The 115,343-nt window shown below is 31.0% G+C and carries 112 protein-coding genes, 5 tRNA genes and 1 other annotated feature (2 of these 118 cut by a window edge); of the genes, 98 read left to right on the plus strand and 19 right to left on the minus strand.

Translation table 11 applies throughout. From position 1 onward, the window contains the following. Together hemB and hemL are read left to right on the plus strand one after the other, a co-directional pair. Positions 1 to 44 carry the 3' end of a porphobilinogen synthase gene (gene hemB, locus EDC18_RS09350; protein ID WP_132252498.1) on the plus strand. Its footprint begins 925 nt before the window's first position, so the window shows 44 of its 969 coding nt (coding positions 926-969); its start codon lies off the left edge, out of view; it ends in the stop codon at positions 42 to 44. A gap of 264 nt (positions 45 to 308) precedes the next feature. Then, a complete protein-coding gene (gene hemL, locus EDC18_RS09355; RefSeq protein WP_371829317.1) occupies positions 309 to 1,595 on the plus strand; it encodes a glutamate-1-semialdehyde 2,1-aminomutase in 1,287 nt (428 codons plus the stop codon). Between the two features lie 119 nt (positions 1,596 to 1,714). Here hemL and EDC18_RS09360 read toward each other — a convergent pair whose 3' ends face one another. Both EDC18_RS09360 and EDC18_RS09365 read right to left on the minus strand, forming a co-directional pair. After that, on the minus strand, positions 1,715 to 2,785 hold the full coding sequence (locus tag EDC18_RS09360; RefSeq protein ID WP_132252501.1) for a linear amide C-N hydrolase: 1,071 nt from the start codon (positions 2,783 to 2,785) through the stop codon (positions 1,715 to 1,717). A gap of 178 nt (positions 2,786 to 2,963) precedes the next feature. After that, positions 2,964 to 3,368 carry a transporter gene (locus EDC18_RS09365; RefSeq protein ID WP_132252503.1) on the minus strand — a complete coding sequence of 135 codons (405 nt, stop codon included), beginning with the start codon at positions 3,366 to 3,368 and terminating at the stop codon, positions 2,964 to 2,966. Positions 3,369 to 3,549: 181 nt separating this feature from the next. Between EDC18_RS09365 and EDC18_RS09370 the strand changes: the two genes are divergently transcribed. The 11 genes from EDC18_RS09370 (at position 3,550) to EDC18_RS09420 (ending at position 12,461) form a co-directional block, all read left to right on the plus strand. Further along, on the plus strand, positions 3,550 to 4,014 hold the full coding sequence (locus EDC18_RS09370; RefSeq protein ID WP_132252504.1) for a hypothetical protein: 465 nt from the start codon (positions 3,550 to 3,552) through the stop codon (positions 4,012 to 4,014). A 305-nt stretch (positions 4,015 to 4,319) separates the two neighbouring features. Further along, the gene (locus tag EDC18_RS09375) at positions 4,320 to 4,523 is read left to right on the plus strand and encodes a cold-shock protein (RefSeq protein ID WP_132252506.1); all 204 of its coding nucleotides are present in this window, start codon (positions 4,320 to 4,322) and stop codon (positions 4,521 to 4,523) included. 131 nt (positions 4,524 to 4,654) lie between these two features. Further along, a complete protein-coding gene (locus EDC18_RS09380; RefSeq protein WP_132252508.1) occupies positions 4,655 to 5,335 on the plus strand; it encodes a manganese catalase family protein in 681 nt (226 codons plus the stop codon). Between the two features lie 167 nt (positions 5,336 to 5,502). Then, on the plus strand, positions 5,503 to 5,790 hold the full coding sequence (locus EDC18_RS09385) for a hypothetical protein (RefSeq protein ID WP_132252510.1): 288 nt from the start codon (positions 5,503 to 5,505) through the stop codon (positions 5,788 to 5,790). A 159-nt stretch (positions 5,791 to 5,949) separates the two neighbouring features. Next, positions 5,950 to 6,660 carry a cytochrome c biogenesis CcdA family protein gene (locus tag EDC18_RS09390; protein WP_132252511.1) on the plus strand — a complete coding sequence of 237 codons (711 nt, stop codon included), beginning with the start codon at positions 5,950 to 5,952 and terminating at the stop codon, positions 6,658 to 6,660. A gap of 25 nt (positions 6,661 to 6,685) precedes the next feature. After that, positions 6,686 to 7,267 (plus strand): TlpA disulfide reductase family protein, encoded by a 582-nt coding sequence (locus tag EDC18_RS09395; RefSeq protein WP_132252513.1) that lies wholly within the window; start codon positions 6,686 to 6,688, stop codon positions 7,265 to 7,267. A gap of 81 nt (positions 7,268 to 7,348) precedes the next feature. Further along, complete coding sequence (locus tag EDC18_RS09400; protein WP_132252515.1) at positions 7,349 to 7,861, plus strand: UvrB/UvrC motif-containing protein; 513 nt, start codon at positions 7,349 to 7,351, stop codon at positions 7,859 to 7,861. After that, a complete protein-coding gene (locus EDC18_RS09405; protein WP_132252517.1) occupies positions 7,855 to 8,895 on the plus strand; it encodes a protein arginine kinase in 1,041 nt (346 codons plus the stop codon). Before EDC18_RS09400 ends, EDC18_RS09405 begins: the two co-directional genes overlap by 7 nt. 34 nt (positions 8,896 to 8,929) lie before the next feature. Continuing rightward, positions 8,930 to 11,377: an ATP-dependent Clp protease ATP-binding subunit gene (locus EDC18_RS09410; protein WP_132252518.1), complete on the plus strand. Its 2,448-nt coding sequence runs from the start codon at positions 8,930 to 8,932 to the stop codon at positions 11,375 to 11,377. Between the two features lie 86 nt (positions 11,378 to 11,463). Then, entirely contained in the window at positions 11,464 to 11,874 is a 411-nt protein-coding gene (locus EDC18_RS09415) for an endosialidase (protein ID WP_132252520.1), read from the plus strand. A gap of 101 nt (positions 11,875 to 11,975) precedes the next feature. Beyond that, a complete protein-coding gene (locus tag EDC18_RS09420) occupies positions 11,976 to 12,461 on the plus strand; it encodes an acyl-CoA thioesterase (protein ID WP_132252522.1) in 486 nt (161 codons plus the stop codon). Positions 12,462 to 12,492: 31 nt separating this feature from the next. Here the strand turns inward: EDC18_RS09420 and EDC18_RS09425 are convergent, their stop codons facing one another. Both EDC18_RS09425 and EDC18_RS09430 read right to left on the minus strand, forming a co-directional pair. Next, positions 12,493 to 13,107 carry a DUF4397 domain-containing protein gene (locus tag EDC18_RS09425; protein WP_165878536.1) on the minus strand — a complete coding sequence of 205 codons (615 nt, stop codon included), beginning with the start codon at positions 13,105 to 13,107 and terminating at the stop codon, positions 12,493 to 12,495. Between the two features lie 97 nt (positions 13,108 to 13,204). Beyond that, positions 13,205 to 13,591 (minus strand): peptidoglycan-binding domain-containing protein, encoded by a 387-nt coding sequence (locus EDC18_RS09430; RefSeq protein ID WP_132252526.1) that lies wholly within the window; start codon positions 13,589 to 13,591, stop codon positions 13,205 to 13,207. A 111-nt stretch (positions 13,592 to 13,702) separates the two neighbouring features. Here EDC18_RS09430 and EDC18_RS14575 point away from each other — a divergent pair, with 111 nt between their 5' ends. From EDC18_RS14575 to EDC18_RS09455, 6 genes are all read left to right on the plus strand, one after another. Then, positions 13,703 to 13,852, plus strand: coding sequence for a hypothetical protein (locus EDC18_RS14575; protein WP_165878537.1), 150 nt, complete (start codon positions 13,703 to 13,705; stop codon positions 13,850 to 13,852). Beyond that, the gene (locus EDC18_RS09435) at positions 13,853 to 15,289 is read left to right on the plus strand and encodes a recombinase family protein (protein WP_132252527.1); all 1,437 of its coding nucleotides are present in this window, start codon (positions 13,853 to 13,855) and stop codon (positions 15,287 to 15,289) included. Positions 15,290 to 15,581: 292 nt separating this feature from the next. Beyond that, a complete protein-coding gene (locus tag EDC18_RS09440; RefSeq protein ID WP_132252529.1) occupies positions 15,582 to 16,124 on the plus strand; it encodes an RNA polymerase sigma factor in 543 nt (180 codons plus the stop codon). Then, entirely contained in the window at positions 16,121 to 16,849 is a 729-nt protein-coding gene (locus EDC18_RS09445) for a DUF4367 domain-containing protein (RefSeq protein ID WP_132252531.1), read from the plus strand. Before EDC18_RS09440 ends, EDC18_RS09445 begins: the two co-directional genes overlap by 4 nt. Positions 16,850 to 17,006: 157 nt before the next feature. Then, positions 17,007 to 17,441, plus strand: coding sequence for a hypothetical protein (locus tag EDC18_RS09450; protein ID WP_132252533.1), 435 nt, complete (start codon positions 17,007 to 17,009; stop codon positions 17,439 to 17,441). Positions 17,442 to 17,598: 157 nt separating this feature from the next. Then, a complete protein-coding gene (locus EDC18_RS09455; RefSeq protein WP_132252535.1) occupies positions 17,599 to 18,168 on the plus strand; it encodes a hypothetical protein in 570 nt (189 codons plus the stop codon). A 69-nt stretch (positions 18,169 to 18,237) separates the two neighbouring features. On the opposite strand, the gene EDC18_RS09460 is transcribed toward EDC18_RS09455, so the two are convergent. Then, positions 18,238 to 19,149: a carboxypeptidase regulatory-like domain-containing protein gene (locus EDC18_RS09460; RefSeq protein ID WP_243115110.1), complete on the minus strand. Its 912-nt coding sequence runs from the start codon at positions 19,147 to 19,149 to the stop codon at positions 18,238 to 18,240. A gap of 505 nt (positions 19,150 to 19,654) precedes the next feature. On the opposite strand from EDC18_RS09460, the gene deoC reads away from it, so the two are divergent. After that, positions 19,655 to 20,323 (plus strand): deoxyribose-phosphate aldolase, encoded by a 669-nt coding sequence (gene deoC, locus EDC18_RS09465; protein WP_132252536.1) that lies wholly within the window; start codon positions 19,655 to 19,657, stop codon positions 20,321 to 20,323. 79 nt (positions 20,324 to 20,402) lie between these two features. On the opposite strand, the gene EDC18_RS09470 is transcribed toward deoC, so the two are convergent. Further along, positions 20,403 to 21,509, minus strand: a complete 1,107-nt coding sequence (locus EDC18_RS09470; RefSeq protein ID WP_132252538.1) for a pyridoxal phosphate-dependent aminotransferase — start codon at positions 21,507 to 21,509, stop codon at positions 20,403 to 20,405. A 137-nt stretch (positions 21,510 to 21,646) separates the two neighbouring features. Here EDC18_RS09470 and EDC18_RS09475 point away from each other — a divergent pair, with 137 nt between their 5' ends. The 3 genes from EDC18_RS09475 (at position 21,647) to EDC18_RS09485 (ending at position 26,393) form a co-directional block, all read left to right on the plus strand. After that, positions 21,647 to 22,804, plus strand: a complete 1,158-nt coding sequence (locus tag EDC18_RS09475) for an AAA family ATPase (RefSeq protein WP_132252540.1) — start codon at positions 21,647 to 21,649, stop codon at positions 22,802 to 22,804. Between the two features lie 141 nt (positions 22,805 to 22,945). Then, positions 22,946 to 23,156: a binding site (T-box leader), on the plus strand. 111 nt (positions 23,157 to 23,267) lie between these two features. After that, positions 23,268 to 23,459, plus strand: coding sequence for a hypothetical protein (locus EDC18_RS09480; protein WP_132252542.1), 192 nt, complete (start codon positions 23,268 to 23,270; stop codon positions 23,457 to 23,459). A gap of 291 nt (positions 23,460 to 23,750) precedes the next feature. Next, a complete protein-coding gene (locus EDC18_RS09485; RefSeq protein WP_132252544.1) occupies positions 23,751 to 26,393 on the plus strand; it encodes a valine--tRNA ligase in 2,643 nt (880 codons plus the stop codon). Positions 26,394 to 26,440: 47 nt separating this feature from the next. On the opposite strand, the gene EDC18_RS09490 is transcribed toward EDC18_RS09485, so the two are convergent. Next, positions 26,441 to 27,934 carry a methyl-accepting chemotaxis protein gene (locus EDC18_RS09490; protein ID WP_132252545.1) on the minus strand — a complete coding sequence of 498 codons (1,494 nt, stop codon included), beginning with the start codon at positions 27,932 to 27,934 and terminating at the stop codon, positions 26,441 to 26,443. Positions 27,935 to 28,381: 447 nt separating this feature from the next. Between EDC18_RS09490 and EDC18_RS14580 the strand changes: the two genes are divergently transcribed. The 14 genes from EDC18_RS14580 to ligD (EDC18_RS09550) all read left to right on the plus strand — a co-directional run bounded on the left by EDC18_RS14580 (position 28,382) and on the right by ligD (EDC18_RS09550) (position 37,462). Next, entirely contained in the window at positions 28,382 to 28,525 is a 144-nt protein-coding gene (locus tag EDC18_RS14580) for a hypothetical protein (protein ID WP_165878538.1), read from the plus strand. A 25-nt stretch (positions 28,526 to 28,550) separates the two neighbouring features. Then, positions 28,551 to 29,936, plus strand: coding sequence for a tetratricopeptide repeat protein (locus tag EDC18_RS09495; RefSeq protein WP_132252547.1), 1,386 nt, complete (start codon positions 28,551 to 28,553; stop codon positions 29,934 to 29,936). 89 nt (positions 29,937 to 30,025) lie between these two features. Continuing rightward, positions 30,026 to 30,361, plus strand: a complete 336-nt coding sequence (gene spoIIAA / locus EDC18_RS09500; RefSeq protein WP_132252549.1) for an anti-sigma F factor antagonist — start codon at positions 30,026 to 30,028, stop codon at positions 30,359 to 30,361. 17 nt (positions 30,362 to 30,378) lie between these two features. After that, a complete protein-coding gene (spoIIAB, locus tag EDC18_RS09505) occupies positions 30,379 to 30,816 on the plus strand; it encodes an anti-sigma F factor (RefSeq protein WP_132252550.1) in 438 nt (145 codons plus the stop codon). A 16-nt stretch (positions 30,817 to 30,832) separates the two neighbouring features. Further along, the gene (sigF, locus tag EDC18_RS09510; protein ID WP_132252552.1) at positions 30,833 to 31,549 is read left to right on the plus strand and encodes an RNA polymerase sporulation sigma factor SigF; all 717 of its coding nucleotides are present in this window, start codon (positions 30,833 to 30,835) and stop codon (positions 31,547 to 31,549) included. Positions 31,550 to 31,696: 147 nt separating this feature from the next. Then, on the plus strand, positions 31,697 to 31,843 hold the full coding sequence (locus tag EDC18_RS14585) for a hypothetical protein (protein ID WP_165878539.1): 147 nt from the start codon (positions 31,697 to 31,699) through the stop codon (positions 31,841 to 31,843). A gap of 4 nt (positions 31,844 to 31,847) precedes the next feature. Then, positions 31,848 to 32,480: a stage V sporulation protein AA gene (locus EDC18_RS09515; RefSeq protein WP_132252553.1), complete on the plus strand. Its 633-nt coding sequence runs from the start codon at positions 31,848 to 31,850 to the stop codon at positions 32,478 to 32,480. Next, positions 32,470 to 32,901 (plus strand): stage V sporulation protein AB, encoded by a 432-nt coding sequence (locus EDC18_RS09520; RefSeq protein WP_132252555.1) that lies wholly within the window; start codon positions 32,470 to 32,472, stop codon positions 32,899 to 32,901. Before EDC18_RS09515 ends, EDC18_RS09520 begins: the two co-directional genes overlap by 11 nt. 11 nt (positions 32,902 to 32,912) lie before the next feature. Then, positions 32,913 to 33,377: a stage V sporulation protein AC gene (gene spoVAC, locus EDC18_RS09525; protein WP_132252557.1), complete on the plus strand. Its 465-nt coding sequence runs from the start codon at positions 32,913 to 32,915 to the stop codon at positions 33,375 to 33,377. A gap of 10 nt (positions 33,378 to 33,387) precedes the next feature. Continuing rightward, positions 33,388 to 34,395 (plus strand): stage V sporulation protein AD, encoded by a 1,008-nt coding sequence (gene spoVAD / locus EDC18_RS09530; RefSeq protein ID WP_132252559.1) that lies wholly within the window; start codon positions 33,388 to 33,390, stop codon positions 34,393 to 34,395. Positions 34,396 to 34,423: 28 nt separating this feature from the next. Continuing rightward, positions 34,424 to 34,780, plus strand: a complete 357-nt coding sequence (spoVAE, locus tag EDC18_RS09535) for a stage V sporulation protein AE (protein ID WP_132252731.1) — start codon at positions 34,424 to 34,426, stop codon at positions 34,778 to 34,780. 43 nt (positions 34,781 to 34,823) lie between these two features. Continuing rightward, entirely contained in the window at positions 34,824 to 35,645 is an 822-nt protein-coding gene (gene ku, locus EDC18_RS09540; protein ID WP_132252561.1) for a non-homologous end joining protein Ku, read from the plus strand. Positions 35,646 to 35,660: 15 nt separating this feature from the next. Further along, positions 35,661 to 36,569, plus strand: coding sequence for a non-homologous end-joining DNA ligase (ligD, locus tag EDC18_RS09545; RefSeq protein ID WP_165878540.1), 909 nt, complete (start codon positions 35,661 to 35,663; stop codon positions 36,567 to 36,569). Next, a complete protein-coding gene (gene ligD / locus EDC18_RS09550) occupies positions 36,569 to 37,462 on the plus strand; it encodes a non-homologous end-joining DNA ligase (RefSeq protein ID WP_132252565.1) in 894 nt (297 codons plus the stop codon). The genes ligD (EDC18_RS09545) and ligD (EDC18_RS09550) overlap by 1 nt, the downstream gene beginning before the upstream one ends. Before the next feature lie 38 nt (positions 37,463 to 37,500). On the opposite strand, the gene EDC18_RS09555 is transcribed toward ligD (EDC18_RS09550), so the two are convergent. Both EDC18_RS09555 and EDC18_RS09560 read right to left on the minus strand, forming a co-directional pair. Further along, on the minus strand, positions 37,501 to 38,532 hold the full coding sequence (locus EDC18_RS09555) for an NADH:flavin oxidoreductase/NADH oxidase (protein ID WP_132252567.1): 1,032 nt from the start codon (positions 38,530 to 38,532) through the stop codon (positions 37,501 to 37,503). 185 nt (positions 38,533 to 38,717) lie between these two features. Then, positions 38,718 to 39,476, minus strand: a complete 759-nt coding sequence (locus EDC18_RS09560; protein WP_132252569.1) for an ECF transporter S component — start codon at positions 39,474 to 39,476, stop codon at positions 38,718 to 38,720. Positions 39,477 to 39,579: 103 nt separating this feature from the next. Between EDC18_RS09560 and pdxR the strand changes: the two genes are divergently transcribed. Next, positions 39,580 to 40,989 (plus strand): MocR-like pyridoxine biosynthesis transcription factor PdxR, encoded by a 1,410-nt coding sequence (pdxR, locus tag EDC18_RS09565; RefSeq protein WP_132252571.1) that lies wholly within the window; start codon positions 39,580 to 39,582, stop codon positions 40,987 to 40,989. On the opposite strand, the gene EDC18_RS09570 is transcribed toward pdxR, so the two are convergent. From EDC18_RS09570 to EDC18_RS09575, 3 genes are all read right to left on the minus strand, one after another. Next, positions 40,990 to 41,346, minus strand: coding sequence for an ion channel (locus EDC18_RS09570; protein WP_132252573.1), 357 nt, complete (start codon positions 41,344 to 41,346; stop codon positions 40,990 to 40,992). A gap of 152 nt (positions 41,347 to 41,498) precedes the next feature. After that, a complete protein-coding gene (locus tag EDC18_RS14590) occupies positions 41,499 to 41,657 on the minus strand; it encodes a hypothetical protein (protein ID WP_165878541.1) in 159 nt (52 codons plus the stop codon). A 6-nt stretch (positions 41,658 to 41,663) separates the two neighbouring features. After that, positions 41,664 to 41,849 (minus strand): hypothetical protein, encoded by a 186-nt coding sequence (locus tag EDC18_RS09575; protein ID WP_132252574.1) that lies wholly within the window; start codon positions 41,847 to 41,849, stop codon positions 41,664 to 41,666. A gap of 437 nt (positions 41,850 to 42,286) precedes the next feature. On the opposite strand from EDC18_RS09575, the gene trpB reads away from it, so the two are divergent. The 16 genes from trpB to EDC18_RS09650 all read left to right on the plus strand — a co-directional run bounded on the left by trpB (position 42,287) and on the right by EDC18_RS09650 (position 61,705). Further along, positions 42,287 to 43,480, plus strand: coding sequence for a tryptophan synthase subunit beta (gene trpB, locus EDC18_RS09580; protein WP_132252576.1), 1,194 nt, complete (start codon positions 42,287 to 42,289; stop codon positions 43,478 to 43,480). 125 nt (positions 43,481 to 43,605) lie between these two features. Then, positions 43,606 to 44,076, plus strand: coding sequence for a methylated-DNA--[protein]-cysteine S-methyltransferase (locus EDC18_RS09585; RefSeq protein WP_132252578.1), 471 nt, complete (start codon positions 43,606 to 43,608; stop codon positions 44,074 to 44,076). Positions 44,077 to 44,195: 119 nt separating this feature from the next. Beyond that, positions 44,196 to 44,792, plus strand: a complete 597-nt coding sequence (locus tag EDC18_RS09590; protein WP_132252733.1) for an HD domain-containing protein — start codon at positions 44,196 to 44,198, stop codon at positions 44,790 to 44,792. Between the two features lie 16 nt (positions 44,793 to 44,808). Further along, the gene (locus EDC18_RS09595) at positions 44,809 to 46,866 is read left to right on the plus strand and encodes an aminopeptidase (RefSeq protein WP_132252580.1); all 2,058 of its coding nucleotides are present in this window, start codon (positions 44,809 to 44,811) and stop codon (positions 46,864 to 46,866) included. A gap of 84 nt (positions 46,867 to 46,950) precedes the next feature. Beyond that, on the plus strand, positions 46,951 to 47,913 hold the full coding sequence (locus EDC18_RS09600; RefSeq protein WP_132252582.1) for a PfkB family carbohydrate kinase: 963 nt from the start codon (positions 46,951 to 46,953) through the stop codon (positions 47,911 to 47,913). A gap of 228 nt (positions 47,914 to 48,141) precedes the next feature. Then, on the plus strand, positions 48,142 to 48,456 hold the full coding sequence (locus EDC18_RS09605; RefSeq protein ID WP_132252584.1) for a DUF6514 family protein: 315 nt from the start codon (positions 48,142 to 48,144) through the stop codon (positions 48,454 to 48,456). A 136-nt stretch (positions 48,457 to 48,592) separates the two neighbouring features. Then, positions 48,593 to 49,249 (plus strand): YigZ family protein, encoded by a 657-nt coding sequence (locus EDC18_RS09610; RefSeq protein ID WP_132252586.1) that lies wholly within the window; start codon positions 48,593 to 48,595, stop codon positions 49,247 to 49,249. Positions 49,250 to 49,355: 106 nt separating this feature from the next. Continuing rightward, positions 49,356 to 51,083: a methyl-accepting chemotaxis protein gene (locus tag EDC18_RS09615; protein WP_132252588.1), complete on the plus strand. Its 1,728-nt coding sequence runs from the start codon at positions 49,356 to 49,358 to the stop codon at positions 51,081 to 51,083. A 115-nt stretch (positions 51,084 to 51,198) separates the two neighbouring features. Further along, positions 51,199 to 51,960, plus strand: a complete 762-nt coding sequence (locus EDC18_RS09620) for a polysaccharide deacetylase family protein (RefSeq protein ID WP_132252589.1) — start codon at positions 51,199 to 51,201, stop codon at positions 51,958 to 51,960. A gap of 404 nt (positions 51,961 to 52,364) precedes the next feature. Continuing rightward, positions 52,365 to 52,523: a hypothetical protein gene (locus EDC18_RS14595; protein ID WP_165878542.1), complete on the plus strand. Its 159-nt coding sequence runs from the start codon at positions 52,365 to 52,367 to the stop codon at positions 52,521 to 52,523. Between the two features lie 38 nt (positions 52,524 to 52,561). Continuing rightward, a complete protein-coding gene (locus EDC18_RS09625) occupies positions 52,562 to 55,018 on the plus strand; it encodes a heavy metal translocating P-type ATPase (protein WP_132252591.1) in 2,457 nt (818 codons plus the stop codon). Between the two features lie 79 nt (positions 55,019 to 55,097). Next, positions 55,098 to 55,355, plus strand: coding sequence for a metal-sensing transcriptional repressor (locus tag EDC18_RS09630; RefSeq protein WP_132252593.1), 258 nt, complete (start codon positions 55,098 to 55,100; stop codon positions 55,353 to 55,355). Between the two features lie 115 nt (positions 55,356 to 55,470). After that, entirely contained in the window at positions 55,471 to 56,109 is a 639-nt protein-coding gene (locus tag EDC18_RS09635) for a flavodoxin family protein (protein ID WP_132252595.1), read from the plus strand. A 437-nt stretch (positions 56,110 to 56,546) separates the two neighbouring features. Next, the gene (locus tag EDC18_RS09640; protein ID WP_132252597.1) at positions 56,547 to 57,221 is read left to right on the plus strand and encodes a response regulator transcription factor; all 675 of its coding nucleotides are present in this window, start codon (positions 56,547 to 56,549) and stop codon (positions 57,219 to 57,221) included. Further along, complete coding sequence (locus EDC18_RS09645) at positions 57,218 to 58,282, plus strand: sensor histidine kinase (RefSeq protein WP_132252598.1); 1,065 nt, start codon at positions 57,218 to 57,220, stop codon at positions 58,280 to 58,282. Before EDC18_RS09640 ends, EDC18_RS09645 begins: the two co-directional genes overlap by 4 nt. A gap of 213 nt (positions 58,283 to 58,495) precedes the next feature. Next, the gene (locus tag EDC18_RS09650; RefSeq protein WP_132252600.1) at positions 58,496 to 61,705 is read left to right on the plus strand and encodes an efflux RND transporter permease subunit; all 3,210 of its coding nucleotides are present in this window, start codon (positions 58,496 to 58,498) and stop codon (positions 61,703 to 61,705) included. A gap of 63 nt (positions 61,706 to 61,768) precedes the next feature. Here EDC18_RS09650 and EDC18_RS09655 read toward each other — a convergent pair whose 3' ends face one another. Beyond that, on the minus strand, positions 61,769 to 62,686 hold the full coding sequence (locus tag EDC18_RS09655; RefSeq protein ID WP_132252602.1) for an alpha/beta hydrolase: 918 nt from the start codon (positions 62,684 to 62,686) through the stop codon (positions 61,769 to 61,771). Between the two features lie 354 nt (positions 62,687 to 63,040). Between EDC18_RS09655 and EDC18_RS09660 the strand changes: the two genes are divergently transcribed. The 10 genes from EDC18_RS09660 to EDC18_RS09705 all read left to right on the plus strand — a co-directional run bounded on the left by EDC18_RS09660 (position 63,041) and on the right by EDC18_RS09705 (position 73,513). Next, on the plus strand, positions 63,041 to 63,892 hold the full coding sequence (locus EDC18_RS09660) for a class II fructose-1,6-bisphosphate aldolase (protein ID WP_132252603.1): 852 nt from the start codon (positions 63,041 to 63,043) through the stop codon (positions 63,890 to 63,892). Between the two features lie 135 nt (positions 63,893 to 64,027). Further along, a complete protein-coding gene (gene rho / locus EDC18_RS09665) occupies positions 64,028 to 65,449 on the plus strand; it encodes a transcription termination factor Rho (RefSeq protein ID WP_132252605.1) in 1,422 nt (473 codons plus the stop codon). Between the two features lie 210 nt (positions 65,450 to 65,659). Continuing rightward, a complete protein-coding gene (rpmE, locus tag EDC18_RS09670) occupies positions 65,660 to 65,869 on the plus strand; it encodes a 50S ribosomal protein L31 (RefSeq protein WP_132252607.1) in 210 nt (69 codons plus the stop codon). Positions 65,870 to 65,976: 107 nt separating this feature from the next. Further along, positions 65,977 to 66,918 (plus strand): DUF1385 domain-containing protein, encoded by a 942-nt coding sequence (locus tag EDC18_RS09675; protein WP_132252609.1) that lies wholly within the window; start codon positions 65,977 to 65,979, stop codon positions 66,916 to 66,918. Continuing rightward, positions 66,887 to 67,738: a peptide chain release factor N(5)-glutamine methyltransferase gene (prmC, locus tag EDC18_RS09680; RefSeq protein WP_132252610.1), complete on the plus strand. Its 852-nt coding sequence runs from the start codon at positions 66,887 to 66,889 to the stop codon at positions 67,736 to 67,738. Before EDC18_RS09675 ends, prmC begins: the two co-directional genes overlap by 32 nt. Positions 67,739 to 67,753: 15 nt before the next feature. Then, positions 67,754 to 68,827, plus strand: coding sequence for a peptide chain release factor 1 (prfA, locus tag EDC18_RS09685; protein ID WP_132252612.1), 1,074 nt, complete (start codon positions 67,754 to 67,756; stop codon positions 68,825 to 68,827). Positions 68,828 to 69,094: 267 nt separating this feature from the next. Further along, positions 69,095 to 69,502, plus strand: a complete 408-nt coding sequence (locus EDC18_RS09690) for a hypothetical protein (RefSeq protein WP_132252614.1) — start codon at positions 69,095 to 69,097, stop codon at positions 69,500 to 69,502. Positions 69,503 to 69,541: 39 nt separating this feature from the next. Next, positions 69,542 to 69,901, plus strand: coding sequence for a hypothetical protein (locus EDC18_RS09695; protein WP_132252615.1), 360 nt, complete (start codon positions 69,542 to 69,544; stop codon positions 69,899 to 69,901). 87 nt (positions 69,902 to 69,988) lie between these two features. Further along, a complete protein-coding gene (locus EDC18_RS09700; RefSeq protein ID WP_132252617.1) occupies positions 69,989 to 70,720 on the plus strand; it encodes a ZIP family metal transporter in 732 nt (243 codons plus the stop codon). 261 nt (positions 70,721 to 70,981) lie between these two features. Next, positions 70,982 to 73,513, plus strand: a complete 2,532-nt coding sequence (locus EDC18_RS09705; RefSeq protein WP_165878543.1) for a methyl-accepting chemotaxis protein — start codon at positions 70,982 to 70,984, stop codon at positions 73,511 to 73,513. 131 nt (positions 73,514 to 73,644) lie between these two features. Here the strand turns inward: EDC18_RS09705 and EDC18_RS09710 are convergent, their stop codons facing one another. Together EDC18_RS09710 and EDC18_RS09715 are read right to left on the minus strand one after the other, a co-directional pair. After that, the gene (locus tag EDC18_RS09710) at positions 73,645 to 73,809 is read right to left on the minus strand and encodes a DUF1328 domain-containing protein (RefSeq protein WP_132252621.1); all 165 of its coding nucleotides are present in this window, start codon (positions 73,807 to 73,809) and stop codon (positions 73,645 to 73,647) included. A 98-nt stretch (positions 73,810 to 73,907) separates the two neighbouring features. Further along, entirely contained in the window at positions 73,908 to 74,678 is a 771-nt protein-coding gene (locus EDC18_RS09715; protein WP_165878544.1) for a YhfC family glutamic-type intramembrane protease, read from the minus strand. 167 nt (positions 74,679 to 74,845) lie between these two features. On the opposite strand from EDC18_RS09715, the gene EDC18_RS09720 reads away from it, so the two are divergent. Then, on the plus strand, positions 74,846 to 75,232 hold the full coding sequence (locus tag EDC18_RS09720) for a hypothetical protein (RefSeq protein ID WP_132252625.1): 387 nt from the start codon (positions 74,846 to 74,848) through the stop codon (positions 75,230 to 75,232). Positions 75,233 to 75,278: 46 nt separating this feature from the next. Here the strand turns inward: EDC18_RS09720 and EDC18_RS09725 are convergent, their stop codons facing one another. Beyond that, complete coding sequence (locus tag EDC18_RS09725; protein ID WP_132252627.1) at positions 75,279 to 76,469, minus strand: MFS transporter; 1,191 nt, start codon at positions 76,467 to 76,469, stop codon at positions 75,279 to 75,281. 186 nt (positions 76,470 to 76,655) lie between these two features. Between EDC18_RS09725 and EDC18_RS09730 the strand changes: the two genes are divergently transcribed. Both EDC18_RS09730 and EDC18_RS09735 read left to right on the plus strand, forming a co-directional pair. Beyond that, entirely contained in the window at positions 76,656 to 77,339 is a 684-nt protein-coding gene (locus EDC18_RS09730) for an HDIG domain-containing metalloprotein (protein WP_132252628.1), read from the plus strand. A 96-nt stretch (positions 77,340 to 77,435) separates the two neighbouring features. Beyond that, complete coding sequence (locus EDC18_RS09735) at positions 77,436 to 77,708, plus strand: hypothetical protein (RefSeq protein ID WP_132252630.1); 273 nt, start codon at positions 77,436 to 77,438, stop codon at positions 77,706 to 77,708. A gap of 120 nt (positions 77,709 to 77,828) precedes the next feature. Here the strand turns inward: EDC18_RS09735 and EDC18_RS09740 are convergent, their stop codons facing one another. Next, complete coding sequence (locus EDC18_RS09740) at positions 77,829 to 78,266, minus strand: hypothetical protein (RefSeq protein WP_132252632.1); 438 nt, start codon at positions 78,264 to 78,266, stop codon at positions 77,829 to 77,831. A 116-nt stretch (positions 78,267 to 78,382) separates the two neighbouring features. Here EDC18_RS09740 and EDC18_RS09745 point away from each other — a divergent pair, with 116 nt between their 5' ends. Beyond that, positions 78,383 to 79,528 (plus strand): polysaccharide deacetylase family protein, encoded by a 1,146-nt coding sequence (locus EDC18_RS09745; RefSeq protein WP_132252634.1) that lies wholly within the window; start codon positions 78,383 to 78,385, stop codon positions 79,526 to 79,528. A 62-nt stretch (positions 79,529 to 79,590) separates the two neighbouring features. Then, the gene (addB, locus tag EDC18_RS09750; protein WP_132252635.1) at positions 79,591 to 83,028 is read left to right on the plus strand and encodes a helicase-exonuclease AddAB subunit AddB; all 3,438 of its coding nucleotides are present in this window, start codon (positions 79,591 to 79,593) and stop codon (positions 83,026 to 83,028) included. 520 nt (positions 83,029 to 83,548) lie between these two features. Here addB and EDC18_RS09755 read toward each other — a convergent pair. Continuing rightward, positions 83,549 to 83,956 carry a hypothetical protein gene (locus EDC18_RS09755; protein ID WP_132252637.1) on the minus strand — a complete coding sequence of 136 codons (408 nt, stop codon included), beginning with the start codon at positions 83,954 to 83,956 and terminating at the stop codon, positions 83,549 to 83,551. Between the two features lie 185 nt (positions 83,957 to 84,141). On the opposite strand from EDC18_RS09755, the gene addA reads away from it, so the two are divergent. From addA to EDC18_RS09825, 15 genes are all read left to right on the plus strand, one after another. Continuing rightward, positions 84,142 to 87,822, plus strand: a complete 3,681-nt coding sequence (gene addA / locus EDC18_RS09760; protein ID WP_165878545.1) for a helicase-exonuclease AddAB subunit AddA — start codon at positions 84,142 to 84,144, stop codon at positions 87,820 to 87,822. Between the two features lie 92 nt (positions 87,823 to 87,914). Further along, on the plus strand, positions 87,915 to 88,112 hold the full coding sequence (locus EDC18_RS09765) for an alpha/beta-type small acid-soluble spore protein (protein WP_132252641.1): 198 nt from the start codon (positions 87,915 to 87,917) through the stop codon (positions 88,110 to 88,112). 326 nt (positions 88,113 to 88,438) lie between these two features. Beyond that, on the plus strand, positions 88,439 to 89,080 hold the full coding sequence (locus EDC18_RS09770; protein ID WP_132252643.1) for a hypothetical protein: 642 nt from the start codon (positions 88,439 to 88,441) through the stop codon (positions 89,078 to 89,080). Between the two features lie 715 nt (positions 89,081 to 89,795). Beyond that, positions 89,796 to 90,548, plus strand: a complete 753-nt coding sequence (locus tag EDC18_RS09775) for a class I SAM-dependent DNA methyltransferase (protein WP_132252644.1) — start codon at positions 89,796 to 89,798, stop codon at positions 90,546 to 90,548. Between the two features lie 14 nt (positions 90,549 to 90,562). Continuing rightward, the gene (hslO, locus tag EDC18_RS09780) at positions 90,563 to 91,435 is read left to right on the plus strand and encodes an Hsp33 family molecular chaperone HslO (RefSeq protein WP_132252646.1); all 873 of its coding nucleotides are present in this window, start codon (positions 90,563 to 90,565) and stop codon (positions 91,433 to 91,435) included. A 185-nt stretch (positions 91,436 to 91,620) separates the two neighbouring features. Next, positions 91,621 to 91,770, plus strand: a complete 150-nt coding sequence (locus EDC18_RS14600; protein ID WP_165878546.1) for a hypothetical protein — start codon at positions 91,621 to 91,623, stop codon at positions 91,768 to 91,770. 73 nt (positions 91,771 to 91,843) lie between these two features. Continuing rightward, positions 91,844 to 92,794 (plus strand): aspartate carbamoyltransferase catalytic subunit, encoded by a 951-nt coding sequence (locus EDC18_RS09785; RefSeq protein WP_132252648.1) that lies wholly within the window; start codon positions 91,844 to 91,846, stop codon positions 92,792 to 92,794. Between the two features lie 54 nt (positions 92,795 to 92,848). Further along, a complete protein-coding gene (locus EDC18_RS09790) occupies positions 92,849 to 94,135 on the plus strand; it encodes a dihydroorotase (RefSeq protein WP_132252649.1) in 1,287 nt (428 codons plus the stop codon). Between the two features lie 348 nt (positions 94,136 to 94,483). Next, positions 94,484 to 95,404 (plus strand): orotidine-5'-phosphate decarboxylase, encoded by a 921-nt coding sequence (gene pyrF / locus EDC18_RS09795; RefSeq protein ID WP_132252651.1) that lies wholly within the window; start codon positions 94,484 to 94,486, stop codon positions 95,402 to 95,404. A 16-nt stretch (positions 95,405 to 95,420) separates the two neighbouring features. After that, positions 95,421 to 96,479 carry a glutamine-hydrolyzing carbamoyl-phosphate synthase small subunit gene (gene carA, locus EDC18_RS09800; RefSeq protein ID WP_132252653.1) on the plus strand — a complete coding sequence of 353 codons (1,059 nt, stop codon included), beginning with the start codon at positions 95,421 to 95,423 and terminating at the stop codon, positions 96,477 to 96,479. Between the two features lie 27 nt (positions 96,480 to 96,506). Next, a complete protein-coding gene (gene carB / locus EDC18_RS09805) occupies positions 96,507 to 99,719 on the plus strand; it encodes a carbamoyl-phosphate synthase large subunit (RefSeq protein ID WP_132252654.1) in 3,213 nt (1,070 codons plus the stop codon). 13 nt (positions 99,720 to 99,732) lie between these two features. After that, positions 99,733 to 100,494: a dihydroorotate dehydrogenase electron transfer subunit gene (locus EDC18_RS09810; RefSeq protein ID WP_132252655.1), complete on the plus strand. Its 762-nt coding sequence runs from the start codon at positions 99,733 to 99,735 to the stop codon at positions 100,492 to 100,494. Then, entirely contained in the window at positions 100,494 to 101,420 is a 927-nt protein-coding gene (locus EDC18_RS09815) for a dihydroorotate dehydrogenase (RefSeq protein ID WP_132252657.1), read from the plus strand. Before EDC18_RS09810 ends, EDC18_RS09815 begins: the two co-directional genes overlap by 1 nt. Before the next feature lie 314 nt (positions 101,421 to 101,734). Then, the gene (gene pyrE, locus EDC18_RS09820; protein ID WP_132252658.1) at positions 101,735 to 102,409 is read left to right on the plus strand and encodes an orotate phosphoribosyltransferase; all 675 of its coding nucleotides are present in this window, start codon (positions 101,735 to 101,737) and stop codon (positions 102,407 to 102,409) included. 375 nt (positions 102,410 to 102,784) lie between these two features. Further along, on the plus strand, positions 102,785 to 105,730 hold the full coding sequence (locus tag EDC18_RS09825) for an ABC transporter substrate binding protein (protein WP_132252660.1): 2,946 nt from the start codon (positions 102,785 to 102,787) through the stop codon (positions 105,728 to 105,730). Positions 105,731 to 105,800: 70 nt separating this feature from the next. On the opposite strand, the gene EDC18_RS09830 is transcribed toward EDC18_RS09825, so the two are convergent. Beyond that, entirely contained in the window at positions 105,801 to 106,976 is a 1,176-nt protein-coding gene (locus tag EDC18_RS09830) for a DUF116 domain-containing protein (RefSeq protein ID WP_132252662.1), read from the minus strand. 437 nt (positions 106,977 to 107,413) lie between these two features. On the opposite strand from EDC18_RS09830, the gene EDC18_RS09835 reads away from it, so the two are divergent. The 14 genes from EDC18_RS09835 to EDC18_RS09900 form a co-directional block, all read left to right on the plus strand. Next, positions 107,414 to 107,830: a bacteriohemerythrin gene (locus EDC18_RS09835; RefSeq protein ID WP_132252664.1), complete on the plus strand. Its 417-nt coding sequence runs from the start codon at positions 107,414 to 107,416 to the stop codon at positions 107,828 to 107,830. 21 nt (positions 107,831 to 107,851) lie between these two features. Then, positions 107,852 to 109,819, plus strand: coding sequence for a threonine--tRNA ligase (gene thrS, locus EDC18_RS09840; protein ID WP_132252665.1), 1,968 nt, complete (start codon positions 107,852 to 107,854; stop codon positions 109,817 to 109,819). 183 nt (positions 109,820 to 110,002) lie between these two features. Continuing rightward, positions 110,003 to 110,497 (plus strand): translation initiation factor IF-3, encoded by a 495-nt coding sequence (infC, locus tag EDC18_RS09845; RefSeq protein ID WP_132252667.1) that lies wholly within the window; start codon positions 110,003 to 110,005, stop codon positions 110,495 to 110,497. Positions 110,498 to 110,589: 92 nt separating this feature from the next. Next, positions 110,590 to 110,787 carry a 50S ribosomal protein L35 gene (rpmI, locus tag EDC18_RS09850; RefSeq protein WP_132252669.1) on the plus strand — a complete coding sequence of 66 codons (198 nt, stop codon included), beginning with the start codon at positions 110,590 to 110,592 and terminating at the stop codon, positions 110,785 to 110,787. 25 nt (positions 110,788 to 110,812) lie between these two features. Continuing rightward, on the plus strand, positions 110,813 to 111,169 hold the full coding sequence (rplT, locus tag EDC18_RS09855; protein WP_132252670.1) for a 50S ribosomal protein L20: 357 nt from the start codon (positions 110,813 to 110,815) through the stop codon (positions 111,167 to 111,169). Positions 111,170 to 111,333: 164 nt separating this feature from the next. Then, positions 111,334 to 111,405: transfer RNA gene (locus EDC18_RS09860), tRNA-Asn, on the plus strand. A 62-nt stretch (positions 111,406 to 111,467) separates the two neighbouring features. Beyond that, positions 111,468 to 111,542, plus strand: a tRNA-Pro gene (locus tag EDC18_RS09865). A gap of 5 nt (positions 111,543 to 111,547) precedes the next feature. After that, positions 111,548 to 111,621 (plus strand) — tRNA-Arg (locus EDC18_RS09870). Positions 111,622 to 111,640: 19 nt separating this feature from the next. Continuing rightward, positions 111,641 to 111,726, plus strand: a tRNA-Leu gene (locus EDC18_RS09875). A 3-nt stretch (positions 111,727 to 111,729) separates the two neighbouring features. Then, a tRNA-Gly gene (locus tag EDC18_RS09880) sits at positions 111,730 to 111,801 on the plus strand. Positions 111,802 to 112,091: 290 nt separating this feature from the next. Beyond that, positions 112,092 to 112,808 (plus strand): LytR/AlgR family response regulator transcription factor, encoded by a 717-nt coding sequence (locus EDC18_RS09885; protein WP_165878547.1) that lies wholly within the window; start codon positions 112,092 to 112,094, stop codon positions 112,806 to 112,808. Positions 112,809 to 112,829: 21 nt separating this feature from the next. Continuing rightward, on the plus strand, positions 112,830 to 114,158 hold the full coding sequence (locus tag EDC18_RS09890) for a sensor histidine kinase (protein ID WP_132252674.1): 1,329 nt from the start codon (positions 112,830 to 112,832) through the stop codon (positions 114,156 to 114,158). 270 nt (positions 114,159 to 114,428) lie between these two features. Then, positions 114,429 to 115,016 carry a hypothetical protein gene (locus tag EDC18_RS09895; RefSeq protein WP_132252676.1) on the plus strand — a complete coding sequence of 196 codons (588 nt, stop codon included), beginning with the start codon at positions 114,429 to 114,431 and terminating at the stop codon, positions 115,014 to 115,016. Between the two features lie 171 nt (positions 115,017 to 115,187). Continuing rightward, positions 115,188 to 115,343, plus strand: partial view of a hypothetical protein gene (locus EDC18_RS09900; protein ID WP_132252678.1) — the 5' portion only. It continues 624 nt past the right edge of the window; 156 of the gene's 780 nt are visible here — the first part of the coding sequence; it begins with the start codon at positions 115,188 to 115,190; its stop codon lies beyond the right edge, outside the window.

The following is a 115,343-nucleotide window of genomic DNA, read 5'->3' on the forward strand; positions in this document are numbered from 1 at the left end:
ATTTTGCTAAGGAATTGAAAGCGTTGATTGAATTGTATGGATAAATATTTTGTAAATTGCCTTAGGGACGACTCGAGAGTATGATATATAAGATTTATCGACCCATACCCATCCTTGGGTATGAGGGTCGAGCTACGCCATCCGTGGCTCAGCGGTATAATCTTATATATAATACTCACGAGTCTGTGGTTGGTAATTTGTAGCGGCTAAAAAGCAAAATATAAAAAAGAAAAATAAATAGATGCAAAATTATAGTTATAGTTAAGATAAGATGAAAGTTATTTATATAGCTGGAAGGAGGAATTTTTTTGAATAGATCTATTGAAATTTTTGAGGAAGCTCAGAAGGTTATACCTGGTGGGGTGAATAGTCCTGTTAGGGCTTTTAAGTCTGTGGGGATGAGTCCTATTTTTGTTCAGAGGGCTAAGGGTTCTAAGGTTTTTGATGTGGATGGTAATGTGTATGTGGATTATATTGGGTCGTGGGGACCTTTGATTTTAGGCCATGCCAGTGATATTGTTAGTGAGGGGATAATGGCATTTATAAATAATGGGACAAGTTATGGGTTGCCTACGGAGATAGAGGTGGATATTGCAAAGCTCATTAGTGAAGCTTATCCTTCTATGGAGATGGTTCGAATGGTTAATTCAGGGACTGAGGCAACTATGAGTGCTTTACGTGTTGCAAGAGGGTATACCAATAGGAATAAGATCTTAAAGTTTGAAGGGTGTTATCATGGCCATTCAGATAGCTTGTTAGTGAAGTCAGGTTCTGGGACTTTAACTTACGGCATTCCTACTAGTGCCGGTGTGCCTCAAAAAGTAGTAGAGGATACTTTGGTTTCTGAGTTTAATAATATAGAAAAGCTAGAAGAAGTTTTTAATAATAATAAAGGTGAGATCGCAGCAGTAATCGTTGAACCTGTTCCTGGCAATATGGGCGTTATAGCACCAAAAGTTGAGTTTTTAGAAGCCCTTAGAAGAATTACTAAAGAAGAAGGGACTCTTCTTATTTTTGATGAGGTGATAACAGGTTTTAGAATGGCATATGGTGGTGCTCAGGAAGTTTATAATATAGAGCCTGATATGACTTGTTTGGGTAAAATCATTGGTGGTGGTTTACCTGTTGGTGCCTATGGTGGTAAAAAAGAAATTATGGAAATGATTGCACCACTTGGAAATGTGTATCAAGCAGGTACTTTATCAGGCAATCCTATAGCTGTGAAAATGGGCTATAATACATTAACATACTTAAAAGAGAACAAAGAGATATATCAACAATTAGAGGATAAAGCAATTGTCTTAGAAAAAGCATTTCAAGAGAATATAAAGGCTGTTGGCATAAATGCAACGGTCAATAGAGTAAAAAGTATGTTAACAGTATTTTTTAGTGATGGAATAGTAGATTCATATGAAAAAGCTTCTCAATCAGATACAACTTTATATGGCAAATACTTTAAAGGGATGTTAGAAGAAGGTATTTTGTTACCACCTGCTCAATTTGAAGGAATGTTTTTATCAACAGCACACTCAGATGATGACTTGGAAAAAACCATATTAGCCAATAAAAAAGTATTAGAGAATATTATAAGGTAGAGTAATTACTCTACCTTATAATATTATAATTGATAAATGGAATTTCTATGAATTTGTCTAGAGTCTGTAAGAAAGAGGAAGGAACTTTATAATGTATGGTTTGGTTTAATTATGGGCAACTAATCTAGTTCATAATAATATACTGTATCATAGTCTTCATAAACTGTAAGTGACATAGTTTTTTGTGTCAAGTTATAAACAACAGACCACTCCTCAAGCCCTGGGACTGCTTGTTCTTGTAGCAAATTTAAAGCCTCATCTACAGTAATAATACCTTTTGATTCCAATAAAAAATCATCAATACCTCTATAACGACTACAAGCATTTCTTGGATTTGGATGACTATCAATTCTAAAGTTCGTAACAATTTGATAATCACCTTGTTTATAGGTAACCTTCATCTCACCATATAAGAATTCAACTACCGCCGAGTGTCCTGTTGCATCAGCAAAAAAATAGTGAGAGGGTGATCTATTATAAAGGGATACATTATATTGTTGTATTAGGTCAATGGCCTCATCCACAGTACCAACTTTATCAAGCATTAATCTAAGTATGGTTGAATCAAATAAAGAAACTTTATCTTCATCAACGGGTGCCCGAGAAGAAGCCAATGTTAGACAAGCTACGGCTAATCCTTTTTCATTTATGCCATCCACAATTACATATGGCGCTGCAAGTGTCATTAATTTAGATTTAAGTTTTGAGTCGTCGGTTTTATTATCCCATCCAAAAAAAGCATAACTTAAAATTGAAAGAGATTTATGACCAGTTTTAGAGTTTGTTCGAAGGACTGCTGGCATGGTAGGATAATAATCAAAGTTTCTACCCATTATTACATCACCATCTGGTGTTTGTGCAATAAAAGCAGCACAACCTCTAGTATCAAAACCATTAGTCCAAACATCAAACAACCCATAAGCTAGATTTTTTCTACCAAAGTCCAGTAATTCTTCTGGCGTTTTAGCACCAGTCTCTAAGTATTTATCAAAAGCATAATCTCCATAGTATGTCATCTCGTAGATTGGTCGATCACTAATTTTTCTTATGGATGCGATGGTTCTAAGTTCGTTACGGAACAAAGTTAACACGACTATGGCTGAAACAATAATAAAGGCCATTAATCCAATTATAAATTTTGTAATCTTACTTTTAGGAATACCCTGCTTCACACTGATTTTTTCTCCCATAATACCCACTCCTATCAATAAAATAAATTACAAGTGTAATACGCATATATTACACTTGTAATTTAATTTTGTCAATAGGTAAAAACTATTGATATAACTTAGATTGGGTACTTAAGTATCAAAAGAGTACCGACTTTGTCGATACTCTTGAGTAGTGCGTAATTGCTACTTTTTATAATTAATAGCAACTAAAAGAAATAATCTCATATAAATCTATGCCAGTAAATCTCCAGTTGTAGCCAACCAGTTCCCATCCAGCAACTGAAACAGAACCAACATAAATTGGGAAAAATACAATTCTTCTACCATCCAAAAGAGTAACGTCTGTTAATTGGTACAAGCAAAATCTCATTGCACCTGGATCAACTGCAGTTGGTGTAAATGGTGGTCTAACTCCCACGGGTGGTCTAACATCAACAGGTGGTCTAACATCAATAGGCGGTCTTATACCAACTGGCGGTCTTGGTCCAATTGGTGGTCTTCCTGGAGGTGGACCATAAATTGGTCTGTCAGGTCTTGGTCTTCGAGGTCTTGGTGGTCGATATAATTGCAATTGTTGCGATTGCTGTGATTTATCACTCAAAAAAATATCCTCCTTATATGAAAAAGCTTTTTATATATCTACTTTATTTTATTAAAAAGAAAAGATTTTGTTACTAAAAATTTATAGATAAATACTTACAACTAAGGTTTTGTATGGTATAATGCTAATGTTTTTTTCTTTAAATATTAAGTGTAAAATTAAAAGAATTGAGTTGAGTAGAGTGAACGTATCAGTAGTATTATTGTTTGAACAACTTAGAACATTAGAGGAATGCTTTGCATTATTATATAAAAGCTTATCAGAGCTAGAGGAAAATAGTAAGGCGTTACAAAATATATCAAAAGTATTAATGAGAGAAGAAGAAAGGCATATTACATTGTATGAGAATCTAATGGCTGAATATAAAAATAAAAATACAATTATGATAAATAAAGATATACTTGTAAGAGTAGAATACAATATTATAATGTTAAAACAAGGTATGAACTTAAATACGCTTAACAGTCCTAAGGAATTAATTTCACTAGCTATAAATTATGAAAACAAAAGTGCTTTTTTACTACAAGAAATAATGACATTCTTAAAAGAAAACACAAATGAAGCAAAGGACCTATTTGCTGTTTTTGAAATATTACTTGCAGAAGAAAAAAAACATGCTGATAATCTTAGTATTTTTTTGAATTAAAGAGTATTATATAGTAATATAGTATAGTAAAGGACCTTATTGTTAATACTTTTGTAGACGGAATTAGTACTTATTAACAAATCCTTATAAAAAATTAAAAAATCTTGTTTATGGGTTGATTTTTTACAGAAAAAAGGTTATACTAATAACAGGTCATTAAGAGTGACTAATTGCTACTTTGAAATCAACAAATTTTGGAAGATAGAAATATATGTTTTATATGTTTAATTAAACTCCAAATTATATTGTATTAGATTTTCAAAGGCATTAAAAATTTAAATTTTATTTTATGGAGGTATTTAAACATGGTAAACGGTACAGTTAAATGGTTTAATTCAGAAAAAGGTTTTGGTTTTATAACTGCAGAGGACGGAAATGACGTATTTGTTCATTTTTCTCAAATCAACAAAGATGGTTTTAAAACTTTAGAAGAAGGCGAAGCGGTAACTTTTGAAATCGTAAACGGAGCAAAAGGACCACAAGCTGAAAACGTAACTTCAGGAAGATAATTAAACGAATATTTCAACCTCAATGCTTAGGCATTGGGGTTTTTATATTTTCTTCTTTTTTATGGATATTTTTACTTTAAATTGAAAAAAGTATATATGACCATATAAATAAAGAAGGAGATGTTAAATAAATGTTTAAACATGAAAAAAGACTTCTAAGAGATGTAAGAGTCGATGCGCCTAACCCTGCGTATGCTGCATTGTTACAAGAGCAGCTTGGTGGCCCTCAAGGGGAACTAAATGCTGCTTTACAATATTTTGCACAAAGTTTTAGAATTAAAGACAAAGAAATAAAAGATCTATTTTTAGACATTGCAGCTGAAGAACTTGGACATATGGAAATGATCGCAACGACGATAAATATGTTAAATGGACATGATCCAAATGCTATGAATGCCACTGTTGGCGGTGTAGAAGCTCATGTATTAACAGGATTAGGGCCTATACTTGGAAATGCATCAGGTAATTTATACACAACAGCATATGTAGATCAAACAGGTGACCTTGCAGCAGATTTATTAACCAATATTGCTGCTGAACAAAGAGCAAAGGTTGTATATGAATACCTCTACAGACAAATACATGATAAAGGTGTAAGAGAAACCATTGATTTTCTTTTAAATAGAGAAGAAGCTCATAATACAATGTTTAGAGAAGCATTTAATAGAATAAAAGATACTGGGTCTAATAAAGATTGGGGAATAACAGAGGATTCTAAACTATACTTTGATTTATCATCCCCAGGTGGACAATACTTTCATGCTAACAACCCACAGCCACCAAGTTTTAACCCACCAAATCAAGGACACTAAAAAACTAGGAAACCTTAATGTTTATACATTGAGGTTTTTTGTTGAATTGATTTAATAAGTAGCTTTTTAATTGCAAGAGAGAAAAAACTTCATCTTAAAAAACAAATTGACTTTATTTTGTTTACATATATACTTAAAGTTAAGAATGTTAATTAAGGAGGGGTTTTGTGATAGATGAGGATAAAAGGGTGATGCTTCTTGAATTTTCAAGAATTGAAAAAGAACAAAAAGGTTTTAGAAGAAGAGTAGCTATTATTGTGAATTTATTAATGCCTGGATCAGGATTTTATATCTATTCAGGCAAATTAAAGGTATCATTAATAGTTTTTGCCATATACACCATTATGCTAATTGGAGCAGCTAAAAACATTACTAGATATGAATTTATGATATACCTTGTAACAGCTGTTGTTGTAAAAATAGGTTCAACAATAGCAATAATAGGCAATAATTAATTAATAGATTGGGTTAGATTATAATATACATAGTATAAGATATTAGGTTAGTGTCCTAATATTTTTATTAAACCATATATCACAATATATAAATATAACGTATTGATAATGATTTTTAACTATGATAAAATTAAAGAGATAGGAGGCAGGAGATAGGATATGAATAGTTTAATTCAATTAGATGTAAATGGCTTTATGGTTTTTTGGGGAGGAATAGTATCCTTTTTATCGCCTTGTATTTTCCCGTTATTACCAGTGTATTTTAGTATGTTAGCAGGTAGTCAAATTGGGTCAGAAGATTTTGATCAAAAGGCAAAAAGAGATCTGATTTTTAATTCAATTGCTTTTTTACTAGGAATTTCCCTAGTATTTATAATCATTGGTATTACGGCTAATGCAATAGGAAGAGGCCTACTCCAATATATGGACATTATAAGAAAGGCAGGAGGCATCTTTGTAATTTTCCTTGGTTTCAATTATATAGGATTAATTAATATTAAATTCATTAATAAAGAAAAAAAGTATAGGCTAAACAAATATAATGCTAATTTTTCAAAGTCTTTTTTACTAGGATTGGTTTTTAGTTTTGGCTGGACGCCTTGTATTAGTAGTTTTTTAACCCCTGTTCTTATAATGGCAACTGTTCAAAGCCAGTTAATTAACGCCGTTGGATTGCTGATGATTTATGCTGTAGGGTTTAGCATTCCATTTTTATTATTAGCTATTTTAACAAGTATTGGAATAAATAAGATGCAAGGTATTTATAAATATATGAATACAATAAGAATTATATCAGGTCTATTGTTAATTATTATGGGCGTTTTACTATATACGAATTACTTAAATATTTTATCCTTTGGTTTGAACTAAATAAATTGAAAGTGGAGATGGTTTTATGAAAAAATTTTTTGTGGTATTGACTATAATAGGATTGATTGTAATACTTAATGGATGCAATGGGGAAAATGATATTGATAATAAGGCTATTGATATAGAAGAAACAAATGAAAACAATGAAGATCAAAAAGTAAATGAAGAAAAAACAGAAGATGAACGAATACCATCTATTAATTTTTCTTTGCCTGATGGAAAAGGTAATGAAGTAAGTTTAAGTGATTATTTAGGTAAAGTTGTTCTATTAAACTTTTGGGGAACTTGGTGCCCCTCTTGTGTAGATAAAATACCTCTTATTGAAAAGATGAGCAAAGAATACGAAGAAGATATTGAGATATTATCGATAAACATTCAAAATTTACCTCAAGAAAGGTCTGTTGAAGGGGTATTAGAGTGGTTAGATAGCAGAGGTTTTGATATCAATGTTGTCTTTGATATGGATGGTAGCATTTCCAATAGCTATTATGTACAGTATTTGCCAACAATGTATGTCATTGATCGAGAAGGATATGTATTAGGGTATATACCAGGTGGTGTTGATGAAGGCACATTTAGGCAACTAATGGAAAATATAATACAGTAAAAAAATATCTTGAAAAAATTGTAGTATCTAATAAAATATAAGTATAGATACTAAATTAATCACCTAAAGGGGGTAAGTCCTATGTTCTGTGATCGTTGTGAAAAAAAGCAAGCAACTGTGTATTTAACTAAGATAATAAATGGTAAAAAGACTGAGATTCACTTGTGTGAAAGTTGTGCAGCGGAATCAGAAAAATTTTACTTAGATTCGGAAATTTCCTTTCAAAATTTATTTTCAGGTTTACTTGACTTAGTACAAAACCCTCAACAAGTAGCTAAAAATACCACAGATATCAAATGTCCTAACTGTCAATTGACCTATCAAACCTTTAAAAAAACAGGGAAATTTGGTTGTTCCATTTGCTTTAAAACCTTTGAAAGCTATTTGAATCCTATTTTTAAAAGAATACATGGTAGTCATATTCATACCGGTAAGATACCAAAAAACACAAAAAAAGAACTTATTATTAAAAGACAAATAGATGATTTAAGAAGAAAATTAAATGAAGCAATAAGTAAAGAAGAATATGAAGAAGCTGCAACCTTAAGGGATAAGATAAGAAAATTAGAAAAGGGGGATGGTGCATCATGTTAAAATGGTATGAACAAAATACAAACAATCATGATGTGGTAATCTCTACAAGAATTAGATTAGCAAGAAATCTAAAAAATTATCCTTTTGGTAATATGTTGCTTCAAGATAAAGCAGTAGAATTGACCCAAGAAGTTAAAAAAGGGTTCTTAAATCAATCAGAAAGTGTCAATCACTTTTTTGAATTTTATAATATAAATGATCTTCAAAACGTAGATAAAATTGCATTAGTAGAAAGACATGTTATTAGTCCATTAATTGTAAAAAAAGAAGCAGCAACAGGATTAATTTTATCCAAAGATGAAAGCTTGAGTATAATGGTAAATGAGGAAGATCATTTAAGAATACAAAGTATTGTTCAGGGAATGAATATTAAGAAAGCCTTAGAAGAAGCTAATAGATTAGATGATTTATTAGAAAGTTATTTACAATACGCCTTTGATGAAAAGTATGGGTATTTAACCGCTTGTCCAACAAATGTAGGAACAGGTTTAAGATCATCTTATATGATACATGTTCCTGCATTAGAAACAACTGGAAAACTACAAATTATTTTAGATGCAATAGGAAAATTTGGCATTACAGTTAGAGGCATTTATGGAGAAGGCACTCAAGGTGAAGGTAGTGTTTTTCAAATTTCTAACCAAATTACATTAGGTCAATCAGAAGAGGAAATTATAGATAATTTGAATAGCATTACCAATCAAATTGTTGAGCAAGAAAGAAAAGTTAGAGAGAATTTGTTTAAAGAGAAAAAGCATCAATTAGAAGATAAAATATATAGGTCTTATGGTATATTAAAAAATGCAAGAATACTTACGTCAAAAGAAGCCATGTCATTTCTATCAGACTTAAAAATAGGTGTTGAAATGGGAATTATTAAATTTAAAAGTGAAGAATATTTTAATATATATGAACTTATGATGTCCATACAACCTGCTAATTTACAGAAAAATAGTAGCAAAGAAATGGTAGTTGAAGATAGAGATGTGGAAAGAGCAACATTTATTAGAAATAATTTGCCAAAAATAAAGTAATATAAAATGAGTTTATGAATGGAGGTTGAAACAAATGATGGGAAGATTTACAGAAAGAGCTCAAGTTGCTATAAATTTATCACAAGAAAGTGCTAAGGAATTAGGACATGGATATGTAGGTACAGAACATATACTATTAGGTTTAATCAAAGAAGGTGAAGGTGTTGCAGCACGAGTGTTAAAAAGCAATGGTGTAACAGAAGAGACTATTATGGAAAAAATTAAAGAAATAATAGTTAATAGTAATGTTCAAACTAAGGAACCAGAGGATTTTACTCCAAGGTCAAAACGTGTTATTGAAATGAGTTTAAGAGAAGCAGTTAAAATGAATACATCACTTATAGGTACAGAGCATATTTTAATTGCTATGTTAAGAGAAAGTGATTCTATAGCTGTTCGTTTATTAAGCGCAATAAATGTAACACCACAAAAATTATACCAAGATATCTTAGCTGCATTAGGAGAAGATGCAAGTGCTGCTAAAAATGAATTTAATAAAAAGGGAAAAGAAAAAAATAGCCTTAATAACAATACACCTACATTAGACCAATTTAGTAGAGATTTAACAGATATGGCCAAAGAAGGTAAATTTGATCCAATTATTGGAAGAGATAAAGAAATTGAAAGGGTAATACAAATTCTAAGTCGTAGAACTAAAAATAATCCATGTTTGATTGGTGAACCTGGTGTTGGTAAGACAGCCATTGCTGAAGGATTAGCACAAAAAATTATTTCAGGAAATATCCCTGAGGTGTTGAAAGATAAAAGAGTGGTTGCCCTTGATTTATCAAGTATGGTAGCAGGATCAAAATACCGTGGCGAATTTGAAGATAGAATTAAAAAGGCATTAGAAGAAATTAAAACAGCAGGAAATGTTCTTTTATTTATTGATGAAATTCACACAATTGTAGGTGCAGGTGCAGCTGAAGGAGCAATTGATGCTTCTAATATTCTCAAACCATCCTTAGCAAGAGGAGAAATTCAATTAATTGGTGCTACAACCCTTGATGAGTATAGAAAATATATAGAAAAGGATGCGGCATTAGAAAGACGTTTTCAACCAGTAAAAGTTGAAGAACCTCTTGAGGACGAAGCAATAGAAATCCTTAGAGGATTAAAAGATATGTACGAAGCCCATCATAAAGTACAAATAACGGATGATGCGGTAATAGCAGCAGTAAAATTATCTAGTAGATATATAACAGATAGACATTTACCTGACAAAGCAATTGATTTAATAGATGAAGCAGCTTCGAAAGTTAGACTTAGTACCTTTACTGCACCACCTAATATAAAGGAATTAGAAAGAAAGATTGAAGAATTGGAAAATGAAAAAGAGTTGGCTATTAAGACTGAGGAGTATGAAAAAGCTGGAGAAGTAAAAAGGAAGCAAAATAAGTTTAAAGAAGAATTAGAAACTTCAAAATTAGAATGGGAAAAGAAAAATGCAAGATCTAATATGATTGTTGGAGAAGAAGAAATAGCAGATATTGTAGCTAATTGGACAGGAATACCAGTTAAGAAATTAGCAGAAGAAGAAACAGAGAGATTAAAACGATTAGAAGAGACACTTCACAAGAGAATCATTGGTCAAGAAGAAGCTGTAACAGCTATTTCAAAGGCAATAAGAAGAGGTAGAGTTGGTCTTAAAGATCCAAAAAGACCAACAGGTTCATTCTTATTCTTAGGACCAACAGGTGTTGGTAAAACAGAGCTTACTAAAGCTTTAACAGAAGCTATGTTTGGAGATGAAAATGCATTAATTAGAGTAGATATGTCAGAGTATATGGAAAAGCATAGTGTTTCAAAGCTAATAGGGTCACCACCAGGATATGTTGGACATGAAGAAGGTGGTCAATTAAGTGAAAAAGTAAGAAGAAAACCTTATTCAGTTATATTATTTGATGAAATAGAAAAAGCTCATCCAGATGTTTTTAATGTTTTATTGCAAGTTTTAGATGATGGTCATATAACAGATTCCCAAGGAAGAAAGATAAATTTTAAAAATACAATCGTTATTATGACATCTAACGTAGGTGCTAGAAATATTGTTGCTCCTAAAAGATTAGGATTTGCTTCTGAAGTTAATGAAGCGTCAAATTACCAACAAATGAAATCAAACGTAATGGATGAAGTAAAAAAACTATTCAGACCAGAACTTCTTAATAGAATAGATGAAATAATTGTATTCCACTCACTATTAAAAGAGCATATTAAGCAAATAGTAGATATTATGATTGATAGATTAAGAAAAAGAATGGAACAAAATATGGATCTTAGCATAGAAATAGATGAGGCTGCTAAGGAGCATTTAGCAGAGTCAGGATTTGATCAAACTTTTGGCGCAAGACCATTAAGAAGGGCTATTCAATCTAAAATAGAAGATAAAATTGCAGAAGAAATTCTAGAAGGCAAGATAAAAGAAGGGGATCAAGTTTTAGTTACCTTCGAAGACAATGTTTTAAAGTTTAATACTAAATAACTAGAATTATTCTTGAAAGTAAGATATAATAGAAGAGAAATACAATTAATTATGGATGATTTTGTCTAATTTAGGAGGGTTTTAGGATGTCAGTTATTCAAGAACTAATCAGAGTTGAAACTGATGGTACGCTAAGCTTTGGGAATTATTTATTAGAAGAGAAGAAGAAGGTTCTTGATTTCGAAGTTAGTGGGGATATTTATAAAGTAAAAACATTTGATGAAATAACAAAGCTAGAAAAAAATGGAATATTATTGTATGAATCTGTTCCTGGTACGGCTGTTCACAATATGAAAGTTGAAGAAAAAGAAGTATCTTTTAATGTGGAAGGTACAAAAGATTCTCAAATTACAATTGAACTTGAACCAGGTAAAGAATATAAATTATTACTTGATGAAGTGAATGTTGGAAAAATCAAATCAAATTTAAGTGGAAAAATTAATTTTAGTATCGATTTTGAAGATAAAAGAAGAAAAGTTCAAATTAAAAAAATATAGTAAATAGCGTGCTTATATGCACGCTATTTTACTTTCTTGACATTTACTTTAAAATTAATTATAGTTTATTAAATGATTCTATTAAGTGAGGTTATTTAGTTATGAAAGAGAAAAGAGTGAAAGATTCAAAAACTATAATGAGTATTATGGTAACGCCAGATAAATCCAACAACCATGGAACAATGCATGGTGGAGAAATTATGAGATTAATGGATGAAACAGCATATGTAGTGGCAAAAAAACATTGTAGGTGTGATGTAAGCATAGTAACTGCAAGAGTCGATGAACTTGAATTCTATAGGCCCATACATATTGAAGACGTTGTTACAGTTACTGGGGAACTTGTTTTTGTAGGTAAATCATCTATGGAAGTTTATGTACTAGTAGAAGTGGATCACTTAAGCTGTGGAGATAAGGGAGATAAAGTAGCATTATCAGCTTACTTTACAATGGTTGCCAAGGACAAAGAAGGCAATAGATATGAAGTGCCAAGGTTGGTGTTAATGAATAAAGAAGAGGAAGAAAAATATCAGTTGGGGAACCAGAGATATTTAAAATACAAAGAAAAGAAAAAAACTAATGTATAAAAATAAGGCGGTTTACATAACCGCCTTATTTTTATACATTAATATAAGAATTGCCATCTAATGGAACTAATATTTGCAATGGTGGCGTATCACCAACGAGACCCACCGCGTAAACAGTATAGAACCTATCTTTTTTAAGTCTTATGTTAGGTGCTCTTAAAACAGGTTCATTTGTATCCGTTGGAAACACTTGGAGATAATATGAATTTGGGTCAACAAATAAATAGTCTGATATCTCCCCATAAGCAACATCTGAAAACAGTTGTTCTCCTGTATCAAGTCTTATATCTACAGAAGGAGCATTAGGGGCTAAGTGTGCGAACCTAACACCTAACTGATTAGTTGGTATTCTAATAGTTGGGTCCTCTATAACAAAAACTTGAGGGTCTTCAGCAGATCCTGATACAGCTACAGTAAATATCCCTCTTTCGGGAACGGAAAGCATTGTACTTAACACACCTTGTTGAGTGCCAGAAACTAAAATATCTACTTCATAATCACCAGGTCTTACAGGGATATATGGTGTAAAATCTCCAAATTCTAAATCTTCTGCAAGGAGTACTTCTTCATTGGCATAAATGTCAACGCCAGGAGCATCTGGAACTGCATGTAGTAAACGAATATATGATGTCGTTTTTTGATTCAACCTCTTCACCACCTTTTACCACTTTAAAGAAATATTTAAAAATTCTTTAATACAGTATATGGCTATTAAAAGACAAATGTGAGAGGTTCAAAAATATTTACATTAACTCAGCGATTCGTGTAACGGCTACATATATATCTGATATTCTATACCATGTAGGATAGTCTACAATGCCATTAGGTGGCAAGTTAAACACTTCTTGGAAAGTAGCTACAGCATCTCTAGTCTGTTCTCCAAAAACACCATCAACCCGTACACGAGGAATGGCTGGGAAGTTTTGTGAAACAGCATTTAATTGTTGTTGAATAATTCTTACGTCCTCACCTGTTGAACCAACTTGTAAATTCACACCACCCCAAGAAGTAGGGACCCCTGATACTCTAGGAGCAGTTTCTAAATACATATCTTGACCATAAAAATGTCTAATAATTTCAATAGCATTACGACCTTGATCTCCTAAGGATTTACTGCCCCATTGGGTCATCCCAATTGAAATAGACAGTAAAATTCTTTTTCAAACGATTACTTTTATGAAAGTGGACAAACCTATTCTTCATAGAATGTAATAGGAATAAATTACTGGAGGGGTGAAGCTATGTTAAAGGCAATATCCTATATTAATAAAAATAATAGACAAATAAAAATGGAAGATCTAACACCAATAGATAAAAAGACAGTTATATACAAGTTAAATAAAAAAGGAATAGAAGCTTATGGCTACAAGGTAAAGGAAGAAGAGATATAGATGAAAAGGGGAGCTATGTATATTCGAGTTAGTACAAATGATCAAATCGAATATAGCCCTGAAGCACAGAAGAATGCTATATTAAACTATGCGGAAAAAAACAATATAACCATCCAACCCGACAATATATTCCTTGATGAAGGAATTAGTGGAAAAAAAGCAGAAAAAAGACCAGCTTTTATGGAAATGATAAAATTAGCAAAGAAAAAGCCAAAACCTTTTGATGTGATACTTGTTCACAAATTCGATAGATTTGCAAGAAATAGAGAAGATAGTGTTGTTTATAAATCTTTATTACGAAAAGAATGTGGTATTAAAGTTATCAGTATAACAGAACAAATGGAAGATGATAAATTCTCAATTATACTTGAATCCATGTTAGAAGCAATGGCAGAATATTATAGTTTGAACTTAGCAGATGAAGTAAAAAAAGGAATGACAGAAAAAGCAAAAAGAGGTGGTTTTCAATCAAGGACACCATTAGGTTATTATATTGATGAAAGAGGGAAACCGCCCAAAATAGTTCCGGAAGAAGCCCAAATTATAAGATTTATTTATAATAAGTTTGTCTATGATCAATGGACATTTTATGAAATAGCAAAAAATTTAAATGATGCAGGATTTAGGACAAAAGAAGGCAATCTCTTTGAAAAAAGAAGTATCAAATACATATTAGAAAACCCACTTTATTCAGGCATTACAAGATGGAATTATAGAAAAAATCAGAAGATTAATGATGAAAATCAGTGGGTACTGTCAGAGGGAAGTCATGAACCTATTGTATCAAAAGAATTATATAATCAGGCCATTGAAAAAATAGAGTGCATAAATCAACGCTATGGTAAAAAAGACAGACCAACTTTGGAGTATGGTCATTGGTTGTCAGGTATTCTTAAATGTGCCTATTGCGGGGGGGCGGTAACTTTAGGAGGAAGTAAGAAATATAGATATTATCGTTGCAATAAGCATCTAAAAGGATCATGCCAATACAATAATCAAATACGTTTAGAACAATTAGAGGAAATAATCTTAAATAAAATCAGAGTAGATATAGGCAGTATAGAGTTGAAAATTATAAACTCAACTCATTCGAATGTTAAAATTGAAATTGACATATTAAAGAAACAGCTAAAAAAAGTATTAAAAAAATATGAATTATCAAAAGAAGCATTCTTATCAGAAGTTGATTCCTTAGAAGAGTATATTAAGAACAAAAAAATAATCTGTGAGGAAGAAATTATAATTAATAATAAATTAAAAACACTTACAGATAAAAATATTGGGTTATCTAATATGGTTGATGAAAAGATTAATGGGTATAAATTATTAGTGGACCATAGGAATTCAGTAAGTATAAAGAACAAAGTAATACGATCTTTCATTGAAAAAATATTAATAGATAAACCTAATGAAATTATACATATATACTATCATTAGAGTAAAATGTATAAAATAAATAAAAAATAAAGCTTAATAAAAAACTTTATAAAAAATTTTATATAAAGTGTAAGAAAACCACCTCTTCAATTGTTATATATTAAGAGGAGGTTTTTTTATGGCGTAAACAATAAGAAAATTCAAAGGAAAGAAGAGCTGTTAGATAGTCTTCCCAGTTGATAAAAATGGATGAATCAGTTAATATTAGATTTAACAAATGTTAAGTCATTTGTTAGAACTAAAAACTGAGGTTGAAAGGAGCGTATTAAGAATACTGTAGTATTCTCTAATAATGACTATGATATTTTTATTAACGATAGAAGATGAAATTGTAAGAAGTAAGCTTGAAGAAATATACTATATGTATTCTAAGGATATATATAGATGCGCTTTTAAAATATTAAAAACACATCACAGTGCCGAAGATATTGTACAAAATACTATAATGAAGTTAATTGATAATCTTGAAAATATTGAAGATGTTAACAGTAAAAAAACAAAATCATATATATTAACAATTGCCACAAATATGGCAATAAATATGATAAAAAAGAATAAGAAAATTGTTAACTTGGAAAAAAACCATGAAGAAAGATTAGTTGACGATACAGATTTAGAAAAGTATATGTTAAATTTAGAAACTTGTAGTGAAATAGCAGCAACACTTAGTAAAATTAATCCAAATTATGCAGATATATTAATGTTAAAATACTTTCACGAATACTCAAATGCTGAAATCGCTGAAATTCTTCAAATTAATGAAAACAATGTACATATCAGATTGCATAGATCTAAAAGGGAGTTATTAAAGCAATTTGAGGAGGGGTTTAAATGAGCAATGTAAATAAAGAGAAAACTCAACGTATTGTTGAGAATTATCTATATTTGTTAGGACATGAAAGAGCTAAAATTATATGTGATGAATTTGAAATGGATGAAGAAATTCAAAATATTGAAGTGCCAGAAAGTATTGATAAGTGGTTTGAAGATTTTAATCGAAAATATAAAAAGAAACAGCGTAATATTGCAAGAAGAAAAATGGGTTTGATCTATGGGAAAAGAATTGCATCTATTATGTTAGTTCTTCTATTATCGTTTACTGTTTTAACGGTGAGTGTAGAAGCTTTTAGACATAGAGTTATTTCATTTATTATGGAAGTTTATGATGAATATACAGCCATTCAATTTATAGGCAGTGATAATGACATGAAGAAAGTATCAACTGGTTCCTCTCTTTATGCATACCCTACTCATATTCCAGTAGGTTTCGAAGTAGATGATATAAATGATAGTGGAAATCTAAAAAGTATTCTTTTTATAAATGAATCAGAACAGTATATTAGATTAATGCAAGCACCTTTAGAGGTAAGGATATCTATAGATACTGAAGATGCTATAACTAAAAGCTTTGAAATTAATGGTTTTGAGGCCCTTTTAGTTAATAAATTAGATCTATATCAAATTATATGGCATGATGAACAGTATGTTTATCATATAATATCTAATTATGAAGTAAATGCTATATTAAAACTTGCTAGAAGTGTAAGTTTATTAAAATAAATTTTAAAATAGTGTAAGAAAACATCCTTCTCAATTGTTATATATGAGAGGGAGTTTTTTTCTTGTCAAAAACCAAGGTGCAAAATCAAACACCTAATTATTTTTTTGATGCTTTTTTCCAACAAAAAAAATACAAAAAGAAGAAAGAGGTTTTAATATGAAAAAAATTAAAAAGATAATATGTTTAACATTAATGATTATGGCATTTTCAATAACAGTTAGTGGATCAACCACAGAAATTGCTGGAGTAGAAGAGAATGGTCTTATTTTTCAGCCTATGTATTCCTATATTAACAGTGTATCTACCTATCTAGATATATCTTCAGGAGGTACTGCTGCTGGAACTGCTAGTGTTAGCACTAGAAATGCAGATAGCATACGTCTTACTATGCAATTTCAAAGGTATACAAATGGATCTTGGCAAACAATAGTAAACTATGGGCAAACAACACAAGGAAATTCAGCATATATGTATAGAACTGAACCAGTATCTAAAGGGTTTGAATATAGAGTTAGGTTAATAGTAGAAGTTTTCTCAGGCGGAAGGCTTGTTGAAACAACAACTGAAATAAGTAATTATGTATTATATTAATCAACTTATGGCGCTTGCTTCCTAAGAGGCACAAGCTTAGTTGAAAATGTAATTGTCAAATCCCTGCGAGCAAGTTGCAGATTAGACTTTCAGACAATATAAAAGGATACAGCGTATAAAATGTTTTAATGTATCAGAAAAATAAAAGGTGATTTAAATGAAATTTGTTTTAATTGGAATAGTAATGATAACAATTATACTCCTTATTTATTATAAAAAAAATAAAGAGGATTCTCTTGAAATTGATGTAGAAGAAACTTTGCCATCGAATATTCTTTTCTATCGTAAGAAGGATAGAACGAGTTTATTATCAGATATAGAATATTTTGTGTCCTATTTTAGAACAGTTTTTTATATTATTATTGAAAAAGATAATGAATATGAAGTGCGTGAATATGATGTTCCTAGATATGAAGAAAAAATAAAAATAAGCATACCTAAGGATAGTAATATTATACTTTCTATGCATCAGAATAGAATGATTCACGCCAATCTGTATCTAGAATTACACCAAGAAGATATTAAATTAGAGGATATAGAGATTTTTGCCATTGACTCTCCAATGAAAAGCAATGAGTTTGTATTCGGAGTAAGTGACTTTAGAAAAAACTTTCTCTTTAAAAGCAAAGACAATCAGTTATATAATTTTTCTATTGCTTATGAAAGTTTAGGGGCTGACGGGGAAGTGTATTATAAACACAATTTTTATTTAGTAAAACAATCTTAATCGTTATTAATGTTACATACAAAAGAGTTTGAGAAGAGAGGCGGTATATACTGTCTCTTTTTTTACTGCCTATTGCAATAAGGTCATCCAACCAGGACACTGAACCATTCTCCCATCACAATATTGGGTTAATATAGGCTGTATAATATTAGGTCGGGCCAAATAATTTACAAATATAGCATCAACAACTTGAGAGATATTTTCATAAATATTTCTGCCATATATCCATTTTTGATCAAATGCAGTTGAAGAAGTTATTGTAAAGTTTTGTCCTTTGCCTCTATACCATTCAGTAAAAACCCGGTTTAGTGTAAAGGATAAAATTGATAATGTATTTGCTTGTATTGTCGCTTCAGGCCAAGTGGCATAAATTTCGCTAGATGCTACGTTTTTAATATAGTCTTTAAAGCGCACCCAATAATTTCGTGCTGATGCATCTGCAGGAGGTCCATCATGTACAATGATAAACTCAGGAATTACTGGCTCTCTTAAAACGATTTCACCAGTTTCTGCAATATCTTTAACTTCATCTTCTGGAATTTTTGGTGGGTACTCGAAAAAAAGAGTGTGGGGGCCGATAACAATAGACTCACCATTTAATTGTTGAGCATTCACACCATTCCCTACTGGAATAACTTCTATATCTTGAAGAGCTTTTCTTTCTGGAAGTAATTGAATGCCATTGACAACAACTGGTTCATAGCCAGGAGTAGTGACAGTGCAAGTGTATTCAGCATAAGGTTGTTCAGGAGAAGGCTCAAGGCTGTATTCTATTGGTGGAGCTGGCAGTTCAATAGTAGGGGTTTTCCCAGAAACATTAGTATTGATTACTTCAATTTGGGAGTTAGGAACACCAGTATAACCAATTGATATTTCAGCGCCTTCAATAGGTACAAAGCCAACATCAGTTCTAACATTTACTTCTAAGGACCCAAAGGATTGGGTTTCCATTTGAGCAGGGTATACAAATTTTCTACGCATAAATATCCTCTTTCTAAAAACTCTTACTACAAATATATGAACAATGAAAGAGAAAATGAACCTATCACCAAATAAAATCTTAAATTGACAGGAATACATAACTATTTTAGAATTGAATATGAAAGTCTAATGTGCAAACTTGCTGGAAAGAGCTTGGAGATTAGACTTTCAGGGAAACTTGTGGTTCTTACAAAGGGAGACATAAGTGGAGTTGATATGTAATAAAAAGAATACTATCAGTTATATTAACAGATAGCATTCTACGAGGGGAGAACAATATATTGAACAGAGATACAAATAAAATCTATATTAATAAAACCTATAAAACATCTTCTCGTGTGTATGAAAAATTCTTTGTTAGCTAACATAATATAAGTGAAACATCTATATTAAAAAAGAATTATTAATTTGTATCTCTGTATCCATTATTATATCCACAATAGTTAAAGATATTCATAAACTAGGATTTTAAAAAGACAAAACAAAAGAAAGTAGTGAAGAAATTATGAATTTAGCAAATTATATCGATCATACTATATTGAAAGCAGATACAACAAAAGAAGAAGTTATTCAAATATGTAAAGAAGCCATAGAGTATGAATTTGCTTCTGTATGTGTAAATTTATATTATACAAAACTAGTAAATGAATTATTAAAAAATACAGAGGTTAAGACAACAACAGTTATAGGATTTCCACTTGGAGCTGTAACGACTGAAGTAAAAGTATTTGAAACAGAAAAGGCAGTAGAATATGGAGCAGATGAAATTGATATGGTAATGAATATTGGTGCTCTAAAAAATAAAAATTATGAAGAGGTATTAAATGATATAAAAGAAGTGAAAAAAGCGTGTAACAATAAAGCCATATTAAAAGTTATTATAGAAACAGCATTATTGACGGGAGAAGAAAAAGAAATGGCTTGTAAACTCTCACTAGAAGCAGGAGCTGATTTTGTAAAGACATCCACAGGTTTTAGCACAGGTGGCGCCACAGTAGAAGATATTCAATTAATGAAAAATATTGTTAAAGATCAAGCTAAAGTTAAAGCTTCTGGAGGCATAAGAGATAAAGAAACAACTATTGCGATGATTAACGCAGGTGCAGATAGAATTGGTGCAAGTGCATCTGTACATATTGTAACAGGGGAGCATTCCATTGGGAGTGGGTATTAGTCTTTTAGTGGCTTATATCAGAATCATTTCTGATATAAGCCACTTTTAAATTAAAGGACCACTAAACTTATTAAATGGGTTAAGATGTTGTATTTAAAAATTCATTCAATGCTTCTAATAGCAAATCATTTTCTCTTGGTTTTAGAAAACAAAAACGAATAAAACGATCATTTAAAAATGGAAAGGAAGAACAGTCTCTAACCATTATATTTTTACGAACCAAATATTCAAATACCATAGTTGAAGTAACACTAGGGTCTAATAGCTTTACAAGTAAAAAATTGGCACTAGGGTTATATACTTTTACCGAATCCCAATGACTCATGGTTTCAAAAATCCTTTTTCTTTCAGAAGCAATAAGGTTCTTAGTTTCAGTGATATATGCTTGATCTGAAAACATGATTTCACCAGCAAAACTGGCCAATGTATTAATGGCCCAAGGATTTTGTTTGGCATTCATTTCTTTTATTAAGTCTTCATTACTACATATACCATAACCTAAACGTAACCCAGGAGCAGCAAAGAATTTTGAGATGCCTCTAAGTATAATGAGGTTGTTATAAAACTCTGTTAAAGGAACTGCCGATATAACATTGATGTCTTCTGAAAATTCAACATACGTTTCATCAATCATAACAAAGACATTGTTCTTTTTACAATGATCTAGTATGGATCGTATAGAGCTTTGGGTAATGGCTGTAGAAGTAGGATTATTTGGATTACAGATAACCAATAAATCAATTTCTTTAGTTAATTGTTTATTGAGATTTTCAATGTTTATTTCAAAATGATTCTCTTCTTCTAAAGGAAAATAATAAGATGCCCCACCTGTTAAAGCAATCTCCCGTTCATATTCAGAGTAGGTTGGACCAATAATAATGGCATTTTTAGGTTTTTTTAAATGCATCACAAGAGATATAAGTTCAGTTGAACCATTGCCAACAATAATGTTCTCATAATTTGTCTCACAATAGTCTCCAATACTTTTTCTCAAATTAGTATAATCTCTATCTGGATAAGTTGTTATAATATCAATATTAGAAGCCAATTCATTTTTTAGTAAAGGTGAAATCCCAAGGGGATTAACATTTGAACTATAATTAATAACTGCTTCTTTTGAAATCTGGTATATTTGTTCTATTTTTTCTAGGTCACTGCCGTGAAAGTGGTTGTTATTCGTATTCATAGAATCCCTCTTCGTATTATTATTGTTGAATGTTTATTATATAAAGTGTTATAATTATTATAACTGTTTATTTAAAAAAAGCAAATAAACTAATATGAGTATGTTTATCAACATTAGTTCATAAAAGGATGACAATAATGACAAAATTACTTGATGCTATAAAAAAATTTTTTCAAAAACTCTTTAATAAATCTCAAATAGAGGAAGTCACATTTGATATTGATGATGAAAATGACCGAAAAAGGTATATCGAAGCCATTTGTGATGATATTAGTCTAGCACACAAACAAATTCGAATCATTAAACCAGAACTAGATGAAGTTCAATCCATACTATCAGACTATCAAAAACTTGAAAAACTTCCAGATAATATTAAAGAAACTTTAATTGGGGATGTTGTAGAATTAATTAAATTCAGAGAAGCAAGAGAAACCTATAAGATATCTTTAAATATTGATCCAAGATTAGCCCATTTAGAAATTTATGAAGATCATATGGAAGAAGTTTTATTGAAGATGAATGAATTAGAGGCACGTCAAAGTCTTATTAAAAGAGACTTAGAACACCTTGAAGGTGAAAAATCTGAATTAAATTATCAAAGAAATAAAATAAATAAATCAAGACAAATGGTCAAAATAACTTCTATTTCATTTTTTTGCCTATTTTCTTTATTCCTTGTTATTTTTACCATGCTAAGCAGTGTGTATAATAAAGACGTTACAATAGGAAGTATAGGATTACTAATTATTTCCTTAATATATGTATTATTTATTTATCACTTTAAAAGAAAATCTGTTCTTAGGTTATCTAAGAATGATAAATTACTAAAAAAAGCTTTAGAGTATATAAAAAGAGTTCAAATTAAATATGTTAATAATACAAATCTTTTAGAATATGAATATAAAAAATATAAAGTGAATACGTGTAATGAACTAAGGTACCTATGGGACCAATATAAAAAACAAAAAGAGGAACAAGAAGTTTATAGACAAGCAACGAATAATCTAGATATATTAGAAGATGAAATATTAGGAAAGCTTAAAGGTATTTATATAGAAAATCATATTAAGATATTAACAGAAATTGATTTGTTAGTAGATGAATCAAAGAAAGAAGAATATATGAGTAATATGACCAGTCTTCATACAAAGTTAAAAGAGCAAATGAATTTCAACAAAGGTATTTTAGAAACATCAGGTAATAAATTGAAAATATTAACAAAACACAATGGTGTTGTTCAGTCTGAAGTTGAAGCAATTTTAGAACGTAAAAAAGAAGAGCATAATATTTTATAAGACAATACTAAAAATCCTTGACAAATTATTAAACTTTCTATACCATAATATAAAAGTATGATTTTCAACTTGCTTTCAATGAAACTTATGACACTTGGGAACTAAGAGGCATAAGGTGAGTAAGTGAATATTAAATTTAAGGTAAATGTAATGATGGAGAAGAGTACATAGGAATCCTGAAAGAGAGGAAAACCCATTGGCTGAAAAGTTTTCTCAGTTTAATTCTTATGGAAGGTAGCTCTTGAACAGTTAATCTGAACTAATAGTAGGATTAAACGGGTAACTCCGTTAAAAGTTTTGAGTGCTTTGTGTATTTGAATTAAGGTGGTACCGCGGTCTTTTCGTCCTTAGGAATGAAAGGGCCTTTTTTGTTTTAAATTAATGTTTTCAACGAAACTTGTGTCTCCTACACAGAAAGAGGCATAAGTTGAGTTAATAAATTAGATAGAGAATGAGGTGACTTATGGTAGTTTTTGGAAGTATATTAGTTGTAATAGGTGCAATTCTTTTTGTTATGAGTTGGGTTATAGGGAGACGAAAAGGTGTTAATGTTGATAAAGAATTCATGGAACTTTTGTTTCAGATGAAATTTGTGATTAAGGTTATTGGGGCCGTTTTTATTGCTGTAGGTGGAATGATTGTTATGTTTTATTAAAATTCATGGCTGCTTTCGTATGGGAGTATCTATACAAAACAGTTCCAATAAATATTTTATGAAAAACTAAGTGCGTTTCGATTAATATTTCTAAGCCTTAAAACTCCCTTCGGTCAAACAGTTAAGGCTTTTAACGAAATATGAATCTACACTTACTAAGGTTTTCTATAAAATATTTAAAAGTCACTTGTTTTGCATAGATATTCCCATACTAATGTCTTGATTTTTACAATGAGAAAATGAAAAAGTATTTACTTAAAACTTATAAAAAGAAATATGGAGGATTTATAAATGGAGCGAAATCTTGAAAAAACTTATGATCCATCAATTGTTGAAGATCGTCTTTACAAGAAATGGATTGATAAAAATTATTTTCATGCTGAGGTAGATGAGAGTAAAAAGCCTTTTACAATTGTTATTCCACCGCCAAATATTACAGGGCAACTCCATATGGGACATGCCTTAGATAATACGTTGCAGGATATTTTAATTAGATATAAGCGTATGCAAGGGTTTAATGCCCTTTGGCAACCAGGTACAGACCATGCTAGTATTGCCACAGAAGTTAAGATTGTGAATCAAATGGCTAGTGAAGGGTTAACAAAAGAAGACCTTGGAAGAGAAGGTTTTATGGAAAGAGCTTGGAAGTGGAAAGAAGAATATGGTGGTATTATCATCGATCAGTTAAAGAAGCTTGGCGCTTCTTGTGATTGGGAAAGAGAAAGATTTACATTAGATGAAGGTTGTTCAGATGCGGTTTTAGAAGTTTTTGTAAGGTTATATGAAAAAGGATACATATACCGTGGTGCAAAAATTATCAATTGGTGCCCTGTATGTCAAACAACCATTTCTGATGCTGAAGTTGAACATGAAGAAAAGCAAGGGAATTTTTGGCATATTAAATATCCTATTAAAGATTCAGATGAATTCATCCAAGTGGCAACAACTAGACCTGAAACAATGCTTGGAGATACTGCAGTAGCAGTACACCCTGAAGATGAAAGATATGCCCATTTAATTGGTAAAAAAGTTGTATTGCCATTAGTAAATAGAGAGATACCAGTTATAGCAGATGAGTATGTTGATAAAGAATTTGGAACAGGAGTTGTAAAAATAACACCTGCCCATGACCCAAATGACTTTGAAGTAGGCTTAAGACATGAATTGCCACAAATCAATGTAATGAACGACGATGGAAGCATTAATGAAGAAGGTGGCAAGTATAAAGGGTTATCTAGATATGATGCAAGAAAAGCAGTTGTAAAAGATCTTGAAGAATTAGGATTCTTAGTAAAAATAGAAGATCATAAACATAATGTGGGTATGCATGACCGTTGTAATACAGTAGTTGAGCCATTAATTAAGATGCAGTGGTTTTTAGCAATGGAGGAGCTGGCTAAGCCTGCTATAGAAGCATATAAAAAAGGTGATTTAAAATTTGTTCCTGACAGATTTGGAAAAGTCTATCTTCATTGGTTAGAGAATATAAGAGATTGGTGTATATCAAGACAATTATGGTGGGGGCACCGTGTTCCAGCCTACTATTGTAGTGATTGTAAAGAAATTATTGTATCCAAAGAAGTGCCATCTCAATGTAAATGTGGCAGTGAAAAAATCCATCAAGATGAAGATTCTTTAGACACTTGGTTTAGTTCAGCATTATGGCCTTTTTCAACATTAGGTTGGCCTAATAATACAAAAGACTTAGAGTATTTCTATCCAACAGATGTATTGGTTACTGGATATGACATTATATTTTTCTGGGTTGTTAGAATGGTATTCTCTGCAATAGAGCATACAGATAAATTACCATTCCATACTGTTTTAATTCATGGACTGGTTAGAGATGCTCAAGGAAGAAAAATGAGTAAAAGTCTTGGAAATGGTATTGATCCATTAGAAATTATTGAAAAATACGGTTCAGATGCTTTAAGATTAACCCTTGTTACAGGAAATGCTCCAGGAAATGATATGCGTTTCCATTGGGAAAGAGTAGAATCTAGTAGAAACTTTGGTAATAAAATATGGAATGCTTCAAGGTTTATTCTTATGAATCTTGAAAATACATCTATTGAAGAAATAAACTTAAGTGAGTTAACTCAAGCAGACAAATGGATTTTATCAAAGGTAAATAAGTTAGCTCAAGATGTAACAGATAATATGGATAACTATGATTTAGGAATCGCTGTTGGAAAATTATACGATTTCATATGGGAAGAGTTTTGTGATTGGTATATAGAAATGGTTAAGCCAAGATTATACAACGAAGAAGATACAACAAAAAATGCTGCTTTATGGACACTTAAAACAGTATTAATTCAATCCTTAAAATTATTACATCCATATATGCCATTTATAACAGAAGAAATATTCACTTTTATAGAGGAAAAGGAAGAATCTATTATGATTTCAGAGTGGCCTAAGTACAAAGAAGAGTGGAACTTTGAAAAAGATGAACAAGAAATTGAAATCATCAAAGAAGCTGTTAGAGGCATTAGAAATGTTAGAGCAGAAATGAATGTCCCACCAAGTAAGAAAGCAAAAGTATTTGTTGTTTCTGAAAAAGAAAGTATTAAAGAAATCTTTACAAAAGCAAAAGTGTTCTTTTCAACATTAGGCTATGCAAGTGAAGTTGTCGTTCAAGAGGACAAAGGTGGCATAGATACAGATGCGGTATCGACAGTTATACCTGACGCTACAATTTTTATGCCTTTTGCAGAACTAATTGATATTGAAAAAGAAATCGAAAGATTAGAAAAAGAAAAAGGCAAACTAGAAAAAGAATTAGAAAGATCTACTAAAATGTTAGCTAATGAAAGTTTTGTTAGTAAAGCACCAGCTAATAAACTAGAAGAAGAAAAAGCTAAACTAGAGAAGTATAGAACGATGATGAATCAAGTAAAAGAAAGAATCGACCAATTAACATCTAGATAATACAAAAAGGAAGACCAAATGAAAAAAGGGTCTTCCTTTTTGTTCTTTTATTCCTCAGAAGAGATGATTTTAATATTAATATCAGCTCCTACTACAGCAATGATTTTATTATGGCTATAAACTGGAAAAGAAACTGTTACACATGGGTTTTTTGATATAGCAGAAATATAAGTAGAAGATATAAATTCTTTTCCTTTAATGCTTTCTTGAAACCATTCTCTAACATTGGCATTGGCGATTCCAGCTGGAGGGTTAGAATATACAAAGCTACCACTTATATCATTCACCCAAATGGCTTCTAATTTATCATTAGCATTCAATATATCATCTGTTTGTTCTTTAATCAATGAAGGGTTTTTTATATCGAAAGTATTGTTATGACATATGTTCATAATCATTTCATTTAACCAACTTAATAGTGAGTTTGCCAATTCATTGATTTGTGTCATGTTATTTTCTAGTATATTTAAGTTGGATTTTTGGGTTAATGTTATTAATGAACCAGCAGAATCATTTAAGGCTTTTTCAAGTTGCTTCATATGTATCACCTGCTCATTTTGCTCTCTTATAGATCTAAAAATTTGATTAAAACTTTCTGTAGTGGCATCAGAAGTATCTTTCATTTTTAGGATGGCTTCTCTAATCTTATTTAATAAATCTTTCTCAGACTTACTCATTTCAACTATATCCTTAACACCACCTTGAACCATTTCAAAAGAATCTTCGATCTTATTTAAATGGTATTGGATATTATTTGTGTGAGCCACAGCATCTTCAACTTTGTTTGAATTGAGAGCATTTTGTTCCGTAACTTGATTCACATCATAATAAATGGTTTCGATTAAATTAGATATATTGGTAACAGCTGAGTTACTTTCTTCAGCAAGATTTCTTATTTCACTTGCTACTACGCCAAACCCTTTTCCATATTCACCAGCACGAGCAGATTCAATTGAAGCATTTAATGAAAGTAAGTGTGTTTGTTTAGCAAAACCTTCTACTGTTTTTAAGATGTTTTGGATTTCATTAAAAGAGTTTTTTAGCTGATCTATATTATCAGAGGTTTGCATATTAGATTGAGCAATAGAATCAATAATGTTTATTATACCATATATTTCATCTAACCCTAGCTTAATAGTTGCTTGAGAGTTCATACTGTTTTCAAGTAAAGTATTTGTAATAGTAGATGATTTTTTTAGGATTTCTTGAATATGCTCTGAAGAATCTACTGTTTGTTCAACAGCATCTTGATTTAAAGTATTTAAATGATTTAATTGAATGGATTGATTGTTAAGGATATTAAAGTGCTGTTCATTATTTTGTAAACTTACTTCCATCCGATTGGTTACTGCGGTTATTTGGTCCGAGACGACTTGAGTTTCAAAAGTATATTCTAATAACTGATGCTTCAAATTGTTAATACACTGGGCTATTATTTTATTTTTTCCAGTGAATTCATCAATGATTATTGTAGAAGAGTAATCACCTTGTAAGATGCTGTTAGCAAATATAGACAGCTTGTTTATTTGAGCATTAAACATAAGACCACCACCTGGAGTTTAATTATAATAAGACATAAAAAGCCAATGGATTATTAAAATCCACTGGCCCCATTGCCTAAAAATATACTAAGGATATTATATAATATAAAAATATTATTGTCAAATTTTAGAAAATTAATAGGTAAGATGATAAAGGAACACATTGTCGAAAAAAAGAAATTAATACTGCAATTAACAGAACTAAAGAAGAATAAACTCTTATAATGTAAAATGGTTATATTATAAAATATAAAAATTCTAATATAACACATAAAACCATTGATTTTTATTGAAATACGAGATATTATAGTTATAAAAGCATTTCAGGTCTGGAATTAAAACAAATTATAATAAAAATAAAAACAAATAAATATAACTGTATAATTTTAATTTTGAAAAAAATGATTTTGAAGTTTACATAAATATACAATTAGAAGGAGAGAGGAAATGATTAACTTTGATGAAGAGATTAAAAAATTCAAACCATGTTTAGAAATTGAAGATACGGAGGATTCTGTTTACAATTACGATTCAAAAGATATATCTGATATATTGCAAGAGATATTAAAAGAAATGAAAAACACAAATTGATATAAAAACATAGGGTGGGAAAGATATGATATGTCCTAAATGTACAAAAGATATTAATAAAAATAATTTTTGTGAGCATTGCAATATGGAAGTAAAACTTTATAAAAAAATAATGAACACATCAAAATATCTGTATAATAAAGGATTACAACAGACGAAGATACGTGATTTAAGTGGCGCGATAGATTATCTAAAAAGATGTTTAAAATATGATAAAACAAATATTGATGCAAGAAATTTACTTGGATTAATTTATTTTGAAATTGGTGAAGTTGTTTTAGCCCTTGAACAATGGATTATAAGTAAAAATTATGATAGCAAGGATAATATAGCAGATTTTTATATTGATGAAGTACAAAACAATCAACACAAATTAGATCGATTGAATACTGCAATAAAAAAATACAATCAAGCTTTAAATTATATTAATCAAAACAGCGCTGACTTGGCTATTATTCAATTAAAAAAGGTAGTAAGTTTAAATCCTAATTTCATAAAAGCACATTGTGTATTGGCATTATTGTATATGAGAGCAGAAGACTTAGATAAGGCAAAAAAATCATTATTAAAAGTATTAGCAATAGATAAAAATAATTATACGGCGCTAAGGTATTTTGAAAGCTTAAGTGAGCATAATGACTCAAACACATTTGAATCTGAAGATGTTTTATTACCACAAATAGATAACAAGAAACCTAATAAGGCAAATAAAAAATCCTTTTCATCAGATAAATTCGATTATATTTATCAAGGGGGATATATATTCCTTGGTTTAGCCATTGGGGTATTAATTATGAGTTTCTTGGTGTTACCAACTAGAATAAATTCTAAGAATAATGTGATTAATGAATTAACAGAAGAGAAAAGAGCTATTACCAATGAGACAAGTAGTACAATCAAACATTTAGAAACTCAAATAAATAGTTTAGAAGGAGATCTAACAGTTACTTTAGAGGAATTAGAGGAATATCAACAAAGAAGTGAATATGTTAAAGCACTAGAACAATTACAAAGAGCCATTGAGATTCATCTAACTGGAGATAGAGTGGCAACAGCTGACGCAATGTATGATGTAGACTCTAATGCATTAGACACTACAGTGGCAAGTAGGATTTATAATAGTATAAGAGAGATTGCTTATCCTGAAGCAGCAAGACAATATTATAATAGAGGGTATAATGATTATCAAAGAGGTAACCTTACGTCAGCAGTTGAAAATTTGACAAAAGTTCTTAGATATGATATTCAAGACCGATTTTCAGGTGATGCGTTATACTTTGCAGGTAGAAGTTATCAAAGGCTAGATCAAAATCAAAAAGCCATTGAAATTTTTAATCAGGTAATAGAAAATTACCCAGGAACAACAAGAGCAACTAATGCTCAGTATTATAGAAGCTTAATACCGGATTAATAGTGAAAGCTATTAATCCACCTTTTTAGTCACTGAATGGGAAAAATTGTAAAATACTCAAAATACTGTAAATTTATAGGAGGATACCAATGAATGTAGAATGTAAAATAGTAGATAGAAATTTAATTGTTATTATGTTGGGAGAATTAGATCATCATAATGCTAAAGTAGTAAGGGAAAAAATTGATAAATTAATAGAGAGAAATAATATACAAAATATTATTTTTGATTTTGGTCATATGGATTTTATGGATAGTTCTGGAATAGGCGTTATAATGGGAAGATATAAAAATTTAAATAGTATCGGTGGAAGCGTAGGTGTAACAAATGTAAAACCTAGCGTGGACCGCATTTTCAATTTATCAGGATTGTATAAGATTATTAGCAAGTACGAAAGTATTAATGATGCACTAAAGGTAATATAGAAATGGGGGAAAAACAAATGATGCACAATAATGAAATGAAAATTGATTTTGATAGCCGTTCGGAAAATGAAGCATTTGCAAGGGTTGTTGTTGCTGCATTTGCAGCACAATTAGATCCTACATTAGAAGAAATTTCTGATATTAAAACAGCTGTATCAGAAGCTGTAACCAATGCAATTATCCATGGTTATGAAAACAAAGAAGGAAAAGTACATATTACCTGCAGACTATATGATACTGAGGTATATATTGAAGTTATTGATAGTGGAACAGGAATAGAAGATATTGAGCAAGCTAGGGAGCCATTATATACATCTAAGCCAGAGCTTGAAAGATCAGGGATGGGATTTACAGTGATGGAAAGTTTTATGGATGAGGTATTTGTTGAGTCAACTCCGAACAACGGCACAAAAATAATTATGAAAAAGAAAATACAAAGCCGAATAGAAGAGTAATAAAGGAAGTGTTTAAATGGATAGAACATTGGGGTTGATTAAACAAGCACGTGAGGGAGACCAATTTGCTCGGGAAACATTAGTTGAAGAAAATATTGGTCTTATTTGGAGCATAGTAAAAAGATTCACAAATAGAGGGTATGAATTAGACGATTTATTTCAAATAGGAAGCATAGGTCTTATCAAAGCTATTGATAAATTTGATTTGTCTTATGATGTAAAATTTTCAACATATGCCGTACCTATGATATTAGGAGAAATAAAAAGATTTCTTAGAGATGATGGGATTATAAAAGTGAGTAGATCATTAAAAGAAATTGCTAATAAAGTTAGAATAACGAAGGATACATTAAGTAAAAAACTAGGTAGAGAGCCGACTATTGATGAGATTTCAGTAGCAATAGAAGTTAGTACAGAAGATATCGTAATGGCATTAGAATCTAATGCTGAAGTAGAATCCCTTTATAAAACAATACATCAAGGTGATGGAAATCCTATTTATTTGATAGATAAATTAGACCAATCTGTAGATGACAGTGATTTGATGCTAGATAAAATAGCACTTAGAGAAGTTATAAAAGATTTGAAGCCAAAGGAAAAAGAAATTATTATACTTCGGTATTTTAAAGATAAAACTCAAACGGAGATAGCAAATGAAATAGGTATATCACAAGTTCAAGTTTCTAGATTAGAGAAAAAGATTTTAACACAAATAAGAGCAAAGCTATCATAAAAACCCTTTTAGGGTTTTTTTTATGCCCTTTTTAAAAACATCATAAAATAAATTTAGTTTAAAAATTTCCAGAATATATTATGAAATATTCCTAAAAATATAATAAGACCATAAGCCAAAATAAAACAAATATGGGGTGATTTATATATGAAAAAAAATTATGGATTAATAATATCTCTGAGTGTTGTGGTTGTTTTATCATTGCTTTTAATTTGGTACGTGTATACGATTCCAGAAGACAATGTGGTATATAAAGGTACATTTGTTGAAGATAACAGAATTCTAAAGGGTTGAGTTTATGCAAACGACTAGCATATACATTAAAGCATCAAAAAAAACAATACTTGATAAAAAGAATGTAAAAATAGAAGATATTGCAAAAGTAGAAGGTGATAACCCTGCAGTTGTTAATGAAATTAAAAAATTAACTATTTTAACAATTAAAAAAGACATAAAAAAAAATTATGTAGTTTCTATCTTAGAAATTATACGTATTATTCAAAGTAATGTTAAAAATATTGATATCCAAAATGTTGGGGAAACTGATTTTATAATATGCTATTGGCCTAATATGACCAAAGAAAATAAAGCAGTAACATTATTAAAAGTTATATCCGTTTGTCTCATTTTATTTACAGGTGGGGCTATTGCAATAATGACATTCCATACAGATGCAGCTGTTCCAGATGTGTTTAAAGAAATATATAGAATTTTTACAGGAGTTACTACTGAAAATCCAACGATACTAGAGATTTCATACTCTATAGGGTTAGCGGTAGGAATCATTGTGTTCTTTAATCATTTTACAAAAGTTAAAATTATGGAGGATCCAACACCTATAGAAGTTGAAATGAGGTTATATGAAAAAAATGTAGAGGATAGTATTATAGAATCTCTAGTTGATGAAGGGAATGAAGTAGATGTGGATTAACTATATACTATTAGTTATTATTGGTTTTGGGGCAGGAATAGTAATTTCTGGCGGTGTTTTTGCTTTTATTGCAGTTATCGGTGTGGTTCCTAGATTAATACAAAAAACCAATACCAATGATTATGTAAGAGTATATGAAGACAGTATTACGCTTGGAGGTATTTTTGGAGCCATCTCTTTGGTTACAGACATAAGGGTACCAATCGGTCTTCTAGGGTCATCTATATTTGGTATGTTCTCCGGAATATTTATTGGGGCATTAGCTGTATCTCTTGCTGAAGTATTAAATGTTATTCCCATTCTAACAAGAAGAATCAATCTACATGTAGGGATATCGTATTTTATTATTTCTCTTGCATTAGGTAAAATGATGGGTTCTTTAATTTATTATATACTGCCTGGATTTGCACGTTATAAATAGGAGGAATATTAATGGAAAAAAAGCAAAATCAACAAAAAATAAATAAAGAATATAATGAGTTGGTTAAAAAAATATCTCCAAAACCAAATATAGTTAGAAACTGTTTTAGGGCATTTTGGGTTGGAGGTTTAATATGTGTTATTGGACAAGGCATTTTTAGACTCTATGAGAGTTGGGGTCATAATATAGAAAATGCTACAAACTTTACTGCAATCACTTTAATTTTTTTCGGTGCCCTTTTAACGGGTCTAGATATTTATAGTAAAATTGGTAAATATGCAGGTGCAGGATCTGTTATACCTATTACAGGATTTGCTAATGCCGTTGTATCACCAGCCATAGAATTCAAAAGAGAAGGGTATGTATTTGGTGTTGGGGCAAAGATATTTAGTTTAGCAGGACCAGTAATATTATATGGTGTTTTAACTTCATATGTCGTTGGATTTATTTATTTTATTTTAAATAAACTTGGATAGGGTGATATAGATGACAAAAATAATAGGAAAACAAAGTGTTCAATTTGAAAATCCACCTATTATATTAGGGTTTTCTTCAGTAGTCGGTCCAAAAGAAGGACAAGGACCAATTGGAGAGTACTTTGATAAAATAGTAGAAGATCCAGCTTGGGGTGAGCCAAATTGGGAGTTAGCAGAAAGTAAATTTCAAAAAGAAGCAGCCAAATTAGCTGTACAAAATGCAAGCTTAGCTATGACGGATATACGGTATATATTCGGTGGAGATTTACTAAATCAATTAATAGCATCTTCGTTTGGTCTTAAGGATTATCAAGTACCATTTTTTGGATTATATGGGGCTTGTTCTACTATGGCTGAATCATTACAATTGGCATCAATGAGTATAGATGGTGGATTTGCAGAGTATTCTTTAGCCATAACATCAAGCCATTATTGCAGTGCAGAAAAACAATTTAGATTCCCATTAGAATTAGGTACGCAAAGACCACCAACGGCAAGTTGGACAGTTACTGGAAGTGGTGCCATTGTATTAGGGAAGCAAGGCAAGGGGCCTAAAATTACCCATATTACAACAGGAAAAATAATGGATTATGGTGTAACAGATGCCATGAATATGGGGGCTTCTATGGCGCCAGCAGCAGTAGATACCTTATATAATCACTTTAAAGATTTAGGAAGAACCCCGGCAGATTATGATCTAATAGCCACTGGAGATTTAGGAATTGTTGGAAAGGCTCTTGTTAAGACAATGTTATATGAAAAAGGGTATAAATTAGAAGACAATTATACAGATTGTGGACTAGAAATATTTGCAGCTGTTACTCAAGACACCCATGCGGGTGGAAGTGGATGTGCTTGTTCAGCTGTCACATTAACAGGATATTTTTTAAAGAAGATGCAATCAGGAGAATTAAATAGAATTTTAATCGTTCCAACTGGAGCATTATTAAGCCCAGTCAGCTCCAATGAAGGAGAAAGTGTACCAGGAATAGCCCATGCTGTTGTTATAGAGAATTAGATGAAAGAGGTGTTATTAAATGGATATAATGGAATATGTTTGGGCTTTTGTTATAGGTGGATTATTATGTGTAATTGCTCAAATATTAATGGATACAACAAAACTAATGCCTGCAAGGATTTTAGTTATTTATGTTAGTTTAGGAGTCATCCTAGAAGGGTTGAATATATATCAGCCCTTGGTAGATTTTGCTGGAGCAGGAGCGAAAGTACCCATTATAGGTTTTGGATATGCATTAGGAAAAGGTGTTATAAAAGCTGTTGATGAGCAAGATATTTTAGGCATATTCACAGGAGGCTTATCTGCAACTGCTGGAGGTGTAGGAGCAGCTATTGTGTTTGGATATTTGGCAGCTGTGATATTTAATCCTAAAGCCAACACGTAAACTTAAATAAATTAGAGAAATCTCATGAAAGAGGTTGATGAATATGAGAACTATGTGGAAAGGATCAATAAATTTTGGTTTGGTTAATATACCAATCAACATGTATACGGCAACAGAAAATAAAGATATTTCTTTTAGACAACTTCATAAAAAATGTAATACACCTATTAAATACAAAAAAACTTGTCCTAACTGCAATGAAGAAGTAAAAGAAGAGGATATTGTAAAAGGATACGAATACGAACCAGGTCATTTTGTTATATTAAAAGAGGAAGATTTTGCTGCAATTCAATCTGATGCCCAATTTAAAGGGATAGAGATTGTAGATTTTGTAAATTTATCAGAAATAGATCCTATTTATTTCGATAAAAGTTACTACTTAGCACCACAAGAAAATGGTGGGAAAGCCTATCATTTGCTTAGAGAAGTAATGAATACTTCAGGGAGAATAGCCATTGCTAAAATTACCATTAGAAGCAAACAATCCTTAGCAGCATTAAGAGTTTATAAAAATGCATTGGTGTTAGAAACGATTTTTTATCCAGATGAAGTTAGGAGTATTGACCATGTACCAGGAATACCACAAGACGTTAATTTAGATAAAAAAGAAGTGGACATTGCAACCCAATTGGTGGACACATTAACTGCTGAATTTAACCCAGAAAAGTACACAGATGAGTACAGAAGCGCACTAAGGAATTTAATAGAACAGAAAGTTCAAGGTAAAGAAGTTCATGTTGCCCCAGAAGCAGAACATAAAAATGTTATCGACCTTATGGAAGCCCTACAACAAAGTCTTAAAGAAACTACAAAAGAGAAGAAGAAGGCTGCAACACCTAGAAAAAGAAAAACAACAGCTAGTTAGGTGATTAATTTGAATATGATAAAACCTATGGAGCCCGTCGTTTCTAAAAAGATTCCTAAAGGAGAAGACTGGATTCATCAAATAAAGTGGGATGGCATTAGAGGATTAACGTATATACAGAATAACACTTATGATATTTATACTAAAAAAGGCAATAATAGAACAAGTAGTTATCCAGAGCTGGCTAATATTCTTAAAGTTTTCAAAGAAAACAATGCTATACTAGATGGTGAAATTGTTTTTATGGATGAAGGGAAGCCTAGTTTTCAAAAACTTTTACAAAGAGATCGAACAAAATACAAAAGTAAAAATGCACCTCTATTTTATATTGTTTTTGATATTTTAAAATTAAATGATAAAGATTTAAGAGGGTACCCATTAGAGGAACGACAAGACATTTTACGAACTATAATCGAAAAAAGTGATAATATCACTGTAACAGATAGCTTTCAAGATGGTGAAAAGCTCTATGAACTTATGAAAACAAAAAATTATGAAGGCATTGTTTCTAAACAAAAAACAAGTACTTATACAGAAGGAAAAAAACATGAAGACTGGTACAAGATTAAATTGAATAGAAAAGTACTTGTTGTAATAGGTGGTATAAAATATAAGAATGGTTTTCCATACTCTTTAGTGGTTGGCATAAAGAAGGAAGAAGGGTTTTATCATATTGGAAGTGTGGCAATTGGATTAAAAGAAAGTGATAAAACCTTATTACACAACTATAAAGATCAATTAGAAATAGTTGAATCCCCCTTTAGGAATTACAATGAAAAAGATATTGTTTGGATAAAACCTATATTAACTTGTTGGATTCAGTTTATGGAATGGACCAATGATGGTGGATTAAGACATCCTAAAATGATAGGTTTTAGCAATGAAAATCCAGAAGAAGCGGATGGAAGGGACTTTGTGTTATAATGGCAAAAATAAATATTGGCGGATACGATATTAATATAACAAATCATAATAAAATACTGTGGCCTAAGTATGGGATAACAAAGTTAAATTACTTAGAAAAATTAATAAGCCTCTCAGAATACCTTTTGCCATTTACCAATAATAGATATTTAACGACCATTAGATACCCTAATGGTGTGAATAAAGACTTCTTCTTTCAAAAAAACAAACCTAAATCTGCACCAGAGTGGGTTGATACAAACAGGTACCATGACAAAGAATACATTCACCTTAATCACATTGCAACTTTGCTATGGTTAGGTAATCAAGGTGCTATAGAATATCATTTAAGTTTTAACCCAATAAATAAAGATAATTATCCAAGCAGTCTTGTTTTTGATTTAGACCCTTCAGAAGGACAAGACTTTAATGAAGTCATTGAGGTCGCTTTAATAGTAAAAGAAACCCTTGAAGGAATGAATATATTAAGTTATATCAAAACATCAGGAGCAACAGGGTTGCAGATATTTATACCTATAGGCAGTAAGTATGATTATGATACAGCACGAAATATTAACGCCTTTTTTGGTCAGTATTTTGCTGAAAAATATCCTAATAAAATTACCATAGAAAGAATGGTGGATAAAAGAAATAAAAAGCTTTATTTTGATTACCTTCAAATGTGGGAAGGGAAAACCATTATAGCTCCTTACTCACCAAGAGCAACAGAGTTTGCCACAGTATCTACGCCCTTATTATGGGAAGAAGTTGAAAATGGATGTCATCCAAGAGATTATAATTTGTTAAATATTGAAGATAGATTAAAGAAAAAAGGGAATGTACTTGAAGATTTATTAGATGAATCAAAGGCTCAAGACTTAGATTTTATAATAAAATATATCAATAAAAAATAAAACAAAGGGACTTTTTAAAAATCCCTTTGTTTTTAAGATTAAAGGTTTGGAAAGCCTCTTACATATTGTTTTGGAAATGCAATTGCTTTATTAAGCTTCACAGCTGCTTCTAGTGCCCAGTGTGGATTGCGTAACATACCCCTTCCAATGGCTACTAAATCGGCATCCTCATTCCCTATAATAGAATTGGCAAGGGCAGGTTCGTCTAATAGACCTACGGCAATGACTGGAACATTAAGGGCATTTTTGATTTCTCTCGCCAATGAAACTTGATAAGCAGAATGTGTTCCAGGTTTTCCGCCACCGCCAATTGGCCCTTCACCACCAGAACTTACATGAAACATATCCACGCCTGCCCTGTGATATGTCTCAGCTAAAATCTTACCATAGTCAGTGGTATAGCCATTTTCTACATATTCCATAGCGGACATACGCATAAGTAAAGGCATAGAGGATGGCAATTCACTTTTTGCAGCTTCTACCACTTCAATGCCGAATCTTGTTTTTTCTTCTCCATAAATATCTGTTCGTAAATTGGTTAAAGGAGAGTGAAATTGGTGCATTAAGTAGCCGTGAGCCCCATGAAGTTCTACGGTATCAACACCAGCTTTAACAGCCCGTCGTACTGCCCTATGGAATTTTTCAACCATGTCTTTAACTTCATCTGTTGTTAGTTCCCTTGGTGTTTTAAAGTCACTATTAAAAGGGATTGGGGATGAAGAAACAGGGACAGGTGCATCTTCAGCTTTACGGCCTGCGTGAGCAATTTGGATACCGACTTTTGCGCCGTATTCATGGCAAGCTTCAACAATTCTTGCTAATGGAGCAATATGATCATCAGACCATAACCCTAAATCATAATCTGTAATACGGCCATCAGGCTCTACATCAGTCATTTCTATTATAATTAACCCAGTTCCTCCAATGGCCCTACTTACATAATGGACAAAATGCCAATCTGTAGCAATCCCATCTTTCTTAGGAACTGAGTATTGACACATAGGAGGCATAACAATTCGATTTCTTAATTCTAGCCCTTTTATTGAAAAAGGGGTAAATAAATTTTTCATGGTAATCTCCTTTCTTACAAAAAAATTATTATACTTAAAATTATATCATTATAGATTAAAAGATATTATTAATTTTGTATATTTTGTTATTTGTGGATTAAGTTTTTCCTGCGTGTTAGGTCTATGCACCCTTTCTTAGGCACATAAAAAAGGTAGAGAAAAATTTCTTTTCTCTACCTTAAACATTAGGCTAATTCCTTTGGTAATTTTCCTTCTAAAGCTTTATAGATAGCTTGAGCAAGTATAATACCTATAACAAATTGTAAAACATTAAAAGGCACACTAAATATTGGTGTAACATAATTTCCATAAAGAATGATTTCAGTTATAAAATAGCCAATAACCATCCACATACCTGCAAATGAGAAGGCTGCAAACTGTCTAAGTAAGACTAATTTTTTATCACTTTTATTCGTTTTTAATACAATCAATAATACAGCAACTAAAAATACAAGACCTATACCAATAAGAATATTTTGTATTGCATTCGTGTAAGGGATTACATCAGCTAATCTTTCTACCCCCCTATACTCTAAAGCTTCTAAATATGCAGCAGGATCTTCGGATACATATTTACCTAAGAAATATCTGAATCCAACATTTAAAGCTAACCATATAGAACCTATAGCAACCCCTACAAAAGCAAAGGATTTTTTATCAGCTCTTAAGATAAAGTGAGCAATAATACACATAATGCTTTTAACGATTAAAGTTGGTAAAGCCCATATTGTGTAACCAAGATATATATCGGCTAACGCAGAACCTACTCCTGCAGCAAAGGCACCATATTTCCATTTTAATAAAATAGCACATAGGAAGATCATAGCATCCCCTAAATGAATATACCCTCTTGGAATTGTAAAACTAATGAACGCCGTTGAGATCATAACCAAGGCGGTCATTAAACCTGTGTATGCTAATTGACTACTTTTTGATTGATTCATCTAATTCACCTCTTGTTATATTTTCTTACGTTAGTTATACTATACATAAATAGTGTGCATTAATATAGTGACAGATTTGAATGAATTCGGGGGGACAGATGATATGAATATCGTAATAAATATAAATGAAAACAACTCAGTACCATTGTATGTTCAATTGTATGAGGGCATAAGAAAAGAAATTTCAGAGGGAAGAATAGAAGCCAATACAAAAATGCCATCAATAAGACAAATGGCAAAGAATCTTAATATGAGCAAAACAACAATAGAAAATACTTATCATCAATTAATTGTGGAAGGGTATATCTATAGTAAGGAAAAAAAGGGGTATTATGTGAGTGAAATCAATCATACTTGGTTACATCCAAGTACGGATAAAATAGTAAGCGCTAATACAAATACAACAGAAAAAAAGATAAAATACAATTTAACAAATACATATATTGAGGATAGTATTTTTAATGAAACTTTATGGAAGAAAACAATCGATAAAGTCATAAGCGAAAAGAGCAAAGAACTTTTAACTCAAAATAACCCACAAGGAGAAATGGCTATTAGAGAAGAAATTGTAAAATACATTTACCAAGCCAGGGGTGTTTTTGCAAATACAGACCAAGTTATCATTGGGGCAGGTGTTCAGCCATTATTATTCTTGTTATCTAATATATTAAGTAAATTTAGCAATACTAAAATAGGCTTTGAGGATCCAGGATTTAATAGAGCTAAAGATGTTTTTATCAATAGTCCCCTTGAGTTAATTCCAATTGACATCAAAAAAGATGGTATCGATATGGATTGTTTAAGTCTAGCCAAAGTCCATGCCTGCTATATTAGTCCATCTCACCAATTCCCAACAGGAACCGTTATGCCAATTAATAAAAGGTCCGAACTCATACATTGGGCAGAATCTGAAAATGCCTATATCATTGAAGATGATTATAACTCAGAAATCAGATACCAAGGCAGACCGATACCCTCATTACAAGGGTTAAACAGAGGAGAGAGAGTTGTTTACTTAGGATCATTCTCAACAGTATTTTTACCTTCTATAAGAATAAGTTATATGATATTACCCTATTCATTACTAAAGGAATACAATAATATAAAAGGTACATATGCACAAACGGCATCAAAGTTAGAACAATTGGCAATAGCCAATTATATGAAGGAAGGGCATTTTGAAAAACATATTAGAAGATTAAAAGTCCATTACTCAAAAAAGAATGAACAGGTAAAAAAACTGATACAAGAGATATTTAAGGATCAAGCTATAATAAAAGGCGGGGATTCAGGTTTTAATCTATATATAGAAATAAAAACGCAAAAATTAGAAAAACAAATCAAAGAAGAATGTATAGACAAAGGCATCATACTTAATGTATTATCAGATTATACTTTAAAGAAGAATATAAGTAAGCACCCAGTTATCATCTTATCATATAAAGGGATTATACTAAGTGATTTAAAGAAGGCATTAGAAGAAATTGATTTTATTTGTTTTGAAAAAAATTAATCATTTTTTCTTAAAGCCTCTAAGGGTATTAGGATGAATGATAATATAATTTAAGACCATAGCATAAGGAAGAACATAGCCAATTAAGGCTTGGAAGATGGCAACCCCTTTGGCAAGTCCTAATGGAATCATATCCCCATAACCTACAGCAAACTGAGTAATAAAACTAAAGTACAATGTGCGGGTAAAAAGATCAATATTTTGTTGTTGATGTAGGGGAGATGCATAAGTGTCCATTATTGAACCTAGTCCTAAATAATGTAAAAGAATATAAATAAAACAAAAGATAAAACCTATTAATAAATAAAGTAAGCACAGAATAACCACATTATATATGATGATGGATTTTCGATTCATTATATTTATCCTTTTTTCTCTATTGCTAAATCATATGCAAAAGAAAAGAAAATTATATTAGAGAATCAAGGGAAAGTGATAAGACTAAAAAGAAGAGAAAGAATAAATCTTTCTCTTCTTATAATTTCAACGAGTATATGTTGCTTATTTAATTAATGATATTTACTTTTTTCTACTATTTCATCTTTTTCATCCTTATCAAGAGCATTAAGGTCATCTTCATTGAGTGCAGTATCAGCAACTTCTACCTCTTTTGCACTAATGGTTTTATATTTTTCTAATTCTAAACTCGGCCTTCTTTTATCAATCATAATATCCTATCCTTTCTTAGTATCATCTTCTTTGCCATCGGAAAAATTAATAGAATCATAATCTAAATTAATATATGCACCACCACCAGCTTTTACTTCTTTGAGAGGAGAGTGCTCAGCGGTATCTTTTAAAGGAATAATGGATTGTGTTAACTCCACACCATTTTTATTAACTCTGTAAACATTACCCATATCATCACTCTTTCAATTTAAATATACAAGTTTAATATGTGTTGGACAAAAGAAATGTATACTTGTTTTTAGATATTTAATATATCTTGACATTAATAGAGTATTTAACTATAATTAAAACAAACTAAACTTGAAAAATTCAATGATTGAAAGTAGTAAGAATAAAAACAGTTTAAGCGAGTTAGGGGTGGTGTGAGCCTAATACTAAGGGTTATTCTGAATGGATTCATGAGAAGCAGGGTGAACATAAGTAGCCTGAGCCGTACTTCCTACGTTACAGGATAGGATATGTTAGTATCTGAAATCACTTTGGGTGGCACAATATAACTTTGTCCTAATGGGGCAAAGTTTTTTTATTTGTAAAAAAGTTAGAAATTAATGGATTCTATTATCAGAAAATAAATTAAAAGTGTATAATGAAAGAGGAGGAAATTTGTATGAATCATCAATTTGGAAATTTTGGGGGACAATATGTTCCAGAACCAGTTATCAAAGCATTAAATGAATTAGAGGTAGCTTTTGAAGAAGCTATAAAAGACCCAAGTTTTAAAGAAGAGTATATGTACTATTTAAAAGAATATGTAGGAAGACCAAGCCCATTATACTTTGCTGAAAATCTAACAAAAGCATTAGGTGGTGCAAAAGTATATTTGAAAAGGGAAGACTTAAACCATACTGGGGCTCATAAAATCAACAACTCCATTGGACAAATTCTTTTAGCAAAAAGAATGGGTAAAAAGAAAATCATTGCTGAAACAGGTGCGGGACAACATGGTGTTGCAACAGCAACGGCAGCCGCTATGTTTGGTATGGAATGTGAAATTTTTATGGGTAAAGAGGACACAGATAGACAAAGGCTTAATGTGTTTAGAATGGAATTATTAGGTGCAAAAGTAACGGCTGTTACTAGAGGGACCCAAACATTAAGTGATGCAGTAGATGAGGCCATTGAACAATGGGTTGAAAGAATTGATGATACATTTTATTTGTTAGGATCTGCAGTTGGACCTCACCCATACCCATATATCGTACGTGAATTCCAAAGGATTATTGGAGAAGAAGCCATAGAACAAATCAAAGAAAAAGAGGGACGTTTACCAGATTACTGTATTGCTTGTGTTGGTGGAGGAAGTAATGCCATTGGTTTATTCCATGCCTTTGTACCTCATGAGCAAGTTGGCTTAATAGGTGTTGAAGCAGCAGGAAAAGGTGTGAATACAAAAGATCATGCGGCTACTATGACATTAGGCACTGAAGGTGTAATCCACGGGATGAGAACCATTTTCCTGAGTAATGAAGATGGAACGCCAATGCCTGTGTATTCTATTTCAGCAGGACTTGATTATCCAGGTGTAGGTCCTGAACATGCTTTTTTAAAAAGCAGTGAAAGAGCTGTTTATGAAGCCATAACAGATGACGAAGCAGTAAAAGCATTATTATATTTATCACAAGTTGAAGGAATTATTCCAGCTATAGAAAGTTCTCATGCCATTGCCTATGCAATGCAATTTGTACCAACATTAAGTAAAGATGAAGTTGTAATTGTTAATGTATCTGGTAGAGGAGACAAAGACGTTGAAGCAATTGAAAAATATATAGTAAATAACAATATTGATTTAAGACAAAAATAATTGGAAATAAATATAAAATCAGGTATACTAAGAGTTAACTAAAAGGTTAACTCTTTTTACTTTATTAGAAAGTTTTTTCATATAAAGTAAAAAGTTAATGAAACACTTTATGGGGTGGTGAGAATATGAAAGAAGATAATATTATATATAGAAAATATTTAGAAAGTCCCATAGGTATATTGGAACTTATAGGGAATAAAGAATACTTAACAGAGGTTAATTTTATAAACAAAATAGAAATGCAAGAATATACCAATCCAATTCTTGAACTAACAGCCACCCAATTAAGAGAATATTTTCTATTAGAAAGAGATATTTTTGACATACCTTTACAATTAGACGGTACTGATTTTAGGATAAAAGTATGGAATGCATTAAAGACCATACCTTATGGGAAAGCATATTCTTACAAAGATATTGCAATTCTTATAGGTAATGAAAAAGCTTGTAGAGCCGTAGGGAATGCAAATAACAAAAATCCAATACCTATTATTATCCCTTGCCATAGAGTAATTGGTGCCAATGGCCAATTAGTAGGTTATGGTGGCGGACTTCATATAAAAAAATATTTATTAGAATTAGAAAAAAGCAGGTGATGAATATGGCAAATCAATGTTGTGGAAAATGGAAAAAGAATAAATCCTATTGTAAAAATTGCCCTAAGAAAGCAAAAAAGTATAAAAAGAAAAATGTTGTCTCAAGAGAAAAAGTTCATATAACACGATTACAAAAACAAATGGAATTTATAATAGAAATAGATAAATTGAAAACAATAATTAGACAGAGTCATATTATAGATGGTACAAAAAAAGAAAATGATGCAGAGCATTCTTGGCATATTGCATTAATGGCTTTGGTATTATCAGAGCACTCTAATTTCAAGAATATAGACATTCTAAAAGTCATAAAAATGTTATTAATTCACGATTTAGTAGAAATAGATGCAGGAGATACTTATGCTTACGATGAAAAAGGTAATAAAGATAAAAGAGAAAGAGAAGAATTAGCTGCAAAACGAATTTTTGGTTTATTACCAAAGGATCAAGGTAAAGAGTATTATAAACTTTGGTTAGAGTTTGAAGAGCTAAAAACAAAAGAATCTAGATTCGCATCAGCATTAGACAGAGTTCAGCCAATTCTTTTAAATTACCATGCACAAGGGAAATCTTGGAAAGAGCATGAAGTTTCAAAACAAATGGTCATTAAAAGAAATGAATATACGAAAGATGGTTCGAGAAAAATATGGAAATACATTGAGAAAATACTAGACGATGCAACTGAAAAAGGCTATTTAATCAATGAAAAACATTAAAAGGAGTATAATTAATATGAACTATAGTGAAATAATAGAAGTTGAAAATGAAAAAATTCAAGAACGTTTTGAAGAAATGGTATTGGCTGTAGAAAGTATTTTATTAGATATACAAAGTGATAATGCCTATAATAAATATATTAAATTTATAACAGAATTTTTAATTGAATTAATTAAAAAAGAAAAAGAAATAAATGAGAGCTATTTTACTAAGACTATAGATGAAATTCAAAAAGATAATAAAGTTTTATATAAGGATATTCTTGAAGAAAACTATCATACAAGTTATGCCAATCCTAAATATGCGATAGATACATTTGGCAAAGAAGTGGGAGAAATATTAACTTTGTTATATACAGATATAAGAGGCTGCATACCAGATATTTTCGAACATCGATTATATGATATAACCATATTTGGAGAATTGATCATACAAATTGCAAATATTAATATGGAGGATTTTAGTCAGCTAAAAGAAATGGTACAAAACTTCTATAAAGAAAATTTATGCCATCTCGTTGAAAGACGTACACAAGAAGTATTTGTTCCATTAAACTATTCAATAGATATAGTTAATAAAAGTAACTTTGATGATTTAAGATATCTATATAAATATGGGGAATATGTTACAGAAAATGAATTAAAAATTGCTCAGTTTCTTAATGAACAATCTGAAGACACAATCAAGTTAATGTCATCAACGTACACTGAGGCATACAAAAAAGGCTTTCTAAGAGATGGTATAGATATAAGCAAAAAATCAACTGTAAACATAAGGTATTCTATTGGATTCGAAAGAGTGGTAAGAGAAGCCATCAAAAACTTTAAAGAAATGAATTTAGAGCCTATTATGTATCGATATGCCGTTAGAAGTGTTAATAAAAGGCAACATCTAAAAGTAGGGTATTATGCAACTAGCCCAAATAAACAATATGACTATGACCATCGCTTTGATGAAGGCATATATCTAGATGAGGAGTATGCCAAACTTAGGATTAAAGTAGAACAAGACATTATGGAAAAGTACAAAAAAGAAGCTAGAGAATTATCTGGACCAGCGGTAATTGAAGTCTTTGGAGAAAAGCCATTTAAACCCTTGAATAAAGTAGAAGCAATAAAACTTTCAGATGAACAACAAAAATTAAAAACCAAACTAAATAATAAACTACAAGAAATCAAATACAAGTATATGCCTGGTGATGAGTGGAGTTTTACCATTATTGCTTTTCCATTACCAGAGATTGGAGACCAATTTGAAGCAATATTTGAAGACATTATAAAAGTAAATACCCTTGATAGTATGTTGTATGAAAAAATACAACAAACCATTATAGACACATTAGATAAGGGAGAATTTGTTGAAGTTAAAGGCCGAGAGGGTAACAAAACGGATATAAGAATAAAACTAAAAGATATCCAGGATCCTGAGAAAGAAACAAAATTTGAAAACTGTGTAGCAGATGTAAATGTACCAGTTGGCGAAGTTTTTACATCGCCAGTATTAACAGGGACCCAAGGCACACTACATGTTAAAGAGGTTTATTTAAATGATTTAAAATATGAAAACTTAACATTAGAGTTTAAAGAGGGTTATATTAAAGAATATACTTGTACAAATTTTAAAAATGAAGAAGAGAATAAAAAGTTTATAAAAGAGAATTTAATGTATAACTATGAGAGTATTCCAATGGGAGAATTTGCGATTGGAACAAATACAACAGCTTATGTAATGGCAAATAAATATGGTATCGTGAATTTATTACCTATTTTAATTGTAGAAAAAATGGGTCCACACTTTGCAGTGGGAGACACATGTTATTCAAGAAAAGAAGATCATCCATCTTATAATCCAGATGGAAAAGAAATCATTGCTAGGGATAACGAAAAATCCATACTACGAAAGAATGATTCAGAAGAGGCATATTTTAATTGTCATACGGATATTACCATCCCTTATGATGAAATAGGTTGTATTACTGTGATAGGAAAAGATAACATAAAAATTAATATAATAGAAAATGGAAGATTTGTTTTAGAAGGCACAGAATTATTAAATGAACCTTTTAAAGCATAACATGCCGAAAATCTAATCTCCAAATCCTTGTAAGCAAGTCTGTAGATTAGATTTTCATAATTAAACAATATGAGGTGAAAACAATTGATATTAGCAATTACCTTAAACCCATCATTATATAAAACAAGTATTGTAGATGGATTTAAATTAAATGATACAAATGAAGTAATAGATTATAGAATTGAATTTAATGATGGTCCCATACATACTGCGCATACTATAAAAACTTTACAGGGAGACCCTTTTTTAGTGGGTTTTGTAGGAGGACCTGGTGGTAGACATCTAAAAGGTTATTTAGAAAAGAGCAAAATAAAATCCGATTTTACATGGATGGACCAAGAGATAAAAACCATACACAAAATAATTGATTCGATAAAAGGCATTGAAACAGTATTAGTTGATCAAGGCATTAGTATAGATGAAAAAGCCATAAAAAGTTTTTTTCAAAAAGTACAAAATCATATTCAAGAAATTACGTTATTTATATTATCAGGAGAAATGCCTAATGGAATTGAAGAAGAAGATATAAATAGGTTAATATCCATAGCATTTGAAAAAAGAAAAAAAGTAATCTTGTCTTTAGAAGGCACTTATATCATCAATATACTTGAAAAAAATCCATATGGTGTGTTACTAGATAAAAAAAATCTTGACGCTTTAGGCATTAGTACAGAAGATAAGGAAAAGATGTTAAGTGAATGTTATAGCCTATTAAAAACCAACAGAATCAAACACATGGCCATCTATCTTGATGATAAAGGGATATATACATTGACAAAAAGTAAAATATGTTATGCATCCTATTCTCCACAATTAGAGTTTGATACAAATAACGATAAAGGTATAAAGGATTCTATATTAGGATCTTTTGCATTAGGAATTGATAGAGGTTATGAGCAAGAAAAAATAGCCAGACAAATGTGTGCGGTAGAGATTGCTTCTAAAGTTGCTAATTATGAAGAGTTATGCCAAAGAAAAGAGATAGACAATTATGTTAAAAAAATAAAAGTAAAAGAATTAATGAGCAAATCAAAGGGCCTTAAATAGGTTAGAATAAAAAATATCGCATGAAATCTATAGATGTGACTTCAATATACAAAAATAGTAATGCATATTCATATAATAAGTCGAAAATGTAAAAAACAAAAAGAAACCTGCGATAATAAAACCTTTTAATCCTGAAGTATATCCATTATAATTTTCTATAGACAAGGAACTTTTCGCATTAATGTGAAGAAGTCACTTTTTCTTGTGGATAATAGACGGAGGGGTAAAATGTATTCAATGTACTTAGAAGGTTCTAAAAAAATTGCTTTAGAAAAGGACAAGAAATTAGAAATTGAGTATTATATTACTGAGAACAATCAATATATAGCAGAACAGTTAATTAATGTGTATGGTATAAAAATAATCAATAAAATTTATGATAAAGGTAATATTTATTATGAAGTAGAAAGTGTTAAAAAGATATCTTATTCAAAAGATCTCATACAACGATTGCTTTCAAAACTTATAAATCATTTGGTTACACCTGTTTGTATGATTGAAATTATTGATGAACTAATAAGTGAAATGGAAGAAGCTAACTAGTGATAAATTGTTACTAGTTTTTTTTTGTGAAAAATTACTGATGCAGTTAAGGTAAGAGAAAGATCCTGGTTCTTATCTTGATGTAACAATACAACTATATTATAATTATAGCATTAAAGAAATTAAGGTGAATAAAATGAAGATTAAAAGGTATAAAACTATCATTAAACAATCTGCTGGAGAATTAATTGAGAAAAAATCTAGATTTATAGCCCATGTATTTCCAATAGAATCAGAAGAACAAGCAGTAGAATATATAGAGATAATACGTAAAAAACATAATAATGCCAATCATAATGTATATGCCTATGTTATAGGAATTAATAATGAAATACAAAGATACAGCGATGATGGTGAACCAAGTGGCACAGCAGGACTACCAATACTTGATGTGTTAAAGGGAGAAGAAATAAAAAACACATTAATAATTGTTACAAGGTATTTTGGGGGGACATTACTAGGAACAGGAGGATTGGTAAGGGCTTATTCTCATTGTGCAAAAGAGGGATTAAACCAAGGAGAAGTAGTTGAAAAAGTACTTTGTCAAAAAGCATTCATTCAAGTAGATTATACATTATCGGGTAAGCTAGAGTATTTTATTAATGAGCAAGTTGGTATTCATCTAGTGGATACACAATATACAAATGAAGTTAGGTATACGTTGGTTGTAGAAGATCAATTTATAAATATATTAGAGAAAAAGATAAAAGAAATCTCAAGTGGAAAAGTAGGGATAGACCTTGATGAAATATGTTATTTTACCATTAATAATGGTAGAGTAATCAATATGTAATTATGTAAAAATATGTGAAAATTAACCATATTCATAATTAGTTCATATATAAGGACTATAGTAATATAGTAAAAGAGACTTATAAGAGACATAGGGAGATGATTGTTTGAAAAGTATAAAGTTAAAATTAATTGCAATTACTAATTTTATATTGGTTGGAAGTATAATAGCAATAAGTATTGTGGCTATTATCACATTAGGTACTGGTATGAGTGATGTATTAGATCATCTTTATGAAAATACTTTATCTACAAAAATGAATGCATATAGTAGGATATTGAATTATGAGTATGGACCATTACAATTAAGAAATGGTAACTTTATTAATGAGTCAGGACAAGAAATAATAATATCCCAAGATTTTATAAGTGAAGTTGGAAAGGATTTGGGCATAACAGCCACAGTTTTTATTAGAGAGAATGATGACTTTAAACGTGTAGCATCTAATGTAAAAGATCAAGAAGGAAATGTTGCCATTAATACATATTTAGGAAAAGATCATCCGGCTTACTCTTTGATAAAGGGTGGAGACTCTTACCTAGGACAAGCCAATCTGTTTGGAACCAGCTATTATACAATATACCAACCCATATTCCATAATAATGAAGTAATAGGGATTCAATACTTAGGTCTTTCAACAGAAGAAGCTATTGCAACAATAGCATCTACTGCAGCCAATAATGAAAATAAATTAATTCAAACGGCCATAATGGTTGTTTTAATAGGGATATTAATTATGTACCTGTATAGTAGAAAAATATCCAATCAAATAATAGAGTTATCTAAATTTGGTAAAAAGTTAGCACAAGGAGATTTAACAGAAGAACTTATAATAAATGAAAAAGAAAAAGATGAATTGGCTCAATTAAAAAATGCTTTTTTACAAATTAAAAATAACTTAAGAAGTATGATTAATGAAATCCAAGAATCTGCGGTAAGTGTCTCAAATTTCACAGGTACAATAAAAGATATAATGTCTCAAACATCTTTATCAACTGATGAAGTTGCAAAGACGATGGAGCAAATAACGAGTAGTATACAAGAACAGGCGAAAGATACTCAAGATGCTTCTCAAAGTGTTATTGAATTAGGGGAGAGTATTGCAGACAGTGGTAAGAAGATGAGTAAACTTCAAAGAGTCTCAGAAGCAATAAGAAAAAGAACAAAAAACGGGAATGAAATTGTTGAGACTCTTTCAGAAAAAACAGATGCTAATGAAGGTGCAATTAATACTATTGTAGAAACCATAGAAATGACAAAAGTAAGTTCAGAAAAAATAAGTGAGGTAACAAAAGTAATAAATTCAATAGCAAATCAAACAAATCTTTTAGCGTTAAATGCTGCAATAGAAGCGGCAAGAGCAGGTGAAAATGGTAGAGGGTTTGCAGTGGTGGCAAATGAAATACGTATTCTAGCGGAACAATCTACAAAATCAACAAAAGAAATTGATAATATGGTTAGCGAATTACAAAAAAATGTTGCTACCTCTGTTGAAACGATTAACAATGTTAAAGCGTTATTACTATCTCAAGTAAGTAGTGTTAAAGATACAAAAGTTATATATACTAAAATAAATAATGCCATTTCTGCAGCATTAACCTTAATCGTAGAGTTAAATGATTCTAGTTTGAAGATGGAAGGTAGTAGAATTAGGATTACTGAAATAGTACAAAATTTAACGGCTATTGCAGAAGAAAATGCAGCAGGCACAGAAGAAACTTCAGCTTCTATTGAAGAGTTGTCTGCAACTATGAGTGAGATTTCTAAATCAAGTGAGGATTTATTAGGCTTGGCTAACAAGTTAGAAAAATCAACAAAAAACTTTACAACATAAAATGAACATTTAATGGGCCTGTTTATATTAGTATAAACAGGTTTTAATTTTATTGCTCTCATAGTTTTATTAGAAATAGAATAGAATATAATAAAACTTATAATAGGAAATTAAAATGAAAAAAAGATATGTAAGTTTAATAACAACCATAACATTTATTATAATATGTTCTTTTGTTACTATTAGACTAATAAATGAAAGAAAATTAGCAGAAACAGGATCAAAAGAAGCAAAGCTAGCCATTTATAGTGTGAATACTGAAGAACAAAAAGTAGCGATTTCATTTGACGAGGGATGGGGTTTTGATCAAACGGAAGAAATACTAGATATATTAGATAAGCATGATGCCACTGCCACTTTCTTTCTTGTTGGTGCGTGGGTAGAAACATATCCACAAAATGTAAAACTCATAGCAGAAAGAGGCCATGAACTAGGTAATCACACAGATACCCATCAACGCCTTACTAAATTGAGCGAGGAAAAAATAAAAACAGAGATACTAGAAGTACATAACAAAGTAAAGGAAATAACAGGAGTAAATATGAGTTTGCTTAGACCACCTTTTGGGGACTATGATAAAAAAGTTGTTAATGCAGCAGATGCATGTGATTATTATACAGTAAAATGGAATGTGGATTCTTATGATTGGAGAAATGAAGGTATAGAGCAAATTGTAAAATCAGTATTAGAAAGTGAATACCTTAGAAATGGCTCTATAATACTTTTTCACAACAACAGAAAATACACAAAAGATGCATTAGACATTATTCTAACAGATTTAAAGGAACAAGGGTATGAAATAGTATCCATTTCAGAATTAATTTATCCAGAAGACTATTACCTTGATGCAACAGGGCGACAATTTAAAAATAATTAATATGAAAGCATGATTTTCAAACTTGCTTGCAAGGAATTGAAAATCATGCTTTCAACGAAGCTTGTGTCTCTTGGAAGCAAGAGGCATAGGCTGAGGTAATATGAAAGCATGATTTTCAAACTTGCTTGCAAGGAATTGAAAATCATGCTTTCAACGAAGCTTGTGTCTCTTGGGAAGCAAGAGGCATAGGCAGAGTTAAGACCAAGGTCTTATTCCTAAGGAGTAAGACCTATTTTAATTTCTAAGAGCCACAAGATTTCTTAGAAAGTATTAATTTCAAATCCTTTAAAGCAAGTTTTAAATTAATACTTTTTTATAATAAAAAAATTGACAAGAAAATAAATATACTATATGATAGTCATATACCCCCCCTATATGGGGTGTATATGGAGGAGGTTGTGAACATGTTCAATATATTTAAAACACATAAGAAAAGAAAAACACTACTAATTCAGTGTATGTGCAATTATTCAATAGCAATTAATATTAACTCAGTAAAAGTAAATGTGAATAGAAGTGTGGACATTATAGAACAAATTCAAAGAATAGGTTATATTGTTTAGAAATGCATTTAGAAAAGAGATTGAAAGGAGATAATAAAATGGCAAATAAAAACCTAGATTTTAAGATAAAAGGCATGTCCTGTGCCAGTTGTGCAATGAATATTGAAAAAAACCTTCAGAAAAAAGAGGGGGTAATAGAAGTAAGTATTAATTTTGCTTCGGAAAAAGCACATTTAACAATTGATAGCAACACAGACACTGATGCTATTATAAAACAAATAAATAATCTTGGATATGAAGCAAGTCTGGAAGAAGAGAAAGTTGATAAGGTTACATTAAAGGTGGTGGGGATGTCTTGCACTGCTTGTGCCAATAGAATAGAAAAGTCACTAAATAAACTAGATGGTGTTATAGCAGCAAATGTCAACTTTGCCGCAGAAAAAGTGACTATAGAATATAAAGCAACAAGCATCAGATTATTTGATATTAAAAATACAGTTACTAAATTGGGTTTTGAGGTGGTAGAAGAAGATCCACAAGAAGAAATTGATGAAGATGAAGTAAAAATGAAAAAATCCAAAAAAAGAATGGTGAATTCACTAACGTTGTCATTAACTGTAATGGGACTTATGATGATTCATATGTTTGTAGTGAAAATTCCAGGATATTTAATTATTGCAACACTTTTAGCATTTCCTAATATATTTATTGTGGGATTACCTGTTCATAAAGCAAGTATAAAAGCTATAAAAAATAAAAGTCCTAATATGGATGTATTGGTAAGTTTAGGATCGGCACCACCTTTTTTAATAGGGTTATTAGGTTTCTTTATGCCTGTAACCACCTTCTTAGAAATGGCAACGATGATAATGTCATTCCATATTTTAGGTAAATATTTAGAAGTTAGAGCTAAGGGAAGAGCTTCCTTAGCTATTAAAAAACTAGTACAAATGGGAGCAAAAACAGCAAAAATACTTATAAATGGTGAAGAAGTAGAAGTGTCAGTAAAAGAATTATCTGTTGGTGATATAATGGTAATTCGCCCTGGAGAGAAAATACCAACGGATGGAACAGTTGTTGATGGTAGGAGTTTAGTAGATGAATCAATGGCAACAGGTGAAGCCATCCCAGTAAAAAGAGAAAAGGGGGACAATGTTATTGGTGCCACCATTAACAAACAGGGGTTGCTAAAAGTAGAAGTAACAAAAATTGGTAAAGATACATTTTTATCCCAGGTCATCAAGTTAGTAGAAGAGTGCCAAGGAACAAAAGTACCTATTCAAGAATTTGCAGATAGAATAACAGGGTATTTTGTACCTATTATACTGATTGTAACCCTATTAACATTTATCTCATTTAACATATTTCCTAACTTTCATTTGAGTATCATTGAATGGGGCGCAAGGTATTTACCTTGGGTGAACCCTAATTTAGATCCTCTAACATTATCTTTTATAACAGCAACAGCAGTATTGGTTATTGCTTGCCCTTGCGCTCTTGGGCTAGGAACGCCAACGGCATTAATGGTAGGAACAGGTATTGGTGCAGAAAAGGGTATACTAATTAGAAATGGTGAAGCTGTTCAAACTTTTAAAGATGTTAAGGTTATAGCATTTGATAAAACAGGAACTATCACAAAAGGTAAGCCTGAAGTGACAGACATAATCGTAGTAAACAATACTAATGAAAAAAACTTAATGTATATTGCAGCCACAATTGAAAAAGCTTCAGAACATCCTTTAGCAAATGCAATTGTTGAGGATGCTATAAATAAAGGCATTGTTCTTGGTGATGTTAAGGACTTTGAGGCAATTGTAGGTAAAGGTGTTTTTGGCACTATAAATAGTGAAAAAGTATTCATTGGTAATCGAAAACTGATGGATGATAATAAAATTAGTTTTAGTGATTATGAAAATAGCTTAATTAAATTAGAAGAAGAAGCCAAAACAGCTATGTTAATAGCAAAAGAAGACAAACTATTAGGTATTATAGCAGTGGCAGATCCTATAAAAGAAGATTCTGCTATGGCAATTGCAGAATTAGAAAAAATGGGTATTAAAACGGCTATGATAACAGGTGATAATAAAAGAACGGCTATGGCAATAGGTAAAAAAGTAGGTATTAGCCATGTTATTTCAGAAGTTCTTCCAGACGGAAAAGTAGATGAAGTGGTTAGGCTACAAAAAGAATTTAATACAGTAGCTATGGTTGGAGATGGAATAAACGATGCACCTGCTCTTAAACAAGCTAATGTAGGTATTGCGATTGGTACTGGAACAGATATAGCAATAGAAGCAGCAGATGTTACTTTAGTAAAAGGTGAGTTAAGTGGTATTGTCACTGCTATAAAATTATCTAAGGCAACATTTAGAAAAATTAAAGAAAACTATTTCTGGGCGTGGTTCTACAATGCCATAGCAATACCTATTGCAATGATTGGCTTATTACATCCACTAATTGGTGCTTCAGCTATGTCAATAAGCTCATTAAATGTGGTATATAACTCTCTAAGATTAAAAAAGGTAGATATTGAACCGAGTTATAAAACAAAGTGATTACACACTAAGTCAAGAACTTAATATGTGGTAGAATAGAGCTTTTTCTAGTAAATAGATAATAGGAGTGTATTATGGTATGGATCATAAAAAAAACATTAATTTATTAAAAACGGCAAGAGGACAATTAGATGGTATTATAAAAATGATAGAAGATGAAAGATATTGTGTGGATATCTCAAAACAAATATTAGCCGTTCAAGCCCTTCTTAAGAAAAGCAACCTTGAAATATTAAACAATCATATGAAAGGATGCCTAAAGGAAGCTATTAGAGAAGGTAATGGAGATGAAAAGATAGAAGAGATTGTTATGATACTAGATAAATATATAAAATAGGATGAATTGGAGCTGTTGCAAATCTAACAGCTCCATAATTGTTTTTCCAGAACAAAAGTTTTAATGTTTGGTTAATGGTGGTATAATAAGTAAAAAATATATTGGAGGGAATACTGTGAAAGTTATAGCATTTAATGGAAGTCCCAAATCTATAGGAAATACTTATCAAGGAATAAAACTTGTAATGGATGAACTTGAAAAAGAAGGTATAGAAACGGAAATCATCCATATAGGGAATGAATTGATAAGAGGATGCACTGCCTGTAGTCAATGTATAAAAAACAAGGATGAAAAGTGTGCTATTAAAGAAGATAATATTGTTAATGAATGTATTCAAAAAGCAAAAGAGGCAGATGGAATTATATTAGGTTCGCCTACGTACTACTCAGCTATAGCAGGAACTATGAAATCCTTTCTTGATAGACTTTTTTATGTGGCAGGAGTGAATGGTAATTTATTCAGACATAAAGTTGGTGCATCAGTTGTTGCTGTAAGACGTTCAGGAGGAATACCAACCTTTAATCAATTGAACAATTATATAAATTATTCTGAAATGATTATGCCTAATTCGAATTATTGGAATGTCATACATGGGGCACGCCCGGGAGAAGTTTTGCAAGATGAAGAAGGTGTTCAAATTATGCAAGTATTAGGACAAAACATGGCTTGGTTATTAAAAGCCGTTGAACATAGTAAAGGGAATATACAAGGGCCAGAAAAAGAAAAGAAGATATTTACAAATTTTATACGTTAAAAAATACAGCAGTCAGAAAAGACTGCTGTATTTTTTTAAACAACTCATCTTATGCCCTTATTAACATATGACACACATAATTTTCAAATCCTTGCAAGCAAGTTTGAAAATAAAAGCACCTCAACTTATGTCTCTTATTGTAAGAAACACAAGTTTCGTTGAAAGCATAATTTTCAAATCCTTGCAAGCAAGTTTGAAAATAAAAAGCACCTCAACTTATGTCTCTTACTTTGTAAGAAACACAAGTTTCGTTGAAAGCATAATTTTCAAATCCTTGCAAGCAAGTTTGAAAATTATGCTTTCATGTTCATATTGAATTCACAAAAATTAACTATTATAGTTAAAGTGGAAAATATATTTTAAACCTGAAGCATAATGGTATATACTATAGGATAAATAGTGGATAGATATTATTAAAAAAAAGAGGAGGCAAAAAAATGTTTAATATTTTAGTAGTTGATGATAATGATAGTATTTTAAAATTAACTACAACTTATTTAGAGCGTGAGGGTTACAATGTTTACAAAGCCTCTGATGGATTAGCAGCACTAGAAATTATTGATAAAGAACATATTGATTTAATGATTGTTGATATTATGATGCCAAAGATGGATGGCTATACTCTAACAAGTGAGTTAAGAACATCAAACTACTCATTCCCTATTCTTATGATTACTGCAAAAGAAACCATTGAAGATAAGAAAAAAGGTTTTTTAGTTGGAACAGATGATTATATGGTTAAGCCAATAGATTTTGATGAAATGATTCTTAGGGTATCAGCCCTTTTACGCCGTGCTAAAATATCTAATGAACATAAAATTATTGTAGGGAATATTGTTCTTGACTACGATACTTTGATGGTGACAACAAAAACAGAATCAATTCTATTGCCAAAAAAAGAATTTTATCTCCTTTTTAAACTTTTAAGTTATCCTAAAAAGATTTTTACAAGACAGGATTTGATGGATGAAATATGGGGAATGGACAATGAGACAGATGAAAGAACTGTAGATGTCCATATTAAACGTTTAAGAGAAAAATTTGATGGTATTGAAGAGTTTAAGATTATCACAGTAAGGGGATTAGGGTATAAGGTGGAAAGATATCTATGAAAAATTCATTTATAAACAAATCCATATACGCTAAGTTTGCCTTCATTTTTTTGGCCATTTGGTGGCTGTTAAATTCTATAAATTTTGGTATTGTCATTAGAGTCCTATCAAAGAGTACTGCATTTGACCTATCAGACGTTCATTCAGAATTATTTCAAGAATTTTATAGAATGAGAAATGTTACCAGTATGTCTTTTTTATTAAGTGCTTGTGTTGGAACAATTTGTATTTTATTCGCTGTTAATAATATTGTAACGCCCATTAGAAGATTATCAAATGCTTCTAAAGAAGTAGCAAAAGGAAATTTTGACATTCAAGTTAAAGCAGAAAGTATTGATGAAATTGGACAATTAACCTCTGATTTTAACTTGATGACAAATGAACTTAAGAATATTGATGTTTTAAGAAAAGATTTTGTAACAAATGTTTCCCACGAATTTAAAACACCAATAACATCCATAAAAGGATTTGCCAAACTAATAAAAGACGGACAATTAACTAAGGAACAACTAATGGAATACAGCGATATAATAATAAATGAAAGCGAAAGATTATCATTACTTTCCTCTAATTTATTAAAACTATCACAGTTAGATACCAAACTAATCAGAGAAGAAGCGACGATATTTTCCCTAGATGAACAAATAAGAAAAACAATTTTAATGCTTGAAGTACACTGGGCTAAGAAAAATATAGACTTTGATATACAATTAGAGCAAGTGGAATATAAAGGTGATGAGTATTTGCTACAACAAGTATGGATCAATTTAATTCATAATGCTATAAAGTTTTCAGAGCCATTTGGGAAAATAAAGATAAAAATGTATAAACAAGTAAGTACTGTTAAAATTGAAGTAATAGACAAAGGGATAGGTATTGCTGAAGAAGATCAGGGTAGAATATTTGAACGTTTCTTTAAAGGAGATAAATCAAGAACAAAAGAAGGAAATGGATTAGGGCTAGTAATAGTAAAGAAAATTATTGGATTATCTAATGGGAAAATATATTTTAAGAGTAAATTAGGAGAAGGATCAACATTTACTGTAGAATTACCGTTATGATCAGCAATATGGTTATTATATTGCTTTTTATCTATGTTCAGGAATGGGAAATATATGAGAGATACAATTGATTTATTAGTTCATAATTAATTCATATAAGAATAGTATTATCAATTCTAGAATAGAGAATGTTGTAATGAGTTTCAATGAACAATTAAATAAAGTTATAACATTTTTAAAATTTAATATAAAGAAATGAATGGAGTGGAAAAGTTGTTTTCAAATTTTAGTGTAAAAAAACCTTATACTGTAATTGTTGCTATTGTTTTTGTACTAATATTAGGAGTAGTATCTTTTACAAATATGTCAACAGATTTATTGCCAAGTATGAATCTTCCGTATGCTGTTGTTTCAACAACATACATAGGGGCAAGTCCAGAGGAAGTAGAAATGGCTGTTACTAGGCCAGTAGAGCAAAGAATGGCTTCAATTAGTAATATAAAAAATGTAAGTTCTATTTCAAGGGAACATGTATCAATGGTTATATTAGAATTTAATGAAACCACAAATATGGATTCTGCAGTCATTGAGATGAGAGAAAGCTTGGATATGATTAAAGGTGCTATGCCTGATCAAGTAGGATCGCCAATGATAATGAAGTTTAACCCTGATATGATGCCTATTATGGTAATGTCTGCATCAGTAGATGGTGTAAGCATTAGTGAAGCATCACCATTTATAGAAAGTAGGATTATTCCTGACTTAGAAAGCGTTGAGGGAATAGCTTCAGTATCAGCTTTTGGATTAGTGGAAAATCAAATACATGTTATTTTAAGAGAAGAAAAATTAGAAGAAGTAAATCAAAGCATTCAAGAAGCAATGTATAATATGATGATGGCTAATATGCCAGATCCATCATTAATGGAAATGCCTCAAGTGGATATACCAGAAATAGGTGATATGGAAACACCACAAATGCCACAAGGGGATCAAGGTGGAGAAAATTTACAAGTTGAGATAACCAAAGAAATGGTCTCTGGTATCTTGCAAGGTCAAAACTTTAGTATGCCTGCGGGTTATATTATGGAAGATGGTTTAGATTATTTGGTTAGAGCTGGAGATCGTATTTCAGATTTTGAAGAATTAGAGAATTTACCAATTATGGTTCTTCCTATACCTGGAGTAGACCCAATAAAATTATCAGATATAGCGGATGTATTTATAATCGATAATTCTTCAGAAATGTATTCAAAAGTTAATGGAAATGATGCTGTAACCATTCAAATTCAAAAACAAACAGAATATACCACTGCTGATGTAGCAAGAGATGTACGTGCTAAAGTAGCAGATATAATGGAAAACAATGACGGTGTAGAGATTGTTACACTAATGGATCAAGGTGAATATATAGATATTGTTTTAAATTCAATAACAATGAATTTATTATTTGGTGGTATCTTAGCAATCTTAATCTTATTAATTTTCCTTAGGGATTTAAGACCGACTTTAATTGTTGGGCTATCTATTCCTGTAAGTGTTATAACCGCATTTGTACTTATGTATTTTAGTGGTGTAACTTTAAATATTATATCAATGGGTGGATTGGCTCTTGGAGTAGGGATGCTTGTTGATAACTCAATTGTAGTAATTGAGAATATATATAGAATGAGAAATGAAGGCAAATCAGCTATTGATGCGTCTATTAAGGGTGCTAGCCAAGTTGCTGGAGCTATATTTGCATCTACACTAACAACAGTTGCTGTGTTTTTACCGATTGTATTTACGCAAGGATTAGCTAGGCAAATATTTACAGATATGGGATTAACCATTGCATATTCTTTATTAGCCAGCTTACTGATTGCCTTAACATTTGTACCAATGATGGCTTCAAAAATGTTAAGTAAAGAAACTAAAAAAGAACACAGAATATTTGAAGGTATAAAATCAAACTACACAAAAGTACTTAAGTATTCATTGAAACATAAATGGATGGTTATCTTACTGGTTTTAGTATTGTTTGTAACAAGTATAGTAGGGGCCCTAAGGATGGGAACTGAATTATTCCCAGCATCAGATATGGGAGAAATATCTGCTACCGTAACAATGCCTCAAGGTTCAGATTTTGAAGAAACTGTAGCAGTTGCAGATGCCTTTTACGAACTTATAGCAACAATAGAAGATGTAGAAACCATAGGTGCTTCATTAGGTGGCGGTATGGCTGCTATGATGGGTGGTTTTGGTGGTGGCAATAATGATACCGTTAGCTTCAATATTATTTTAAAAGAAAATAGAAGTAATACAACTAGTGAAATTGCTCAGAGGATTAGAGAAATAACAAGTGAACTAGATGCAGAAATAACTTTAAGTGATGATCAAATGAATATGGGTGCATTAACAGGCAGTCCGATATCAATAGATATAAGGGGTAGAGAATTTGATACCTTAGAAAGTATTGCTCAAGATATTGCTGAAATTATTGCTTCTGTAGAGGGAACAACTGAGATATCTGATGGGTTAGAAGAAACATCACCTGAATTTAGAGTGATTGTGGATAAAGAGAAAAGTATTGCACAAGGTTTAACAGTTGCTCAAGTGTTTATGAAGATGAATGAAATGATATCAGATGTATCTTCATCTACAACAATTAACATAAACAATCACGATATTGGTATATATGTTAAGAATGAATACGATGAAAAAGATGCAACCATTACAGATATAAAAAACATAGTTTTAACGAATCATCAAGGAGAGCAAGTGCAATTATTAGATATAGCAGAAATAGTTGAGGCTCAAGGTTTTTCTTCTATAAGTAGGTCTAATCAACAAAGATACATTACTGTAACGGCTCAATTAGAAGATGGTTATAATATTGGTTTAGTAAGTAGAGAAGTAAATGATAAAATTGCCCAATATGAAGTGGCAGAAGGCTATACACTTAATATAGCTGGGGAAAATCAAATGATTAATGAATCATTTAGAGACTTATTCTTAATGTTATTAATGGGGATAGCATTTATTTACCTAATAATGGTTGCACAATTCCAATCATTAAAATCACCATTTATAGTTATGTTTACAATTCCATTAGCTTTTACTGGTGGTTTCTTAGGATTAATTATAACAGGTAATCCAATCAGTATGATTTCTTTAGTAGGATTGATCATTCTTTGTGGTATTGTTGTTAACAATGGTATTGTATTTGTAGATTATGTAAACAAATTAAGAGAAGAGGGTATGAATAAATACGATGCATTAATTACAGCAGGTAATGATCGTTTAAGACCTATAATGATGACAGCTCTAACAACTATTTTTGCCCTTTCTACACTTTCATTAGGTGCAGGAGAAGGAACAGAAATGATGCAGCCAATGGCAATTACTGCAATTGGAGGATTGATTTATTCAACGGTATTAACACTTATATTTATTCCAGTATTATACGATGCTTTTAATAGAAAAGAAAAAAAGGCAATTGAATAAGTATATAACGACAAAAAAAGGTTCTCCAAAAATAAGGAGAACCTTTTTTACGAGTCCATTTTTTCATACTAAATCATAAGAATTTAAAAATTCTTTAACAATATTTTCATATAATTTAGGACTAATATTATATGAATCAGCATGAGGTGCATCTGAAACAATGAGTAAATGCTTTTTATCTTTCTTTGCTTCATAAAGTTTTTTGCTCATTTCAGGAGGAACAAAACAATCATTTGCACCATGGATGAATAACATAGGAATATCAATCTTTTTAATATCCTGTATGGGGCTTACACTTTTTACATTGAAATTCCCTTTAAGTCTAAAAAAGATATTGCCCATTAGGAGCATTAGTCTAGGAGGTAAGTAGGGACAAGCTCTTTTTAAGACACTTGTAAATTGTTCACATAGATCAGAATAAGGACAATCAACGATAGCAAAAGATATTTTATCCGTAATAGCTAAATATTGAATAATTGTTGCAGCTCCCATGGATTTACCATATAGACCTACTTGCTGAGGTTTTTTATTTTCTTCTACCCACCTAACAATTTTACCAAGATCATTCTTCTCATGGTACCCAAATGTTGTACACTTACCCCCGCTTTCACCGTGGTACCTTTGGTCATACAATAAAACATTGTAGCCTAGGCTATAAAATAAAGGTATGTGTTTTAAATAATTGCACATATTAGCAGTCCAACCATGACACATAATTATAACTTTGTTTTTTTCAAAATTATAATATCTACATCTTAACGGTTTTCCGTCAGTAGAAGATAAAAAGAATGTATCAGGTTTAAAATCCATAATTTTTTTATTTTTATCAAATTCCATTTCTTTAATATCTTCTGTTAAAAAAAAGTTATACTCCAGAAGAGGAGGGCATATTATTTTTTTAGCAACAACAAAAGCGACCATATATAGTACAGATAATGGTAAGAATAAGACCCAAATGAATTTTAAGAAAAAATCTTTCATCTTTTTGTACCCCTTTTAATAAACTAGTTATTGCATTGAATAGAGTTATAGTTATTCTATCAAGAAATCGATATTCATATTCATAAAAAAGGGGGAAGCATAAGATGAATGTTTAATAAGTAAAGAATATGGACACAAATCTAATTGAAAGAAATTTTTGAGTAACTATATCTATATATTATTTTTAGGATAATAATTATATAAGTTGCATTCTAATGGAATAATATGTTAAAATAGTTATGATTTTAACCAGATAATAATTATAGTAATTATTCGAAGATAGACACATAGTTTGTAATGCTAGAGTAATAATATATATAATTAAAGAAAGTGTTTTTAAGGAGGAGTAGTTTCGTGTTAGTTTCAGGAAAAGAAATTTTAGATCATGCTCATAAATTAGGTTATGCAGTGGGTGCATTTAATACAAATAATTTAGAAACCACACAAGCAATTATTCAAGCAGCTGAAGAAGAAAAATCACCAGTTATTATTCAATCAAGTCAAACTGCTATAACATATGCAGGTATTGATGAATTGTACCAAATGGTAAAAGGTATAGCGGGTAGAGCATCAGTACCAGTTTGCTTGCATTTAGACCATGGTACGGACTGGGCAGCTGTAATGCAATGTTTAAGAACAGGTTGGACTTCAGTAATGTTTGACGGTTCAAAATACGATTTAGCTAAAAATATCGAAATAACTAAAAGTGTAGTTGAAATAGCTCGTCCAATGGGTGTTTCAGTAGAGGCTGAATTAGGAAAAATCGGTGGTGTTGAAGACCATATTAATGTAAGTGAAAAAGATGCCACAATGACAGACCCTGATGAAGCTGTAGAATTTGTTGAAAAAACAGGAGTAGATTACTTAGCAATAGCAATTGGAACAGCTCATGGTATGTATAAGGGTGATCCTAATTTAGATTTTGACAGATTAGAGACAATTAAAAAGTTATTGAATATGCCTATTGTTTTACACGGTGCATCTGGCATATCAGAAGAAGATATTAAAAAAGCCGTATCACTAGGTGTTAATAAAATTAATATTGATACAGAGTTAAGATTAGCTTTCCAACAAGCAGTTCATAAAGTAGTGAGAGAAACCCCAGATGTTTATGATCCAAGAAAAATCCTTGGACCAGCAACATTAGCAATTAAAGAAGTAGTTAAAGGTAAAATAAAAATGTTTGGAAGCAGCGGACGTGCATAATTAATAATCTTTGAATCCTATAATAATCTTAATGATTTCTAGTTCCTACTTGGAGCTAGAAATCTTCTAAATTAAAAAATTCTTACTTCTCACTTTTCCCAAAAATAAGTTTTTAAATATTAAAGGTGGTATAAAATGAATAACGGGTTAGATGAAATGACTTTATCTGAGTTAAGAGAATTAGGTAAGTCATTGAATATAAAAAGTATAACTACGTACAAAAAAAATGAGTTAATAGAGAAAATAAACGATATAAAGAATACTGAGAATCAAAAAGCAACAACAAACAATGAAAATGAAGAGAAAAAAACAGAACAAGTTACAGTAGATTTAAATTCTAAAGAGGATAAAGAAGATAGGGAACAAGGAAAAGAGCCAACGAACACAGGGAATAGTAAAAGCAATGATTTGCCACGAGATATAGAGCAATTAGATAGCGGACAACTTGCACAAGGTGTATTAGAAGTACTGCCAGATGGCTATGGGTTTATTCGCTCTGCTAATTTTTTACCAGGAGATAATGATGTTTATGTATCACCTTCGCAGATTAGGCGATTTAGTTTAAAAACTGGAGATTTAGTGAGAGGAAATATTCGTATAAAAAAGGATACTGAAAAATTCAGTGCCCTATTATATGTTCAAGCAGTTAATGGAGAAGATCCAAGAGAAGCCACTAGAAGACCTAATTTTGAAGATTTAACACCTATTTTCCCAAATCAAAGAATACACCTAGAAACAAGTCAAAAAGAGTTTTCTACAAGATTAACAGATATTATTGCGCCTATTGGTAAAGGTCAAAGGGGGATGATTGTTGCACCTCCTAAAGCAGGAAAAACAACTTTATTAAAACAAATTGCCAATGCTATAACTGCTAATCATAAAGAAACCAATCTTATTGTACTTCTTATAGATGAGAGACCTGAAGAGGTAACAGATATTAGAAGGTCCATTATTGGTAAAAATGTAGATGTTATTCACTCTACTTTTGACGAATTACCAGATCATCATAGACGTGTTTCAGAAATGGTTCTTGAAAGAGCAAAAAGATTGGTTGAGCATAAAAAAGATGTGATTATTTTACTTGATAGTATTACAAGACTTGCCAGGGCATACAATCTTTCTATCCCACCAAGTGGTCGTACTCTATCAGGTGGCTTAGATCCAGCAGCTCTACATATGCCTAAAAAATTCTTTGGAGCAGCAAGGAATATTGAAGAAGGTGGCAGTTTAACAATACTTGCTACTGCCCTTGTGGAAACAGGAAGTAAGATGGATGAGGTCATTTTTGAAGAATTTAAAGGTACAGGTAATATGGAGCTTGTATTAGATAGAAAGCTTTCGGAAAAGCGCATTTTCCCAGCGATAGATATTATAAAATCTGGCACAAGAAGAGAAGATTTGCTTCTTACTAAAGAGGAAACGGAAGCTATGTATATTATAAGAAGATCATTAGGAAATGTGAAATCAGAAGAAGGTATAGAATCTTTACTAAGTATTTTTGTGAAATGTAGAAACAATGAAGAATTTGTCTCAACTGTAAAAAAAATAAAATTTTAATAAACAAAAATGTTTTGTAAATAAGCTTGAATAAAAAAATACAATATGTTATAATTTAAAAGCTGTTTATTTTAGAGATTTAGGCATGTCAATCGCGCCTATATTTATCTAATTAACTTGAAAATGTGACCAAGTCACTTTTCTAGAGTACATGAGATCGGCTTGATCGACATATAATATTATTTAATTATATGAGAGAGGTGAATAAAGATGAAAAAAGAGATACAACCAACTTATCATAGAGCAAATGTTGCTTGTAACTGTGGTAATGAATTCGTAACAGGTTCAACAAATGATAGCATTCATGTTGAAGTTTGTTCAAAATGTCACCCGTTTTATACTGGTACACAAAAATCATTAACTACAAGAGGACGTATTGATAAATTCAATCGTAAATATGGTATTAACAACGAAGAATAAGAACGTTAGCGGGTTGAGGTTGAAAAATCTCAACCTGTTTTTTAAGGAAGGTTTATTCACCTAGAACCAGATTAGTAAGGTTCCTTTTATGAAAGTGGGTGTAATGTATGAAAAGAGTAAATATTGGAGGCCAAGCTGTTATTGAGGGTGTAATGATGAAATGTGAAGATAAGTACACCATAGCAGTTAGAAAGTCAGATAAAGATATAGTTATAAACAATCAAGAATACAAAAGTGCATCTAAAAAATACAAAGTATTAAAGATGCCTATTTTAAGAGGGATATTGGCTTTTGTAGAGTCAATGATTATTGGAGTGAAAACCCTCACTTATTCGGCAGAGTTTTTTGATGTAGAAGAAGATGATAATGAGAAATTGAAAGAGTCTAAAATCGATCATTTTATAAATAAAGTTTTAGGGGATAAGGCACAAGATGTATTAGTAGGCATATCCGTTGTGTTTGCAACATTTATTAGCATTGGTTTGTTTATGGTTGCGCCCCTTTTAATAACTAGATTAATAAGAGAATTTGCACCAATACATGCTATTCAAAACTTAGTTGAAGGTATAGTAAGAATCGGGATATTTTTATCCTATATCCTACTCATATCTAAAATGAAAGATATCCAGCGAGTATTTCAATACCATGGTGCAGAGCATAAAACCATAAATTGTCTAGAACATGATGAAAGCTTAACAATAGAAAATGTTAAGAAACACTCTAGGCTTCATAAGAGATGTGGAACAAGCTTCTTGTTTATTGTAATGTTTGTAAGTATTCTAGTATTTATGTTTATTAGAATTGATGTATTTTGGGTAAGGTTATTATCACGTATTGTTTTAGTTCCCATTATCGCTGGAATTTCCTATGAAATCATTAGATTTGCAGGAAAATCAGAATCAAAATTAGTGGATATAATCAGCTATCCAGGTATGTGTATTCAGAGATTGACGACTAAAGAACCAGACGATGAACAAATTGAAGTAGCCATTGTTGCAGTGAAAGGTGTTTTGAATAATGGAGAAAACCCTTCAACAAATATATTATAGTGGAATACAACTGTTACAGAATGCGAATATTGATAATGCTAATTATGAAGCAAGACTATTATTAGAAGATACTCTAGATATTGACAAGACTCAAATACTAGTATATCCGAATACAGAAGTAAGTGAAGAAGATTATATAAACTATTTAAATAAAATAAATAGAAGAGTAAATAAAGAACCTATAGCTTATATTATTGGGTATCAAGAATTTATGGGATTGAATTTTAAAGTAAATCCTTATGTATTAATTCCAAGGCAAGATACAGAAACATTAATAGAAACGGTTTTAGAAGTATGTAAAACCAAGGTAAATCCGGCATTGTTAGATATATGCACTGGGTCAGGATGTATAGCAATAAGTCTTGGGGTTTTTATGAAATTAAATACTATAAAAGGAATAGATATATCTGAAGAAGCTTTAGGTATAGCAAAGGAAAATGCAAAATATCATAATGTAAAAGTAGAATTCTTACAAAGTGATTTACTGCAAAAGTTAGATATGGATGAAAAATTTGATATCATTGTTTCAAATCCTCCATATATTCCTACCAAGGATATTAATGATTTAATGGAAGACGTAAAGAATTTTGAGCCTGAATTGGCTTTAGATGGTAAAGAAGATGGTTTGTATTTTTATAGAATAATAGCAGAAGAATCGAGAAACTACCTTAAGGATAAGGGCTTTTTATTTTTTGAAATAGGTTATGATCAAGGCAAGGATGTATTAGGAATCTTAGAAAATAAAGGTTATAAAAATATAAAGGTTATTAAAGATTTAGCTGGTTTGGACAGAGTTGTTTATGGAGAAATAGCGTTATAGTACGGAGGTATATGTATGTTTGACAAGTTAGAAGATATTGTTAATAGGTATGAAGATATATTACAGGATATAAATAATCCTGAAACAGTTAGTAATCAAGAAAAATGGCGTAAACTTATGAAAGAACAAAGTGAGTTAACACCAATAGTAGAAAAATACAAAATCTATAAAAGTACAAAACAAAACATAGAAGATAGTTTATCTATTCTTGAAGAAGAAGACGATGAAGAAATGAGAGAATTAGCTAAAGAAGAATTAAGTGAGAGTAAAAGCTTAGTGACAAAGTTAGAAGATGAGTTAAAAGTATTATTGTTGCCAAAAGATCCTAACGACGATAAAAATGTTTTTGTTGAAATTCGTGGCGGTGCTGGTGGTGATGAAGCGGCATTGTTTGCTGCTCAACTCTTTAGAATGTATTCAAGATATGCAGAAATAAACCGCTGGAAAGTTGAATTGGTTAACTTGAATGAAAACGGTATCGGCGGATTTAAAGAAGTTGTTTTTATGATCAAAGGTGACAAAGCATATTCTAAATTAAAATATGAAAGTGGTGTTCACCGTGTACAACGAATACCTGTAACGGAATCAGGAGGACGAATTCATACATCTACTGTTACAGTTGCAGTATTACCAGAAGCTGAAGATGTTGATGTTGAAATCAATGCCAATGATTTAAGAATTGATGTATTTCGTTCTTCAGGAAACGGTGGACAGAGTGTTAATACTACGGATTCTGCAGTAAGGGTAACTCATATACCCACAGGATTAGTAGTTTCATGTCAAGATGGTAAATCACAGTTAAAGAATAAAGAAAAAGCATTACAAGTATTAAGAGCTAGATTGTTTGAAATGGAACTTGAAAAACAACAAAGTGAATTGGCACAAAATAGAAAAAGTCAAGTAGGTACGGGAGATCGCTCTGAGAAAATTAGAACTTATAACTTCCCTCAAGGAAGAGTAACAGACCATAGAATAAAACTAACACTACATCGTTTAGATGCAATGTTAGATGGTGAAATTCAAGAAATGGTAGACAGTCTGATAACTGCAGATCAATCAGAGAAATTAAAAAATATGCAAGAAGCATAATAGTGAGTATGTCTTAAAATACTTTGATAGATCTATCTAAAAGTGTATTAAGACATATTTTTTTACTTTAAAGGAAAGTTCTATTTCCTATGAAGCATATATAAATAAAGACGAATAAATTCCTAAAAAGGTTGCATTAGTTATTTAATAAATGTAAAATATCAATAACAAACAAAGGAAAACAATTTATTTTCTCTTAATAATACTTCGTTGTTTACAGTTGCATTTTTACTTGTCATTAGTGATATGATAAAGGAGTGGGTTTAGATGTATGTTTTATTCGTAGTTCTAAATGAAACGGAATACTTATCAGATGTTCTTATCAAAATTAGACAATTGGGTATTAGAGGTGCTACAGTAATAGAAAGTGTGGGAGCTACATCCATAGATAAAGGCATATATAGTTTGCCTGTCATAGGTGGATTTATGAGGACTTTAGATGGGGATTCGTCTACCAATAGGACAATATTTTCTGTTATAGAGAATGAAAAAGAAGTTGAGAAAGCAATGGAAGAAGTTGAAAAGGTTTTAGGTGGCGACTTGAAAAAACCCCATAAAGGAATAATGTTCGTTTTACCAGTTACACATTTTAGAGGTGGGGAATTACAAAGACATATTGAAGATCGTGAGAATAAAAAAATCATAGAAAAAGAATATGAAAGTGAATATTACTAGAACAGATAAAGATTGGTTTTAAGAGAGGATGGTTGTTTTATGGAATCTCAATATATACTATTTATTATCATAAATGATACAAAATCCTTTAAACAGGCAAAGGAAAAATTAAAGAACATTGGAATAACAAGCTATACGGTAATAGACACTATGGGAGCAACTAGCTTATTTGATAAAGATGATATTAGATACGCCTCTTTTATGCCAGGCATTGTTAATCAAGAAAATAAGCAGTTTAACAAAACAATATTCATTGCTTTAGAGAATGAAGAAAAAACAGTAAAGGTAATGGATGAAGTAGAAAAGGTCCTTTATAGCGATGGAAATCATAGAGGTAAAGGAATAATGTTTACAGTTCCTATTTATAAAAGCTTAGGAATAACCAATTTTAATAAATAAAACCTAAAAATGCCTTTGAACAAGGGTAGTTCTATTAGAGATAAGTTCATCATATATATTTAAAAAAAGTAAAGTGAATGATGCTCTTTGGCTATTATTGCTCTTGTTATAGGTCTTTTTTCAGGGTTAATAGGCCTTACTATTGGTGTTATTTCAGCATATTCTGTTTCAAATAGAGGCAGTAGGTTTGAGGGGATATTAACTGGTTTTACAGGTGGGCTTATGTTATCTATTATATACATAGATATTTTACCAGAAGCATTTAGTAAATCAGGTTTATGGGTTACTTTTTCAGGTATAGTATTAGGAATGTTATTGTTTTTACTAGTTGAAGCGGTGGTACATAAAAAATTAGTAAACAAAAAGATGGGGTCAGTAGAAAAAGGTTATAAAAAAACGGCATATATGATAGCTATAGCACTAGCTTTCCATAATATACCAGAAGGTATAGCCGTTGGTTCACTAATAAGTGATTCAGTAATTAAAGGATTAAAATTTGGGATTGTTATAACAATGCATAATATACCAGAAGGGTTTATTATTGCAATGCCCTTTAAAAAATCAGGGGTTACATTACCTAAAATTATGATTTTATCAGTTGTCATTAGTTTGTTTATGGGAATTGGAGGTTATTTCGGATTTTTATTTAGTAGCTCATCTGATGTCTTTATGGCAATGTCTTTAGGGATTGCAGGTGGTATTATGCTCTATGTAACTTGTGGGGAAATATTAATGAAATCCTCTGAAAAGTGGAAAGGTAGATCTGTTGTAGTGTCTGTTATTTTAGGTGTGTTGGTAGGAATACTTATATCATATTAATCTTGTGCCTTTTCCTACGCTACAGCACAAGGTTTCAATGAAAGTCTATGCCTCTTGCTGTGCAATAGAAACAAGCCTTATTTCAACCTTTTGAATGTTGGAATTAGGCTTTTTTTAATATGTTTTAGAATTACTACCTAATATCTAATTCTTTTCTTTTTATAGTAATAGTGTTATAATGATTAATATATAAAATATATTTTTTGGTAAAATTAAATAAAAACTTATAATATTATCTCATTAATTTAAGGAGAGATGGCAATGAAAAGAATTAAAAGGGTTTTCAATTTTTTGCTCGGTTGGTTAATAAAAATGTCAGTATTCCAGCAAATATTAATAGTTTCTTTAATGACTTCCTTGATAGCTACTACTACCCTATTTATAAGTATAGGAGATGAAAGGGTACTAGCAGTGAAGTTAACGGTAGGTGTATGGTTAGGTTTCATCCTATTTAATAGTATAGTCAAATTAATTCTTATCCAAGGGCTAAACAAACCTTTGAAACTACTTGAGAAAACAACAGATGCCATGTCTATAGGTGATTTATCAAAAAATTTTAATGGGTTTGAATATAGTAAAGAAATAAAAGATCTCTCTTTTCAAATTAATAATGCCATCATAGGGTTAAAAAAAATAATATTTAATATAAATGATCAAGCGGATACTTTATATGGTGCCAGTGAAGATTTAAAAGAGAATTCAAGTAAGAATAGTGAATCCTTTGAAACGGTTATTGGTTCCATGAAAGAATTAGCTTCAGGTACATCAGAACAAGCAGAATATCTATCTGATGCAGCTGAAAAAATAAGTTATCTTTCAGAGTTAATACATAAAGTTACAGAGGATACTGAGAACATTGCAATGGATTCAAAAAAGTTATCAGATGCTGCTATAACGGGTCAAAACATCACAAATCAAGTAAATGGACAAATTAATGAGATATATGAATCAACACAGGATATTAAATTGGTAATAAATGAGTTAAATAAAACTTCAGAAGAAATTGGAAAAATCACATCAGTAATTAAAACCATTGGAGAACAGACAAGTTTATTAGCTTTAAATGCGGCAATAGAGGCTGCAAGAGCAGGGGAGCATGGAAGAGGTTTTGCAGTTGTAGCAGATGAAACTAGAAAACTAGCAGGGCAATCAATGGATGCAACCAAAATGATTAAATCGCTCCTAGAGCAAATGAACAAAAGGAATTCAGACATTGTAGGTGTAATTAATAAAGGGGTTTCACAAGCTGAAACAGGCAAGGCGTTCGCTCAAACGGCTAGTGATACTTTTAAAGAAATTTTTGGCGTATTAAAAGAAAATACGATGAAGATAGAAGTCGTTGCAAATTCAGCTAAAGAGATAACTAAGAATAGTGGGAGTGTTAATGAAACAATATCAAGTATTGCAGCTTTTAGTGAAGAAATTATGGCTAGTACCCAAGAAGTATTAGCTGTGAGTCAACAGCAAAACGAATATACAGATCATATTACAGTTTTGTCTAAGAGTCTAAATAATACAGCAACAACTCTAAAACAATCAATAACCCTGTATATGAGTTTTAGTTTTTTTGGGAATCAATCACGTAAGGACAGTACTGAAAAAGCAATAAATACATATCTAATTAAAAATCCTTACTTGAAGGTTAATTACACAGATACGGTTAAGGATAGCAAACTGTTTTATCCTTTAATGGTTGATAAACTAAAAAAAGGGAATGGAGCAGATTTGATTCAAATAAATCAGCCTTGGCTTCCAGAATTAAAAGAAATGGGAGATTACTTTGTAGACCTATCTAAAGAACCAAATATGGATTTATCAGGCTTTGATAAAAAAGCATTAGATATGTGTTCTGTAAATGGTCATTTAATGGGCTTACCTACAGGTTTAAATGCATTATCATTACATATCAATGATGATTTTTTTAAAAGTCATAATATCCCATTAGATACTAAATGGAATTGGGATACTCTTTATGAAATTGGAACTAAAGTACACCAAAGGAATAATAGTCATTACTTGTTAGCATCCTCAACTAAAGAATTTACTTTATTGCTAATGAAAATGTATGTTAGACAGAAAACAGGCAAACAATTTATTGAAGACGATTTTACAGTAGGATTTGATCAACAAGTATTAATAGATATGTACAAGTATTTTAAAAAATTGGTTGAATGTGGTGCATTGCTTACGAGTATCGCTAGTTTGCGAGATTCAAGTGGGAATCAATATGATGATATTGAAGAATCTGATTCATTTGGTGATAGAATTGGAATTGTATGCCGTTGGGTCTCAGATTATGAAAAAAGTACAAAAGACATTTTTAGAGGATGCAAAGTGTCTATATCTATTCCACCTATATCAAAAAGTGCTAAAACAAGTGGTATACCTGTAAAACCTCAACTTATGTTAGGCGTTAATAAGAATTCAGATAATGTTAAAGAAGTTGTTAAGTTTTTAAATTGGATTTATAATGATCCAGAAGGCATTAAAGCTTGGGGAACCAATAGAGGTCCATCACCAACTGTTATAGGAAAAAAAGTTCAGGAAGATGAAAAAATGATTAATCCTAATATATCTAATGCATTAACACTAGCATTGGAAAATGGGGGATCATCAGAGAATCAAATCTCTAATTATGGCACTGTTATTAAAGTGTTTTCGGATATTAATGATAAAGTATTTCAAGGTAATATAGCACCTGAAGAGGGTGCGGATCAATTGGTAAAAAGTATAGATAAAATTCTTGAGAAACTTAGAAAAAAACAACGAAAAACTAAAAATAGAAAACAATAAAGGTAAAACAAAAGTAAAAGTGACTTGGGCACTATAAAAAACATTTATTAAGTGATAAGTCACCTTTGTTCTTGCCAAAATTGAACTTTCTTATAAAGTTAAAAAAGAAGTAGAATGATTCTACTTCTTTTTTATGAAAAAATACTAAGGCCTAAAACTAGAAAAACAATACAAATAATTAAAAAGATAAAAAATAGTATTCTAGCAATACCAGCTGCTGCTGTTGCAATTACTCCAAAACCAAAAAGCCCTGCGATAATAGCTATAATTAGAAATAACAATGCCCATTTAAGCATAGATATCACACCTTTGTAAGATTGTTTTTCTTACTCTGTGTAAGAATATAATTATCATTTGCTTTTCTAAAGTAAAAAATGCAAAAATCTTGAAATATTTATGTAGCAGTATTTGACAACTTATTGTCTTTAAACCATTTTATAAGGTAGATAGAACCGATAAAAACAGAAATTAAAAATCCATAAGCAATATAGCCTGTTAAGTGAATTCGCATAGTAATAAAAAGAGAATTAATTAAAACTGCAAAAATTAAATACTTCATATTAGAAGACTTAATACTATAAATAACAAATAAAGATAGAAGTATTTGAATGATAAACGATAGCAATTGATTCACACCATCACTCAAAAATAAAAATGGATTATCCATAAACAGACTTTTGACAGATTCTATTTCACTTAATGCCACACCTTGTTTTAACATTTGATTTTCAAAGGTATTTTGTAACATAGTAATAGCAGTAAACAAATACATAGCATAATAAAAGCCTAAAATTACAATTGATTTTATACCTTCATAAGACAAACTATAAGCAATTCCATTATCATATGTACAATTGTTTTTAGCAATAAATTTAAATGTAATATATCGGGTTGTTTCTTCTATAATACCACTTGTAAAACCAACAATTAGACTGATTAAAAAAGGAAATGTTATTTTCAATTGATCATACCAAGCCATAGTTGAAAAATAATCTAATAATGGTATGGTAATCATCATTTGGGATATAAAGAAGGCCATTATACCAATAAAAATAATTTTTAGAGAATAAGACGTTTTGTTCTTTAATACGATTAATCCGATAATAGGTACCACAACAGCAATTAATAGTGTTAAAATTATAAAAATCAAAGATGTTATAAGCAATTTAATTCTCCTCCTCATATGATTATAAACTTATATCTAATAATACTACTTTGCAATAAAAAAAACAAATAATTAAAAAGTCTAACTTAACTAAACTTATTAATACATATACAATATATTTGAAAAATGATATAATATTTATGATAAATTAAGGGAGGGATCAAAGTATGAAAATGACAAAATTAGGTATTAGCACAGGACTTTTAAGCAGTATTTGCTTTTTCTTTGCCTATTATAGTATTTGGGTGGGTACTGCATTAATGTTAGCTGTTATTGTATTAAACCTTAACAATACAGTTAAACGAAATGCTATTCAAGGAGTAGTAACATTTGGTTCATTAATAATCCTTAAATCTATTTATGATAGATTCTTTTGGCTTATTGATAGATTTACTAGAGGAACCAATACTTTCAACATATGGTTTAATGAAGTGTATAGATGGTTTTTATTGGTAATAGTACTATATTGTATTATCAATGCAATAAAAGAGAAAATTGTATATATACCAATTGTATCAGACTTTGTAAATAAAAACATAGATGACTTAGATTAAGAATATAAAAGAAGACTCTACCACAAAAGGATAGAGCCTTCTTTTTTTATGCAGCTTCTGGTTCCGTAGATTGAGACTCATTGAATAGATTAGTTGATTTTGTAATAATAAAAAAGGTTATAACAGCCACTAAGCAAATAATTGAATTAACAAAGAATACACCTGAAATTCCAATGTATGTAGTAGCAAATCCCCCTACTGAAGATCCGATGATTCTACTTAGTCCACTAAGAATAATAGCATTCATCATTTGACCGCTGGCTTTTAATTCTTTTACAACATTGTCACTAACAAATTGAGCCATACATAGATAAAAAACAATAAATGTAAATCCGTGTAATGTCCAAATAAAAGGCAATGTAACTTCTGATAATGCAAAAGCAAATAAAAACCATCTGATAGACTGGATTAGCCCAGAAAACATGAGAATATTTATAATACCAAAGCGTTTATAAAGCCTATCAAAAAACATCATAAAAGGAAACTGGCTAAAGGATCCAATGGAAACACCCAGGCCTATGATTCCAGTACTAATCCCTAAACTTTTACTATACAAAGAATGAAATGAGTTGAAAAAACCAAATGCAGTAGATATTATTAAAGCATAACTAAAAATAATAATGAGTCGTTTGTCTTTAAATAACACTAAAATATTAACTTTTTGTTTTCCTTTACTTTGATGACCTTCTACTGGTGGATAGAATAAAGCTAATAATAAAGATGAAAACATTAAAATTGAAAAAACGGGAAACATATACATGATATTGTTTTCAAAAATTCTACCAGCAAAATAAGCCATAAGGGCAAAACCCAGTGAACCGATTGTTCTTATATGAGAGAATTTAAATTTGTTAGATGTTGATAACTCTAAAGTAATGGCATCGCTTATAGGATTTATAGCACATTGGAAGAAATTAAAGGTCCCTAAAGCAAGTGCTAATAAAATAAATCGATCTCCTGATAAGGGTAAAAACCAAATAGTAGCCGATGCAGCAATAAGACAAATATATAAAACAGTATTTTTATACTTAGAACGATCACTAACAATGCCCCATAATGGCTGAGCAAATAGAATGATGATACCACCTAAAGATTCTAATAAACCTATTTGAGCACCATCGAATTTTAAAACATCTGAGTAGTAAATACCTATAAAAGCTCCAAATGCGCTATAACTCATAAACCTAATAGCATAATAAAGAGAAATAGGTATTAGTATTGATTTTGTCCGTTTCATTTTAGTTATGTCCTCCTTCAGCTAAACACTTGTTCAAATATTGCAAATAAATTAATGATTATAAAAGAAAATCGATGTATTTAGTAACTTATAGATTATAACATAAGTGTGGTAAAAGTAAAAACTAAAAATAATGAACAAATTATTAACAAAAGAATAAAACAAACTTTACCGAGGTGATAGATTATGGACTTAAAACAGCATTTTTTAGACTTTGAAGAACATTTATTAAAAGACGAAAAACCATCTATTTACTTTAATGAATTAGTGAATACCCATAAATTCCCTAAGGAGAAACCATTTAGTAGTATGTTATCTTTAAAGGAAACAGAACAAAATTTAGTGCATCATCCAGAAGGAAATGTATGGAATCATACAATGTTGGTAGTGGATTATGCAGCAATTGTAAAAAGACATAGTGAAAATCCAAAAGTATTTATGTGGGGGGCTTTTCTACATGATATAGGAAAATCAACTACTACGAAAGTAAGAAAAGGAAAAATCACTTCTTATGACCATGATAAAGAAGGTGAAATTTTAGCTGAGGCATTTTTAAGATCCTTTAGTAATGATGAAAGTTTTATTAATGGGGTAAAAAAGATATGCAGATGGCATATGCAGCCTCTTTTTATAGCAAAACAACTGCCTTTTGCTGATATTAAAGGTATGATTGGGGAAGTAAAAGCATCTGAAATAGGGTTGTTTTCTATTTGTGATAGACTAGGCAGAGGAAAATTAACATCTGCAAAAATAGAAGAACAAATGAAAGCAGTTATTACATTTTTAGATAAAGCTAAAAAGTATTCACAAGAAGATGAAAAAATAGAACAAATCATTGAAATTATTAAAAACTTCAATGTTGAAAATTAGAGAAATTATATAAAATAAATAAATAATAGTCGAAAAATAAAATCAGATATTATATAATATAGATAAGTTAAATGAAATATAAAAGGAGATAATAATATGAAATTGGAATTAGATGAGTTTATTGAAGAAATAAAAGCCGAGATTGCTGGGTATGAAGAAATTGATGAAAAGCTCATTATTGAATGGGAAAAGAATTTTAGAGAAGTTATTAAAACCTATAAGGATCCAAAAGGTAGAGTAAAAAGAGAAAAAAATTCTATTTATATAGTATTAGAAGATGAATCAGAGATTTTTAGAGTTGCTGATCAATATTTTTCCGCTGTTGATGGAGATGAAATAAAAGAATATTGGGCTGGATTTCAATTGTAAAAAAAAGCATTGTTTTTATATGGGTAAATGAAAAGGTCTTAACATATAAAGAAAGCGAATAATTTCAAATTATTCGCTTTCTAATAAGTGGTTATATACATTAGTAACAACAATTAGCTATTAATTAGTATGTAGGTCTGGTTGTGCTTTTTCTAATGAATTTTTGATTGCATCCATAATTAATGAAGAAGTATACTTATGGTCAGCATTAAAAGTCACTTCAGCTACATCTGTATTTGAAGTAAGTTGTGAAGAAATATGCTCAAGTGATGGTTGAAGTAATGGGTATAAGGTCTCTACTGCAGGATGTAAGTCAACTATTTTTACTGAAGTGATTTCATTTTCATTTACCCGTACTTCTACATTTACAGCCTGGTTTTCAAGAACCATGGAAGAAGTATACACACCTGGAATATAAGTCATTGTAGGTGTTGTAGCATCATTTTTCTTAGGACTGAACATAAAGATAAGCAGAAAAATGAGAAAGATTCCCAGGCCAACAAAAATAGCTGTATAAATGATTTCTCTGAGTTGAATAACAATTATTTTAGTGCTCATAAAATTGCCTCCTATAAAACAGCGATTATTATATTTTATTTAACATACACTCAAAATATGAGATACTAGAGTAAAAATACATATAACATTTTTTCAAACTAGGAAGGATGACATAAATGAAAAAATTTAAATTCATAATTGCTATAGGTATTTTAAGTATATTACTTAGTGGTTGTTCTCAAAATATAACAGACAACGAAAAAACTATTGATAATAATACATATGATAATACACAAGAAAATAGCACTAATATCGATGAAAAAGAAAAAAACGGCAGTGAGGAAAATTTAGATAATGATAATATAGAAGATGAACCTAATGAAATAGAAGAAGGCCCTCCTGTTATAGATTATCAAGAAGTACGACCCAATGAGTTAGGACATATTATGGTGGTAATGTATCACGGCATAAGAGATCTGCCACCATACCATCGTACAGCTGAAGATTTCATAAAAGATTTGCAGTATATGTATGACAATGGCTATAGACTCATATCCATGAGAGACTATATTGATCATAATATAGATATAGGCCCTGGTTTAACACCAATTGTATTGACTTTTGATGACGGATTAAGTACAACCTTTTCTTTAACAAAAGAAAATAGTGCGCTAGTACCTGCACCAAATACAGCAGTTGCTTTACTTGAAGCATTTGCTGAGGAAAATCCTGATTTTGGTAAGGCAGCTGTTTTTTATATCAATAGTGACTTAAGTATTTTTGATGGAGAAGGAACAGTTGAAGAAAGATTGCAGTGGTTGGTTGATAATGGCTATGAAGTTGCTAATCATACCAGTCAACATGCAGACCTATCTAAATTAGATGGGAATAGTGTACAAGTTCACATTGGCAAGGCAGATCAGTTTATAAAAAACATTCTGGGCAATGACTATATTGTTGATTCATTGACTTACCCTTTTGGTAGAAGACCAGCAACAGAATACCTTCAGTATGTAAGTAGTGGTGTATATAATGGCCATAAGTATGAATACAAAGTTGCTTTTAGAGAAGGACCAAGTGGACCATTTCATCCGCCTATACACATTAATTTTGCGCCTCTTAATGTGCCAAGAGTTAGAGGGTCAGAAGGAGATATACAAGATTTGTTGTGGTTCTTCGATTATTATGAAAGCAACCCACATTTAAGATATATATCAGATGGCAATAAAGACAGAATAAGTATTTTAGAGTCTCAAAGTCATTTAATTAATAAAGATGCAATAGGAGACAAGGAACTTTATATATACACAATTGAAGAATAAAAAACAGGTAGCGGAGAATTTTTTCTCCGCTACTTTCAAAAAAAGGCAAAGGTGGTTTAAGAATGGGACTTAGTTTTATTATGGGGCGATCAGGTTCAGGAAAAACCCATATTTGTTATGAGGAGATTATAAAAAAATCAGAAGAAAATTCTAAAGAGACTTTTATTCTACTAGTTCCTGAACAATTTACATTACAAACCCAAAAGGATATCGTTAGCAAACATCCCAAAAAAGGCATTATGTCAATAGAAGTTCTAAGTTTCCAAAGGTTGGCATTTAGAGTCTTTGATGAGTTAGGTGGAACGACTAAAAAAATCCTTGAAGAGACAGGGAAAAGTATGGTCGTAAGAAAGGTTTTAGAAGAGCAAAAAAGTGGACTAAAAATTTTTAATAAGAACATGGACAAGATAGGTGTTGTTAATGAATTAAAATCTGCTATAACAGAATTCTATCAATACAATCTTTCAGAGATAGATATAGAGGATATTATAGAAAAAGCCAACAAATCCCCTTTATTACAAATGAAATTACAAGATCTATATTTAATTTTTAAAGGATTTAAAAACTTTTTAGAAGATAATTATATAACCAATGAAGAATTATTAGATATCTTAAAAGATGTGATTATAAGATCTAATTTTATAAAAAATTGCAGCATTTGGATTGATGGTTTTACAGGATTTACACCTATCCAATATAAAGTATTAAAGGAGTTAATAGCCAATAGCAATGAAGTAAAAGTGACCATTACAATAGATCCAATGGAGTCAATGAATCATCTAGATAAATACCAACTTTTTTATGAAAGTAAAAAAACATATAACAATTTGATACAAATAGCAAAAGAATTAAACATAAAGTCAGAAGAACTCATTATAGAAGAAGAGATACCCATTAGATTTGCTAATCAGAAGGCTTTAGCACATTTAGAAAAGCATCTTTTTAGATTCCCATACGATATATATAAAGAAGAACCTATGGGAATGGAAGTTTTTATTGCAGATGATTTAGACAAGGAAGTGGAATTTGTAGCTAGAAAAATCACTGATTTAACAAGATATGAAGGGTATAAATATAGAGACATAGCAATTATCACAGGAGATATTCAAAGATATGATTTGTTTATCAAAAAAATATTTGCAAATTATAAAATACCCTATTTTATTGATCAGAAAAAAAACATTTTATCCAATCCTTTGGTTGAACTTATTAGAACAAGTTTTGATGTAATCAATAATTATTGGTCTTATGAAAGTGTTTTTAGTTGGTTTAAAACAGGGCTATGTAATATTGAAAAAAGACAGTTGGATTTAATAGAAAATTATGCAATAGCCTATGGCATAAAAGGCAGAAAAAACTGGGAGAAAGTTTGGGACAAACCTTACCCTTCCAAAGCCATTGAAAAAGATAAAGCATTTGAATTAGAAGAAATGAATCAAATAAAAGAAAAAGTGATTCAGCCTTTAATTGATTTTCAAGATAAAATAAAAGGAAAGGGTCACAAAGTAAAAGCAATAACAGTAGCATTATATGAATTTTTAAGAAAATTAAAAATCCAAGAAAAACTAGAGTATTATGCCAATGAATTTAATGAAAGAGAGCTCCTACTATTAGAAAGACAATACAATCAAATTTATAAAATTGTAATAGATCTATTAGATAAAACAGTTGAAATTCTTGGAGAAGAAGTGGTAAGTGTAAAAGAGTATTCTAAGATATTACAAGCAGGGCTAGAACAATCTCAGATGGGATTAGTGCCACCAGGGTTAGATCAGGTTGTTATTGGTGATATAGAAAGAACAAGATTGAAAGATGTTAAAACCTTATTCCTTATTGGCGCCAATGATGGTGTTATACCTAAAACCTCTGATAAAGGCAATGTCTTAAATGATATGGACAGAGAACTTATTGAAGAAAGTGGTATAACAATAGCCCCTACGGCAAAGCAAAAAAGCTATGAGGAACAATTCAATCTGTATTTGAATTTAACAAAGCCTCAAGATCATTTGTTTATTAGTTTTAGCAAACTTAATGGGGAATATAAAACCATTAGACCCTCTAATTTGGTGAACCAAGTAATGAAATTGTATCCCAAATTAAAATTATCTTTTGAAGAAAAAAAGGATGGGTTAGAGTATATTGGGTTGCCAGAGAGTACGTTAAAATACTTAATTGAAGAGTTAAGACAGTATAAAGTTAAAGAACTAGGACCTACGTGGGAAACAGTTTATAACTGGTATTTTAATAGTGAGCAATGGAAGGAAAGAATAATAAAGCTCATTGAAGGCATGTTTTTTGAGAATAAAGAATTTTATTTATCAAAAGAAACTTCAGATAAGTTATATAATAAAGTCTTAAACAACAGTGTTTCTAGATTGGAACAATTTTTAGGATGTCCATTTTCACATTTTATTAAATATGGTTTAAAAGCCCAAGAACGTATTAAGTATGAAGTTTCTATGCCTGATATTGGCATCTTATTTCATGATTCTATAGAGGCATTCTCCAAAAAATTGATTGCCAGTGATTTGGACTGGAGAGATATTAGTGAGGAATTAAGAGATCAATTAGTAGAAGAAGTTGTAAGGGAGGTAGCAAGTAATTATGGAAACCAAGTTTTCTTTAGTTCTGCTAAGAATGAATACTTAATTCAAAGAGTAATACGTATCACTAAAAGAACGGTATGGGCATTACAAAATCATATAAAGAGTGGTAAATTCAAACCAACAGATTATGAAGTTTCTTTTAATACAGATAAAGAGAAATTGGAAGAATTGAATATTAAGTTATCAGATGAACATGTTTTACAGTTAACGGGAAGAATTGATAGAATCGACAAGTATGAAGAAGATGATAAAATTTATTTAAAAGTATTGGATTATAAGTCTGGAAAATCATCCTTTGATATTGTGGCTTTGTATTATGGTTTGCAATTACAGTTAATGGTTTATTTAAATGTTGCAACCACATTGGAAAAATCAAAGCATCCTAATAAGGAAGTTATACCAGCAGGTGTCTTTTATTATCATATAGATGATCCTTTGTTATCTGTTGAAAAGAATCTTTCGGATGATGAAAGAGAAGATGAGTTGTTAAAAGAATTGAAGATGAACGGGTTGGTTTTAGAAAATGAAGAGGTTATTAAGTTGTTAGATTCTAGCTTTGAAACCCAGTCTAATATTATTCCTGTTAAGTATAAGGCGAATGGAGAGTTGGCAGCGAATTCTTCTGTTGCTTCTAAGGAGCAGTTTGAGAGGGTGTTGGATTTTGTTTCTGAGAAGATTAAGAATGCCGGTGAGGATTTAATTAATGGAAATGTGGGGATTAAGCCTTATCGTTATAAGAAGAAGACAGCTTGTGATTATTGTAGTTATAAATCTATTTGTCAGTTTGATCCTTCTTTAGAGGGGGATGGGTTTGAGGTGCTTAAGGAGATGTCTCGGGATGAAGTTTGGAAGTTGATAGAAGGGGATAAGAATCCAGATGAAAGAGATTTGTAGAGAGTAGAATGGGACGACTAGCAAGTGTGTTATACATAAGATTAACCGACCCTTATCCATCCGTGGATAAGAGGGTCGGGCTCCGCCATCCTTGGCTCCGCTGTTACATCTTATATAGAACACACTTGTTAGTCTGAAAGTGGGTTCCCTATAGTTTCTTTTTTAGAATTATGGAGAGAAGAATGGGGACGACTATCAAGTGAGTTATATATAAGATTGACCGACCCTTATCCATCCGTGGATAAGAGGGTCGGGCTCCGCCATCCTTGGTTTCGCTGTTACATTTTATATATAATACACTTGCTAGTCTGAAAGTAGGTTCCCTTTAGTGGTTTTATATAAAACTCTGTAGTTGGTAGCGACTTTAGTTTCAGCAAGGTATATATGATTGATTTGGCGTCGACCGGCTGAAAGGTAAGGCAGCCAAATAAACCATATATGCCTTGCTGAAACGGGTTTCGCCGAACAATTCAAGTTTACACATGAAAAAAGAAGAGACCCTAAAATCTCTTCAAAAAAGCTATTGATATCCCACTATATATTCATAAGTTATATTAGGAATACGCTGGGATACAATGGTTCTAAATCCTTGATCTGCTATGTATTTATGAACTTCAATTAAATCATTTGAGTAGGCACCGTAGTCAACTAGATGAATGATAGCGTTTGTTTTGTCTGCTTTTGATAGTTCTGTTTTAAGGGTTTCAAATGTAACTTTTTGTTCGTTTAGCATAATATTATTTTGATATACTGTAACAGAGATATAGTATGGTTCCTTTGTTGTGGCAATGCTTTTTATGCTGTTTGCACCCCAGTGTGATATGCTAATGTTAAATAAGTCAGAAAAGATTAAGATGAATAAACAAAGAACGATTATTAAGCGTTTATAGGCTATTTTTGTTTTTTTCTTTCTTTTTCTCGTTTGCATTTTTTATACTTCCCCTTAAGTAATTAACTCAGCTTTTATCTCTTTCTTCGTAAGAGACACAAGCTTCAATGAAAGTCTAATCTCCAAATCCTTGCGAGCAAGTTTGCAGATTAGACTTTCACATAAACAATATAACATATTATGGAATAATTGTAAATAATTGGAAATGTACAGGAGGTGGTTTTGTGTCTGTTAAATGGACTGAGGAACAGCAAAAAGTTATAGATACAAGAAATAGAAATTTATTGGTTTCAGCAGCAGCAGGGTCAGGTAAGACTGCTGTTCTAGTTGAGCGAATTATTCAAATGATATCTGAAGGGGATCATCCTATAGATATTGATAAGCTGCTAGTGGTTACATTTACCAATGCTGCAGCCGCTGAGATGAAAGAAAGGGTTGGAGATGCAATTGAAAAGAAGTTATTAGAGAATCCTAACAATAAGTATTTGCATAGACAGCTTTCTTTACTGCAGCATGCATCTATTACAACCATTCATAGTTTTTGTCTCTATGTTTTAAGAAATTATTTTCATCTAATTGATTTAGATCCTTCTTTTCGAATTGCAGATGAAACGGAGTTAATACTTCTTAGAGCAGATGTGGTAAAAGCCTTATTAGAAGAACATTATGAACAGAGGAATGAGCAGTTTTATGACCTTTTAGAAAGTTATAGTTCTAATAAATCAGATGATCAATTAGAAGATCTTATCTTAAAGATATATACTTTTTCTCAAAGTTACCCTTGGCCTGAGAAATGGTTATATGATCAAGTTCACTTATTTGATATCAATAATATAGATGAATTAAGTAACACTCATTGGGTTGGAGTAATAAAAGACTATATCTTTAACATGTGTGAATCTCTGAAAGAACAATTATCTTATGCATTGGATTTATGCAATGAATCGACGGGCCCTATTATGTATAAAGAGAATATCATTGATGATATGGCACAGTTAGAGAGTCTATTAAAGGAAAATTCTTTTGAAGAGTTATACAATATTTTTTCTAAAATTGCTTTCACGACCTTATCTAGAAAAAGAGGAAAAGAAGTTGATCCAGACCTAAAAGAAGAAGTAAAAAACATAAGAACAGAAGCTAAGAAGATATTAGAAAAGATAAAGGACAGCTACTTTTTTCAGAGTCTTGATGATACAATTGATGACTTAAAAAGGCTGTTACCAATTAACAAGACTTTAATTGATCTGGTAATTGGTTTTAGTAACAAGTATAAAGAAGAGAAAAGAGAAAAAAATATTGTTGATTTTAATGATTTGGAGCATTTGGCCTTATCTTTATTAATAGATGCTACTGATAATAAGCCCAGCGTTATAGCACAAGAATTACAAAATAAATTTGAAGAGGTCTTAATAGATGAATACCAAGATAGTAACTTGGTTCAAGAGACCATTCTAAAAAGTGTTTCAAGAGTTGACCAAGGAAAACCAAACATCTTTATGGTAGGAGATGTGAAACAGAGTATTTACAAATTTAGATTAGCAAAGCCTGAATTGTTTATGGACAAATACGATACCTATACCTTAGAGGACAGTGACTACCAGCGGATTGATTTGCATAAAAACTTTAGAAGTAGAAAAGAAGTATTAGACAGTGTTAATTTTATTTTCTATCAAGTAATGTCTAAGAAAATTGGAGATGTAGACTATAATAAAGAAGCGGCTTTGTATGAAGGGGCTGCTTATAGCACTTGTGAAAATGGTGATTGTGGCGGAAGTACAGAACTGCATATTATTGAAAGTAAAAATAATATAGAAGAGATAGATGAAGATATTAGTTTAACAGATAGAGAAATCGAAGCCAAAATGATTGGGAAAAGAATTAAGGATTTAATGAATTCAGAAGAACCTTACATGGTCTATGACAAAAGGATTGATAATTATAGACCTGTTCAGTATAGGGATATTGTTATATTACTAAGAACCATATCAGGATGGGCAGATGTTTTTACTGAAGTTCTATTAGAAGAAGGCATACCTGCTTATTCAGATACTTCTTCAGGGTATTTTGAAACAACAGAAGTAAAAACAATTATGAGCTTGCTAAAAGTAATTGATAACCCAAGACAAGATATACCATTATTAAGTGTGTTACGTTCGCCAATAGTGGGCCTTAATGCAGATGAGTTAGCCACCATTAAAAATGCTTATCCAGAATGTGAGTATTATGATTCAATAATGAATCTGTTAGAGGAACCATTTGAAAATGAATTAGTAGGTAGATTAAAGGGCTTTTTTACAAAGTTAGAAGTTTGGCAAGAAAAGGTAACGTATACTCCTATATATGAGTTGGTTTGGGACATTTATAAAGATACCAATTACTATGATTATGTAAGTATTATGCCTAGTGGAAAACAAAGACAAGCCAACCTAGATATGTTAATAGAAAAAGCTTCTCAGTTTGAAAAAAGTAGCTATAAAGGTCTTTTTAACTTTATAAGACTTATAGATAAATTAGAAAAGTATCAAGTTGATTTTGGGGAAGCTTCTATACTGGGAGAAAATGAAGATTTGGTACGCATAATGAGTATTCATAAAAGCAAAGGTTTGGAATTCCCGGTTGTATTTGTATCAGGCCTTGGAAAACAGTTTAACAAACAAGATATTAATCAAACCATCAACATTCATTCAGAGTTAGGGCTTGGACCAGATTATGTGAATCATAAACTACGTTATAAAAAGCCCACTATTGCAAAAAAAGCCATACAGAAAAAACTAGAATTAGAGAATTTATCAGAAGAACTTAGGGTATTATATGTTGCTTTAACTAGAGCTAGAGAAAAATTAATTCTTACAGGGACGGTATCTTCTAGATCAAATTTAGAAAAAAGATTAGAGAAGTGGACAACGGTTTATAATCATAGTGAAGTAAAATTGCCTTATAATATTATAGCAGGCGCCAATAATTATTTGGATTGGATTGTACCCAGTTTGGTTAGACACAAATCAGGGGTTAAACTATTAGAAAGAGTAGGGAAATATAGCAATCCTTCCAGTCAATTGTACAACGAAGGCATTGACTTTCATATTCAATTGTTTTCATTAGAGGATTTACTGATTAAAGACGTATTAGAAGACATAGAAAAGTCTAATTTGAAAAATAAATTACTTGAGGGCAACCTTGACGATAGCAATGATGAACTGAGGAATGAAGTAGAAGAAAGGTTGTCATGGGAATATAGATACAAAGATGAAGTAAATGTCCATGTAAAAATGACCGTATCTGAGATTAAAAAACATTCCATGGACTATGAAGATGAGATTCCTTTAATGTTTAAGGAAGAAGTCATAGAAATAAAGCCTAAGTTTATTGAAGAAGTATCCCAATTAACCCCTACGGAAAAAGGAACATTAATGCATAAAATTATGGAGCAGATTCCTTTAGGGGCTATGAGTGATTATAAAGAGATAGAAAAAGAGTTGCAGTCATTAGAAGAAAGAGGCTTTATCTCTGATAAGGAAAGAAAAACAATTTTTATAAAGGATATATTGGCTTTTTCTAATACAGAGTTATATAAAAGGATGTTAAAATCAGATAAAGACAATAAGCTATTTAAAGAAAAGCAATTTGTTTTAGGTATTAAAGCCAATGAGTTAGGGGAAAAGTATAAAAGTGATGAATTGGTATTGATACAAGGGGTTATTGACTGTTTCTTTGAAGAAGAGGATGACATTATACTAGTGGATTATAAAACAGATTATATTAAAGAAGGACAAGAAGACATACTGATAAAAAGGTATACGGAACAATTGAATTATTATGAAAAAGCAATAGAACAAATCACTGGTAAAAAGGTAAGAGAAAGGATGATATATTCCTTTGGTTTGAATAAAGATATTAAATGTTAGGGGTATAAAATTTTTCATATTGACAATACTCTAAATGAAAAACGGTACCATTAAATGGAATACTATCGTTCAAAAAGGAAGGGGTAGTTAATATGGAAAAAAATATAAAAGAAAAAAAGAAAAAAGTACTTACTGAAGATGACTTAATGAAATATGAAATCGCAAAAGAATTAGGGTTGATGGAAAAAGTTGAGGAATTAGGATGGAAATCTTTATCGGCAAAAGAAACAGGTCGTATAGGTGGATTAATGACAAAAAGAAAAAGAGAAATGAAAAAGAAAGCAGAATAAGTGTTTTTATGTGAAAGGGTGCATTACTATAATGTGCTCTTTTATATATGCCAGAAAGGCTACTTTGCCTACCATATATGAAAATAAGAAAAAAACTGTGAACGACAAATAAATATGTCTTAATAATTCCAAATTCCTTGTTGGCAACAAGTTTTCTTAGCATAAAAGGAAATTTTTATTTATGAAATATTATGTCGTTTTAGTTAATTGTATAATTATACAAAGAATTTTAAAAATTTAATTGACACTACTCTTTTTTTTGATAAAATACATTTATTATCCCGATAATAAATTTACAAAGGGGAAAATAAAGTGAAAATTAAAAAATGTTTAGTTTGGTGTTAGTATTTGCTATAATACTTTCAATAAATACAGAAATATTTGCATCTAATAGCGATTTAGCTCTTTTTGAAGAGTTACAACTTAAGTACGAAAATATAACTATTAGACCTGTTAATTCTGATGAAGAAATAGATTTTGAAAATGCGACCCATATTAACAGTCCAGAGGAACTCGAATTATTTTTAGCAGAATTTAATTCAATCTCAAGTTCAATAGCTAACGCACAACTTGAAGATTCTATAACTCTAGAAAATGATATATTGTCTACACCTATTCAACATAATATTTATAATACATCAGCTGTAAAGTTAAGTGATGTTGTTAATTTTTGGTTAGGACCACCTATTATGATGAACCTTCAATTTTCATTTAGAAGTGCTTATGATGATTGGTTAGGAGGTACTGTCTTTACAGAGATTATAGATATATCATCATGGTTGAGTGGACTTCAATTTCCTGTAGCATATAAATGGACCCCACAAAATTCTGGATATACATTTTCAATGTATAGACATAGAGTTACTATAACAGTTACAGGTGTGCTTGGACATACTTATTTTTACAATGGACTTCCTTCAATAGTTGAAACGAACCATACATTTTCAGCCACTTACACAGCCAGATAAGTTTTTCTAGAAATACAGAATTTAATTTGTATTTTTAGACTTTTATAAAAGGAGAATCTAATATGAATCCATTATTTAGCCTAACGCTTTTTGAGTTTTATAATAATACTAACAAAGCATCTATGATAATTATTTATTTATTATTATTTTTTGCATCAATATGTTTAATAATAATTTTTGTTAAAATTATTAAGTGTATTATAAAATTAGCAAAAAAAAAGCTATTATCTGAATAATAGGCAACATATTATGAATTATATGATGCCTTTTAGAAAGACTAAAGTAACCTAATTTTTTTAGGTAATCAATTTTTAAGAGTTGGGCTATTGGATATTCTCCAGTGGCCTTTCTTCTTTTAGATCAAAGTTCATTTTTTTGTTTTTGTTTCTATTTTCTTCTATTATCTTCAAGAATAGACTCTTTTGTTTAGCATTACACCCTATGCTAGCAATATCTTTCTTATTCCAATTTCCTTGTTGACAACAAGCCTCTATCCCTTAGGAAACCCAAATTATGCTCATAGGGATAAAAGAACTTAAGACACCATGTGAGATAACAGCATACTTAATGACTTACGCATTATCAACAAGTTTTTTCGGCATAAAAGGACATTTTCACTTTTTAAGCATACGCATATAAAATAAGAAACAAAAACTTGACTAATGGTTATCCCTTAGTTATAGTAATGAATGAACAATATAAAGTAGGTGGAAAAATGGCTTCGTACGAAAGTTTTGCAAGAGTATATGATGAATTTATGGATGAAGTACCTTATGAGGATTGGAGTAATTATATCCAATTATTAATAGATGAATATAATATCAAACCTAAACTAGTCCTGGACTTAGGATGTGGAACTGGAAACATAACGGAATTACTATCTCAAAAAGGCTATGATATGATTGGTATAGATAATTCAGAAGAAATGTTAATGATAGCAAAAGAAAAAGCAAGGGATAAAAAGCTAGAGATACTTTACTTAAATCAGGACATGAGAGAATTTGAATTGTATGGGACAGTAGATTTAGTCATTAGTATATGTGACAGCATTAACTATATTCTAGAGGAAGAGGAGTTGTTAGAGGTATTCAAATTAGTAAATAATTACCTTGATCCTGGTGGACTTTTTATATTTGATATGAATACAGAATTTAAATATAAAAATATTCTAGGAGAGAATACTTTTGCTTCTAATAACGAAAAATGTAGTTATATATGGGACAATTACTACGATGAGGAAGAACAGATTAATGAATACAATTTAACACTATTTGTTGAAGAAGAAAATAATTTATATAGAAAATATGAAGAAGAACATTATCAAAAAGCATATTCTATAGATACCATTAGAAATCTTATAGAAAATGCCGGATTAGAATTTATTAACGCTTATGATGCTTTTACTATGGAAAGCCCAAAGGACAATAGTGAAAGAGTATATATCATTGCAAAAGAAAAAACAAAATAGGAGGCAATATATTAATGAATGATTACATTGTAAGAGCAACAGCTGCCAATCATCAAATAAGAGCATTTGCTTGTACCACAAAAGAAGCGGTTGAAATGGCTAAAAACATTCATAATACTAGTCCAGTTGCAACAGCTGCATTAGGAAGGTTATTAACAGCTGGTTCTATGATGGGTAGTATGTTAAAAGGGGAAAAAGATTTAATTACATTACAAATAAAAGGCAGTGGACCAATTCAAGGATTAGTGGTTACAGCAGATGCCAATGCCAATGTAAAAGGCTATGTATTTAATCCAGATGTCATGCTACCACCTAATGCATTAGGAAAATTAGATGTAGCAGAAGCATTAGGTTTAGGTGTTTTATCAATTATAAAAGATATTGGGTTAAAAGAGCCTTATATAGGTCAAACCCATCTTGTAACCAGTGAGATTGCGGAAGACCTAACTTATTATTATGCAACATCTGAGCAAACACCTTCAGTTGTGGCGTTAGGTGTATTAATGAACAAAGACAACACAGTTAGACAATCTGGAGGATTTATTATTCAGTTGTTACCAGATGCAAGTGAAGAAGTCATCAGTCATCTTGAAGAAAAAATAAAGCAAGTAACTTCAGTTACAGAAATGTTTGAAGAAGGCAATTCTCCAGAACAAATATTAGAAATAATATTAGGTGATTTAGGATTACAAATACTAGAAAAAGTACCTACCAAGTACCATTGCAATTGTCATAGAGAAAAAGTTGAAAAAGCCCTTATAAGTGTAGGAAGAAAAGATCTTCAAGAAATGATAGATGAAGGAAAACCAGTAGAATTAAACTGTCACTTCTGTAATGAAAAATATGAGTTTCAAGTGACGGAACTGGAAGGTTATCTTAAAAACTAATTAAAGGATGAAGCTGACTATGGCTTCATTTTTTTAGTTTTTTTGTCAAAATTTATTCCTGATAAATGTTGACATATAATAGTAGTTATGATAACATAAGTTAAATTATATATATGTACTTATTGACGTAAGTACGCATATCTACCTTTTAAATTTGATCCAGAGAGGTCATCAAGGGAGGAATTATGATGCGAGACATCGGTGCGTTCTTTTATTATGCAAAAAAATATAAAAAAAATATGGCAAAGAAAGTAAAAATCAGTGGGAAAACTGATTCTCTTTGTAATTCTTATAAAGAATATGAGTATAAAGCAGTAAATCTATTAAACTATTAATAGGTTTATTGCTTTTTTGTTGTAAAAAATTATCATTTAACTTTAAAACCCATTGTTGTTAGGAGGAAGAATTATGTGGAAGCACAAAGATTTACTTGGCATTAAAGAACTAACAAAAGATGAATTACTAGAACTTATGACACTAGCACAAGATATGAAAAAAAGGTTACTTAATAGACAGATACAAGAACATTTGTTTTACGGTAATATGACCACTCTTTTTTATGAAAATAGTACAAGAACAAAACATTCCTTTACAGTTGCAGGACAGAACGTGGGTTTAATGGTTTCAGATTTAGGCTTAAGTACAAGTAGTATAAAAAAAGGTGAAAGTTTGTATGATACAGCATTAACCATAGATCAAATGGGAACAGATATAATTGTAATGAGACATAGTTCTTCTGGCGCAGCACATTATGTTGCTGAAAATGTTAACGCTTCTGTTATTAATGCAGGAGATGGAACAAATGAACACCCAACACAAGCACTTCTTGACTGTATGACTATTATGGAAGAGAAAGGCGATTTTGAGGGACTTAAAGTATGTATAGCTGGGGATATTATAAATAGTAGAGTTGCAAGAAGCAATATCTATGCGTTAAATAAATTAGGTGCAAAAGTAACCTTAACAGGCCCAACAACATTAGTACCTAAAGGAATGGCAAGCTTAGGAGCGGAAGTAAATTACAATATTAAAGATGCTGTAAAAGATGCAGATGTTGTAATGGGACTTAGAATACAGCTTGAAAGACAAAAAAGTGGTGCGTTTCCTGACTTAAGAGAGTATGGGAATCTATTCGGAATAAATGAAGAAATATTTGCTTATGCAAAACCAGATGCAATAATAATGCATCCAGGTCCAGTAAATCGTAATGTGGAGTTAACCAGCGAACTTATTGATGCACCATATTCAACCATTAATGATCAAGTAACAAATGGTGTAGCAATTAGAATGGCAATACTCACGAAATTAATGGAAGCAAGAAAACAAGGTACATCTAAAGACATTAGAAGAATTATATAGATAAAGTAAAAGTTAGTAGCATAATACGAGTTAATTGAAAGGATGGTCAAATATATGAGAACATTAATTAAGAATGGTAGAGTGATTGACCCAGCAACAAACAAAGACGGTATTTATGATATTTTAATAGAGGATGGTATTATTGTAAAAGTAGGAGAGAAATTAGAGGATGAAGCAGATAAAGTCATTGATGCTAGAGATTCTTGGGTTGTACCAGGATTAATTGATATTCACGTACATTTAAGAGAACCAGGCTTTGAACATAAAGAAACAATAAAAACAGGTTCGGAAAGTGCTGCAAAAGGTGGATTTACAACCATTTGTACAATGCCTAATACCAATCCTGTTATAGACAGTGAGTACTTAGTTGAGTATTTAAATTTAAAAGCGCAAAGAGATTCAGTAGTAAATATACTTCCTATAGGTTCTATCACAAAGGGACAAAAAGGTGAAGAGCTTGCCAATATCGGCAATATGGCAAAGGCAGGGATTTGCGGCATTAGTGAAGATGGTCATACGGTAATGAATGCAGCATTATATAAAAAAGCAATGACGTATGCGAAGATGTTTGACTTAATTGTATTCGCTCACTGTGAGGATAAAAGCCTTGTAGGAAAAGGTGTAATGAATGCTGGTGACAGAGCATTAAGTTTAGGCCTGGCAGGTATTTCTAATGATGTTGAAGATGTTATAACGGCTAGAGATATTTTGTTAGCAGAAAAAACAGGTGCTAAGCTTCACTTATGCCATATTAGTACAGAAGGTAGTTTAAGACTTCTTAAAAGAGCCAAAGAAGATAATATAGATGTTACAGCAGAGATTTGTCCACACCATTTTATTTTATCAGATGAAGCCATTAATGGGTTTGATACGAATTTTAAAATGAATCCACCACTACGTTCAAAGTTTGATGTTGAGGCTTTAAAACAAGGGTTAAAAGATGATGTGATAGAGATTATTGCTACAGATCACGCGCCACACCATTATGATGAGAAGAACACGACCTTTGATGAAGCGGCTTTTGGAATTGTTGGTCTTGAGACTTCAGTAGCATTGACCATTACGGAGTTAGTGGATAAAGGTTGGATTACGCCAAAGCAGATGATTGAGAAAATGAGTTTGAATCCTGCGAAGAGATTAGGGATTGAGAAGGGGACACTTAAAGAAGGCAGTGTTGCAGATGTTACCATTATTGATCCTAAGAGGGCTTATAAGATTGATGTGAATCAGTTTGCTTCTAAGAGCAAGAATAGTCCTTTTCATAATAAGGAAGTGAAGGGTATGGTTACTCATACGATTGTTGGTGGGCAGGTTGTTTATAGAGTGGATAGTGAGATTTAGGTAGAATTTAGGTGTTGGGGTCAGTCGTATGTGAATGAATATGTTTGATAAGTTCCATTATCTATCTTAAGAAAAACTAAGTGCGTTCTGATTCATATTCCTAAGCCTAAAAAACTCCCTTCGGTCAGACATTTAAGGCTTTTAACGGAATAGGAATTGCCACTTACTAAGATTTTCTAAAGATATATAAAAGTCACTTACCACACATATTCACTCACATACTCTGTCGTAAATTAAAAACATAGTTGAGTTGCTCTTCGTATAGTTACTACCTCACGTACTTTGTCGTGAGGAAAGCGAGAACATAGTATGTATTGTACGTATAGAAATCATTTGGAGGATAGTGTTATGATAAATTTACTTATAGATAAGATTAAAGAACAGAATAGTCCTATTGTTGTTGGGTTAGATCCTAAGGTTGAGTTTTTGCCTGAGTGTGTTAGAGAGAAAGCGTTTAAGGATTTTGGCCATTCTAGTAAGGCTATTGGTGAGGCTTTTTACGAGTTTAATAAGGGGATTATTGATCATATTTATGATGTAGTGCCATCTGTTAAGCCTCAGATTGCTATGTATGAACAGTATGGGATTGAAGGGTTAATTGCTTATAAGAAGACGGTGGATTATGCTAAAAGTAAAGGGTTAGTGGTTATTGGAGATATTAAAAGAGGCGATATTGCTTCTACTGCTGAGGCTTATGCCGTTGGGCATCTTGGTCAAGTCACTATAGAAGGGAATACTGAAAGAGGTTTTGATTCGGATTTTATTACCATTAATCCTTATATGGGGTATGACACCATAAAGCCATTTTTAGATGTGTGTAAGGAAGAGAATAGAGGGTTGTTTGTTCTGGTTAAGACATCTAATCCAAGTAGTGGTGATTTTCAAGATTTAAAAGTTGGTGATGACTTTTTATATGAAAGAGTTGCTATGAAAGTAGATGAGTGGGGACAAGAGCATATGGGACAAGAGTACAGTTATGTTGGTGCTGTTGTTGGTGCTACTTATCCTGAAGTAGGAAAGAGACTTAGAGAATTAATGCCAAAGACTTACTTTTTAGTGCCTGGTTATGGTGCTCAAGGTGGTAAAGCTGAGGATATGGCACATTATTTTAATAAAGATGGATTAGGAGCTATTATTAATTCTTCAAGAGGGATTATAGCAGCTCATAAAAATCCAAAGTATGAACAGTTTAAAAATGAAGGTTTTGCAATGGCATCAAGACAAGCCGTTTTAGATATGAAAAAAGAGCTAGAAGAAGCGTTGAGATAAACAAGGAGGAAATACGATGAAAGCTAAACTAATCCTAGAAAATGGGGAAGTTTTTGAAGGTAAAGCATTTGGACATCTTAAAGAAACAATTGGTGAAGTTGTTTTTAATACAAGTATGACAGGGTATCAAGAGGTTTTAACAGACCCATCTTATTATGGTCAAATTGTAACAATGACTTATCCTTTAATAGGGAATTATGGGATTAACTTAGATGATTTAGAATCTGATTCAATTAAAGTTAAGGGTTTTATCGTTAGAGAAAAATGTGATATGCCTAATAACTGGAGATGTGAGTTTGAGTTAGAGAATTATTTAAAGGAGCATAAAGTGATGGGTATGGAAGGTATTGATACCCGTGCGCTAACAAAGATTATTAGAAATCAAGGAACGATGAAAGGCATTATTACCGTTAGAGATTTGACGCCAAGCCAAATAGAATCAAAATTCAAAGCGTTTCACAATACACAAGCAGTTGAATCCGTAACAACAAAGGAAATTATTAAACACGAAGGTGAAGGTCTTCATATTGGTATAATGGACTTTGGTATTAAAAATGACATTATAAAAGCCTTTAAAGATAAAGGGTGTAAATTGACAGTTTTCCCAGCTTTTACAAAAGCAGATGAGTTATTAAATAGTGACTTAGATGCAGTGTTCTTATCTAATGGACCTGGTGATCCTAAAGATATTGAAAGTGTAAGAGAAGAAATTAAAAAGTTAATTGGACAAATACCAATTACAGGTATCTGTTTAGGACATCAATTATTGGCACTAGCCTTAGAGGGAGATACAGAGAAATTAAAATTTGGACATAGAGGTGGCAATCACCCAGTTAAAAATTTATTAACAAATCATATTATGATTACTTCTCAAAATCACGGGTATGTGGTAAGAAGCGAATCCCTTCCAGAAGATGTTGAAGTAACACATATTAATTTAAACGATGGTTCAGTAGAAGGGTTAAGACATAAGAAATACCCTATTTACAGTGTTCAGTTTCACCCAGAAGCAGGCCCGGGACCTACAGATACTGCACCAATTTTCGATGAGTTTATAGACGTTATAAAAAAATAGTTGTGTGAGTTAAGGAAGGAGATTGTTATGCCTAAAAATCCAGATATCAAAAAGGTTTTAGTACTTGGGTCGGGACCAATTGTTATTGGTCAAGCAGCAGAGTTTGATTACTCTGGCACTCAAGCTTGTCAAATGCTTAAAGAGGAAGGTATTGAAACTGTCTTATTAAATAGTAATCCAGCAACCATTATGACAGATAAAGAAGTTGCTGATTGTGTCTATATAGAGCCATTAACAATAGAGTTTGCTGAAAAAATCATAGCAAAGGAAAGACCAGACAGTGTATTAGCAGGTGTTGGAGGACAAACAGCACTGAATTTAGCAGTAGAATTAAATGATGCAGGTATTTTAGAAAAATACAATGTTAAAGTCATAGGTACACCAATTGCTGCCATTAAAGAAGGTGAAGATAGGGACGACTTTAAAAAATTAATGGAAAGAATCAATCAACCTATCCCTGCTAGTAAAATTGTAACCTCTATGGACGAAGGTGTTGATTTTGCAGCAACAATAGGATATCCGGTAGTTGTAAGACCAGCCTATACATTAGGTGGCACAGGTGGAGGTATTGCTGAGGATAAAGAGCAACTTAAAGAAATCCTTGCATCTGGCTTACAACTTAGCCGTGTAGGTCAAGTTTTACTAGAGCAATCTATAAAAGGTTGGAAAGAAGTAGAATACGAAGTAATAAGAGATTCTTATGGTAACTGTATTACAGTTTGTAATATGGAGAACATTGACCCTGTAGGTGTACATACAGGAGATAGTATCGTTGTTGCACCTTCACAAACATTATCTGATGTTGAATATCAAATGCTTAGAAAAGCTTCCATAGACATTATAAATGCTGTTGGAATTGAAGGTGGATGCAATGTTCAGTTAGCCCTTAATCCAGATAATTTTGAATATGCCGTAATTGAAATCAATCCTAGAGTGAGCCGTTCATCTGCATTGGCTTCAAAAGCAACAGGCTATCCAATTGCAAAAGTATCAACAATGATTGCATTAGGATACGCTCTAGATGAAATAGAAAACGATGTAACGAAAAAAACAAAAGCGTGTTTCGAACCAACTTTGGATTATTGTGTTCTTAAAATACCAAAGTGGCCATTTGATAAATTTAGAAGAGCGAAAAAAGTACTAGGAACAAAAATGATGGCAACAGGGGAAGTAATGGCTATTGGCAATAATTTTGAATCTGCATTGCTTAAAGCGGTAAGGTCTTTAGAAATTAGCCAATACAGTCTATTTCATAAAAAAGCAGCTACAAGAACTATGGATGAATTAAAAAGAAGAGTTCAAGTGCCAGATGATGAAAGGTTATTTGACTTAGCAGAATTATTAAGAAGAAATTATAGAGTGGACAAAGTTTGTAAATTAACAGGTATGGACCCATTCTTCGTCAATAAAATAAAATATATCGTTGATCAAGAAGAGAAAATACGTGATTTAGACTTAAAAGATTTAGATAGAGACTGGTTATTAGAACTGAAGAGAAAAGGTTTTGCAGATAAAGGTATTGCTGATTTAATGGGATGTTCTTCAGAGGATATTTATAATCTAAGAAAAGAATATAAGATGATGCCTGTGTATAAAATGGTAGATACTTGTGGCGGAGAGTTTGAAGCTGTTTCACCATACTATTATTCTACATTTGATACCCACGATGAAGTAGAAGTATCAGACAAACGTAAAATTATGGTTATTGGTTCAGGACCTATTAGAATCGGACAAGGTATTGAGTTTGATTACTGTTCAGTTCATAGCATTATAGCCCTTAGAAAACAAGGCATAGAGACAATCATTGTCAATAATAACCCTGAAACAGTAAGTACAGATTTTAATATTGCAGATAAATTGTACTTTGAACCGTTAACGGAAGAAGATACATTACACATTATTGAAAAAGAAAAACCAGAAGGTGTTATACTTCAATTCGGTGGACAAACAGCTATCAAATTGGCTAAGTTCTTAAAAAATAAAGGCATAAAAGTATTTGGAACAAGCCCTGATGATATTGATGCAGCAGAAGACAGAGAAAAGTTTGATGCATTATTAGAAAAATTCAATGTGGACCGTCCTAAAGGTGTTGGGGTATGGTCTGTTGAAGAAGGCATTGAAAAAGGGAATGAAATAGGTTACCCTGTACTTGTTAGACCATCTTATGTACTTGGTGGTCAAGGAATGGAAATCACTTATACAAAACAAGAATTAGAGCAATACTTAGTACAAGCATTTGATAAAGATGAAATGGAATCTGTACTAATCGATAGATATCTAACCGGTAGAGAAATAGAGGTAGATGCCATTTGTGATGGGACAAATATCTTAATACCAGGTATAATGGAGCATCTTGAAAAAGCAGGCGTTCACTCAGGGGATAGTATATCAATATATCCACCAAGAAATATCTCTAGTACAATGAAAGAAAAAATCATAGAAGTAACAGAAAAAATGGCAGTAGCCCTTAATGTTATAGGTATGATCAATATTCAGTTTATTGAATCAGAGGGACAATTGTATATCATTGAAGTGAATCCAAGATCATCAAGAACGGTACCATACATTAGTAAAGTAACAGGGGTGCCAATTATCGACTTAGCAACTCGTGTAATGCTAGGTGAAAAGCTAGAAGAATTAGGGTACGGAACAGGATTGTATCCAGAAATAGATAAATATGCAATTAAAGTACCAGTATTCTCAACACAAAAATTGCCAGATGTTGAAATAAGTCTAGGACCAGAAATGAAATCAACAGGTGAAGTTTTAGGTGTAGGGAAAACTTTTGAAGAGGCTTTATACAAAGGATTTATTGGTGCAGGCATTAATATGCCAAAACCTAGTGGTACCATACTCGTAACCATTAGACCAGAAGATCAAGAAAGATTTGCTGAAATAGCAAAAGAATTAGGAAAGTTAAATTATCAATTTGCCGCAACAGAAGGAACAGCAAAAAGATTAGAAAGCTTAAATCTTAATGTAAAAACAGTTAAGAAAATAAGTGAAGGTGTACCAAATATTTTAGATTTAATTAGAAGTGGAATGGTAGACTTAGTCATCAACACACCGACTAAAGCAAATGATGCAAGAAGAGATGGCTTTATGATTAGAAGAGCAGCAACAGAAAGTACAGTACCAGTAATGACATCATTAGATACAGCGGAAGGATTACTAGACATATTAAAAGCTAAGCTTGACTTAGATCAATTAGATGTTTATGATATAGCGAAGAATTTATAAAGGGAGTGGAAAAATGTCTTTATCAAAAATTAAAGTGGCAACAAAAATTATGAAACACAGCTTAATTGCGACAGATGTTTATGAAATGTGGATTGAGAATAAAGAGATGGCAAAAGCTGCAAAGGTAGGTCAATTCGTTGCCCTTTATTGTAAAGATGGTAGTAGATTACTTCCAAGGCCCATAAGTATTTGTGAAATAGATAATGAAGAAGGAAGATTAAGACTTGTATACCGTGTCTTTGGAGCAGGAACGAAAGAAATAAGTTGCTTTAAAGAGGGTGAAACAATAGAAGTATTAGGACCTTTAGGCAATGGATTTCTGACAAAAGATAAAAATGTATCTGTAATAGTAGGTGGAGGCATTGGTGTGCCTCCTCTCCTAGAACTTTGTAAACAGTTAAAAGGAGAAAAACACATATTCTTAGGCTATAGAGATACAGTTTTTCTTGCTGATGAGTTTAAGGCATATGGTGACGTTTATATTGCAACGGAAGATGGCAGTGTTGGTCATAAAGGGAATGTTATGACACTTCTAAAAGAAAAAGGACTAGATATAGATCAAGTGTATGCTTGTGGTCCTAAAGGCATGTTAAAGGCATTACAAAGTTATGTATTAGAAGAGCAGATACCGGCTCAACTATCTGTAGAAGAAAAAATGGCTTGTGGTATTGGTGCTTGTGTTGGATGTATTTGCGAGACCAATGATAGAACAATGAAAAATAAAAGAGTTTGCAAAGAGGGTCCTGTATTCTCAGCTGAGGAGGTAGTGTTATAATGGATTTAAGTGTAAAGATCGGATCAGTCCAATTAAAAAACCCTGTAATGACAGCTTCAGGTACCTTTGGTTCAGGAAAAGAATATAGCGAATTTGTGGATCTTAATGAATTAGGTGCAGTCGTTGTTAAAGGGATTGCCAGTAAACCTTGGGATGGGAATCCTACACCAAGAGTGGCAGAAACATACGGTGGTATGCTTAATGCAGTAGGGCTTCAGAATCCAGGTGTAGATCACTTTATAAAAAATGATATCCCCTTTTTAAAGAAATTTGACACTAAGATTGTTGTGAATATTGCTGGTAGAACTGTTGAAGATTATTGTGAAGTGGTAGAGAAGTTAAGTGATACAGAAGTTGATTTATTAGAGTTAAATATTTCTTGTCCTAATGTTAAAGAGGGTGGGATTGCTTTTGGTACTCAAGCTAAGATGATTGAAAGAGTGACCAGTGAAGTTAAAAGGCATTCTAAACAACCTTTAATTGTAAAGTTAAGTCCTAATGTAACAGATATAGCTGAAATGGCTTTAGCAGCAGAAGCAGGTGGTGCAGATGCTTTATCTCTTATTAATACCCTTTTAGGGATGAAAATTGATATCCATAAAAGAGAGTTTGCCCTTGCCAATAAAATGGGTGGATTGTCTGGACCTGCTATTAAGCCTGTTGCTGTTAGGATGGTTTATCAAGTGGCTCAAGCGGTTAAAGTGCCTATTATTGGTATGGGTGGTATTATGAATGGTGAAGATGCTATTGAGTTTATGATGGCAGGTGCTACTGGGGTTGCTGTTGGGACTGCTAATTTTGCTAATCCTTTTGCGACTATGGAAGTTTTAGATGGGATTAAGGGTTATATGGATCGATATGGGGTTAAGGATGTTAAAGAATTGATTGGGTTGGCTGTTGGAAATATTGAATTTAATTGTATGTGATTATATTTGCACAAGAGGGTCGTATGAGAATATCTATGGAAAACAGTTCCGATAAATATTTCTTGATATTCTAAGTTTGTTTAAATCTTTATTCCTAAGCCTTAAAAACTCGCTGCGCTCAGACACTTAAGGCTTTTTACGGAATAATGATTTCCACGCACTAAGAATCTCTACGAAATGTTTATGAGTCACTTTATTTCCAAAGATATTCACATACTCTGTCGTTAATATATAGCCTCAGCTGTGAATACGCAGCGAGCTTTAGATTACAAGTATGAAAGTAAATCTAAAACATTTGAAGGGTGGTTTGAGTAATGGAACAATATAAAAAAGAGTTTATTGAGTTTATGGTGGATTGTCAGGTTTTGAAGTTTGGGGATTTTGTTACTAAGAGTGGGCGTAAGACACCATTTTTTGTGAATACTGGGTTTTATAGAACTGGTCAGCAGCTTAGGAAGTTAGGGGAGTTTTATTCTAAGGCTATTACCCAAGTGTTTGGTAAGGATTTTAATATTTTATTTGGGCCTGCTTATAAAGGGATTCCTTTAAGTGTTGCTACTTCTATGGCACTTAGTGAGCATTTTGATATGGATGTTAATTATTGTGCAAATCGTAAAGAAGTTAAGGATCACGGTGATACGGGGATTCTTTTAGGAAGTCCTATTAATGATGGTGACAAGATTGTTATTATTGAAGATGTTACAACAGCAGGAACTTCTATTGAAGAGACAATGCCTATTCTAAAGAAACAAGGGGATGTGGATGTTTTAGGGTTAGTTGTTTCTGTTGATAGAATGGAAAGAGGTAAAGGGGAAAAAAGCGCTTTATCTGAGATTCAAGAAAAGTATAGTATTAAAACCACAGCCATTGTTACAATGGCAGAGGTAGTTGAACATTTGCACAATAAACCTTATAAAGGTGAAGTTATTATCAATGATAGGATTAAAGAGGCCATTGATGCCTATTATGTTCAATATGGTGTAAAGTAGATTAGAAGATTTTTTAAAGAGAGGGGATGATTAGTGTATATTAATCATTCCCTCTTTTTTTATTGTATAAGAAAATACACTTCCTATATAGTAATAAGTTGATTAAAAGCCCTACATTTTTCTGAAGAAGTTAGAAAAGGTGATATTAGATGAGAAATTAGCAATATATTTTAAGTGCATTTAGTTTTACAATTTGAATTTTTTTGTCTAAAAATGATGCAAATGTTCTATAGCATATATTTTTGTAAAGTCTTGTTAATTGTAAGGATTATATGATATAATATTAAAAAATATGTATAAATATAAAAAAAGAGTTAATTTTCAAACATTAAAGATTCAAGGAAATAATATTCGGTGAAGGGGATTTAATAGAGGATGAAAAAATGTTATTTGTATTTTAGTAAATCTTTGCTTTTTTTTCTTTTGTTTTTCTTGATTTTTCCACAAGTACAAGCAGTAGCGGATGAAAACTTGAATCCAAGTCGTATATTATTTATAAGTTCTTACTCACCAAGTTTTCCAACTTTTGATCTTCAGATTGAGGGATTGCGCTCTGTACTAGATGAGACCAAAGTAGAATTTAAAATAGAGTATATGGATACAAAAAATTTCCCATCTAAAGAGAATACCCTTAGGTTTTATGAATCTATGAAATATAAGCTTAATATATTAGATCCTTTTGATGTTGTAGTAGTAGCAGACGATAATGCTTTGCAGTTTGCAATAGACTATCAACAAGAATTATTTAGTGAAACGCCAATTGTATTCCTTGGTATAAATGATCTAGATCGTGCTAAATTGGCTGGGGCAAATGATTTGATGACTGGTGTGGTAGAATATGTTTCAATGGAAAAAACCATTGAATTGGCAATGGCACTAATGCCTAATGCTACAGAAATAATTGCACTAGGTGATTCCACAGAAACAGGAGTAGCAGAACTTCAAATTTTTAATAATGTAGTAAAAGATATTGAAAATATAGAGTCAAGAGTGTTGAATGTTGGAGATTATACATTCGAAGAAATGGCAATAGAAATACAGAATATAAGCCCTAATACTATTGTATTATTGCTTTCTTTTTATCAAGATAAAACAGGTAGAGTTATTACATATAATGAAGTTTATAGATTCACAACTGCTAATGCTAGCTTTCCAATATTTAGAATTTATTCAGAAGGCATTGGAGAAGGATTTTTAGGCGGCAAGGTTGTAAATCATTTTGAACAGGGAAAAAGTGCAGGTATTATGGTTCAGGATATACTTGATGGTCAAGACGTCAGTGGAATACCTATTTTAGAAGTAAGTCCTAATGTATATATGTTTGATCATAATATAATAGAAAAGTTTAATATTAATATATCTTTATTACCAGAAGATGCAGTAATTATTAATAGGAAGATTGGTTTTTATGACCAGTATACCTTACTATTTTGGATTAGTTTAAGCATATTTATTTTTCTCGTAGCAATTATTGTAATTATGTTTATTAATACTAGAAGGCGTAAAAAAGCGGAAAGAGAATTACTTGAGAGCAATGAACAATTAACTGCTTTGTATGAGGAATTAGAAGCTTCAGATGAAGAGTTAAGACATCAATTTGAGATTATTCAAGAAAGCAATGAAAAACTTGAGGTTAGTAAAGAAAGGTATAAATATGTTTTTCTCGCAAGCAATGAGGGGTTATGGGATATAGATGTAGAAAAAAAACAAGTGTATTTATCGAAGGAATGGTATAAAACATTCTTTGGATCTGAATTTAATTCAGAGAATATAAGTATAAAAGATTGGATGGATATTATATACCCAGAGGATATTCATATTGTTAAAAGAATGGTAGACCAAATTCAAGCTTCATATACAAAGAAAATCAGTTGTGAATATCGAGTTTTAGATATTAACAAAAATATTGTATGGGTACAGCAAAGCAGTATATCATTTTACAATAATAGAGGTAAACTTACTAGAGTTATTGGGTCCCATTCAAATATTACTTCAAGGAAAAATCAAGAAATAAATATAAAAAGACTAGCCTATAATGATACTTTGACAGGCTTACCTAATCGATTGGCTTTGCAAAATAAGTTAATCAGTATAATACAAAAAGAAAATCAAAGAGCGTGTGGCGCATTAATGTTTTTAGATGTAGATAATTTTAAATATGTAAATGATACCTACGGACATATTATAGGCGATAAAGTTTTAATGGAAATAGGCAATAGGTTGCAAACAATAAAAAGTGAAAATATATCCATTTATCGATTTGGTGGGGATGAATTTATCATATTAATTAATAAAGAAAAGGATATAGATGCTATAAAAAGCATAGCCGCAAAGATTATAGATTTGTTTCAGCATAAGTATAGCATAAACCAACAAAGGTTTTACCTGACGACGAGTATAGGCATTGTAATGTATCCAAATGATGGAACAGATCCTAATAATTTGATTAAGGATGCAGACTCTGCTATGTATAAGGCTAAAGACAAAGGGAAAAATCAATATATGTTCTTTAATAAATCAATGAATCAAGAGATTTATGATAGAATGTATATTCACAATAATTTAAGAACTGCTCTAGAAGAAAATCAATTTCAACTCCATTATCAACCACAAATTGATTCAAAAAGCAAAAAAGTAATAGGGTTTGAAGCATTAATAAGATGGGAAACAGAAGAATTTGGTTTTATTCCGCCACTTAAATTTATTAAAATAGCCGAAGAATCAGATATGATAATAAAAATAGGAAATTGGATACTAAAAGAGGCAGCTAAGTTTTCAAAAGAAATCAATCAATATAATAAAGACAATTACATAGTATCTGTAAATGTTTCTTCTGTTCAATTAAAACAAGATAATTTTGTGGAAACAGTAAAAAAAATTATTAAAGAAGCAGGGGCTCTTCCAAAAAATATGGGAATCGAAATAACAGAAACATCACTTATGGACAATTTTGAGTCTAATGCAAATAAAGTAAAAAAACTTAGAGAACTAGGAATTAAAGTGGCTTTAGATGATTTTGGAACAGGGTATTCATCTTTAAATTATTTAAGACAATTGCCAATAAATATATTAAAATTAGATAAGTCTTTTATAGAAGACTTACTGAAGAACAATAATATTTATAATCTAACAGAAGACATAATATTAATGTCTCAAAAGCTAGGTTTAACAGTTGTAGCAGAAGGGGTAGAAATGAAAGATCAATTTGATTTATTATCAAATTATAATTGTGATATTATACAAGGCTATCTAGTTAGTAGACCCATACCAAAAGAAGAAGCGGTTAAGTTTATTGGTCCAGAAGTTGAATTTTTGATTTAAGAAAATAAAAGAGGCAAAAAAATGAACAGACTGAATCCTGATAGCTACAGTATTCAGTCTGTTTTATTTTCTAGTTACCACTTGTACAGGTATTATCCAAGGTTTCAATAGTACCAGATAATAAATGATTTAATTGAGCTATATTAATATTTGTAGGTTGATCAGAATCTAACCAATGGTTACTACAACCACAGTAATCTAGGAGCACACACTGAGCGGCTATGCCCATGTTTTTTAAGCGCCATCCCCCTGATAACAGAGTTAATACACAGGCAATACCAATAACGCCAATGGTACCATTTTCAGTTGATAAAATACCTTTATTTGAAGAAATAGAGGATTCATGTGAGATTATTTTAGTTTTTACATTATAGTAAGCACCAAGTTGAGTTATTTTGTATAAACTGCATTGAGAATGACATCCTGTACAAGAATTGCCTAATTCAGTCCATTGAGATTGACACTTTTTATTATTATAAAATCTTAGACAACTAGGAACAAAAATGAATTTAGTGGTTGTTTTTCCAAAAGATTCTCGATAACACCGATTCATTATTTCTGCACCAGTCATATTCAAATGATACTCAACTTTTTTCCTACTACAAAAGATATAGTCCTTTTTTATAGAATTACTATTGTTTAAGTCATGTATGTAAAAATCAACATTTGAAGTATATTTTCCTAAATAAAAATTGCTTTCTTCATCAAACCAAGTAGAAAAAAATAATATCTCTCGAATGTTTTTGTGAAAGTCAGTAGATTCAATAAAAAAATCAAACCATTTTTCTAATCTTATTAGTTCAATAGAAAACTCTCCAGAGGCCCATAACCAATTTAATATTCGTCTAAAATTATCTATTGATGGTACTAAAGTGCAATTAGTATTACTACTTTTTACAATCTGTTTTAAGAAGAGGGGCTTAAAGGATTGATAGGTTTTTTTTATAAATCTATTTTTATAGGAAAAACGGTTTAGAAGAATCATAATCTTTGACAGATTACAAGAATAGCGATCGGCATTAGAGCTATAAACTTTCCAAAAAGTGCCTAACATTAATAAATCTAATAAGCACTCATCCCTTTGATTGCTATTTTTTTGTAAGGAGGATTTGTTTATAAAGCGATTTATAAGGGGATCAAGAGTTTTATAGTCATAACTCTTATTAATTACTATATTGGTAAAATTAGCAATATCTTTATAATAATCCGTATTATTTTGATTTAATGAATAAGTAAGAAAATCCATATAAACCCTCCAATTTTACTTTGTTAATACTATAATATAACTAATTAGAAGATATTTCAACGTATACTTAAACCATTTACTTGACATACAATAACAGAATGATATAATTAAATTAGATTAAAAAGTTTATAGTTATAAAACGATGAAGAGAAGAGTAGAATATGGAAGTTCACAGAGAGAAAGTATATTTGCTGAGAGTACTTTTGTAGGATATAAAAAGTTATATCCCCTTATTAGGTGGAAATATTTGAAGACTACCTCTGAGTGATTTTAATAAAATCCGGTGATTACGTTATAATCCTTATGAGTGGTTTTTTACAACAAGGGTGGAACCGCGGGAATTTTATCTCGTCCCTTTCTATTAATATTAATAGAAAGTGGCGAGTTTTTGTTATACATAAATAAATTGTTCGAAAAAAATAAAGGAGTGATTTTAAATGATATTAAAATGGAATAATAATATGGAACTAGGAATACCAAGTATTGATGATCAACATAAAAATTTAGTAGAAATGTGCCAAAAGGCCTTTGAATGGACAAAAGAAATTGAAGAAGGCGTAGATTATTATGACCAAATAAGTCAAATGCTAGAAAGTGTTAAAGAATATACCATAGAGCACTTTGAATTTGAAGAAAACTTAATGAAAGAAGCTGGGTTTGAACAGTTATTAGAACATGAAGTGGAACACAGTTTTTTTGTAAAGAAACTTGATAGATTAAATAAAAGGGACTATGATGAGCCTCAAGAACAAAAACAATTTATTTTAAATTTATCACAATTCTTATTTGATTGGTTAGTACATCATATATTAGAAACAGATAAAAAATATGTAGATACAATAAAAAGAGATTAAATTATAGAATGGAGAGAAAAAATGAAAATTACATTAAAAGATGGTTCTGTAAAAGAATATGAAAACAATATGTCTGTATTAGACATTGCAAAAGATATTAGTGAAGGTTTGGCAAGGGTAGCCACAGCAGGAGAAGTAAATGGAGAAGTAGTGGACTTAAGACATATTATTAAAGAAGATGTGGAATTAAACATACTTACTTTTAATGATAAGGATGGTCAAAAAGCTTTTAGACATACAGCTGCTCATATATTAGCTCAAGCTGTAAAAAGATTATACCCAAATGTAAAATTAGCCATTGGACCAGCAATTGAAAATGGATACTATTATGATTTTGAAACAGAAAAACCATTTACAAATGAAGATCTAGCAGCAATTGAAAAAGAAATGAAAAAAATCGTTAAAGAGAATTTAGCTATAGAAAAATTTGTGTTACCAAAAGATGAAGCATTAGCTTTGATGGAAAAAATGGATGAAACATACAAAGTAGAATTAATTAATGAACTAGATGATAATGAAGAAATTACATTCTATCAACAAGGTGAATTTGTTGACTTATGTGCAGGACCTCATTTATTAAGCACTAAAACAGTTAAAGCTTTCAAATTAATATCAGCAGCAGGAGCATACTGGAGAGGCGATGAAAAAAATAAAATGCTCTCAAGAATATATGGAACTGCTTTTACAAAAAATGCTGAATTAGAAGAGTATTTAACTCAATTAGAAGAAGCTAAAAAAAGAGACCATAATAAATTAGGTCGTGAATTAGAGTTATTTACAACAAATGATGCAGTAGGGCAAGGATTGCCACTGTTAATGCCTAAAGGTGCAAAAATTGTTCAATTGCTTCAAAGATTTATTGAAGATGAAGAAGAAAGAAGGGGTTATGTCCTTACTAAAACACCTTTCTTAGCAAAAAGTGATTTGTATAAAATATCAGGTCATTGGAATCACTATAGAGATGGTATGTTTGTTTTAGGAGATGAAGACAAGGACGAAGAAGTATTTGCTTTAAGGCCAATGACTTGTCCATTCCAATACATGATCTATAAATCTAAGCAAAGAAGTTATAGAGACTTACCAATTAGATATTCTGAAACTTCTCCACTTTTTAGAAATGAATCATCAGGAGAAATGCATGGACTTATTAGACTAAGACAGTTTACTCTTGCAGATGGTCATATTGTATGTACACCTGAACAAGTAGAAGAAGAATTTAAAGAAGCTGTAGATTTAATCAATTATGTAATGAAAACTTTAGGAATTGATAAAGATATATGGTACCGTTTTTCTAAATGGGATCCGAATAATAAAGGTAAATACATTGATAATGCAGAAGCTTGGGAGTCTACTCAAGTCATTATGAAAAAAATATTAGATGACATTGGTATTGATTATAAAGAAGCTGATGGAGAAGCAGCATTTTATGGACCAAAACTAGACATTCAATTTAAAAATGTTCATGGGAAAGAAGATACAATTATAACGGTACAGCTAGACTTTGCATTGGCAGAAAGATTTGATATGTCATATGTAGACAAAGACAGTGAAAAGAAAAGACCATTTATTATTCATAGAAGTTCTATAGGATGTTATGAAAGAACTTTAGCGATGCTAATTGAAAAATATGCAGGTCAATTCCCAACATGGTTATCACCAGTTCAAGCAAAAGTATTGCCACTATCTGAAAAATATCATGATTACGCTTATGATGTAATGAAAAAACTAAGAAATAAAGGCATCCGTGTAGAAATAGACGATAGAGCAGAAAAAATTGGATATAAAATAAGAGAAGCAAGATTAGAAAGAGTACCATATTTATTAGTAGTTGGTCAAAAAGAAGAAGAAGAAAAATCTGTATCCGTTAGAAGTAGGTACAATGGGGATGAAGGTACAGTTGTTTTAGATAAATTCATTGAAGATATATTGGAAGAAATCAATACAAAAGAAATTAAAGAAATAAAACTTGACAATGAAGAACAAAAATGATAACATTAGTAAACGAATGCAAAACAAGTAGAAGTATCCACTTCTCGCCTTAGCATAACTGACTAAGGTACATATAAGTAAGACTTTCAATTTGAATGATTTTATGCTTATAAATGAAGTGGATAGTTCTACAACTATCCACTTTTTATTATTATATGGAGGTGTCTTAATATTAGCGATTTAATGATTAATGAGCAAATCCGAGACAAAGAAGTGCGTCTTGTAGGTGAAGAGGGAGAACAATTAGGTATTATGTCATCGAGAGATGCGATGGCTTTAGCTAAAGAACAAAATCTTGACTTAGTAAAAATTGCACCACAAGCGAATCCACCTGTTTGTAAAATTGTTGACTACGGAAAATACAAATATGAGCAGACAAGAAGAGAAAAAGATGCACGTAAGAATCAAAAAGTTATAAGTGTTAAAGAAGTGCGCTTATCTCCAAATATTGAACAAAACGATATCAACACTAAAATCAAGCAAGCAAGCAAGTTTTTAGAAAAAGGGGATAAAGTTAAAGTAACGGTTCGCTTTAGAGGTCGTGAATTAGCTCATACTGCAGTAGGTAAAGAGATATTAAATGAATTTGCAGAGAGTTTGTCAGAAATAGCACAAGTTGAAAAACCTGCCAAAATGGAAGGTAGATTTATGGTTATGTTTTTAATGCCAAAACGCTAAATACACAATCCCAGTAATAGGTAAAATGTGTTATCAACAACAAAATTAAAAATACTTATGTAAAACTAATCACAAGAAGGAGGATTATTGCTATGCCTAAATTAAAAACACACAGTGGCGCTGCAAAACGCTTCAAGAAGACAGGTACAGGTAAATTAAAAAGATATAAAGCATATAAAAGCCATATCTTAACTAAAAAATCTGCAAAAAGAAAAAGAAATCTTAGAAAAGGTACAATAACTGATACAACAAATGTAAAACAAATGAAAAAGTTATTGCCTTACATCTAATAACATCGAATAGGAGGGAATTACCATGGCCAGAATTAAAGGCGGTTTGCATACACATAAAAGACGTAAAAGAGTATTAAAATTAGCTAAAGGTTACAGAGGCGCTAAATCAACGCAATTCAGAACTGCAAAACAAGCAGTAATGAAATCTTTAAAATATGCTTATGTTGGCAGAAAATTAAGAAAAAGAGAATTTAGACAACTTTGGATAGCAAGAATTAATGCTGCTGCAAGAATTAATGACATTTCTTACAGTAGATTAATGCACGGATTAAAATTAGCTGGTGTAGAAGTTAACAGAAAAATGTTAGCTGAAATGGCAGTAAATGATGCTGATGGATTTGCTAACTTAGTAACAGTAGCTAAAGGAAAATTAAATTAATTAGAATAATAATATATTTATATACACATAATATAACAGTTCAGGAGGGACTTCTATAGAGGTCCTTTTTGAGACACTGTTATTAGTATAGAAATAAAAAAAATAAAAACTTAGTTGACATTGGATTAATAATATGGTACTATAATCTTCGTCGCTAATGATATTCCTCGATAGCTCAATGGTAGAGCATTCGGCTGTTAACCGAAGGGTTGTAGGTTCGAGCCCTACTCGGGGAGTTCTCTAAAAACAAGCTTTATATGTTAAGTTATATAAAGTAATAAGTTAGAGAGTTATTTATAGGGGTGTGGCTCAGCTTGGCTAGAGCGCTTGATTTGGGTTCAAGAGGCCGCAGGTTCGAATCCTGTCACCCCTATTTTTGTGCCTGTAGCTCAGTAGGATAGAGCAGTGGCCTTCTAAGCCACGTGTCCGGGGTTCGAATCCCTGCAGGCACGCTATGAAAGTAAAGAGTTAGCAGTTGTGGCGGAATTGGCATACGCGCTAGACTAAGGATCTAGTGTCCATATACGGACTTGGGGGTTCGAGTCCCCCCAACTGCATATGCGTGAGTGGCTCAGTGGTAGAGCATCGCCTTGCCAAGGCGAGGGTCGCGGGTTCGAATCCCGTCTCGCGCTCTTTAAAAAGATAGTATAATCACTATGGTGATATACTATCTTTTTTTGTTGTATATAATCTTAGGTATGGTCAAGGCAAGTTGGTATGCTGTAATTCTATAGGACTATTAAAGGTATACTTTAAGTGGGATATAATAGTAAACACCAAAGTGCATATATATACAAATCACTAGAACATAATTACTAGGGTGTGATATAATAATAGAAAGTTTGACAATAAGCCGCTAATTAATACATTGGGTATTACAACTATGTATATTATCAAGATTCAATGCCTAGGAGGGGGAATTTTGAGTAACAAAATTATTAGTATAGCTATATGTGATGATGAAAAAATTATTCAAGATATAGTTAGAACGAAATGTGAGAGTTATTTGGATGAGAATAATATGAGCTATGAGATTAGCACATTTAGTAATGGTATGGAATTGTTAAAAGATAACAAGAAATTCGATATTTTTTTCTTAGATGTAGAGATGCCAGGAATGAACGGTTTTAGTATTGCTGAGAGCATTAATAGGGTACATAAAGATGTATGTATAATATTTTTAACAAGCCATGTAGAGATGGTGCAAAAGGCATTTAAGGTAAAGGCATTTAGATATCTTTTTAAACCTATTATAGAAGAAGATTTTTTTGAAGCATTAAGAGATGGTATAAAAGAAATTTATGATGTGAAAAAGATTATTATAAATCAAAAAGAAAAGACAAGTATAGTAAGTGTAAATGAAATTATATACATTGAGGCCCTAGGTGATAATACTGCTGTATACACCACAGAAGAAGTCTATATTAGCAATAAAACATTAAAAGCATTAAGTGAAGTATTAGATGAATCAATTTTTGTACGATGCCATAAGTCATATATAGTTTCTTTAAGGCATATAAAAGAAATTGAAAGTAGAGTAATAGTAACTACTAGTAATATTAAGATACCTATTGCTGTTAGAAGTAAAAAAATGGTTAAAGAGAAACTAAGAGAATATGTGAGAGAAAATGCAATATAGCTATTTCAATAGGAGAGTTATATGGAAAGTATATTATTTTGGATAATTATGTATATATCAGAAATACTAAAACTCAGTATTGTATTACTTTATTTGTTGGAGTATAAACCGACAGAAAAATATTGGAGTATTATGCTGGGATCTGTACCTGTGTTTGGAAGTATTACTATTATTACATTTATTTTTAATTTAAATGAGTATTATTTAACCTATCTATTAGGTAGCTTTGCCACGTTATTAGTGATTATTTGTATCAGGGGAAAAAAAAAGATTATAATAGGAATATTGAGTTTTCTACTGATTTGTTTAGTTGATATGGCATTAACAGGCTTAGTTGCTATTTTTATAAACTATACAATTGAAATGATACTAGATAATATTTATGTAAGTATATTATGTAATACGTTAAGCATATTAGTATTAATGGTAATAAAAATGGTAAAAAAGTTATTAAAAATGAATCAGATGATATTGTCATATTATATTCTACCGGGGAGATATATAATTATGGCTTTTTTAGGTGTATTGGGTGTTGGTTTATATATTGCACCAGTTCATATTTTGGGGTTATTAAAATTAGATGATAGAATGAGAAATATTATTGTCTTTGGTATTAGCTTGAGTGGGTTAACATTTCTTGCTTTTTTAGGATTATTAATTATAATTAATAATTCAAAAGTTTATTATAAAGAATTATCAGATCTAAATACAAAACTAATAATACAACAAAAAAATTATTATAAAGCATTGATAGAAAAAGAAGTGGAAACACGAAAATTTCGACACGATATTAAAAATCATATGTATTGCCTTACACATCTCAGTGAACAAAAAGAATACGATAAGCTTAATGCATATTTGAAAGAGATTAATATGGTTTCAGAAAAATTAATCATTAATATATACACTGGTAATGATATAGTTAATACTATTTTAAACCATATTATAAATGACAGCTGTAAAGACGAAAAAAATATCGAAATCAAATGGTTCGGTTTAATACCAGAAAAGATAAAATTATCATCGATGGAACTTTGCATTTTATTTTCAAATCTATTTTCTAATGCAGTTGAAGCGAGTAATAAAATAGATAATGAGGATATAAAAGTAATTACTGTTAAGGTAAGGAATTTAGATAGTAACCTTTTAATAATAATTACTAACCCAATTAAGGAAAAAGTTAATATAATAAATAACAAATTAATGACTTCAAAAAAAGATGTGACACGACATGGTTTTGGAACTTTAAACATTGAAAATATAGTGGAGAAATATAATGGTTCTATTAAGTATTTTAGTACACATAATGAATTTTCAGTAGAAATAATACTTGATGGTATTGTTTTGTAGATATTAACGTTTGCCGGCTACAAATGAACGTTTACCGAGAAAATATTGAAAACACTGAATCTTTATGATAATAATAAGTTAAGGTATTTATTTCTAGAAGATGAGGAGGGGTTTTTATGGTGCAGCCATTATTATTTGATTGGTTTTATAAAATATTTCTTGGAAATATATAATATTAACTGACAAGCCTACTAAAAAATAAGTAAAGTTTATACTGTTGCTATCAATGGTATTATGAGCAGATACATAGTGATGAAGTGGGGTTGGACTATGCTAGAATTAAATGTAATGAAAAAAGAAAACATTATTGAATTTATTTATGATTATGTGCAAAAGGAAAACCAAAACAACAATAATATTATTTATGAAGCATTTCAAGGAGAAAATCAAATCATTTTAGATGTAGATGCAAAGTTTAACACATCTAAATTGATAGATAATAACTCCATTACCATTATTGGTAAATATAGAAATGATGAAAATGTAATAGCAAAAACATCTATCTTTATAACTGAGTATGATTTATACAAAGATATCTTTTATTGGAATTATAATAAAAATAGCAAGAAATTATCTAAAAAGTATCTATCAGATTACAGAGAAATAATAGGTGAGTATGCTGTTATAGTAGGTTATATTCAAATTGCAAATAAGGTAACGTCAAATGATCTAGTAAGTAAAAATGAAATAATCTCTTTTTTCTATAATTTTAATAAATATTTAATGGTAGATCATAATCTCTTTGTTTATGTAGAACCAAGAGGGATGTACTTTTTATCAAAAGAAGAAATAGAACTAAATAGTATAATATGGAAAGATAATCTACCAGAAGAATTACTAAGAGAAGTAACAACTTAGGGTATCTCATCTATCCCTAATGCCCTTTTAAAAATGTGTTGAAAAACACATTTTTTTTTGTAAATTTTTATTTTAAACAAACATAAGGCTAAACAATAGTTGAATCCATATATTTCATAAAAAAACCTAAAAAAGCATATAATAATCTAAAGATGTATTAGGGGTAATATGATGATAGAATTGAAAAAATCTATAAAAGATGTTTATAAATCTTTTAATTATTATACTGATCCAAAAGAATATAAAAGTTTTTTTGATCAATTTCCTAATAAGGACAGTGACATTGTTTTAAAACTTCAAGAGATACTTAACAATTTTATGATAGAT

Origin of the sequence: Natranaerovirga pectinivora (genome assembly GCF_004342165.1) — a bacterium.
Taxonomy (GTDB): Bacteria; Bacillota; Clostridia; order Lachnospirales; family DSM-24629; genus Natranaerovirga; species Natranaerovirga pectinivora.

Bases quoted from the DNA above. Each gene is read 5' to 3' on its own strand.
- trpB (WP_132252576.1), top strand. From the start codon at position 42,287: ATGAATCATCAATTTGGAAATTTTGGGGGACAATATGTTCCAGAACCA.
- infC (WP_132252667.1), top strand. From the start codon at position 110,003: ATGATTAATGAGCAAATCCGAGACAAAGAAGTGCGTCTTGTAGGTGAA.
- EDC18_RS09560 (WP_132252569.1), bottom strand. From the start codon at position 39,476: ATGAATCAATCAAAAAGTAGTCAATTAGCATACACAGGTTTAATGACC.
- EDC18_RS09480 (WP_132252542.1), top strand. From the start codon at position 23,268: ATGGTAGTTTTTGGAAGTATATTAGTTGTAATAGGTGCAATTCTTTTT.
- EDC18_RS09470 (WP_132252538.1), bottom strand. From the start codon at position 21,509: ATGAATACGAATAACAACCACTTTCACGGCAGTGACCTAGAAAAAATA.
- EDC18_RS09435 (WP_132252527.1), top strand. From the start codon at position 13,853: ATGAAAAGGGGAGCTATGTATATTCGAGTTAGTACAAATGATCAAATC.
- spoIIAA (WP_132252549.1), top strand. From the start codon at position 30,026: ATGAATGTAGAATGTAAAATAGTAGATAGAAATTTAATTGTTATTATG.
- EDC18_RS09440 (WP_132252529.1), top strand. From the start codon at position 15,582: ATGACTATGATATTTTTATTAACGATAGAAGATGAAATTGTAAGAAGT.
- rplT (WP_132252670.1), top strand. From the start codon at position 110,813: ATGGCCAGAATTAAAGGCGGTTTGCATACACATAAAAGACGTAAAAGA.
- EDC18_RS09775 (WP_132252644.1), top strand. From the start codon at position 89,796: ATGGCTTCGTACGAAAGTTTTGCAAGAGTATATGATGAATTTATGGAT.
- EDC18_RS09585 (WP_132252578.1), top strand. From the start codon at position 43,606: ATGAAAGAAGATAATATTATATATAGAAAATATTTAGAAAGTCCCATA.
- EDC18_RS09415 (WP_132252520.1), top strand. From the start codon at position 11,464: ATGTCAGTTATTCAAGAACTAATCAGAGTTGAAACTGATGGTACGCTA.
- EDC18_RS09740 (WP_132252632.1), bottom strand. From the start codon at position 78,266: ATGAGCACTAAAATAATTGTTATTCAACTCAGAGAAATCATTTATACA.
- ku (WP_132252561.1), top strand. From the start codon at position 34,824: ATGAGAACTATGTGGAAAGGATCAATAAATTTTGGTTTGGTTAATATA.
- pdxR (WP_132252571.1), top strand. From the start codon at position 39,580: ATGAATATCGTAATAAATATAAATGAAAACAACTCAGTACCATTGTAT.
- EDC18_RS09640 (WP_132252597.1), top strand. From the start codon at position 56,547: ATGTTTAATATTTTAGTAGTTGATGATAATGATAGTATTTTAAAATTA.
- EDC18_RS09810 (WP_132252655.1), top strand. From the start codon at position 99,733: ATGTCTTTATCAAAAATTAAAGTGGCAACAAAAATTATGAAACACAGC.
- ligD (WP_132252565.1), top strand. From the start codon at position 36,569: ATGGCAAAAATAAATATTGGCGGATACGATATTAATATAACAAATCAT.
- EDC18_RS09705 (WP_165878543.1), top strand. From the start codon at position 70,982: ATGAAAAGAATTAAAAGGGTTTTCAATTTTTTGCTCGGTTGGTTAATA.
- EDC18_RS09595 (WP_132252580.1), top strand. From the start codon at position 44,809: ATGAACTATAGTGAAATAATAGAAGTTGAAAATGAAAAAATTCAAGAA.
- EDC18_RS09745 (WP_132252634.1), top strand. From the start codon at position 78,383: ATGAAAAAATTTAAATTCATAATTGCTATAGGTATTTTAAGTATATTA.
- EDC18_RS09790 (WP_132252649.1), top strand. From the start codon at position 92,849: ATGAGAACATTAATTAAGAATGGTAGAGTGATTGACCCAGCAACAAAC.
- EDC18_RS09445 (WP_132252531.1), top strand. From the start codon at position 16,121: ATGAGCAATGTAAATAAAGAGAAAACTCAACGTATTGTTGAGAATTAT.
- EDC18_RS09430 (WP_132252526.1), bottom strand. From the start codon at position 13,591: ATGACCCAATGGGGCAGTAAATCCTTAGGAGATCAAGGTCGTAATGCT.
- hslO (WP_132252646.1), top strand. From the start codon at position 90,563: ATGAATGATTACATTGTAAGAGCAACAGCTGCCAATCATCAAATAAGA.
- EDC18_RS09405 (WP_132252517.1), top strand. From the start codon at position 7,855: ATGTTAAAATGGTATGAACAAAATACAAACAATCATGATGTGGTAATC.
- EDC18_RS09390 (WP_132252511.1), top strand. From the start codon at position 5,950: ATGAATAGTTTAATTCAATTAGATGTAAATGGCTTTATGGTTTTTTGG.
- addB (WP_132252635.1), top strand. From the start codon at position 79,591: ATGGGACTTAGTTTTATTATGGGGCGATCAGGTTCAGGAAAAACCCAT.
- EDC18_RS09695 (WP_132252615.1), top strand. From the start codon at position 69,542: ATGGAATCTCAATATATACTATTTATTATCATAAATGATACAAAATCC.
- EDC18_RS09835 (WP_132252664.1), top strand. From the start codon at position 107,414: ATGATATTAAAATGGAATAATAATATGGAACTAGGAATACCAAGTATT.
- EDC18_RS09395 (WP_132252513.1), top strand. From the start codon at position 6,686: ATGAAAAAATTTTTTGTGGTATTGACTATAATAGGATTGATTGTAATA.
- EDC18_RS14575 (WP_165878537.1), top strand. From the start codon at position 13,703: ATGTTAAAGGCAATATCCTATATTAATAAAAATAATAGACAAATAAAA.
- EDC18_RS09605 (WP_132252584.1), top strand. From the start codon at position 48,142: ATGTATTCAATGTACTTAGAAGGTTCTAAAAAAATTGCTTTAGAAAAG.
- EDC18_RS09555 (WP_132252567.1), bottom strand. From the start codon at position 38,532: ATGAAAAATTTATTTACCCCTTTTTCAATAAAAGGGCTAGAATTAAGA.
- EDC18_RS09825 (WP_132252660.1), top strand. From the start codon at position 102,785: ATGAAAAAATGTTATTTGTATTTTAGTAAATCTTTGCTTTTTTTTCTT.
- EDC18_RS09360 (WP_132252501.1), bottom strand. From the start codon at position 2,785: ATGGGAGAAAAAATCAGTGTGAAGCAGGGTATTCCTAAAAGTAAGATT.
- pyrE (WP_132252658.1), top strand. From the start codon at position 101,735: ATGGAACAATATAAAAAAGAGTTTATTGAGTTTATGGTGGATTGTCAG.
- EDC18_RS14600 (WP_165878546.1), top strand. From the start codon at position 91,621: ATGATGCGAGACATCGGTGCGTTCTTTTATTATGCAAAAAAATATAAA.
- EDC18_RS09720 (WP_132252625.1), top strand. From the start codon at position 74,846: ATGAAAATGACAAAATTAGGTATTAGCACAGGACTTTTAAGCAGTATT.
- carB (WP_132252654.1), top strand. From the start codon at position 96,507: ATGCCTAAAAATCCAGATATCAAAAAGGTTTTAGTACTTGGGTCGGGA.
- ligD (WP_165878540.1), top strand. From the start codon at position 35,661: ATGATAAAACCTATGGAGCCCGTCGTTTCTAAAAAGATTCCTAAAGGA.
- EDC18_RS09725 (WP_132252627.1), bottom strand. From the start codon at position 76,469: ATGAAACGGACAAAATCAATACTAATACCTATTTCTCTTTATTATGCT.
- EDC18_RS09450 (WP_132252533.1), top strand. From the start codon at position 17,007: ATGAAAAAAATTAAAAAGATAATATGTTTAACATTAATGATTATGGCA.
- EDC18_RS09490 (WP_132252545.1), bottom strand. From the start codon at position 27,934: ATGTTTAATGCTCAAATAAACAAGCTGTCTATATTTGCTAACAGCATC.
- spoVAE (WP_132252731.1), top strand. From the start codon at position 34,424: ATGGAATATGTTTGGGCTTTTGTTATAGGTGGATTATTATGTGTAATT.
- EDC18_RS14580 (WP_165878538.1), top strand. From the start codon at position 28,382: ATGATTAACTTTGATGAAGAGATTAAAAAATTCAAACCATGTTTAGAA.
- prmC (WP_132252610.1), top strand. From the start codon at position 66,887: ATGGAGAAAACCCTTCAACAAATATATTATAGTGGAATACAACTGTTA.
- EDC18_RS09475 (WP_132252540.1), top strand. From the start codon at position 21,647: ATGACAAAATTACTTGATGCTATAAAAAAATTTTTTCAAAAACTCTTT.
- deoC (WP_132252536.1), top strand. From the start codon at position 19,655: ATGAATTTAGCAAATTATATCGATCATACTATATTGAAAGCAGATACA.
- pyrF (WP_132252651.1), top strand. From the start codon at position 94,484: ATGATAAATTTACTTATAGATAAGATTAAAGAACAGAATAGTCCTATT.
- spoVAC (WP_132252557.1), top strand. From the start codon at position 32,913: ATGGAAAAAAAGCAAAATCAACAAAAAATAAATAAAGAATATAATGAG.
- EDC18_RS09710 (WP_132252621.1), bottom strand. From the start codon at position 73,809: ATGCTTAAATGGGCATTGTTATTTCTAATTATAGCTATTATCGCAGGG.
- EDC18_RS09620 (WP_132252589.1), top strand. From the start codon at position 51,199: ATGAAAAAAAGATATGTAAGTTTAATAACAACCATAACATTTATTATA.
- spoIIAB (WP_132252550.1), top strand. From the start codon at position 30,379: ATGATGCACAATAATGAAATGAAAATTGATTTTGATAGCCGTTCGGAA.
- EDC18_RS09890 (WP_132252674.1), top strand. From the start codon at position 112,830: ATGGAAAGTATATTATTTTGGATAATTATGTATATATCAGAAATACTA.
- rpmE (WP_132252607.1), top strand. From the start codon at position 65,660: ATGAAAAAAGAGATACAACCAACTTATCATAGAGCAAATGTTGCTTGT.
- EDC18_RS09655 (WP_132252602.1), bottom strand. From the start codon at position 62,686: ATGAAAGATTTTTTCTTAAAATTCATTTGGGTCTTATTCTTACCATTA.
- EDC18_RS09770 (WP_132252643.1), top strand. From the start codon at position 88,439: ATGTTTAGTTTGGTGTTAGTATTTGCTATAATACTTTCAATAAATACA.
- EDC18_RS09610 (WP_132252586.1), top strand. From the start codon at position 48,593: ATGAAGATTAAAAGGTATAAAACTATCATTAAACAATCTGCTGGAGAA.
- EDC18_RS09690 (WP_132252614.1), top strand. From the start codon at position 69,095: ATGTATGTTTTATTCGTAGTTCTAAATGAAACGGAATACTTATCAGAT.
- thrS (WP_132252665.1), top strand. From the start codon at position 107,852: ATGAAAATTACATTAAAAGATGGTTCTGTAAAAGAATATGAAAACAAT.
- EDC18_RS09765 (WP_132252641.1), top strand. From the start codon at position 87,915: ATGGAAAAAAATATAAAAGAAAAAAAGAAAAAAGTACTTACTGAAGAT.
- EDC18_RS09895 (WP_132252676.1), top strand. From the start codon at position 114,429: ATGCTAGAATTAAATGTAATGAAAAAAGAAAACATTATTGAATTTATT.
- EDC18_RS09815 (WP_132252657.1), top strand. From the start codon at position 100,494: ATGGATTTAAGTGTAAAGATCGGATCAGTCCAATTAAAAAACCCTGTA.
- EDC18_RS09575 (WP_132252574.1), bottom strand. From the start codon at position 41,849: ATGGGTAATGTTTACAGAGTTAATAAAAATGGTGTGGAGTTAACACAA.
- EDC18_RS14595 (WP_165878542.1), top strand. From the start codon at position 52,365: ATGTTCAATATATTTAAAACACATAAGAAAAGAAAAACACTACTAATT.
- EDC18_RS14585 (WP_165878539.1), top strand. From the start codon at position 31,697: ATGAAAAAAAATTATGGATTAATAATATCTCTGAGTGTTGTGGTTGTT.
- rho (WP_132252605.1), top strand. From the start codon at position 64,028: ATGAATAACGGGTTAGATGAAATGACTTTATCTGAGTTAAGAGAATTA.
- EDC18_RS09460 (WP_243115110.1), bottom strand. From the start codon at position 19,149: ATGCGTAGAAAATTTGTATACCCTGCTCAAATGGAAACCCAATCCTTT.
- EDC18_RS09520 (WP_132252555.1), top strand. From the start codon at position 32,470: ATGTGGATTAACTATATACTATTAGTTATTATTGGTTTTGGGGCAGGA.
- EDC18_RS09785 (WP_132252648.1), top strand. From the start codon at position 91,844: ATGTGGAAGCACAAAGATTTACTTGGCATTAAAGAACTAACAAAAGAT.
- EDC18_RS14590 (WP_165878541.1), bottom strand. From the start codon at position 41,657: ATGATTGATAAAAGAAGGCCGAGTTTAGAATTAGAAAAATATAAAACC.
- EDC18_RS09730 (WP_132252628.1), top strand. From the start codon at position 76,656: ATGGACTTAAAACAGCATTTTTTAGACTTTGAAGAACATTTATTAAAA.
- EDC18_RS09675 (WP_132252609.1), top strand. From the start codon at position 65,977: ATGAAAAGAGTAAATATTGGAGGCCAAGCTGTTATTGAGGGTGTAATG.
- EDC18_RS09830 (WP_132252662.1), bottom strand. From the start codon at position 106,976: ATGGATTTTCTTACTTATTCATTAAATCAAAATAATACGGATTATTAT.
- EDC18_RS09755 (WP_132252637.1), bottom strand. From the start codon at position 83,956: ATGCAAACGAGAAAAAGAAAGAAAAAAACAAAAATAGCCTATAAACGC.
- EDC18_RS09645 (WP_132252598.1), top strand. From the start codon at position 57,218: ATGAAAAATTCATTTATAAACAAATCCATATACGCTAAGTTTGCCTTC.
- EDC18_RS09735 (WP_132252630.1), top strand. From the start codon at position 77,436: ATGAAATTGGAATTAGATGAGTTTATTGAAGAAATAAAAGCCGAGATT.
- EDC18_RS09420 (WP_132252522.1), top strand. From the start codon at position 11,976: ATGAAAGAGAAAAGAGTGAAAGATTCAAAAACTATAATGAGTATTATG.
- prfA (WP_132252612.1), top strand. From the start codon at position 67,754: ATGTTTGACAAGTTAGAAGATATTGTTAATAGGTATGAAGATATATTA.
- EDC18_RS09570 (WP_132252573.1), bottom strand. From the start codon at position 41,346: ATGAATCGAAAATCCATCATCATATATAATGTGGTTATTCTGTGCTTA.
- carA (WP_132252653.1), top strand. From the start codon at position 95,421: ATGAAAGCTAAACTAATCCTAGAAAATGGGGAAGTTTTTGAAGGTAAA.
- EDC18_RS09380 (WP_132252508.1), top strand. From the start codon at position 4,655: ATGTTTAAACATGAAAAAAGACTTCTAAGAGATGTAAGAGTCGATGCG.
- EDC18_RS09375 (WP_132252506.1), top strand. From the start codon at position 4,320: ATGGTAAACGGTACAGTTAAATGGTTTAATTCAGAAAAAGGTTTTGGT.
- EDC18_RS09400 (WP_132252515.1), top strand. From the start codon at position 7,349: ATGTTCTGTGATCGTTGTGAAAAAAAGCAAGCAACTGTGTATTTAACT.
- EDC18_RS09495 (WP_132252547.1), top strand. From the start codon at position 28,551: ATGATATGTCCTAAATGTACAAAAGATATTAATAAAAATAATTTTTGT.
- EDC18_RS09515 (WP_132252553.1), top strand. From the start codon at position 31,848: ATGCAAACGACTAGCATATACATTAAAGCATCAAAAAAAACAATACTT.
- EDC18_RS09625 (WP_132252591.1), top strand. From the start codon at position 52,562: ATGGCAAATAAAAACCTAGATTTTAAGATAAAAGGCATGTCCTGTGCC.
- sigF (WP_132252552.1), top strand. From the start codon at position 30,833: ATGGATAGAACATTGGGGTTGATTAAACAAGCACGTGAGGGAGACCAA.
- EDC18_RS09455 (WP_132252535.1), top strand. From the start codon at position 17,599: ATGAAATTTGTTTTAATTGGAATAGTAATGATAACAATTATACTCCTT.
- spoVAD (WP_132252559.1), top strand. From the start codon at position 33,388: ATGACAAAAATAATAGGAAAACAAAGTGTTCAATTTGAAAATCCACCT.
- EDC18_RS09630 (WP_132252593.1), top strand. From the start codon at position 55,098: ATGGATCATAAAAAAAACATTAATTTATTAAAAACGGCAAGAGGACAA.
- EDC18_RS09410 (WP_132252518.1), top strand. From the start codon at position 8,930: ATGATGGGAAGATTTACAGAAAGAGCTCAAGTTGCTATAAATTTATCA.
- EDC18_RS09485 (WP_132252544.1), top strand. From the start codon at position 23,751: ATGGAGCGAAATCTTGAAAAAACTTATGATCCATCAATTGTTGAAGAT.
- rpmI (WP_132252669.1), top strand. From the start codon at position 110,590: ATGCCTAAATTAAAAACACACAGTGGCGCTGCAAAACGCTTCAAGAAG.